Source organism: Herbidospora cretacea, from assembly GCF_001570605.1.
Taxonomy (GTDB): Bacteria; Actinomycetota; Actinomycetes; order Streptosporangiales; family Streptosporangiaceae; genus Herbidospora; species Herbidospora cretacea.
Map to the genome: position 1 here is coordinate 112,949 of NZ_BBXG01000011.1, position 110,157 is coordinate 223,105.

Here is a 110,157-nt window from a genome sequence, read left to right on the forward strand (position 1 = left end):
GCGGCAAGGCCGTGCTCGGCGGGCTGCTCGACCGGCTCGGGATCTCCACCGAGATCGTCGCCGAGGGCGCCAACGCCGGCATGTTCTCCTCCACCCGGCCGTTCTCCGACTCCCAGTGGGCGCGCATCAACACCTGGCTCGACCGGGTCTACGACGACTTCTTGACCAAGGTCGCCGAGGGCCGCGGGCTGGAGCGAGACAGAGCAGAGTCGCTGGCCAGGGGCCGCGTCTGGACCGGCGCCGACGCGCGGGACAACGGGCTGGTCGACCAGCTCGGCGGGGTCGAAGACGCGCTGGCCGAGGCGCGCAAGCGGGCGGGCCTGGCGGCCGACGCGCCGGTCCGGTCCTACCCGAAGATCAACCCGCTGGAGCGGCTGATCCCGGCCGAGTCGAGCGAGGACAAGACGGCCGCGACAGCCAGGATCCGGCTGGAGGCCTGGGGGCCGCTGTCGGCGTTCGCCGCCGAGCTGGGCCTGCCGGCGGCCGGGCCGCTGATGCTGCCCGGCACGTGGGTCATCCGCTAACTCCTGACCGGGCGGTACCGGCCGCGCAGGCGGGTGAGCGGCGGGCGGGTGGCGTCGACGTAGTCGACCGCCGTCACCTGGGCGAGGAACAGCATGTGGTCGCCGGCCGGGACCACCGTCATGGTCTCGGCCTCGACGGCGGCCACCCCGCCCTCGACGATCAGGGCCTGCGAGTGGGCGCCGCGGTGGTGGGCGACCGAGGCCAGCAGCAGCCGGGCGCCGGGGCGGCCCGGGGTGGCGAAGCGTGAGGCGATGGTCTGCTGGCCGTCGCTGAGCAGCGTGGCCGCCCAGCGGTCGTGCTTGAGCAGCAGTTCGGTCAGGTAGGCGCTGGTCGCGAGGCTGATCAAAACGGTCGGCGGCTCGACCGAGATCGAGAGCAGGCTGGTCACGGTGTTGCCGACGTCGTCCCGTTCGTCCTTCACGGTGACGACGGCGACCCCGGCGGCGAGCTGCGCCATGGCGTCCACGAACGGGAGGCCCGCCGCCGGAGTCGTCATCAGACGAGGCCGTTCTGGGTCAGCCAGTCCTTGGCGACCACGGGCGGGTCGTCCTTGTCGACGGCGATCCGCTTCATCAGTTCGAGCAGGCCCTCGGTGGTGAGCTTGGCCGAGACGGCGTCGAGGGTGGACTTGACGTTGTCGTCCACACCCGACTTGAAGACCAGCGGCGCGATGTTGTCGGCGGCGAAGGCGTTCTTGTTGTCCTGGAGCGAGACCAGGTCGTTGAGCAGGATCTTCGGGTCGGTGGTGAAGACGTTGCCGGCCTGGATGGTGCCGCTCTTGATGGCGTCGGCGGTGGTGTCGGCCGTGGGCTCCCAGGCCTTGAACTCCAGGCCGTAGGTGTCCTTGAAGTTCTTCTCCTGACGCTCCTTGAACTCCGGCGGGCCGCCGACCTTGAGGTCCTTGGAGATCTTCGCCAGGTCCTCGATCGTGGTCAGGCCCTTCTCGGTCGCGAAGGCCTTGGTGACCGTGAGGGAGTTGCCGTCCTGGGCGGCGGCCGGGGTGAGGACCTCGACCTCCGGGGGGAGCTTGGTCTTCAGGGCGGCGACGACGTCGTCGGTCGACTTGGCCGTGGTGGCCGGGTCGACGAAGGCCAGCAGGGAGCCGACGTACTCGGGGAGCACGGTCAGGCCACCGCTCTTGACCTGGTCGAAGACGACCTCACGGGAGCCGATGTTGGGCTTCTCCTCGACCGTGACGCCCTTGGCCTGGAGGGCCTGCGCGTAGATCGAGCCGAGCAGCACGCTCTCGGGGAAGTTGAAGGAGCCGACGACGACCGTGGTGGAAGCGGCGGCGGAGCCCCCCGTGGCGGCGGGCGCGGTCGGGGTGGCCTGCGTCAACGGGTCGCCGCCACCTCCTCCGCAGGCGGATAGGGCGAACACCGCGGCGACCGCGGTGATGAATGCTCGTTTCACGTACATTCCCTTCAAAATCGGGGGATTAGGTAGAGATTAGCGGACCTGTCGCACCCCCGGCGAGACGATTACCCGGTTGAGCAGCGTGAACCCGGCCTGCACGGCCAGCGCCAGCAGCACCACCAGCACGGCGCCGCCGAACACCTCGGCGTAGTTCTTGGTCGCCAGCCCGTCGATGATGTATCTCCCCAGTCCCCCGAGCCCGACGTACGCCGCGACGGTCGCCGTGGCGACCACCGTGATGGCCGACAGCCGCAGCCCCAGCAGGATGAGCGGCAGTGCAACAGGCAGCAACGCCCGGAACAGCACCTGACTTCCCCGCAGGCCCATTCCGTATGCGGCGTCGCGCAGATCGGGGTCGGCGCCCCGGATGCCCTCGTAGGTGTTGACCAGGATCGGCGGGACGGCGAGCGCGATCAAAGGGATCAGCACCGGCCAGAGAGTGCCCACCCCGATGAGCAGCACGACCAGCACGAGCAGGCCCAGCGTGGGCAGCGCGCGGGCGGCGTTGGCCGACACGACGACGATGACCGCGCCCCGGCCGGTGTGCCCGATGAGCAGGCCGAGCGGGACCGCGATGAGCGCGGCGATGGCGAAGGCAAGGAAGGAGTATTCGAGGTGCTGGAGCAGCCGGATCGGGATCGCGTCGTCGCCCGACCAGTATTCGGCGCTGCCGAAGAACTCGATGAGCCAGTTCACGAGGTTCTCCTCGCCCATGGCGTCAGCAGGCGCTGGGCCACGATGATGACCAGGTCGGCGACCAGGGCCAGCGCGACCACGAGCACGATGCCCACGACGATCGGGGTGTAGAACTGCCGCTGCCAGCCGTCGATGAACAGGTAGCCGAGGCCGCCCTGCCCGATCAGCGCGCCCACGCTGACCAGCGAGATGCTCGACACCGCCGCGACCCGCAGCCCGGCCAGCACGACCGGGACCGCGATCGGCAACTCGACCCTGAGCAGCCTGGAGACGGGCTGGAAGCCCATGGCGACCGCCGACTGGCGCACGTGGTCGGGAACCGACCGCATGCCGTCGACCACGGCGGGGATGAGCACCGCGAGCGAGAACAGGGTCAGCGGGATGATGACGGTCGTCTGGGTCAGGCCGGTGACCGACAGCAGGATCGAGAACAGCGCCAGCGACGGCAGCGAGTAGACGACGTTCATGATGCCGACGGTCGGCTGGTAGAGCCACCGGTAACGGGCGCACGCGAGGCCGAGCGGGATCGCGATGAGCAGCCCGGCGACGACGGGCACGAACGCCATCACGATGTGGTTCTCCAGCAGCACCTTCACCGAGGTGGGGCCGCCGTTGTCCCAGTTGCGGGCGATCCAGTCCCAGCGGACGAGGGGCTCATCCACGGGCCGCCCCCACCAGCACGGCCTGGTCGACCACCCCGAGCACCCGCCCGTCGTCGTCGACGGCCACCGCCAGCCCGTCGGGCGACAGCAGCGCCGCGTCGAGCGCGGCCCGCAGCGAGTCCTTCGCCGGGTTGAAGGTGCCGTGGCCCTCGGGGGTCACGCCGTCGGGCGCGGGTTCGAGCGCCAGGTCCTTGGCCGGGACGAACCCGAGCCGCCGGATCCCCCGGTCGCGCCCGAGGAACTCGCGCACGAAGTCGTCGGCCGGGTCGCTCAGCAGGTCGGCGGGCTCGGCGATCTGGGCCAGCTTCCCGCCCACCCGCAGCACCGCGACCGTGTCGCCGAGCTTGACCGCCTCGTCGATGTCGTGGGTGACGAAGACGATCGTCTTGTGCAGCTCGGCCTGGAGCCGGAGCAGCTCCTCCTGGAGCGAGGTGCGCACGATCGGGTCGACGGCGCTGAAGGGCTCGTCCATCAGCAGGACCGGCGGGTCGGCGGCCAGCGCGCGGGCCACCCCGACGCGCTGCTGCTGGCCGCCGGAGAGCTGGAAGGGGTAGCGGCGGGCCAGCTTGGGGTCGAGCCCGACGCGTTCGAGGAGCTCCATCGCGCGGTCGCGGGCCTTCCTCTTGTCCCAGCCGAGCAGCAGCGGCACCGTCGCGACGTTGTCGACGATGCGGCGGTGGGGGAACAGGCCGGCCTGCTGGATGACGTAGCCGATTCCTCTGCGCAGGGTCGCCGGGTCGACGCCGGTGACGTCCTTCCCGTCGAGGAGGATGCGGCCCTCGGTGGGGTCGATCATGCGGTTGATCATCCGGAGCGATGTGGTCTTGCCGCAGCCCGAAGGGCCGACGAAGACCGTGATGGCACCGGTCGGCACCTCGAGCGAGAGGTCGTCGACCGCGACCGTCCCGTCGGCGTACCGTTTCGTGACGCCGTCAAATGTGATCACTGGCGACCTCTGTCCAGGGGTGTTGATCTCCGCGGCCAGCCTACGAGGGCTTTGTTACATTCCGAAAATGATCAATGCATACTGCCCAGAAGAATATGAATCAAAAGCCCACTAATTAGTGCGCTCCAGCCCTTGGTGGCGGCATGATTGACGTACGATCCCTCCACTTCAACACCAGGGGTACCGGCCGTGACAACACCGCTCACGGGTCAGCGTTCCAGGAGCGACCTGATCGCCGAGCTCTACGAGCGTCACGCCGCCGGGCTGTTCGCCTACTGCCACGACCAACTGGGTGAGACGGCCTCGGCCGCCGACGCCCTGGTGGCCGTGCTCGCGGGCGTCCCGCCGACGGATCCGCCTCGCGCGGCGCTCTACTCCCTCGCCCGGCGCGAGATCTACCGCCGCGACGTCAGCTACGCGATGCCCGCCGTCGACTCGATCGCCGACCCGGCGACCGCCCTCATCGAACGCGTCTTCCGCGACATCCGCCCCCACCAGCGCGAGGTCCTGCTGCTGTCGGCCCACTGCGGGCTCGACGGCGCCGAACTCGCCCTGGTGCTCGACGTGGCCGCCGACACCGCCGCCGAACTGGCGACCAGCGCCCGCCACCGGTTCGCCCAGACCCTGTCCACCGCGGTCGCCGCCGCCCGCACCGCGCCGTTCGTGGCCCGCGACGTCGAAGAGGTGTACGACGCCATCGGGGTCGCCCCCCTCGAAGACGTGCTGGCCCGGCTCCCCTGGCGCGAGCCGCCGGGCGACGTGCTGCGGCGCGTCCAGGCAGCGCTCCCTTTCGACACGGCGCCGCCGGTCCCCCGGAAGGCGACCGCGCTGCCGGTCCGCAGGCTCTGGCCGACCGCGCCGTCGTGGCCGCTGCCGCTGGCGACCGAGACCGACCCGGCGACCAACACGACGGTCGTCCCGCTCGACGACCTGACCAACCCCACGAAGATCGCGGAGCGCCGCCGTAGGCACGAGGCGCTCACCCAGCCGATGCCCCGGCTGCGCGGCTCGATCCTGAAGAACATCGGCAACGGCCCGCCCAAGCGCCGCCGCATGGCGATGCCCACCCCGGTCGCGCCGGAAGACGCGCCCGCCCCGCCCGAGACGGTGGAGGCGGTCGAGGCCGTCGTCGAGGATCAGCTCGCGGCGTTCTCGAAGATGGAGTCGTTCGACGCCTTCACGACCGAGACGGAGACCTCGCAGCCCGAGCAGACCGAAACGGTCGCCCCGGTCGTCCCGGCTCCGGACCTGCTCGCCGAGGAGCCCGAGTCGCCGGGCGAGACGACCATGCCCGACCTGCTGCCCTCCGACCGGCTGGTGTTCGCCAGGCCGGTGGCCGACGACATCGAGGACATGCCGCAGGGCTCGACGACGGTCGGCGAGCCAGAGGAGAGCGCCCTGCTCCGGGCGGTGCAGACGGGCTCGCTGCCCGAGGCGCCGATCGCCCTGCCCGAACCGGCGGCGGCCCGGACTCATTCGGGGCGGCGCGCGCCGCGCGCGAAGGCGAAGCCTCAGGAGAAGCACCACGACTGGGCGTGGGAGCTGATCGGGTTCCTGATCTGTCTCGCCATCGCCGTGCTGGTCTTCTTCTCGATGCCCCTGCTGGTCTGAGACCCGCGGGTCACCAGGACAGGCGGACCGTCCCGGTCGCGTGGACGCCCCGCGCCGACCGGGCGCGCACTTCGACGGCGACGACGCCGGAGGCGCCGCTCGTCACGGTGCCGGTGACGGTGACGACGTCGCCCGCTTCGGCGGGGACGCCGAGTCTGACGTTCAGGCCGCGGAGGAAGGCGTCCGTCCCGGCCCAGCCGGTCACGTAGCCCTCGACCACGGTCATCGTGGCGAGCAGGGTGAGCGGGGCGTCGCCGGGCGGGAGTTCCCGGCGCGGGAGTTCGGTGCCGACTCGGATGTCCGGTGTCCACATCTCGCCGCTCCACGGGGCGGGCCGGCAGGAGGCCGGGAACACCGCGCCGCGCCTGGGGTTGGTCAGGGTTCGCATGGTCACGGCTCCCGGTGTCGGTGGGTGACGCCCTACGCCGGTCGCCGCGGCGTGGGACCGTTGGGAGACGGCACGCCGGGCGGACCGGGTCTGGGCGGACTGTCGCAGCGCTCCGGGTCCGCCGCACCGCAGGACCCGGAAGCTCTCCGCAGGTGAACCCTCCCAGATGCCCCGGCTGTCCCGGTTGGCCAGGTGATCGGGCGGTTGGGCTCGGGGTTCACCGGGATGAGGTTTTCCCCCTCACAAGTGGAACTCCCGCATCCCCGCAGGCCACGGGAGATGCGGTATGTCGTTTTTGCTCCTGGAGACGGTCCGGTCACCGAGGCGGGCGGGGAAGCTGGAGGCCGAGCAGGGCGATGAGTTCGCGCTGGACCTCGTTGACGCCGCCGCCGAAGGTCAGCACCAGGCCGCCCTTCACCCCCCGATCGACCCGTTCCATCAGGTCGCGGGTGGCCTCGTCGGCCGGGTCTCCGAAGCGGGCCAGGGTCTCGCCGACGACGCGGCCGACGTCCTGCATGCGCTCGGAGCCGTAGATCTTGGTGGCGGAGGCGTCGGGGGCGGCCAGCCAGCCGAGGTCCATCGTGGCGGCGACCTGCCAGTTGAGCAGTTCGTTGGTGCGGAAGGCGGCGTACACGGAGCCGAGGGCCCGGCGCACCGCCGGTTCGGCGATCATCCCGGACGTGTGCGCCCAGGCCTTGAAGCGGTCGTAGGTGTGGGCGATGTTGCCGGCCGGGCCGAGGGTCACGCGTTCGTGGTTGAGCTGGTTGACGATGAGGTCCCAGCCCCTGCCGACCTCGCCGACGACCATGTCGGCCGGGACGCGGACGTCGGTGAAGTAGGTGCTGTTGGTGTGGTGGCGGCCGTCCATGGTGATGATGGGCGTCCACGAGAAGCCCGGGTCGTCGGTGGAGACGATCATCATGGTGATGCCGCGGTGCTTCTTGGCGGTCTGCTCGGTGCGGGCGGCGAGCCAGATGTGGTCGGCGTGGTGGGCACCCGAGGTGAAGATCTTCTGGCCGTTGACGACGTAGTGGTCGCCGTCGCGGACCGCCGTGGTCGTCAGGGAGGCCAGGTCGGTGCCGGCGCCCGGTTCGCTGTAGCCGATGGCGAAGTGGCACTCGCCCGCGAGGATGCGCGGCAGGAAGCGGGCCTTCTGCTCGGGGGTGCCGTACTGCATCAGGGTGGGGCCGACCGTCTGCAGGGTGATGATCGGGTAGGGGACCTCGGCGCGGGCGATCTCGTTGGCGAAGATCTGCTGTTCGAGGGGGCCGTAGCCGCGGCCGCCGTACTCCTCCGGCCAGCCCAGGCCGAGCATGCCCGCCTGGCCGAGGCGGCGGCAGTGGTCCATGTAGGCGACGCCGAAGGGGTCGGCGGCGATGGCGGCGCGCTGGTCGCCGGTGAGGCAGGTGGCGAAGTAGGCGCGGAGCTCCTCGCGCAGCGCGCGCTGCGCGTCGGTCAGTTCGACGAACATTCCAGCTCCCCCAGCAGGTCGAGCTGCGCCTCCGCGCCGCCGAGGGCGTGCGCGGCGTGCTTGCCCCAGGCGAAGTAGCGGTGCAGCGGGTAGGAGACGTCGACGCCCAGGCCGCCGTGCAGGTGCTGGCAGGTGTAGAGGGCCCGCAGCGCCGAGTCGGCGGTGTGCAGGGCGGCGACGGCCAGGTCGCGGTCGGCGTCCAAACCGTTCGCGAGCCGGAACACGCCCGACCAGACGGCTGCGTCGAGCGCCCGGGTCGCGATGTAGACGTCGGCGATCTGCATGGTGACGGCCTGGAACTCGGCCAGCGCGCGGTCGAACTGGCGGCGCGTCCTGACGTGGTCGGTGGTGATCTTCAACGCCTGGGCCAGCACCCCCGAGGCGGTGGCGGCCAGCGCGGCGTGCACCAGGAGACCGAGGTCGTGGGCGGCCCCGGCGATCAGCTCTCCCGGGGCGTCGTCGAGGGTGATCACTCCGGCCGGCTCCCCGGTCGCGGTCGGAGTCTCCTGTACGACCACCGCCTCGCGGCCGACCACGTACACGTCGCTCTGGACCGTCACCAGCACCGCCGCCGCCTGCGCGGCGTAGGGGACGCCGGTCTTGCGCCCGGTGAGACGGCCGCCGGCCACGGTGACGTCGCCTCTGAGCGCATAGGTGAACGGCGCGCCGCCCTCCGCCACGGGGGCCAGCCGCTCCCCCGGCCCGTGGCGGCCGATGGTCAGCCCGGTGACCAGCGCGGGCAGCAGCGGCACGGGCGCGACGTGCGCCCCCAGCTCCCGCAGGAGCACCGCCATCTCGATCGGCCCGAGCCCCGCGCCGCCGGCCTCCTCGGGCAGGCAGGCCCCGACCAGACCGGCGCGGGCCATCGTGGCCCACAGGCGCGCGTCGTAGGGCTCGCCGCTCCTCTCGTGGTTCTCCGGGTCGCTCTCCTTGTCGAAAAGCCCGGCCGCGAGGGTGCGCAACTCGCGTTGCGGCTCGTCGAGATCGAAATCCACCAACCGAAGTTAGAACGGATTCTAGTAAGTGTCCACAGCCCCGTGACTGGTGAGTAACCAGCCGGTGGGGGACCTGGTCAGATAACCTGTTCCTTTATGGAAGCGGTCCAGGACCTCCCGCCCGGCACGGCTCCGGGCCTGCGCACCAAGAGCCAGCTCCAGCGGCGCAGGCGCATCCTCCAGGCCGCGGCGGCGCTGGCCTCCCGGGGCGGCGTCGAGGCGATGCAGATGCGGACGGTCGCCGAGCGGGCCGGCGTCGCACTGGGCACTCTCTACCGCTATTTCCCCTCGAAGATGGACCTCGTGGTCGCCGTGGTGGGCGAGGAGCTCGACATGCTGGAGTCGAGCATCGCCCGCCGTCCCCCGGCGGCGCTGACCCCCGACGGGCGCGCGGTCGACGTGCTGATGCGGGCCACGCGGGGCCTGATGCGCGAGCCCGAGCTGGCCGACGCGCTGATCAGGGCGCTGATCCTGGCCGACGTCGAGCTGCCGTTCGGCGACCGGATGGCCGGGCTGCTGCTGCGGGTGGCGGGCCTGTCCGAGGCCGCGGCCGACGAGGAGCAGGCGGTGCTGGCGGCCTCGCTCGGCGCGGTGTGGGTGCAGGAGCTGCTGGAGATGCTGCGCGGGCGGCGGACCTACGAGGACATCCAGCGGCGGATCGAGATCGCGGCCTCGCGGCTGCTGGCCGACTTCCCGGCCTGACTAGAACGCGTTACAGTTTCTGGCATGGGGACGCCGGTGATCGTGGAGGGCGTCCGGTCGCCGATAGGCAGGCGAGGCGGCTGGCTGGCGGAGCTCAAGCCACAGGCGCTGCTCGCCGCCGTGCTGACCGGGCTGGTCGAGAAGGCCGGGATCGATCCCCTGGCCGTCGAGCAGGTCTTCGCCGGGTGTGTCACCCAGGCCGGTGAGCAGGGCGGGCATGTCGGGCGGCACGCCTGGCTCTACGCCGGGCTCCCCCACCAGGCGGGTGTCACCACGCTCGACGCGCAGTGCGGGTCGTCGCAGCAGGCCGTGCACCTGGTGGCGGCCCTGATCCAGGCCGGGGTGATCGACGTCGGGATCGCGTGCGGCGTCGAGTCGATGAGCCGCCAGCCGCTCGGTTCGAACGTGCTGCCCGCGAACCCCAGGCCGGACGACTGGTCGATCGACCTGCCCGACCAGTTCACCGCCGCCGAGCGCATCGCCGCCCGGCGTGGCCTGACCCGCGCCGACCTCGACGCCTTCGGCGCGCGTTCCCAGCAGCAGGCGGCCATGGCGTGGGCGCGGGGGCGCTTCGACCGCGAGGTCGTCCCCGTCGCCGGGGTGACCCGCGACCAGGGGCTGCGCGAGACGACGGCCGAGGGCCTGGCCGGGCTGAGGCCCGTCATGGGCGAGGGCGGCCTCCACACCGCCGGGACGTCGTCGCAGATCTCCGACGGCGCGGCGGCGGTGCTGCTGACGAGCGAGGAGGCGGCGGAGCGGCACGGCCTGCGCCCCCGCGCCCGCGTCCGCGCCCAGGCGCTGGTCGGCGCGGAGCCCTACTTCCACCTGGACGGCCCCGTGGACGCCACCACGCGCGTGCTGGACCGGACCGGCATGTCCATGTCGGACTTCGACCTCTTCGAGGTTAACGAGGCTTTCGCGGCCATCGTCCTGTCGTGGGCGTCCGTCCACCGGCCCGACTTCACGCGCGTCAACGTGAACGGCGGCGCGATCGCCCTGGGCCACCCCGTCGGCGCGACCGGCGCCCGCCTGATCACCACGGCCCTGCACGAGCTCGAACGCGCGGACGCCTCGACCGCGCTGGTGACCATGTGCGCGGGCGGGGCCCTGGCGACCGCGACCGTCCTCGAACGCGCGTGAGCCGTTCGGGGGAGGGGCGACACGCGACGTTCATGGGGGTTTGGCACCATGGTCGCGGTGACAGGCGCTTGATGGGGGCCGGATGACTGAGCGTGATGTGCGGACGCGGCGTGCCTACAGCGCCCAGAAGGTCACCGACCTCGGCGACGGGGTGTGGAGCGTGCCGGTGCCGATCCCGGGCAACCCGCTTGGCTACACGCTCGTCTACGCCGTCGAGTCGCCCGCCGGGCCGGTGCTGATCGACGCCGGGTGGAACCACCCCGAGGCGTTCGAGGCGCTGGAGAGCGGGCTCGCGCAGGCGGGCATCGCGCTCGCCGACCTGCGCGGGGTCGTCGTGACCCACTACCACCCCGACCACGCCGGGCTGGCCGGGCAGGTCAGGGAGGCCTCCGGCGGCTGGATCGCCATGCACGAGGCCGACGCCGAGATGGTCCGCATGTTCCACGACATGGCCGCGGCCGACGACCGGCCCCGGATCCAGACCGACATGCTGCGCCGGGCGGGCGCCTCGCCCGAGGAGGTGCCGGCCGCCATCATGCCCGCGCCCGCTCCCCCGGCCATGCCCGACGTCCACCTGGCCGACGGGGCGCTCGTGGACCTCCCCGGGCGCAGGCTGCGCACCGTGTGGACCCCCGGGCACTCCCCCGGGCACATCTGCCTCCACCTCGAAGACGGTGATCGGGTCTTCACCGGCGACCACGTGTTGCCCGGCATCACCCCCCATATCGGGATGTATCCCTACGACCGAACCGACGTCGACCCCCTCGGCGAGTTCCTGGCCTCGCTCGGCAAGATCGCCACGTTCGGCCCGCTGGAGGCCCTGCCCGCCCACGAGTGGACGTTCACCGACGTCGCCGCCCGCGCCGGGGAGATCGTGGAGCACCACGAGGAGAAGCTGACGAAGCTGGTCGCCTCGATGACCGAGGCCGACCGGCCGCTGACCATCTGGACCATCGCGTCGCTGATGACGTGGAACCGGCGGTGGGAGGACCTGCCGCCGATGCTGCGCGGGATGGCCGCCGGGGAGGCCGCCGCCCACCTGCGGACACTCGAGGTGCGCGGATTGGTGAGGCGCACGGGAGGTGATCCGGTCACGTTCGTCGTACACTCCTAGACATCGGATGTCTGAGGGTGGGTGCGAGGCGTGGCGGTAACCGATACGGCGATAGACCGGATCAAGGACATGATCCTCAAGGGAGAGCTGGCGCCGGGGGCGCGGCTGCCCAAGGAGGCCGACCTCGCCGAACGGCTCGGGCTGTCCCGCAACTCGCTGCGTGAGGCGGTGCGGGCGCTGGCGTTGATCAACGTCCTCGACGTCCGCCAGGGCGACGGCACCTATGTCACCAGTCTCGAACCGCGCCTGCTGCTCGACGCCCTCTCGTTCGTGGTCGACTTCCACCGCGACGACACGGTGCTCCAGTTCTTCGAGGTCCGCCGCATCCTCGAACCGGCCGCCACCGCCAAGGCCGCCGTCCACATGACCGACTCGGGCATCGAGGAGCTCCGCAAGATCCTCGACTCGCTCCCCGAGAACCCCACGGTCGAGCAGCTCGTCGCCAACGACCTCGAGTTCCACCAGCGCATCGCCGAGGGCTCCGGCAACGCCGTCCTCTGCTCCCTCATCGAGAGCCTGTCGGGCCCGACGACCAGGGCCCGCATCTGGCGCGGCCTGACCCAGTCGAACGCCCCCAGCAAGACCCTCGACCAGCACTACGCCATCTACGGCGCGATCGCGGCCCGCCAGCCCGAGGTGGCCCAGGCGTGGGCGACCGTCCACATCGCCGACGTGGAGTCGTGGCTGCGGCAGGCGCTGTAGCTCACGCCTTCGACGCGGGCGGCTGGGGCCGGACCGCGCCCTGGAAGCGCTTGGTCCAGAACGGCGCCGTGAGCACCTCCACGCGTTTGACGACGTCGCCGGTGCGCGGGGCGTGGATCATGTCGCCGTCGCCGGCGTAGATGCCGACGTGGGACGGGTCGGTTCTGGTCGCGCCGAAGAACAGCAGGTCACCCGGCATCAGGTCCCTGGTCTGCACGGGTTTGCCCTGCTTGATCTGGGTGCCGGTGTAGTGGCCGAGGGTGACCCCGGCCTTGGCCCAGGCGGCGAGGGTCAGGCCCGAGCAGTCGAAGCCGACCCGGTTGGCGCCCTTGCCGATCCCCCGGCTGGGGCCGCTCGCATTGCCGCCGCCCCACACGTAGGGGATGCCGAGCCACTTGGTCGCCGCCCGCAGCGCGATCGCGCCGGGGCTGGAATCACGGTCGCCCTCCTCGCGCGGTCCGGGCTTGGTCCGGGGTTTGACCTCGACGCCGGGCGGCCCCTCGGACTTGGCCGGGGGTCGGCGGTCGTCGGTCTTCTTGGGTCTGGGCCTCGGCTCGGCGTCGACCTCCGGCCGGACAGAGGCCTCTTCCGGAGGCGCGGCGTCGACCTGAGCGATGCCGTTCTGGGCGGTCCCGTTGTGGCCGGTCCCGTTGTGGCCGGTCCCGTTCTGGGCGGTCCCGTTCTGGGCGGTCCCGTTGTGGCCGGTGCCGTTCTGGGCGGTCCCGTTCTGGGCGGTCCCGTGCTGTGCTGGAAACGGGCGGATGTCGCGATCAGCGGGGCCGAAGATCAAGCCCGGCGGGTCGTCGAGGTCGTCCCACGCCTCGGCCCACGGCCCTTCGGGCCCCCACGGGTCGAAGCCCTCCCACTCCGGGGGCGGCCACACGTGGCCCCACTCCTCCGCGAGTTCGGCGAGGTCGATCAGCTCGTCGAGTTCGTCGCCCGGGTCGTCGGACGGTCCGGCGGGGGCGCGGAACACGTACCGGAAAGAGGCGGGCACGGGACACGGCCCGACGTCGGGGCCGGGGATCCCCGGGGTGCAGAGGACGGCCGTGAGGAGGGTGGTGAGCATCCGGAACTCCTGGGTCGTGAAGACAAGGGCGACCCAAGAGTCCGGGGGGTTACGCTGAGTGCGCGGCCTAGAACTGCGTTCTGTGGAAAAGCGGTTATGAGGTCAGGCGGTAGACCTTCCGTGCCGTCGACTCGTAGATGCACGACTGTTCGTCTTCACTCAGCCCGCTGGTGAAGTCCTTAGTTGTCTCCACTACCTCGCCGTAGGTCGCCGCGAGGAGGCAGACGGGCCAGTCTGAGCCGAACATGACCCTTTCCGCGCCGAAATATTCAAGGACGTGCTCCACGTAGGGCTGGAGCTGACCAGGAGTCCAGTCGGTCCAGTTCGCCTCGGTGACGAGGCCGGAGATCTTGCACGCCACGTTGCCCAGCTCGGACATCGCCTCGATCTCGGTCGCCCACGGCTCCAGCAGCCCGCTGGAGACGGGCGGCTTGGCGGCGTGGTCGAGCACGAACCGCGCCTCGGGCAGGTCGGCGGCGACCTTGCGGGCCACGCCGAGCTGGTGGACGAGCACCAGCAGGTCGTAGGCCAGCCCGGCGGAGGCGACGGCCCGCAGGCCGCGCACGACGTCGGGGCGGGCCAGCCACTCGTCGTCGGGTTCGTCCTGGACCTGGTGGCGGATGCCGACCAGCAGGTGGCCGCCCGGACCCTCCCGCAGCTCGGCGAGGACGTCGGCCACGTCGGGAGCGGTCAGGTCGACCCACCCCACGACGCCCTTGATCAGCCCGCCGGACTCCAGCGCGGTCCGCAGGAACTCGCGGGTCTCCTCGACCGACGAGACGGTCTGCACGAGCACCGTGCCGTCGGCGTCGGTGGCGGCCCGCAGTTCGGGCAGCCCGAACGGGCGCCTGATCGGCGCGAGCGCCGCGCCGGACATCCACGGGTAGTCGCGTCGGGACGGGTCCCAGAGGTGATGATGCGCGTCGATCATCAGAACCCCAGCTCCTCCCACAGAGCCTCGGGAACGGGCCGGGCGGCCAGCTCCATGTTCCCCCGGACCTCCTGCACGGACCTCATCCCCAGCACGACCGTCGACACCGCCGGGTGACGCAGCGGGAACGCCATCGCGGCCTGCGGCAGCGTCACGCCGTGGCGCTCGCAGACGGCGGCGATCTCGCGGGCGCGGGCGACGACCTCGTCGGGCGCGGGGGCGTAGTTGAACGTGCCCCCGGTGACGTCGTGGCGGGCCAGCAGGCCGCTGTTGAACACCCCTCCGGCGACCACCGAGACGCCGCGCCGCCGGCACAGCGGCAGCAGCTCGGCCTCGGCCGACTGGTCGAGCAGCGTGTAGCGGCCGGCCAGCAGGATCGTGTCGACGTCGGTCTCGCGCACGAAGTCGGCCAGCATCGGCCACTGGTTCATGCCGACCCCGACGGCCTTCACCACGCCCTGGTCGCGCAGTTCCGCGAGCGCGGGGAACGCCTCGCCGACGGCCTGCGCCCAATGGGTGTCGGGGTCGTGGATCAGGGCGACGTCGATCGAGTCGAGGCCCAGGCGATCGAGCGACTCCTCCAGCGAGCGCAGCACGCCGTCGCGGGAGAAGTCCCAGGCCCGCACATGGGTCTTCGGCACGTCGAAGCCCTGGTCGTCCTTGCCGATCCCGTCAGCCGGCACGAGCAGCCGCCCCACCTTGGTGGACAGCACGAACTCGCCCCGCGGCTTCTTGGCGAGCGCCTCGCCGAGGCGGCGCTCGGACAGGCCCAGCCCGTAGTGAGGGGCCGTGTCGAAGTAGCGGATCCCGGCGTCCCACGCGGCCTCAACCGCGGCGGACGCCTCGTCGTCGGTGAGGGCCGTGAACAGGTTCCCCAGCGGCGCGGCCCCGAAGCCATAGGTCGTCGTCACGCCGAAAACCGTAGAGAACGGAGCCCTCGGACGTACAGCCCCCGACATCTCCCAGACCTTGCCGAGCGGCCCGGCGGACGGGTCGAAGTCGCCCTCCAGGTGGCGGTTCATCTGTTTCTGCCAGGCTTGGTTGACCGGGTGGGCGGTGATGCGCGCCTGGAACACCGCGTAGTCGACGACCTCCACGTAGTGGAACAGGTCGAGGCCGTCACGCCAGATCCGCCACACCCGGGCGCCGGCGTCGCGCATCGCGCGTTCCAGGCCCGGCAGGAGCCGGGCGTGCTCGGCGTCGTAGGCGGCCTCGCTGCCGGGCTTGAGCCGGGTGCGCAGGGCGATGCGCTGCACGCCTCAGCTCCTCGGCCGAAGGCGCAGGCCCTGCATGCCGCCGTCGACCGCCAGCGAGGTGCCGGTGGTGGCCGAGGCGAGCGGGCTGGCCAGGTAGGCCACCGCGTGGGCGACCTCCTCGGCGCTGACCAGGCGGCCCATCGGCTGGCGGGCGTTCAGGGCGGCGCGCTCGGCGGCCGGGTCGTCGGCGGCGTCGAGCAGCCGGCCGACCCACGGGGTGTCGGCGGTGCCCGGGTTGACGCAGTTGACCCGGATCCCGTCGCGGACGTGGTCGGCCGCCATCGCCAGCGTCAGCGAGTAGACGGCGCCCTTCGTCGCGCTGTAGACCGCCCGCTGGGGCAGCCCGGCCGTGGCCGCGATCGAGCAGGTGTTGACGATGGCCGCGTGGCTCGACTCGCGCAGGTAGGGCAGCGCGGCCCGGGTCACCCGGACCATGCCGACGACGTTGACGTCGTACACCCGGAGCCATTCGGCGTCGTCGTTGTCGGCGACCGTGCCGGCCGCGCCGATCCCGGCGTTGTTGACGACGATGTCGAGGCCGCCGAGCTCCTCGGCGGCGGACGTGACCGCCGCGCGCACCGAGGCGTCGTCGGTCACGTCGGCCTTGACGCCGACGAAGGGCTCGCCGGGCGGGTTGAGGTCGAGGCAGGCGACCCGCGCGCCGCGCTCGGTCAGCAGGGTGGCGATGGCCAGGCCGATGCCCTGGCCCCCGCCGGTGACCAGGGCCTTCAAGCCCTCGAACTCGGTCATGACTCTCTCCAGACCGGCCCATCGGGGAAGACGTGGGCCGCGATCGACTCGGGCCGCATCTCGGCGCTGAACCCGGGCGTGACCGGCGCGCGGTAGGCGCCGTTGGCGATGACGACCGGGTCGACGAAATGCTCGTGAAGATGATCAACGTACTCGATGACGCGATTGTCCATCGTGCCCGTCACCGACACATAATCGAACATCGACAGGTGCTGCACCAGTTCGCACAGCCCGACACCGCCGGCGTGCGGGCAGACCGGCACTCCGAACTTGGCCGCGAGCAGCAGGATCGCGATGTTCTCGTTCACGCCCGCGACGCGCGCGGCGTCGAGCTGGAGATACGACAGGGCCCGCGTCTGGAGGAGCTGCTTGAAGATGACCCGGTTCTGCACGTGCTCGCCGGTGGCCACCGGGATGGGGGCGATGGCCCGCGCGATGGTGGCGTGGCCGAGCACGTCGTCGGGGCTGGTCGGCTCCTCGACCCAGTGGGGCGAGTAGGGGCTGAGCGCCTCGATCCAGCGGATCGCCGCGCCGACGTCCCAGCGCTGGTTGGCGTCGATGGCGATCGGGAAGCCCTCGCCGCAGACCTCCCGGGCGATGCGCATGCGGCGCACGTCGTCCTCCAGGTCGGCGCCGACCTTCAGCTTGATCTGCCGGAAACCCTCGTCGAGCGCCTCCTTGCAGAGGCGGCGCAGCTTCTCGTCGTCGTAGCCGAGCCAGCCGGGCGAGGTCGTGTACGCCGGGTAGCCCGTCTCCAGCAGCTTCTCGATGCGCTCGGCGCGGCCCGGCTCGGCGCGGCGCAGGATCTCCAGCGCCTCGTCGGGGGTGAGCTCGTCGCCGATGTAGCGGAAGTCGACCAGGTCGACGAGCTCCTCGGGCGACATCTCGGCCAGCAGCCGCCACAGGGGCTTGCCCTCACGCTTGGCCTTGAGGTCCCACAGCGCGTTGACGACCGCGCTGATCGCCATGTGCATGACGCCCTTCTCGGGGCCCAGCCACCGGAGCTGGCTGTCGTACACCATCTCCTTGTAGAGGGCGCCGAGGTCGCTGACGTCGCGGCCGAGCACGTAGGGCTCCAGGGCGCGGATCGCGGCGGTCTGGATGTCGTTGCCGCGGCCGATGGTGAACGCGAAGCCGTGACCCTCGCAGTCGCCGTCGGACAGCACGACGTAGGCGGCCGAGTAGTCGGGGTCGGGGTTCATCGCGTCGGAGCCGTCGAGCTCCAGGGACGTCGGGAACCGGATGTCGAAGGTCTGGAACGACTGGATCGGCCGGTAGATCGAAGGGTGGATCGACGCCGCGGTGGTCACGCCTGCCCCACCGTCTGCCGCTGCCGTCCGAGACCGTCGATCTCGAGCTCCATGACGTCGCCTTCCTTGAGGTAGGGATGGAGGCCGCTGAGGGCCACTCCGGCGGGTGTGCCGGTGTTGATCACGTCCCCGGGTTCGAGGACCATGAACTGACTGAGGTAGCGCACGATCTCGGCCACACCGAAGATCATGTTCTTGGTGCTGCCGTTCTGCTTGAGGTCGCCGTTCACCCACAGGCGCAGCCCGAGCGCCTGCGGGTCGGGGACCTCGTCGGCCGTGACGAGCCAGGGGCCGAGCGGCTGGAAGGTCTCGCAGGACTTGCCCTTGTCCCACTGACCGCCGCGCTCGAGCTGGAACTCGCGCTCCGACACGTCGTTCGACACGAGGTAGCCCGCGACCGAGGCGAGCGCCTCCTCATGGGAGCCGAGGTAGCGGCAGGTCGAGCCGATCACCAGGGCGAGTTCGACCTCCCAGTCGGTCTTCACGCTGCCGCGCGGCACGAGAACCTCGTCGAAAGGTCCGACGACTGTGTTGGAGGCCTTCATGAAGACCACCGGCTCGGCCGGAACGGCGGCACCGGACTCCTCCGCGTGGTCGCGGTAGTTGAGCCCGATGCATACGATCTTTCCGGGCCGGGCGACGGCCGGGCCGATGCGCAGGCCGTCCTGGTCGAGCTCGCGAAGCCCGGGAAGGGGGTCACCGGAGAGCGCCTCGCGGACACGGTCGAGCCCTCCGGAGGCGAAGAAATCGGGGGTGAAATCGCCTCCGTTGAGGAGTTCGCCCAGGTCGAGCAGCCGATTGTCGTCCGTGAGCGCGGCTGGGCGTTCCGCGCCTTTTTCGCCTACTCGAAGCAGCCTCACGACTCCCCCTATACATCCGATGTTTGCACGAAGAAGCCTGAGGCCAGCCCTGCCTCCGTGTCAAGCTCAGACATCGGATGACCTGTTCGGTGCGGAAACATGCTTGGCTGGAACACGTTCCACCTTCCCTTTCGGCCCAACGATGATCGGGTGATCACATGCTCATCGACCTCGTCGACATGGATCGGTACGCGGCCTCCGGCGCCCCCCACGACCAGTTCAGCTGGCTGCGGGCCAACGCGCCGGTCTACCGCCACCAGGGCGGCCAGATGGAGGGCTGGCCCCCGTTCTGGGCGCTGACCAAACACGCCGACGTGGTGCACGTGTCACGGCGCAGCGACCTGTTCTCGTCCCACCGGCGGCTGTCGCTGTTCCCCGAGCCGGGCGAGGCGGAGCTCGAACTCCAGCGGCTGATGATGCTCAACCAGGACCCGCCGGAGCACACCCGCCGCCGCTCGCTGGTCAACCGGGGCTTCACCCCCCGCGCAATCTCCAACCTGGAAGACCACATCCGCGAGATCTGCCACCAGCTCATCGACGAGGCCCACGGGAAGCCGAGCGTCGACTTCGTCCGCGACATCGCCGCGCCCCTGCCCCTGTACGTCATCTGCGAGCTCCTCGGCGCCCCCGCGGAAGACCGGAACAAGCTGTTCGAGTGGTCCAACCGCATGATCGGCATGGACGACCCCGACTACTCGGCCAGCCCCGAAGAGGGACTGGAGGCGCCGATGGAGGTCTACGCCTACGCCAACAAGCTCGCCGAGGCCCGCCGCGAAGACCCGCGCGACGACCTGGTGACCAAGCTCCTCCAGCCGGGCGACGACGGCGAGGAGCTGACCGTCGAGGAGTTCGACCTGTTCGTGCTGCTCCTGGTGGTGGCCGGCAACGAGACGACCCGCAACGCCGCCTCGGGCGGCATGCTGGCCCTCTTCGAGCACCCCGACGAGTGGGCCAAGCTCGTCGCCGACCCGGCGGTGGCCCGCACCGCCGCGGACGAGATCGTCCGCTGGGTCGCCCCGGTGAACCTGTTCCGGCGCACCGCGACCCAGGACATGGAGATGCGGGGCCAGCAGATCAAGGAGGGCGACAAGGTCGTCATCTTCTACGCGGGCGCCAACCGCGACGAGGAGGTCTTCGCCAACCCCGGCGTCTTCGACGTCACCCGCGACCCCAACCCCCAGCTCGGCTTCGGCGGCGGCGGCGCCCACTTCTGCCTCGGCAACCACCTGGCCAAGATGGAGCTCCGCGTCCTGTTCGAGGTCCTGTCGGAGCGCGCCCCGAAGATCCAGCAGGCCGGCGAGGCCCGCCGCCTGCGCTCGTACTTCATCAACGGCATCAAGGACCTGCCGGTGTCGCTTTAGGCCTGTCTGACTGCCGCGCCTGTTTGATGGCCGCGCCTGTCTGACTGCCGCGCCTCCGGCGCGGCGGCTCGCCCGCCTCAAGCCCGTGCCTTCCCTCGTCGCTCCGGTTCGCTTCGCTCTCCTGCGCTCCTCAGTCCAGGCACGGGCGCGGGCGAGCAAGTCCCCCATACGACTGAGGGAAGGCATCTGGCGTGACGCCGGGGATCAGCCGGGGCAGGCGTTGAGGGCGACGAAGGCGTCGGGGGCGGCGACGCTGTTGAGGGCGGGGAAGGTGTACCTGGCGTCCTTGACGGCGAAGGCGTAGACGCCGGGGCCCTGGCAGCCGAAGGAGAAGATCTGGTCGACGTCGAGGTGGCCGTCGAGGCCGCTCACCGCGCTGAAGGGCCCTGACACGACGAGGTCGCCGTTCCTCTGGATCTCGAAACGTCCCCTGACCGAGCAGGGGACGGAGATCCAGAAGGGCGCCGCGATCCGGCAGTCGGCCGAGAGTGCCCCGTGCGGCCGGTCGCCGTCCTCCAGGCAGAGCCGCCACACCACGCTGGAGACGCCCTTACGGGTGTCGAGCTGCGCCCCGCAGCCACCAGCCTGAGCTTGGGCCTGGGCGGGAAGCGCGAAGAGACCCGCCCCCAGCACCGCCAGCGACACAATGTATTTGATCATGTGCAGAAAGTAGCGATCTTGAGGTTAATCCCAGCGCTTTGACAGCCACGACGCGCCAGAGCCGATAGGGGCCGGAGCAAGTCATACGGCCAACCAGTCGTGGCTTGGCCGCGTCCGGGTCCTGGACTGAGGAGCGCAGGAGAGCGAAGCGAACCGGAGCGACGAGGGAAGGCCCGGACATGAAGGCGGCCAAGCCCGCCGCGCCGGAGGCGCGGCCATATCAAGGCCAGCTCGAGTCCTGGGGGTCGCCGCCCTCGCTGAGGAGGCGGAGGTCCGACTCGACCATCATGGCGATCAGTTCCTCGAACGGGACCGTGGGCTCCCAGCCGAGTTGCATGCGGGCCTTCTTCGGGTCGGCGCAGAGCAGGTCGACCTCGGCCGGGCGGTGCAGCGCCTGGTCGGCGATCACGTAGCGCTCCCAGTCGAGGCCCGCCGCCGTGAAGGCCGCCTCGACGAGTTCGCGGACCGACTGGGTGCGGCCCGTCCCGATGACGAAGTCCTCCGGGTTCGGGGCCTGGAGCATCAGGTGCATGGCCCGTACGTAGTCGCCCGCGTAGCCCCAGTCGCGCCGGGCCTCCAGGTTGCCGAGCCGCAGCTCGGAGGCCATGCCCAGCTTGATGCGGGCCACCCCGAGCGACACCTTCCTGGTCACGAACTCGGCCCCGCGCCGGGGCGACTCGTGGTTGAAGAGAATGCCGGAAACGGCGTACATGCCGTACGACTCCCGGTAGTTCTGCGTGAGGAAGTGGCCGTAGGTCTTGGCGACGCCGTAGGGCGAGCGGGGGTGAAAGGGGGTCACCTCGGTCTGCGGGGTCTCGCGGACCTGGCCGAACATCTCCGACGACGAGGCCTGGTAGAAGCGGATCTCCCCGCCGCGCGAGGAGCAGACCCGGATCGCCTCCAGCATGCGCAGCACGCCCATGCCGGTCACCTCGGCCGTCAGTTCGGCCTGCTCCCAGGACATCGGCACGAACGAGATGGCGCCCAGGTTGTAGACCTCGTCGGGGCGGACCTTCTCCACGGCCGAGATCAGCGAGCCCTGGTCGAGCAGGTCGCCGCGGACCAGGTGGACGTCCTTGGGGAGCTTGGAGACGCGCGGGTTGGCCTGACCCCGGATCAGGCCCCACACCTCGTAGCCCTCGGAGATCAGATGTTCGGCGAGATAGGAGCCGTCCTGACCGGTGATGCCCGTGATCAACGCGCGTCTGGCCAACACGTCCTCCTCCGTACGCGAACTTTGTAGGCGAATGTACCCCGAAGGCCCTGACCAGTTCGCATTCGTAGAACATGTTCCACCGAACGGCATTCGACCGGCCTAGGCTAAGGTCATCTCAGGTGCCCCCACAGGGGCGGAAAGGGGTGCTTCGGGGTGGAGAGGCTGCGCGTCGCACTGCTGTCCTATCGCAGCAAACCCACCTGCGGCGGTCAGGGGGTGTATCTCCGCCACATCACCCGCGAGCTGGTCGCCCTCGGGCACCACGTCGAGGTCTTCTCGGGTCAGCCCTATCCGGAGCTCGACGAGGGCGTGATCCTCAACAAGATCCCGAGCCTCGACCTCTACCGCGACGAAGACCCATTCCGGACCCCCAAGCTGGGCGAATACCGCGACTGGATCGACCTGCTCGAAGTCGGCACGATGTGGACGGCCGGCTTCCCCGAGCCGCTGACCTTCAGCCTGCGGGCCCACCGGGAGCTCAAGCGGCGGATCGGCGATTTCGACGTCGTCCAGGACAACCAGACCCTCGGATACGGGGTCCTGGGCATCCAGAAGCACTTCCCGGTGGTCGGCACGATCCACCACCCCATCAGCGTCGACCGGCGGATCGAGCTGGAGGCCGCCGAGGGCTGGGCCCGGCTCTCCAAGCGCCGCTGGTACGGCTTCGTCCGCATGCAGGCCTACGTCGCCGCGCGGCTGAAGCCGATCCTGACCGTCAGCGAGTCGTCGGTGGCCGACATCCACCGCGACTTCGACGTGCCCCAGTCGAACCTGCGCCTGATCCCGCTCGGCGTGGACACCAGGTTCTTCCACCCGCGCCCCGAGCTGCCCAAACGCAAGGGCTCGATCGTGGCGGTGGCCAGCGCCGACTCGCCGATGAAGGGCGTCGCAACGCTGCTGCGGGCGGTCGCCAAGCTCTCCACCGAGCGCGACGTCAACCTGACGATCGTCAGCAGGCCGACGCCCGGAGGCCCCACCGAGCAGCTCGTGGCCGAGCTCTCCCTCCACGACCGGGTCAGCTTCGTCCACGGCATCTCCGACGACGAGCTCGGCACGCTGATCGCCACCTCGGAGATCTCGGTGGTCCCCTCGCTGTACGAGGGCTTCTCCCTGCCCGCCGTGGAGCACATGGCCTGCGGGACCCCGCTGATCGCGTCCCGGACCGGCGCCCTGCCCGAAGTGGTGGGCGACGCCGCGGTCCAGGTCGCCCCGGGCGACCCCGAGGAGCTCGCCGCGACGCTGCGCCGCCTGATCGACTCCCCCGAACTGCGGGAGGAGTACGGCAGGCGCGGCTACGACCGTGTCATGGAGCGTTACGCGTGGCCCGTCGTGGCCAGCAAGACCGTTGAGGCCTACCGCGAGGCCATCGCCGCGCGCTGACCCGAAGGGTTCCCCAGGAGATGCTGACCGTCGATTTCGCCCGCCTGCCCGTCGGACCCGGTGACCGCGTGCTCGACCTGGGCGCCGGTGGCGGTCGGCACGCCTTCGAGGTGCTCCGCCGCGGCGCCGACGTGGTCGCCTTCGACCTCGACCCGGCCGAGATGGAGTCCGTGGCGAACATGTTCGCCGCCATGGACAAGGAGGGCGAGGTCCCCTACGGCGCCTCGGGCGAGACCGTCGTCGGGACGGCCCTGGACATGCCCTTCCCGGACGCCTCGTTCGACCGGGTGATCGCCTCGGAGGTCCTGGAGCACATCCCCGAGGACATGGCGGCGATGAAGGAGATCGTCCGGGTGCTGAAGCCCGGCGGGCTGCTGGCCGTGACGGTGCCGGCGTTCCTGCCGGAGCGGGTCTGCTGGGCGCTGTCGGAGGCCTATCACACGGCCCCCGGCGGGCACATCCGGATCTACACGCTGGCGGAGCTGTCGGCCAAGCTGAAGTCCTCGGGCCTGGAGATCGGCGACCACCACCACGCCCACGGGCTCCACACGCCCTACTGGTGGATCAAGTGCGCCGTCGGGGTCGACAACGACGACCATCCGATCGCCAAGGCCTACCACGAGCTGCTGGTCTGGGACATCATGAAGCGCCCCGCCGTCACCCGGATCGCCGAGCAGCTCCTCAACCCGGTGATCGGCAAGAGCGTGGTCCTCTACGCCAGGAAGCCCGCATGATCCCGGCGGTGCCCGGGGTCGTCACCAGCGAGGACATCGCCGCCACGGCGGCCAGCATCGCCGCCGTCCAGCTTCCCGACGGCGGCATCCCCTGGCCCGAGGGCCACGTCGACGCGTGGAACCACGTCGAGTGCCTCATGGCGATGACGGCGGCCGGCCTGCGCGAGGCCTCCCTGCGGGGGTACGCGTGGCTGCGCCGCCACCAGCGCGCCGACGGCTCGTGGCCGATGAAGGTCCTCGACGGCCGGCCGCTGGAGGAGCGGGGCGAGTCGAACCACGCGGCCTACGTCGCCGTGGGCGTCTGGCACGACCTGCTCGTCACCGGCGACGAGGCGTTCGCCCGGGAGATGTGGCCCACGATCGTGCGGGCCCTCGACTTCGTCACGGGGCTCCAGACCCGGCGCGGCGAGATCGTCTGGGAGGCCTCCCCCGGCTCCTACGCGCTGCTGACCGGCTGCTCGTCGGTCTACCAGGGCCTTCGCTGTGGTGTACGGCTGGCGGAGCGTCTCGGCGATCCGCAGCCCGGCTGGGAACTGGCGGCCGACCGGCTGGGCCACGTGCTGCGCGAACACCCAGAGGCGTTCGCCGACAAGAGCCGCTTCTCGATGGACTGGTACTACCCGGTCCTCGGCGGCGCCCTGCGGGGGGAGCGGGCGCTGCGCCGGCTCGACGACGAGTGGGACCGCTTCGCCGTGCCCGGCCTCGGCATCAAGTGCGTCGAGGACCAGCCGTGGGTGACCGGCGCGGAGTCGTGCGAGCTGGTCCTGACCCTCGACGCGGTCGGCGACCCCCGGGCCCTGAAGATCTTCACCGAGATGCAGCACCTGCGCCACCCCGACGGCTCCTACTGGACGGGCTGGCAGTTCGTGAACGAACGCCACTTCCCCCACGAGCGGTCGGCGTACACGGCGGCGGCGGTGATCCTGGCGGCCGACGCGCTCTCGCGCACCACCCCGGCCAGCGGCGTCTTCCGCGACGCGGGCGCCTTCGCCGGGGACCGCGCCACCGAGGACTGCGGCTGCCAGCGGGCCGGATCGCCCGCCTAGACCTTCTCCAGGGCCCTGAGCGACCCGGTCACCCGGACCTCCTTGTAGCCCTCGTCGAGAGCCCGCAGATAGATCCGGTAGGGCGCCTGGCCGCCCTCGGCCGGGTCGGGGTAGATGTCATGGAAGATCAGGACACCGCCGGGCACCACGTGGGGCGCCCAGCCCTCGTAGTCGCGGGTCACCGGCTCGTCGGAGTGTCCGCCGTCGATGAACAGCAGGCCGAGCGGGGTGCGCCAGTGCTCCGCCACGGTCGCCGACGCCCCCACGATCCCGATCACCTGGTCTTCGAGGCCGGCGGTGGCGACGGTCGTGCGGAAGAAGGGCAGGGAGTCCATCCGGCCGAAACGGTGGTCGACCAGCGTGGGGTCGTGGTGGGTCCAGCCGGGCTGGATCTCCTCCGAGCCGCGGTGGTGGTCGATCGTGAACAGGACCGTGGAGGTCTCACGGGCGGCGGCGCCCAGGTAGACGGCCGACTTGCCGCAGTAGGAGCCGATCTCGGCCATCGGCCCGCGGGAGCCGTACAGACAGCCGAGTTCGTAGAGGGCCACGCCCTCGGCGGGGGGCATGAAGCCTTTGGCCCGCTCGGCGGTCTGTCGCAGATGAACCGGCATCGGAGGGTGTGTCACCCGCCCGACACTACCCTTGTCCGCATAGATGCAACGTGTTCTACTTCTGGTCGTGAACCAGCGCGCGCGGATCTCGATGACCGGCGAAGAGGTGGCCACCCTGCTGAAAGAGGGCCGCAAACTCCAGCTCGCCACGATCAATCCCGACGGGACGCCCCACCTGGTGACCATGTTCTACGGCCTGTCCGACGACGGCCGGGTGATCTTCTGGACGTACGCCAAGGCGCAGAAGTCCCGCAACATCGACCGCGACCCCCGGGTGACCTGCCTGGTCGAGACCGGCGAGGACTACGGCGACCTGCGCGGCGCGACGATCTACGGCACCGCGCTCCCCTACGACGACGTCATGGACGCCGGCATGCGCGTCGCCGCCAGGATGACCGGCCAGGACCCCGAGCCGATGCGCCCCTTCGTCGAACTGACCGGACGCAAGCGCGTCGCCTACATCGTCGAGCCGGGCCGCGTAGTCTCCTGGGATCACCGCAAACTGCACGGGAGTTCCTGATGCCGAAGGTCATTGTCGACTACCTCGTCTGTGAGGCCAACGGGGTCTGCGTGGGCCTCGCACCGCAGGTCTTCGACCTCGACGACGACGACAACCTGCACGTCCTCCTGGAAGAACCCCCCGCCGAGATGCTCGACCGGGTCCGGCACGCCGTCCGGTCCTGCCCGAAGGCGGCACTTTCGCTCGAAGAAGAGTAAAAACCACCGGAGGTTCCCATGCGTGGCGCTCTGCTGCACACCATCGGCGCGGACAAGCTCGACATCCGCGACGACCTGACCCTCATCCCGGTCGGCCCGACGGACGTCCGGGTCCGGATCAGGGCCACCGGCGTCTGCCACTCGGACCTGTCGGCCATCTCGGGCGTGCTCCCCCAGCCCGCCCCCCTGGTCCCCGGCCACGAGGGCGCGGGCGAGGTCGTCGAGGTGGGTGACCACGTGCGGGGCGTCGCCCCCGGCGACCATGTGATCATCAACTGGACCCCGGCGTGCGGGGCGTGCCCGAGCTGCACCCACGGGCAGCCCCACCTCTGCCTGACCTCGGTGGTGCGCGGCTTCACCGAGCCGGGTTTCACCTTCGACGGCGGCAAGCCCGCCTTCGGCATGGCCGGCTGCGGGACGTGGGCCGAGGAGATCGTGGTCCCCGAAGGCGGCGCGATCAAGGTCGACACCGACGTCCCGTTCGAGATGGCCGCCCTGATCGGCTGCGGGATCACCACCGGCGTCGGCGCGGTCCTGAACACCGCCAAGGTCCGCCCCGGCACCACGGTGGCCGTGGTGGGCTGCGGCGGCGTGGGCCTGTCGGTCATCCAGGGCGCCCGCATCTCCGGCGCGACCACGATCCTCGCGATCGACCCCCTGGAGTCCAAGCACGAACTGGCCAAGAAGGTCGGCGCCACCCACGCCTGCACCCCCGACCAGCTCATGGACGCCATCGGCACCCTCACCGGCGGCCAGGGCTTCGACTACGGCTTCGAGGTCGTCGGCAAGTCGCAGGCCATCATGACCGCCTGGCAGGCGACCCGGCGCGGCGGCGACGTGATCGTGGTCGGGGCGGGGGCGATGGACGACATGGTCCCCCTCAACGCCTTCAGCCTCCTGTTCGACGGCAAGAACCTGCTCAGCTCCCTGTACGGGGGCTCCGACGTCCGCCGTGACTTCCCGTTCTTCGCGGGGCTGTACAAGGCCGGCAAGCTGGACCTGGAGAGCATGATCAGCTCCCGCATCCAGCTCACCGACCTCAACGACGCGGTGGCCGCCCTGCGGGGCGGCGAGGTGCTGCGTCAGATCGTGCTGATGTAGAACGCGGACTGACCTGGTCGGCCGAAAGGCCGATCAGGTCAGCCCACGCCGGTGTTGATCCCCGACGCGATGACCCCGCGGTCGATCCAGTGGTCGCCCGTGATGTCGGCGCGGACGTTGATCCAGCCCCGGACCGAGCCGTTGCTCCGGTCGATGGCCAGGTAGTCGGCCCGGGCGTCGCCGTTGAGGTCGCCGAAGCGGGCGACGCGGCCGGTGAGGGCGACACCGGTGCCGATGCCGGAGGCGATCACGCCCCGGTCCTCCCACTGGTCGCCGCCGCTCTCGGCGCCGACGTTGCGCCAGGCGCGGGTGTTCCCGGTGGCCGGGTCGATCGCCAGGTAGTCGTCGCGCCCGTCGCCGTCGATGTCGGCGAACTGGACGTAGCGGCCGGTCAGCGAGACGCCCGTGTTGATGCCGGAGGCGATGACGCCCTTGTCCACCCAGTGGTCGCCGCTGCGGTCGGCGCCCCGGTTGAGCCAGGCCCGGGTGTTGCCGTTCGCGGGGTCGAGCGCCAGGTAGTCGTCGCGGCCGTCGCCGTCGATGTCGGCGAACTGGGTGACCCGTCCCGGCAGGCCGACGCCGGTGCCGATGCCGGAGGCGATCACGCCCCGGTCCTCCCAGCGGTCGCCGCCGTTCTCGGCGGCGATGTTGCGCCAGCCGCGCGTGTTGCCGGTGGCCGGGTCGAGGGCCAGGTAGTCGTCGCGGTGGTCGCCGTCGAGGTCGGCGAAGATCACCACCCGGCCGGTGCCGTGGCCGACGCCCGTGTTGGTGCCGGACGCGGTGATGCCGCAGGGCACCCAGTGGTCGCCCGAGTAGTCGGCGCCGTTGTTGAGCCAGGTCCGCACCGAACCGTTGGCGGCGTCGAGGGCCAGGTAGTCGTCGCGGCCGTCACCGTTGAAGTCGGCGAACCAGGCCTCCCGGCCGCTGCCGCCGTGCGCGTCGGGACCGGGCGCGCACAGCGCCGGTTCGGGACCGCCGGTCGGGGTGATCCACCCTTCCATGGCCGCCCGCATGACCCCGAGGTGGAAGATCTGGCCCATCTTCCGGTAGCCGTTGTCGTTGGGGTGGACGTCGTCGGCGATGTCGTTCGGGGTCACCGCGGCCATGTCGACCAGGATGATGTGCCGGCCGGCCTCCTGGCGGGCCCTGATCAGCTCCGGCAGCCGCTGGTTGAACTGCCTGATGCGGGCGTCGATGGCCGGCGTACGGGACGGGACCAGCGTGGAGACGACCACGGCCACCGTCGGCCGGAACACGAAGATCCGGTCGATCAGGCCCATGAGGCGGTCGGCGGCGGTGCTCGCCTGGTAGTTCTGGATCATGTCGTTGGTGCCCAGGTGCAGGGTGACCACGTCGGGCCGATAGGTGTTGAGCCAGCCCTCGACCTGGCCCTGGATCTGGTCGATCCGCCAGCCCGAATGGCCCTCGTGGTCGCGGTCGGGGCCGCTGCCGTGAGCGAGGGAGCCCATGAGGTCGTACTGGAATCCCATGTTCGTGAGGGAGCGCTGGAGCACCGTGCGGTAGCTGGAGTTCGTCGGGCTGCCGACGCCCTCGGTGATGGAGTCGCCCAGCGGCATGAGCCGCATCGCGCCCGGGACGCGCACCCGGGAGACGGCCTCCGGGATGCGGCTGGCGAGCTCACCGAGGAAGTTGGCGGCGACGCCGCAGGCGTCCCGGAACGCGGCCCAGTTCCCGGCGAGCTGTTCGCCCAGCCTCCGCAGCCCCGCGCCGAGCCTCTCGATGTGGCCCGGCAGGACCTCCTTGGCCCAGGTGTTGATCCCGGCCTCCCAGGCGGCGCCCCCGGCCGCCATCGCGATCGCCCCGATGAACGTCGTGGCCCAGGCTTTGCCGTCCCTGAGCGTCCCGTCGAAGGCCTGCAGGATCATGCCTCTGACCAGGCCTGCGAAGAAACCGCCGATGCTGACGCAGAGGACGGCGGCCGCGGGCATGTAGCCGACGCACAGTGTCCTGAGCACCAGCCCCGTCAGCATGCCCGCCACCGCGGCGAGGACCTCGGCCCACCAGCTCGCGTTGGTGAGCGGCGCGCCGTCGGTGATGGTGAGCTTGATGCCGTTGGACGTCAGCCCGAGTTGCCCGGTGAAGGGGGTCCAGTCGTCGAACCCGCCGCCGGGCAGGCCGTTGGGGTTGTTCTCGAGGTCCTGCTTGATCGTGTCGCTGATCCTGGCGTTGCGGGCCTGCGTCTCCGTGAGGATCTGCTGCATCTGCGCCGAGGAGTAGCCGGACGCCTCCAGGCTGACGACGACGTCGCCGTCGGCCATGGCGACGGAGAGCGCGCCCATCGACTGCGCGGCGAGGGCCGGTGGAACCGGGGTCAGGGTGGCCAAGAGCGAGATCACCAGGGTCAGGATGATCGCCAGACGGGTCTTCACACACGCCTCCGGACTGAGGGGCCTTGATCGTCTCCGGGCGACCCGGCCTCTGCACCAAACAGGGCGTGAACAGTCAGGGACTTTACCGATCGCCAGATCGGGCTATCATCGCTGTATGGCGATTGAAGGTCGTTGTGTCAGCACGGACATCGCCGCCGGCGTCTCCCCCGCGGCGGCCCTCTTCCACTCCCTCGCCGACGAGACCCGGCTGCGGATCGTCCAGCGCCTCGCCCAGGGTGAGGCCCGCGTGGTCGACCTCACCGGCGAGCTGGGCCTGGCCCAGTCCACCGTCTCCAAGCACCTCGCCTGCCTGCGCGGATGCGGGCTCGTCGACTTCCGGACCGAAGGCCGGCAGTCCTTCTACTCCCTCACCCGGCCCGAGCTGATGGATCTGCTCACCTCGGCCGAGCATCTGCTCCGGGCCACCGGGCACCAGATCGTCCTGCGGCCCGCATGACCCGGCGCGCGACGCTCCAGAGGCGGATCCGCCTGCTGGTGACCGCGACGATCGCCTACAACGTCGTGGAGGCGGTCGTGGCCATCGGCGCCGGGACCGTCGCGTCGTCGGCGGCGCTCATCGGGTTCGGCCTCGACTCCGTGGTCGAGGTCGCCTCGGCCACCGCGGTGGCGTGGCAGTTCTCGGTCGCCGACCACGAGCGCCGGGAACGGCGGGCCCTGCGGGTCATCGCGGTGTCGTTCTTCGCGCTGGCCGCCTACGTCGCCTTCGACGCCGTCCGGGCGCTGCTCGGCGAGGGCGAGGCGGCCCACTCGACGGTCGGGCTGATCCTGGCGGGCGTGTCGCTGGTGGTGATGCCGGCGCTGTCGTACACGCAGCGGAGGGCCGCCCGGGAGATCGGCTCGGCGAGCGCCCTCGCCGACTCCAAACAGACCCTTCTCTGTACGTACCTCTCCGCCGTCCTGCTGGCCGGCCTGGCCCTCAACAGCCTCTTCGGCTGGACGTGGGCCGACCCGATCGCCGCCTTGGTCATCGCCGCCGTGGCGGTCAGGGAGGGCCGCGAGGCCTGGCGCGGCGACACCTGCTGCGCCTGCTAGACCGTGAAGTTGATCCAGACGTCGGGCGGCAGGTCCGGCCGGTCCGGCACGGGCCTGCGCTCCTCGGCCCAGGTCCCGGACGAACACGAAGCCGAGCGGGCCCTCGTCACGTTCGATCAGGTAGGGCGCCCAGCCGGGGTCGGTGAAGGCGGCGTGGACCCGCTCGCTGCGGTATGTCCCGTCGGGGTTGGGGTAATTGCCGATGAACTCCGACATGTCGTGCCGGAACATCAGCCAGAGCCGCTCCACCGTCGGCCGGTCGGCGGCGGTGGCGAGACGGAGGCGGAAGTCGGTCATGACTCTGGACTACCTCACCTCGGCGACAGTTGTACGCCGGGATTTGCTCCGTATCGTCCACCTCAGTGCTGTTGATCACCCCAGGAGGATCGGTATGTCCGACGATGTGGCGCGGCGCGTCTTCGACGTGGTCGACTCGTTCGATCCCGACGCGTTCGCCAAGCTGTTCGCCGACGACGGCACCCTGCGGTTCGGGAACGCCGCGCCCAGCCAGGGCCCGGAGGCCATCGCCGCCGCGATCCGCGGCTTCTTCTCCACGCTCGCCGGTCTGAGCCATCGGATCGTCCGGAGCTGGGAGGTGGGCGCCGAGGTCGTCGCCGAGACCGAGGTGACCTACGACCGGCTCGACGGCACGCAGGTCGGCGTCGTCGCCGTGTCGATCTGGACGACCGGCGACGACGGCCTGATCACCGACTACCGCATCTTCGTCGACCTCGCGCCCCTCTACGAGACCCAGGGCTCGGTGGTGACGACCGAGGTCTAGAACTCCTCCCAGGTCTCCGGGTCGAGCCTGACCGGCTCGCCGGTGTCGAGGGCGGTGATCGCGGCGAGGTCGGGCGCGTCGAGGTGGAAGCCGAAGACGTCGATGTTCTCCCGCTGCCGCTCCGGGTTCCCCGACTTCGGCACCACGGTGATCCCCCGGTCGAGCAGCCAGCGCAGCACCACCTGCGACGGCGTCGCGCCGACCCGCCGGGCGATGTCCACGATCACCGGGTGTTCCAGGATGCCGGTGTTCCGCTCCAGCGGGCTCCAGGCCTGCAGAACGGTCGGGTCGCCCTCCGTGGCCTCCACGAGGGCGACCTGGGCGTGAGTGGGCGAGACCTGCCGCTGGTTGACCGCCGGGTGGACGCCGGTCTCCTTGACCACGGCGCCGAGATGCTCCGGCGTGAAGTTGGACACCCCCACCGACCGGATGAGCCCCTCACGGGCGAGGTCGAGCAGCGCGGCGTAGGTCTCGACGTACTTCCCGACCCGGGGCAGCGGCCAGTGGATCAGATAGAGGTCGACGTAGTCGAGCCCCAGCCGTTCGAGGGAGGCCTCCAGAGCCGGCCGCGCTTTGTCGGCCCCGTGATCGTCCCCACGCAGCTTCGTGGTGACGAACAGATCCTTCCGCGGCAGCCCCGACTCCCGCACCCCCGCCCCCACGGCCGCCTCGTTGCCGTAGGCCGCGGCCGTGTCGAGCAACCGATATCCGGATTCGATCGCGGACAGAACGGCATCAGTGGCAGAGCGCCCCTTGAGGGGATAGGTCCCCAGCCCCACGGCGGGCATCGAGTATCCGGTGTTGAGAGTCACGTTGGCATTCATGACTCCATCGTCGTATGGGGGACTTGCGAGGCCGCGCCCGGGCCTGGACTGAGGAGCGCAGGAGAGCGCAGCGAACCGGAGCGACGAGGGAAGGCCCGGGCATGAAGGCGGCCGAGCCGCCGAGCCGGAGGCTCGGCAAATAGACACGGCCTGCGCTCCTGACCTAGGGAAGCGCAGGCCGTGCCCTGTCTATGTGGACGTCACTCCGAGCTGAAGGCGGCGTCGAACGCCGCCGCCGGCGGGGTGATCGCGTTGAGCTTCGAGATGTACGCCAGGGCCTCGGGCGCGCCCATGAGGCGGTCCATGCCGGCGTCCTCCCACTCGATGGAGATGGGGCCGTCGTAGCCGATGTGGTTCAGGGCGCGGAAGCAGTCCTCCCACGGCACGTCGCCGCGGCCGGTGGAGACGAAGTCCCAGCCGCGCTTGGGGTCGGCCCACGCCAGGTGCGAGGACAGGATGCCGCGGCGGCCGTCGCCGATGCGGACCTTGGCGTCCTTGCAGTCGACGTGGTAGATCCGGTCGGCGAAGTCGAGGATGAAGCCGGCCGGGTCGAGCTGCTGCCACACCATGTGCGACGGGTCCCAGTTGAGGCCGAACGACGCCCGGTGGCCGATGGCCTCCAGGGTCTTGACCGTCGTGTGGTAGTCGTAGGCGATCTCGCTGGGGTGGACCTCGTGGGCGAAGCGCACACCCTCCTGCTCGAACACGTCGAGGATGGGGTTGAAGCGCTCGGCGAAGTCCTCGTAGCCACGGTCGATCATGGCCTGGCTGGCCGGCGGGAACATGGCCACGGTGTGCCAGATCGAGGAGCCGGTGAAGCCGACCACGGTGCTGGCGCCCAGGAGGGCGGCGACGCGGGCGGTGTCCTTGGTCTCCTGCGCGGCGTTCTGCCGGACCTGCTCGGCGTCGTCCGACCACAGGCGCGAGGGCAGGATGCCCTTGTGCCGCTCGTCGATCGGGTGGTCGCAGATGGCCTGGCTGATCAGGTGGTTGGAGATCGTCCAGACCTTGAGGTTGTACTTCTCCAGGGTCTCCAGCTTGCGCTTGACGTACCCAGGGTCGCTCAGGGCCTTGTCGATCTCCAGGTGGTCGCCCCACGTGGCGATCTCGAGGCCTTCGTAGCCCCATTCCGAGGCGAGGCGGCAGACCTCCTCGAAGGGGAGGTCGGCCCACTGGCCGGTGAAGAGGGTGATCGGTCGCGTCATCGTCGTCAGTCTCCGTCAGTCTCCTGGGACGAGGTGTATGCCCCTTCCGCCCGGAACGCGAAACGGCTCGGGTGGCACTCACGTGTACGTCGCCTCGGCGCGACGGCGTACCCGCGACCGTGCCGGTCGCGTTCCGGGCGGACGGGAACCCCGGGTCCCCCCGAAAAAGGTGTGCGTGGTCTAGACAGTCGTCCAGCGGCTGTCGTCGCCGGCGCTGCGCTCGACCGCGTCGAGCACCTTCTGCACTTGGAGTCCGTCGTCGAACGAGGGGGTGGGGTCCGCCTCGGTCGCGATGGCCTCCAGGAAGTCCTTCACCTCGTGGGTGAACGTGTTCTCGTACCCGAGGCCGTGGCCCGGAGGCCACCACGCGCCCGCGTAGGGGTGGCCCGCCTCGGTGACGAGCACCCGGCGGAACCCGCCTTCCTCCGCGGCCAGCGTGTGGTCGTGGAACCACAGCTCGTTCAGCGACTCGAAGTCGAACGAGATGCTCCCGAGGGAGCCGTTGACCTCGATGCGCAGCGCGTTCTTGCGGCCGGTGGCGAAGCGGGTCGCCTCGAAGGAGGCGATCGCGCCGCCGCCGAAGCGGCCGGTGAAGATCGCGGCGTCGTCGACCGTGACCCGGCCCATCTCGGCGCCGCCCTGGGCGGAGAGCCCGGCGGAGGCGTCGGCGAGCGGGCGCTCCTTGACGAAGGTCTCGGTGATGGCCGAGACGCCCGTCAGGTGGTCGCCCAGGATGAACTGCGCGGTGTCGATGATGTGCGCGCCGATGTCGCCGAGCGCGCCCGAGCCGGCCTTGTCCTTCTGGAGCCGCCACACGAGGGGGAACTCGGGGTCGACGATCCAGTCCTGGAGGTACACGGCGCGTACGTGCCGGATGGTCCCCAGACGTCCCTCGGCGACGAGCTGGCGGGCCAGCGCGACGGCGGGGACGCGGCGGTAGTTGAAGGCGACCATGCTGCGCACGCCCCGGGCCGCCGCCACGCGGGCGGCGGCGGCCATGGCCTCCGCCTCCTCGACGGTGTTGGCCAGGGGCTTCTCGCACAGCACGTGCTTGCCCGCCTCAAGAGCGGCGATGGCGATCTCGGCGTGAGAGTCGCCGGGCGTGCAGATGTCGACCAAATGCACGTCGTCGCGCTTGACGAGTTCCTTCCAGTCCGTCTCGACGGACGCCCAGCCCATCTGTTCGGCTGCCGCCTGGGTGTTGGCCAGCGACCGGCCGGACAGGACCGCCATCGACGGCTTGACCGGCAGGTCGAAGAACGCGCCCACGCTGCGCCAGGCCTGGGAGTGCACGCGTCCCATGAACGCGTACCCCACCATGCCGACCCCGATGACCGGCTTCACGACTCGAAGCCCAGCGGCAGGTACTCGGCGGCGTTCTCCTTCGTGATGGTCTCGGAGGCCAGGGTGATGGACTGCGGGACCTGGTGCTCCAGGAGGTCGCTCATGCCCTTGCCCTGCGCGATGAGGCGGGCGAGCTTGATCGCCGAGGCGGCCATGGTGGGCGAGTAGGTGACCGTCGCCTTGAGGACGCCCGAGTCGGCCTGGATGTCACGCATGGCGTTGGCCGAGCCGGCGCCGCCGACCATGAAGAACTCGGAGCGGTTGGCCTCCTTGATGGCGGCCAGCACGCCGATGCCCTGGTCGTCGTCGTGGTTCCAGATGGCGTCGATCTTGGGGTGCGCCTGGAGCAGGTTGGCGGCGACCTCGGTGCCCGACTCGACGGTGAACTGCGCGTCCTGCTTGGCGGTCACCTTGAAGCCGTAGCTCTTAAGGGCGTCTTCGAAGCCCTTGCTGCGGTCCTGGGTCAGGGGCAGGGTGGCGATGCCCTGGATCTCCAGGATGACCGGGTCGGCGGTGCCCGCGTCCTTCAGCTTCTTGCCGATGAAGTGGCCGGCGGCCACGCCCATGCCGTAGTTGTCGCCGCCGATGTAGGTCCGGTACGACAGCTTGTCCGGGAAGATGCGGTCGAGGTTGACGACCGGGATGCCGGCGTCGGTGGCGCTGCGGGCGATCTGGTTCAGCTGGGCGCCGTCGTTCGGCAGCATGACGATGACGTTGACCTTGGCGGCGATCAGCGACTCGACAGCGGAGATCTGCTGGTTGATGTCGTTGGTCGGCTCGACGGCCTTGAACTCGACGTCCGAGTACTTGGCGGCGGCGTCGGCGGCGTTCTTCGCGATGGCCGCGATCCAGCCGTGGTCGGCGGCGGGGGCCGAGAAGCCGATGACGACCTTCGTGCCCGGCTCGTCGTTGCCACCGGCGGCGGGCGCCGGGGCGGCGGCGGCAGCCGAGGTGGCGGCCGGAGCCGCGGCGGGCTCGTTGCTGGTGCAGGCCGAAACGAGGGCACCGGCGCCGATGACGGCACCGCCGAGGAGGAATCCGCGGCGACCCGGGGTCTGGGTCATGATGTGTGTCTCCTTGGAGAGTAATTTCCGGCAGTGAGGTACCAGGACCGCGGCGGAACAGGTGCCACGGCCCAGCGGGGGGTGAGAACTGAGCTATGTACTTGCGTTGAGGCTGCGCCGCTGCAGAAGAACGGCGGCCACGATGATCAGGCCCTTGGCGATGAGCTGGTCACTGGTGTTCAACCCGTTGAGGATGAACAGGTTGGTGATCACGGTGAAGATCAGCAGACCGAGGATGGCTCCCACGATCGTGCCGCGCCCACCGGTGAGAAGCGTGCCGCCGATGATGACCGCGGCGATCGCGTCGAGTTCGTACAGGTCGCCGTGGGTGGACGACCCGGTCGTGGTGCGCGCCATGATGATGATCGCGGCGATGCCGCAGCAGAACCCGGACAGGGCGTAGAGCAGCATCGTGTGGCGTCGCACGTTGATGCCGGCCAGCCGGGCCGCCTCGGGGTTGCCGCCGACGGCGTAGGTGCGGCGGCCGAAGGTGGTGCGGTTGAGGATCAGCCAGCCGATGATGACGACCACGGCGAAGATGTAGACGAGCAGCGGCAGGCCGAACACGCGGGTCGTCGAGATGTCGACGATCAGCTGGTTGTCGGGCCCGACGAGCTGGGTCTTCCGGTCGGACATGCGCTGGGCCAGACCGCGGGCGGCCACGAGCATCGCCAGCGTGGCGATGAAGGGCACCATTCGCCCGTACGAGATCAGGAAGCCGTTGAGCAGTCCGGCGCCGGTTCCGACGAGGACGGCGCAGATCATCATGACCCACGGCCCGTAGGCCTGGGTCGCCAGCGTGGTGGCCCACACGGAGGCCAGTGCCATCACCGCGCCGACCGAAAGGTCGATGCCGCCGCCGATGATGACGAACGTCGCGCCGACGGTGATGACGCCGATGGTCGCGGCCAGGGCCAGGATCGACACCATGTTGGAACTGGTGGCGAACGCGTCCGGCACGGTGACGATACCGACGACGGCCAGGATGACCAGGGCCACCACCAGGCCGATGTGCGGGATCTCGCCGATCCTGCCTAGTCGGAGACCGCCTCCGCCTGAGGGCTGGGCGGTGGCCGCGTGGGCCTTCGCCGGGGCGGTTTCGTCCGCCTTGGGTGCGGACACCTGTTGCGGATTCACCTCTGTCATGGAACGGGCTCCTGCTCGATCAGTCGTGGGAGGGGGCGGACACCGGGTGGGCGTCCATGACGAGGTCCAGCACGGTGTGCTCGTCGAGCTCTCCGGCGCCGGCCTCTCGGACGATGCGGCCTTCGCGGATCACCAGCACGCGGTCGGAGAGGCCGAGGACCTCGGGAACCTCGCTGGAGACCAGCAGCACGCCGACGCCTTCGTCGGCCAGCTTGCGGACCAGGGCGTAGATCTCGGCGCGGGCGCCGACGTCCACACCGCGGGTCGGCTCGTCGAGCAGCAGCAGCTTGCGGCCGTCTCCGACCAGCCAGCGGCCGATGACCGCCTTCTGCTGGTTGCCGCCGGAGAGGGTCTTGATGACCCGGTTGGGGTCGGGCGGGCGGATGTCGAGCGCCTTCACCAGGTGCGCGGCCTCCGCGGCCTCCTTCTTGCGGTTGATCCACCCCAGGGTGGAGTAGCGCTCAAGGCTGGCGAGGGTGATGTTGCGGGCGATGCTCTGTCCGAGCAGCAGGCCCTGCGCCTTGCGCTCCTCGGGGGCCAGGCCCATGCCGAGGCGGACGCTGCGGGTGGTGTTGGCCCGGATGAGCTGCGCGTTCAGCGTGATCTTGCCAGTGCAGCGGCGGGCGCCGTACACGGCCTCGATGATCTCGGAACGGCCGGAGCCGACCAGCCCGGCGAGGCCGACGATCTCACCGGCCCGCACCGAGAACGACACGTCGCGCACCATCCCGGCTACGGACACGTTGTCCAGCTTGAGAAGTTCGTCCCCGAAACCGCCCTCGTGGCGGGGCGGGAAGACGTATTCGACATTGCGGCCGGTCATCAGCGACACGACCTGGTTGGTCGGGGTGGTCTTGGCGGGCAGTCCGACCGCGACGGTGCGGCCGTCCTTCAGCACGGTGACACGGTCGCCGATCTCACGGATCTCCTCCAGGCGGTGGGAGATGTAGATGACGGCGACGCCCTGTGCGGTGACCTCCCGGATGATCCGGAAGAGGTTGTTGACCTCGTCGTGCGCCAGTGCGGCCGAGGGTTCGTCCATGACGATGATCCGCGCGTCGTGCGACAGGGCCCGCGCCATGGAGACGACCTGCTTGCCGGCCGGCGAGAGCCGGCCCACTTCGGTCGTCGGGCGGATCTCGCCGTGCCCGAGTCTTTCGAGGATCTTCCTGGTCGCGGCGTTGGTCGCACCGCGACGGGTGAATCCCATCGTGGCGTGCTCGTGCCCGAGGAACACGTTCTCGGCGACGGACAGACCGTCGACGAGGTCGAGTTCCTGATAGATCGTCGCGACGCCCAGCTTCATAGCGGCCGTCGGGGTTGCCAGCTTCACCGGCTCGCCGTTCATCAGCACCTCGCCGGAGTCCGGCTGGTGGGCGCCCGCGAGCACCTTGATGAGGGTCGACTTACCGGCCCCGTTCTGTCCCAATAGACAGTGGACCTCTCCGGCGCGGACGTCGAGGTCCACGCCGTCGAGCGCACGCACGCCGGGGAACTGTTTGACGATGTCCCGCATCGCAAGCAACGGTGCGGTTTCCGACTGCTCCCGGCTTATGTCCTCCATGTTTCCGGATGCTAAGGACGACTTATGCTGACGGTCAAGCAAAAGTGGGTGTCCTGATGTCATAATGAGATCTGGAATCATCGGATGCGGAGAAGGGAGGCGAGGTTGACTCATGGGATGCTGAGCGAGTCCAACGGCTCGGTCACGGGCGCGGGAGCACTGCTCTCGATCCTTCGTGACGGCCAGGCCCGGACGCGGGCCGAACTCGTCCAGCTCACGGGTCTCGCCAGGTCCACGGTTTCGCAGCGGCTCGACGCACTGCTCTCCCATCAATGGATCGTGCCCGCCGACGACGCGATCTCCTCAGGAGGGCGGCCCGCGACCGCCTTCACCTTCAACCGGGGCGCCCGGGTCGTCGCGGCGGCCGATCTCGGGGCGACCCACGCACGAGTGGCGGTGACCGACCTCGCCTCGACCGTCCTGGCCGAACGCAGGGTCGACCTGCCCATCGACCGAGGCCCGGAAGAGGTCCTCGGCTGGCTGGTGGTAACGCTAAAAGAGCTGCTGGTCGAGACCGGCGGCTCGCTCTGCGGCGTGGGTGTCGGCCTCCCCGGGCCGGTCTCCCACTCCAGCGGCCGTCCGGTCAACCCGCCGATAATGCCCGGATGGGATGGGTTCCCAGTGCCTGACTGGCTGGGATCTCGTCTAGGGGCACCGGTTCTGGTCGACAACGACGTCAACATCATGGCGCTGGGCGAACACTGGGCGGCCAGGCGTGACGTCGAGCATCTGGTGTTCGTCAAGATCGGCACCGGCATCGGGTGCGGCATCATCTCCGAGCGGCGGCTCCACCGCGGCGCTCAGGGTGCGGCCGGCGACATCGGGCACATCAGGGTCACCGCCAACGACGAGGTTGTGTGCCGGTGTGGCAACAGCGGATGTCTCGAAGCGGTGGCCAGCGGCGCCGCCATCGCCCATCAGTTGAGCGCGGCCGGGGTCGACGCCCACGGCAGTCGTGACGTGGTCAACCTGGTGCGGCAGGGCAACACGATGGCCGTGCAGTTCGCGCGGCAGGCCGGGCGTGAGATCGGCGACGTCCTGGCGTCCATCGTCAATTTCTTCAATCCGTCGGTGATAGTGATCGGCGGAGACATGGCCGAGGCCGGGGAGCACATCCTGGCCGGGGTGCGGGAGGTCATATACAGCCGCTCGCTCCCGCTGGCGACGCAGCACCTGAGCATAAGAGCCACCGAGCTCGGCGATCGGGCGGGCATCATCGGCGCGGCCGTCATGGTCATAGAGCACGTCCTGTCCCCCGAAGCGGTGGATCTGGTCGTCTCGTCCTGAGAGCGCTCTCTTGACCAACCAGCAACAAACTAGCAACAATACGGGCAGGTTCGCTCGATCTGGTCAGCGGTGGCACGCTGACCTCCCGGTGAGAGCGCTCCCTTCCCTTTGACGCGTTCGGCGCACGCGTTCCGGCACCCCCCTCCGAAAGGAACGCTTCGTGCGCCCCTTCATCCGTGTCGTCTTAAGCGCCTTATTGGTGCTGGCCGGTGTGATCGCCGTCCCGGCACCGGCCCAGGCAGCCGATTTCAGCGTCCTGGTCTTCTCCAAGACCGCCGGCTTCCGGCACGGCTCCATCGGCCCCGGCATCACCGCCATCCAGCAGCTCGGCGCCGCCAACAACTTCACGGTCGAGGCGACCGAGGACGCGGCCCAGTTCACCGACGCCAACCTGGCCCGCTTCAACGCGGTCATCTGGCTCTCCACCACGGGCGACGTGCTCAACGCCACCCAGCAGGCCGCCTTCGAGCGGTACATCGCCGCAGGCGGCGGCTACGCGGGCGTGCACGCCGCGGCCGACACCGAGTACGACTGGGCCTGGTACGGCAACCTCGTCGGCGCCTACTTCCAGCAGCACCCCGCCGAGCAGACCGCGACCGTGCGGGTCTCCGACCGGGTGCACCCCTCCACCGCGCACCTGCCGCACCGCTGGAGCCGGTACGACGAGTGGTACAGCTACCGCGCCAACCCGCGCGGCAAGGTCCACGTGCTGGCCACCCTCGACGAGACCACCTACTCGGGTGGCGGCATGGGCATCGACCACCCGATCTCGTGGTGCCAGAACTACGCGGGCGGCCGGTCCTGGTACACGGGCATGGGGCACACCGACGCCTCCTACAGCGACGCCAGCTTCCGCAACCACCTGCTCGGCGGCATCCGGACCGCGGCCGGGTTCGCGGCGGCCGACTGCGGCGCGACCGTGACGGGCAACTTCCAGCAGATCGAGCTGGCCAAGGGCGTCGCCGAGGTCGGCGAGCCGATGAGCCTGTCGGTCACCCCCGACGGCGGCGTCTTCCACACCGCCCGCACCGGCGCGGTCCGCTACACCGACGCGGCCGGCAACACCAAGATCGCCGCCACCATCCCCGTCTACACCCACGACGAGGAGGGCCTCCAGGGCGTCGCGGTCGACCCCGGCTACGCGACCAACCGGTGGGTCTACCTGTTCTACGCGCCGCCGCTGTCGACCCCCGGTGGCGACGCCCCGGCCAGCGGGACCGCCGCCGAACTCGCCCCCTTCAACGGGGTGAACCGCCTGTCCCGGTTCACTGTGAACGCCGACAACACGCTCAACCTCGCCTCCGAGCGGACCGTCCTGGACGTCCCGACCAGCCGTGGCATGTGCTGCCACGTGGGCGGCGACATGGACTTCGACGCGGCCGGCAACCTCTACCTGTCGACCGGTGACGACACCAACCCGTTCGACTCGGCCGGGTTCGCCCCGATCGACGAGCGGGCCGGCCGCAACCCGGCGTTCGACGCCCAGCGCACCAGCGCCAACAGCAACGACCTGCGCGGCAAGGTGCTGCGGATCAAGCCGACCGCCTCGGGCAGCCCGGCGTACACGATCCCGTCGGGCAACATGTTCGCCCCGGGCACCGCGAACACCAAGCCCGAGATCTACGCCATGGGCTTCCGCAACCCGTTCCGGATGAGCGTCGACAAGGCCACCGGCGTCGTCTACCTGGGCGACTACGGTCCCGACGCCGGCACCGCCGACCCGAACCGGGGCCCGGCGGGCCAGGTCTCCTTCGACCGGATCACCGCGCCCGGCTTCTACGGCTGGCCCTACTGCTCGTCGTTCAACGACGCCTACAACGAGTACACCTTCCCGGCCGGCCCGTCGGGCGCGAAGTACAACTGCGCCGGCGGCCCGACGAACAACTCGCCGAACAACACCGGCATCCAGACGCTGCCGCCGTCGCAGCGCGGCTGGATCCCCTACACCGGCTCGACCCCGGCGGAGTTCACCGGCGGCGGCCTGTCGCCCATGGGCGGCCCGGTCTACCGCTACGACGCCGCCTCGACCTCGCCGGTCAAGTTCCCGCGCTACTACGACGGGACCTTCTTCGCCGGTGAGTTCGGCCGTCGCTGGATCAAGAACATCGTGCCCGACTCGACCGGGCAGTGGCTGACGATCAACCCGTTCCCGTGGTCGGGTACCCAGATCATGGACATGGAGTTCGGCAAGAACGGCGCGCTCTACGTCCTCGACTACGGCACCGGCTGGTTCAACGGCGACGGCAACTCGGCCCTCTACCGGATCGAGTACGCCGCCGACGGCCACGCGCCCAAGGCCGTGATCACGCCCAGCCGGACCTCCGGGCCGGCGCCGCTCACCGTGGCGTTCTCCTCGGCCGGCACCGTGGACCCCGACGGCGACCCGATAACGCTGGCCTGGGACTTCGACGGCAACGGCACCACCGACTCGACGGCGGCCAACCCTTCGTACACGTACACGGCCAACGGCACCTACAACCCCACCTTGACCGTGCGCGACAGCACGAACAAGGCCTCCTCCGCGAGCACGGTGATCACCGTGGGCAACACCGCGCCCACGGTGGTGGTGAACACACCGGTCAACGGCGGGCTGTTCTCCTTCGGCGACGCGATCCCGTTCACGGTGACCGTCACCGACCCCGAGGACGGCACGATCGCCTGCTCGCGGGTCAAGGTCAGCTTCATCCTCGGCCACGACTCCCACGGCCACCCGATGACCAGCGCGAACGGCTGCTCGGGCACCCTGCAGACGACCACCGACGGTGAGCACGACTCCGCCGCGAACATCTACGGCGTCATCGACGCCGAGTACACCGACAACGGCGGGCTGACCACGCACACCCAGGCCCAGTTGCAGCCGAGGCTGCGCCAGGCCGAGCACTACTCGTCGCAGAACGGCGTGCAGGCGGTCGCCGGCGCGGCCCCCCACGGCGGCGCGGCGGTCGGCTACATCGACAACAACGACTGGATCGCGTTCACCCCGTACAACCTGACCGGGGCCACCTCGTTCACGGCCAGGGTCGGCGCGGTGGCCGGCGGCAACACGCTGGAGGTGCGGACCGGCTCGCCGACGGGCACGCTCGTGGCCACGGTCACCGTCCCGGCCACCGGCGGGTACGCCACCTTCCAGGACGTCACCGTCCCGATCACCAGCCCGCCCACCAGCACCGGCCCGCTCTATCTGGTGTTCAAGGGCGCGACCGGCGGCGGCCTGTTCGACCTCGACGACTTCACCTTCGGCACCGGCAGCGGGCCCCAGCAGCCCACGGGCAACCTGGCGCTGAACAAGCCGGTCGTGGTGACCAGCACCGAGGCGGCGACCTACCCGGGTTCGGCCGCGGTCGACGGCAGTGGCACCACCCGGTGGGCCAGCGCCTTCTCCGACCCGCAGTCGATCACGGTCGACCTGGGGGCCTCCTACAACATCAACCGGGTCAGGCTGAGCTGGGAGGCGGCCTACGGGTCGGCGTACACGATCGCGACCTCCCCGAACAACTCCACGTGGACCACGGTCAAGACCGTGACCGGTGAGAACGGCGGCGTCGACGACCACACGGGCCTGAGCACCACCGGTCGTTACGTCCGCATCACCGGCACGACCAGGGCCACCGCGTGGGGCTACTCGCTCTGGGAGTTCGAGGTGTACGGCTCCAGCGGCCCGACCAACCCGACGCCGACCAACGTCGCGCAGGGCAAGACGGCGACCGCCTCCAGCCAGGAGGCCGCCTACACCCCGGCGATGGCCGTCGACGGCTCCGGCACCACCCGCTGGTCGAGTGCGTTCTCCGACCCGCAGTGGATCCAGGTCGACCTCGGCCAGACCTACGCCATCAGCAGGGTGCGCCTGAGCTGGGAAGCGGCCTACGGCAGCGGCTACCAGATCCAGACCTCGCCCAACGGCTCGACGTGGACCACGATCAAGACGGTGACCGGTGAGAACGGCGGCGTCGACGACCACACGGGCCTGAGCAACAGCGCCCGCTACGTCCGCATCAACGGCACGGCACGCGGAACGGCCTGGGGCTACTCGCTCTGGGAGTTCGAGGTGTACGGCAGCTAGAACCACCCCTCAGAAACACCGCAGGGCCCGGCGTGTTCCCCCCCACGCCGGGCCCTCGCGGGTTTCTCAGGGCTTCAGCATCGCCTGGAGCGACGCGGTCGCCTGCTTGCCGATCTCGGTCGGCTGCAGGTAGGGCTGCTCGGCCACGATCTGGTCCCAGTTGGCCGCGATCCCCTCGATCGACAGGTCGTCGCTCGACCAGCCGGGGCCCTCGGCGACGAACACGCGGGCGACCCGGCCCGCGCCGACCGAGAACACCTCGCCGCTGGTCGCGCAGCTCTCGTGGACCAGGTAGGCGACCAGGGGGCTGATCGTCTCGGGCCCGAACTTCGCCTCGAACTCCGGCGGGAGCAGCGACTCGGTCATCCGCGTCCAGGCGATCGGCGCGATGGCGTTGGCCAGGATGCCCGAGCGGGCGCCCTCGATCGCGGTCGACTTCGTCAGCCCGACCAGCCCCATCTTGGCCGTGGAGTAGTTCGCCTGCCCGAAGTTGCCGAACAGCCCGGCGGGCGAGGAGGTGTTCACGATCCGCCCGTAGCCGCGCTCCTTCATGTACGGGTAGGCGGCCCGCGTCACGAGGAACGACCCGCGCACGTGCACCGCGAGCACCGCGTCGAAGTCCTCGACCGAGATCTTCCCGAGGGAGCGGTCGCGCAGGATCCCGGCGTTGTTGACGACGATGTCGAGCTGCCCGAAGGTGTCGACGGCCTGCCTGACGATCGCCTCGGCCCCTTCGGGGGTGGCCACGTTGTCGCCGTTGGCGACGGCCTCGCCGCCGTTCTTGACGATCAGCTCCGCCACCTCGGCGGCCGGTCCGGCGGAGGCCCCGGTGCCGTCGAGCGCCCCGCCGAGGTCGTTGACGACGACCTTGGCCCCGCGCTCGGCGAGCAGCAGCGCGTGCGACCGCCCGAGCCCGTGTCCCGCGCCGGTGACAACCGCGACCCGGCCGTCGTACCTGAGGAGATCATCCGGCATTCTCGTCCACACCCTTCCAAGGAGAACAAAATTCTGGTCTAGCGCACGATACCAAACGGGACGTAGCGGACAGTGATCGGACGAGTGAGTTTCTGATATGGTTTCGCCGCCGTCGCACCCCTGGCTGGAGGCCGTGTCTATGCGCACTCTCCGCGTGGTTCAGTGGGCCACCGGCGCCGTGGGGGGATATGCGCTTCGCGGTGTTGTCGAGCGTCCCGAGTTCGAGCTCGCCGGAGTCCTGGTCTACGACCCCGAAAAGATCGGCATCGACGCCGGTCCGCTCGTCGGTCTCCCGGAAACGGGAGTCACCTGCACCGACGACGTCGACGCCATCATGGCTCTCGACGCCGACTGTGTTCTCCACATGCCGCTGCCGGCGACCTTCTTCGGCGGTGACCACGACCATGACGTCGACATCATCTGCAAGCTGCTGGCCTCGGGCAAGAACGTCATCACCACGACGGGCTTCGTCTACCCGATGGCCTACGGCGCGGGCGTCGTCGACCGCATCGAGAAGGCCTGCCAGGAGGGCGGCACCACCCTCCACGGCACCGGCATCAACCCCGGTTTCGTGAGCGACGTGCTGCCGCTGACCCTGACGGGGCTGTCGTCGCGGCTCGACCACATCTACGTGCGCGAGACCTCCGACTACCGGGGCCACCCGTCGCGCCACATCGTGACCGACCTGATCGGCTTCGCCCGCACCGCCAAGGACTACGTGACGGCCGTGCGCCCGTTCCGGGCCTTCCAGCGGGCGCTGTTCACCGAGAGCGTGCAGCTCGTGTCGGCGGCGCTGGGCGTGGAGCTCGACGAGATCGAGGAGACCGACGAGTTCGAGCTCGCCACCGAGGACTTCGAGATCGCCTCCGGCCTGGTCCGCCAGGGCACGGTCAGCGCCTCGCGCTGGGTCTTCTCGGGCCTGGTGCGGGGGCGGCCGTTCATGACGGTCGAGTGCGTCTACAAGGCCGACGCCGACAAGGTGCTGCGCTGGTACGAACCGGGGTTCTCGATCCACATCGAGGGCCGCCCGACGATCGTGGTGAACCTCAAGGAGGTCAACCACGGCCTGGCGGGGGCGGCGGCCCACGCGGTCAACGCGATCCGCGCGGTCGTCCTGGCCGACCCCGGCATCCGCACCATCCTCGACCTGCCGATGGTGACCGGCCGGGGCACCGCCCGGCTGGCCTAACCCCGCGCCGGGAGCTGGGCCGAGACCTGCTCGGCCCACGGCTTCAACACCGCGTCGAGCTCCGCGATTTGGCTCTCCAGCACCGCCAGGCCCGGCGTCGGCACGATCGCGCCCAGCTCGACCAGGAGCGGCCGGAAGTGGGTCTCCACCGCCAGGGCGTGCTGGGCGCCGCCCATCACCAGCAGCGGGATCGCGCGCTTCCCGGCCAGCGCCCGGTGGCCCAGCCGGTCGAGGAAGACCTTGAGGAGCCCGGTGTAGGTCGCCTTGTAGGTCGGGCTCGCCAGCACCAGCACGTCGGCGTTCTTGACCAGGCCGAGCGCGGCCTCGACGGCGGCGACGGGCTCGGCCGCCAGGAGGTGGGGCGCGAGCTCGGCGAGGTCGATCACGTCACCGGCGGAGCCGAGGGCGGCCTCGGCGGCCCGGACGGCCACGGTGAGGGTCCGCGACCCGCTGCGCGGGTTGCCGACCACGGTGACGATGGCGCTCATTCAACGTCCTCGTACTCTTCGGCCTCGTCATCGGGCAGGTCGTACCAGAAGACGTCGCCGGGATATTCCAGGCTCATAGAGGGAATGTAGCACTAAATCCCTATCTGTAATATAGGTTTTCTGACGTGCGCAGCCGGTCGTGCGACACCAGGTGGACCAGGTGGGCCAGAGTCTCGTTGTTGGCGGCCCGGAGCTGGAAGCCCTGGATCGACTCCCAGGGCCGCGACCAGGTCAGCCGCTGCGCGATCTCCCAGCAGGTCAGGCCGGGTTCCCCGGCCACCACCCGCTCGATCTCGGCGAGACGCTCGACGTGGTGGCCGATCACGTGGTCGACGCGGCCGAGCAGGTCGGGGAAGCGGTATTCGTGGGCGGGCAGCACCTCCTCGACGTCGAGGCGGCCCACCTTGCGCAGGGCGTCGAGGTAGTCGCCCAGCGGGTCGGGCGGCGACTGCGTGTGGAAGGCCACCATCGGGGTGATCTTCGCCAGCACGTGGTCGCCGGAGAAGAGCAGCTTCTCGCTGACGAAGCAGAGGTGGCCGGGCGAGTGGCCGGGGGTCCAGACGGCGGTCAGGTCCCAGCCGGGCAGGTCGAGGCGGTCGCCGTCCTCGATGAGCCGGTCGGGGGCGCCCGCCGAGACGAACCCGCGGATCCCCAGGGAGGCGCCGGCCAGTTCGCGGGCCCTGCCCTCGGGGACGCCGCAGCGCAGCAGCAGCCGGCGTTCCCGGTCGGCCAGGTCGGCGGGCATCTCGTAGCGGTCGCGCAGCAGCCGGGCGTCGGCCGGGTGCAGGCCGATCCAGGCGCCGGAGTCCTCCCTGACCCGGCCGGCCAGGCCGTAGTGGTCGGGGTGCATGTGGGTGACCAGGACCGCCTGGACGTCGGTGATCGCGTAGCCCGCCGTCTTCAGGCCGGTCGTCAGGGCCGTGTACGCCTCCTCGGTGTCCCAGCCCGCGTCGATCAGCGCCACGCCGCCGGGCAGTTCGAGGGCGTAGACCAGCACGTACCGGAGAGGGGTGTTCGGCAGCGGCACCGGGATCGACCAGAGGCCGGGGCGGACGCGCTCGACCTCGGGGATGCGGCCGGCCTGCCAGGCGGCGTGCTGGACCGGGCTGGCCGGTTCGGTGGGTCTTCTCACGGGGTCGATTGTGTCCGACCCACCGAACATAATTCTAGTCTGTGTAAGTTTCATCGGACATACCGGACGCGCACCAGGTCGGCCCAGCACCCCCGACCTGCGGTTCTTGACCCTCGGCGAAACCCGTTGGAAACATCAGGTGCACCTGAGCCATGGGAGCGCTCCCATACCTGACCGAGGTGCATCTTGACGCGACGTCTCACCGCCGTACTCACGGCGGCGGCGCTGGTCCTGTTACCAGTGACCACCGCCTATGCCGACGAAGGCCCGGAACAGATCCCCAACGGGACGTTCGAGACCTCCACCGCGCCGTGGTGGAACACGGGCAACGTCACCGTCGAGCTGGAGGACGGCCGCCTGTGCGCCGACATCCCCGGCTCGACCACCAACCCCTGGGACGCCATCATCGGCCTCGACGGCATCCCGCTGGTCGCCGGTGAGACCTACGCCTACCGCTTCTTCGCCTCGGCGACGCCCTCGCGGGTGGGCCGGGCGCTCATCCAGCTCCCGGTCGACCCGTGGACGACGTTCTTCGCGGCCAACCCCGAGATGAGCGTGTCGGGCAACTCCTACGAGTTCACCTTCACCCCGGCCACCAGCCTGCCCAACGCCCAGATCGCCTTCCAGCTCGGCGGCAGCGCGACCCCGTGGCGCTTCTGCCTCGACGACGTGTCGCTGCGCGGCGGCGCCGAACCCGAGGTCTACGAGCCCGACACCGGCCCCCGCGTGCGGGTGAACCAGGTGGCCTACCTCCCCAAGGGCCCGAAGAACGCGACCGTCGTGACCGACGCCACCGACGCGGTGGGCTGGCAGCTCAAGAACGCGGGCGGCTCGGTCGTCGCGAGCGGCGACACCACCCCGAAGGGCGTCGACGCCAGCTCCGGCCAGAACGTGCACAGCATCGACTTCGGCTCCTACGTCACCCCCGGCGAGGGCTACACCCTGACCGCCGACGGCGAGACCAGCCGGCCCTTCGACATCGCGTCGAGCGCCTACGCCCAGCTCAAGCTGGACGCGCTGAAGTTCTACTACACCCAGCGCAGCGGCATCGCGATCGACGACGCGCTGCGTCCCGGCTACGGCCGCCCCGCCGGCCACATCGGCGTCGCCCCCAACCAGGGCGACACCAGCGTCCCCTGCCAGCCGGGCGTCTGCGACTACTCCCTCGACGTCTCGGGCGGCTGGTACGACGCCGGCGACCACGGCAAGTACGTCGTCAACGGCGGCATCTCCGTCTGGCAGCTCATGAGCGAGTTCGAGCGGACCAAGAACGCCGCGACCGCCAAGCCCATCGGCTCGCTGGCCATCCCGGAGAGCGGCGACCCCGTCCCGGACATCCTCGACGAGGCCCGCTGGGAGCAGGAGTTCCTGCTCAAGATGCAGCGTCCCGACGGCATGGCGCACCACAAGATCCACGACCAGAACTGGACCGGCCTGCCGCTGCTCCCCCACCTCGACCCGCAGCCGCGTGAGCTCCACCCGGTCTCGACCGCGGCGACCCTGAACCTGGCCGCCACCGCCGCCCAGGCCGCCCGCCTGTTCGCGCCCTACGACGCGGCCTTCGCGGCCAAGAACCTGGCCGCCGCCCGCAAGGCCTGGACGGCCGCCAAGGCCAACCCGGCGATCTACGCCTCCGCCAACGACGGCGTGGGCGGCGGCGCCTACAACGACGACAACGTGGCCGACGAGTTCTACTGGGCCGCCGCCGAGCTCTACATCACCACCGGCGAGGCGGTCTTCCGCGACGCCGTGGTGAACTCGCCGCTGCACACCTCGGACGTGTGGCGCGAGCGCGGCTTCGACTGGGCCTCGACCGCCCAGCTCGGCCGCCTCGACCTGGCCACGGTGCCCAACAACCTGCCCGGCCGGGCCGAGGTCCGCGCGTCGGTCCTGGCGGGCGCGGACAAGTACCTCGCCACGGTCGACGCCCACCCGTACGGCCTGGCCTACAACCCGCCCGACTTCGACTGGGGTTCCAACAACCTGGTGCTCAACAACATGGTCGTGATGGCGGCGGCGTACGACATCTCCGGCCAGAAGAAGTACCTGGACGGCGTCCTGGAGGGCATCGACTACATCCTCGGCCGCAACGCCCTGAACATCTCCTACGTGACGGGCTACGGCGAGGTCAGCTCCGAGAACCAGCACTCCCGCTGGTACGCCAACCAGCTCAACCCCGACCTGCCCAACCCGCCCAGGGGCACCCTGGCGGGCGGCCCGAACTCGGCCATCCAGGACCCGATCGCGCAGACCAACCTCCAGGGTTGCAAGCCGCAGTTCTGCTACATCGACCACATCGAGTCGTGGTCGACCAACGAGCTGACGATCAACTGGAACTCCCCGCTCTCGTGGATCTCGGCCTTCATCGCCGACCAGGGCGACGGCTCGGTGACCGCGCCCGGCGCGTGTGACGTGACCTACCAGATCCACGGCACGTGGCCGACCGGCTTCTCCACCCAGGTGACGATCAAGAACACCGGGACCACGGCCATCGACGGCTGGGACCTGAAGTGGTCGTTCCTGGGCGGGCAGAAGCTCGACCACGGCTGGAACGCCGACTACTCGCAGTCGGGCGCGACCCTGACCGCGAAGAACCTGTCCCACAACAAGAAGATCCACCCCGGCTCGTCGATCACCTTCGGCTTCAACGGGATCGGCGCCCCCGGCGCCAACCCGGTGCCGGACCTGTTCCTGCTGAACGGGAAGGCCTGCGCTTAAAGGCAGGTCAGGTATGGGCCCGCGCCTCCTCGGGGGGAGTCGCGGGCCCATAATCTTTCCCGTGCTCAACGACATCCACATCGACGACGCGGTCCGCGCGCTCCGGCCCGACTTCGCCGCCCTCCTCATCGAGGCCACCGGCTTCGTCAACGGCCCCTCCGACGACCGGTCGAGGAAGTGGCTGGCCAAGGCGGCCGAGCGGGCCGCGCCGCTCGACGACAAGAAGATCGAGTCCTGGCGCGACGCCTACCGCGCGTTCGGCGCCAAGCCCTCCCGCACCCGCCCGTCGGTCGACGCCCTGATCCGCCGGATGCCGCTGCCCGAGATCAACCTGGTCGTCGACGCCTACAACTCCGTGTCGGTGCGCCACACGCTCCCCATCGGCGGCGAGGACCTGCGCCGCTACGAGGGCCCGGCCCGGCTGGTCCGCGCCGCCGGCGACGAGAAGTCCGACGAGGCGCTGGGCGAGCCCGAGGAGGGCGAGGTGATCTGGCGCGACGACGCGGGGGTGACCTGCCGGCGGTGGAACTGGCGTCAGGGCGTCCGCACCCGCATCACCGAGGAAACGGTCGACGCGATTTTCATCCTCGAACGACTGGCCCCCATGACCATGGCGGAACTGGCCACAGCAGGCGAGGAACTGGTCACGTTGCTGCACTTGATCAGCCCTGATGTCCGAACTTCAAGTCGCACAATCAGCTAGAATTACGACCAATATGACGAAAAGGGGACCTCGCCCTGACCAGCCGGCGAGGGTGCCTCTACCATCCTGGGGGGCTACCCGTGCGTGACCAGTTCGGACAGTCCTGGGAGCATAAGCGGGAACCACGCGCCGGACGGCACTCGTCACCTGGCTGGACGAGTAGCCTTGGACAGGTTCCTTTACATCACCGCCGATCTGCGGAAGAGGGCGATTTCCGCCGTGTCGTCTGAGTCGTCGCGGACAAACCCGCTGGCAAGCTTTGGACAGAACGAATGGCTTGTCGACGAGCTGTACCAAAAGTACCTTCAGGACCCCGAGTCGGTTGACAAGGCCTGGTGGCACTTCTTCGCGGATTACAACGGGCAGGGCAAGGTAGCCCCGCCGGGTGACGCGACGCAGGCCGCCCCACCCGCTTCCGCACCCGCAGCCCCCCCGCAGCCGAAGGCCGAGCCCGTCAAGGCCCCGGCCCCGGCCAAGGCGCCGGAGAAGCCGGCCGCGAAGCCCGCCGCCAAGGCCGAGGCGCCCAAGGCGCCCGCCGGCGCGGTCGAGGAGAAGCTGCGCGGCGCCGCCGCCCGCACCGCCCTCAACATGGAGGCGTCGCTGGCGGTCCCGACCGCGACCAGCGTGCGGGCCGTCCCGGCCAAGCTGCTGATCGACAACCGGATCGTGATCAACAACCACCTGTCCCGTGGGCGCGGTGGCAAGATCTCCTTCACCCACCTGATCGGCTACGCCATCGTGCGGGCCCTTGAGGCCATGCCCGAGATGAACCACGCCTACGGCGAGGTCGACGGCAAGCCGACCCTCATCCGGCCCGAACACGTCGGGCTGGGCCTGGCGATCGACGTCCAGAAGAGCGACGGAACGCGCCAACTGCTGGTGCCGTCGATCAAGGCCGCCGAGTCGATGGACTTCCAGCGGTTCTGGACGGCCTACGAGGAGATCGTCCGCAAGGCGCGCTCCGGCAAGCTCGGCGTCGAGGACTTCCAGGGCACCTCGATCTCGCTGACCAACCCCGGCACCATCGGCACGGTCCACTCGGTGCCGCGCCTGATGCCCGGTCAGGGCACGATCATCGGCGTCGGCGCGATGGAATACCCGGCCGAATACCAGGGCGCCTCCGCGGAGACCCTGTCCCGGCTGGCCATCAGCAAGGTCATGACGATCACCAGCACCTACGACCACCGCATCATCCAGGGTGCGCAGTCGGGTGACTTCCTGCGGCGCATCCACCAGCTCCTGCTGGGCGCCGACAACTTCTACGACGACATCTTCGAGTCGCTGCGGATCCCCTACGAGCCGGTCCGCTGGACCGTCGACGTGTCGGCCTCCCACGACAACGACGTCGCCAAGTCGGCCCGGGTCATCGAGCTGATCCACGCCTACCGCGTGCGCGGCCACCTGATGGCCGACACCGACCCGCTGGAATACCGCCAGCGCAAGCACCCCGACCTCGACATCACCAAGCACGGCCTCACCCTGTGGGACCTGGAGCGCGAGTTCCCGACCGGTGGTTTCGGCGGCCGGGCGCTGATGACGCTGCGCGAGGTCCTCGGTGTGCTGCGCGACTCCTACTGCCGCACCGTCGGCATCGAGTACATGCACATCCAGAACCCCGAGGAGCGGGCCTGGATCCAGGCGCGGGTCGAGAAGCCCCACGCCAAGCCCGACCGCGACGAGCAGCTCCACGTCCTGTCGCGGCTCAACACCGCCGAGGCGTTCGAGACCTTCCTGCAGACGAAGTACGTCGGCCAGAAGCGCTTCTCGCTGGAGGGCGGCGAGTCGCTGATCCCGCTGCTCGACTCGGTGATCGCGTCGGCCGCCGACGAGTCGCTCGACGAGGTCGTCATCGGCATGGCCCACCGCGGCCGTCTCAACGTGCTGGCCAACATCGTCGGCAAGTCCTACGCCCAGGTGTTCGGCGAGTTCGAGGGCAACCTCGACCCGCGCAGCGCCCACGGCTCGGGCGACGTGAAATACCACCTGGGCGCCAACGGCGACTTCGTGTCGGCGGCGGGCAACCGGATCAAGGCGTCCGTGGTCGCCAACCCCTCCCACCTGGAGGCGGTCGACCCCGTCCTCGAAGGCGTCGTGCGCGCCAAGCAGGACCTGCTGGAGATGGGCCCCGAGGGCTTCACCGTCCTGCCGGTGCTGATCCACGGCGACGCGGCCTTCGCGGGCCAGGGCGTGGTGGCCGAGACGCTGCACCTGTCGCAGCTGCGCGGCTACCGCACCGGCGGCACCGTCCACATCGTGGTCAACAACCAGGTCGGCTTCACCACCAGCCCGGAGGCCTCGCGTTCGTCGGTCTACGCCACCGACGTCGCCCGGATGATCCAGGCGCCGATCTTCCACGTGAACGGCGACGACCCCGAGGCCGTCGTCCGGGTCGGCCGGCTGGCCTACGAATACCGCCAGGCGTTCCGCAAGGACGTCGTGATCGACATGATCTGCTACCGGCGCCGCGGCCACAACGAGGCCGACAACCCGAGCTTCACCCAGCCGCTCATGTACGACCTGATCGACGCCAAGCGCTCCACCCGCAAGCTCTACACCGAGGCCCTGATCGGCCGCGGCGACATCACGGTCGAAGAGGCCGAGCAGGCGCTGCGCGACTACCAGGAGCAGCTGGAGCGGGCCTTCACCGAGACCCGCGAGGCCGCCAAGAAGCCGCTTGAGGAGGGCGCGGTCGTCAAGCCGCCCACCGACGAGCTGGTCGAGTGGAGCCACGACGACACCAAGACGGCCATCTCCGAGGAGACCGTCAAGCGGGTCATCGACACGCAGCTCACGCTGCCCGAGGGCTTCACCGTCCACCCGAGGCTCAACCCGGTGCTCCAGCGGCGCGGCGCGATGGTCGAGGAGGACGCGATCGACTGGGCGACCGGCGAGACGCTGGCGTTCGGTTCGCTCCTGCTCGACGGCCACCCCGTCCGCCTGGCGGGCCAGGACTCGCGGCGCGGCACGTTCGGTCAGCGCCACGCCGTGCTGGTCGACCGGGTCACCGGCGAAGACCACACCCCGCTGAAGACGTTCAACGAGGGCGTCACGAAGTTCTACGTCTACGACTCGCTGCTGAGCGAGTTCGCGGCGCTGGGCTTCGAATACGGCTACAGCGTGGTCCGGCCCGAGGCGCTGGTCCTCTGGGAGGCCCAGTTCGGCGACTTCGTCAACGGCGCCCAGTCGATCATCGACGAGTTCATCTCGTCCGGTGAGCAGAAGTGGGGTCAGCGTTCGTCGGTCGTGCTGCTGCTGCCGCACGGCTACGAGGGCCAGGGTCCCGACCACTCCTCGGCCCGCATCGAGCGGTTCCTGCAGGTGTGCGCGGTCGACAACATGACCGTGGCCCAGCCGACGACCCCGGCGAACTACTTCCACCTGCTGCGCTGGCAGGCGCTGTCCGACCGGCGCAAGCCGCTGGTGGTCTTCACGCCCAAGTCGCTGCTGCGCCACAAGGCGGCGGCGTCGGCGACGGCCGAGTTCACCTCGGGCACCTTCCAGCCGGTCATCGGTGACACCACCGTCGACCCGGCGGGCGTCCGGAAGGTCGTCCTGTGCTCCGGCAAGATCTACTACGATCTGGCCGCCGCGCGCGACAAGGGCGGCCACACCGACACGGCGATCGTCCGGATGGAGCGGCTCTTCCCGTTCCCCGAGCAGCCGCTGAAGGCCGAGCTGGCCCGCTACGGCGACGGCGTCGACCTCATCTGGGCTCAGGACGAACCCGTCAACATGGGTCCGTGGCCGTTCCTGGCGCTGAAGCTGACCGAACGCCCCGAGGTGCTCAACGGCCGGCGGCTGCGCCGGGTCTCGCGTCCGGCGAACTCCTCGCCGGCGGCGGGCTCCCACAGCACCCACGACAACGAGCTCCACACCATCGTCACCGAGATCTTCGGCTAGACACCGTCACACCCAGCGGGAGGCCCTCCGGTGCGGGGGGCCTCCCGTCGTTTCCGGGAGCAGATCATGTACTTCACCGACAGAGGCATCGAGGAGCTCGTCGAGCGCAGGGGCGAGGAGGAGGTCCAGATCGTCTGGCTGGCCGAGCGCCTGCGCGAGTTCGTCGACCTCAACCCCGACTTCGAGACCCCGGTCGAGCGGCTGGCCACGTGGCTGGCCCGGCTCGACGACGATGACGACTGACGGGGCGCAAACGCGATACATCTTGACTTTCCGCCAACGCGACATATCGTGTCTTTAGGCACCTCGCGGAAAGGGCGGCGTCATGCCGAAATGGACCATCGACAAACCCGGCCAGCTCACCTTCGACCCGGTCGACCGCCTGAGCGTGCGCATCGTCGCGGGACACCTGGCCGTGCTGGCCAGTGACGGGCCGCCCAGCCTGGAGGTCAGCGAGATCGGCAGCGTGCCGCTGACCGTCGACCACGAGGGCGGCCGGCTGACGGTGACCTACGGCGACCTGACGTGGGAGGGCGTGCTCGGCTGGCTGCGTCCGGGGGGTGAGCGGCGCTGCGTCGTGACCCTGACCGTGCCGAAGACGTGCCGGGTGGAGGCCGGGGTGATCTCCGCGGGGGCGGTCGTCGCCGGGTTCGAGTCCCACACCCGGGTCCGCAGCGTGTCGGGCGGCATCGTGCTCGACGGGGTGAGCGGCGACGTCCACGCCGAGACCGTCTCGGGGTCGGTGGAGAGCCGCGCGCTCTCCGGCGACCTGGCGTTCACCAGCGTCTCGGGCGAGCTGACCGTCGCGGGCGGTGCGCCCCGGCGGCTGCGCGGCAGCACCGTCAGCGGCTCCATCACCGCCGACCTGGCCCTCGGCCCGACCGGCCACGTGACCCTCAACACGGTCTCGGGCCCGATCTGGGTGCGGCTCCCGAGCACCACCGACAGCGACGTGACCTTCCGCTCGATGTCGGGCAACCTGGAGTCCGCCTTCCCCGGCCTCACCTACAACGGCCACCCCGGCAGCCGGACCCTCAGCGGCCGCCTCGGCGGTGGCATGGCCTCGCTCAGCGCGACCACGGTCTCGGGCGGCGTGACCCTGCTCAGTAAGGAAACAGAATGAGTCCCGTCTTCGGCCACGGCAGGCTCCGGCTCTACCTGCTCAAGCTGCTGGAGGAGAGCCCCCGCCACGGCTACGAGGTCATCCGCCTGCTCCAGGACCGCTTCCTCGGCGTCTACTCCCCCTCCCCCGGCACGATCTACCCGCGCCTGGCGCGGCTGGAGGAGGAGGGCCTGGTCACCCACGAGGTCGTCGACGGCAAGAAAGTCTTCACCCTCACCGACAAGGGCCGCGCCGAGCTCGGCGACCGCCTCGACGAACTCGCCGACCTGGAGCGCGAGATCACCGCCTCGGTCCAGGACATCGCCCGCGAGGTCAAGGAGGACGTCCGCCAGACGGTCCGGTCACTGCGCCACGAGCTGACCACGATGGCCCGCAACATCAACCACGAGACCACCGGCTCCGCCCGCGACACGCGCGAGGAGTGGAAGCGCCAGCGCGACCGCCAGAAAGAGGAGTGGTCCCGCCAGAAGCAGCAGTGGAAGATCGAGTCGGAGCGCTGGAAGGGCGAGTGGCAGCGCATCTGGACCGACACCTGGGCCATGACCGGCTTCCAGACCCCGCCCGACGGCCTGGTCGACGACGCCAAGGCGACCGCCAACGACGCCGACCTGGGGCAGCACCTGGCCGAGTTCGTCGCCGACATCCGCGCCGAGGCCGCCGAGACCCGGCTGAGCGACGCCGACCTGGCGGCCTGCAAATCGGTCCTCGACGAGACCGCGGCCCGTCTCAAGTCGATCCTCGGCGACGACTGAGTCCGATGGGGACACCGTGTGTCGTGTGCGGCCTGTCGCGCCGCTCGTGGTCGATTCTCTGCTTCCGTTACGGCTCCGCCTGGCCGGCCCCGACCGCCGCCTCCGGACCGCCCCGAGACCGGCGCCGACCGGCCGCGCCCGCTCCACCCCGTCACGGCAGCCGTGACACCACATCGACCCGCTCCTCCGGCGGCGACCCGGCCCCCTAGCCGGGAGGCGTCACACCAGCCGAGCGCCCCGGCCACAGTCATGGCGGCCGGGGCGCTCTTCGCCGCTCAGCCAGGGATCCGCGCACCCGAAATTTCGTGACATCGCCCTGGCCGGACCGTGTTCGCGTCGCCCTAGAGGGTGAAGACGATCTTGCCGAAGACGTCGCCCTCGGCCATGGCGGCGACGCCCTCGCGGGCCTCCGTCAGGGGCAGGACGCGGTCGACCAGCGGCCGGACGCCCGTCTGGTCCAGGAAGACGGCGAGGCGGCCGAGCTGGTCGCGGGTGCCCATCGTCGAGCCGATGACCTGCTTCTGCAGGAAGAAGACCTGGGCCAGGTTGGTGGGGGCCACCATTCCGCTGGTCGCGCCGCAGATCACGACCCGGCCGCCCGGCCGCAGCGACGCGATCGAGTGCTCCCACGTCGCCTCGCCGACGCTCTCCATGACCGCGTCGACCCGCTCGGGCAGCCGCTCCCCGGTCGCGAAGGCACGGTCGGCGCCCAGCTCCAGGGCCTTGTCGCGCTTGCCCTCCGAACGGCTGGTCACCCAGACGCGATATCCGGCCGCCCGGCCGAGCGTGATCAGCGCGGTCGAGACGCCGCCGCCCGCGCCCTGCACCAGAACGGTCGAGCCCGGCTGCAGGCCCGCCTTCTCGAAGAGCATCCGGTAGGCGGTCAGCCACGCCGTCGGCAGGCAGGCGGCGTGCTCGAACGTCAGCCCGGCGGGTTTGGGCACCAGGTTCCGCCGGGGCACCACGACCTTCTCGGCGAAGGTCCCCTGGTGCAGTTCGGAGAGCAGGGTCCGCCGGGGGTCGAGGGTCTCGTCGCCGTCGACCGGCTCGCCGATCACCGCGTGGACGATGACCTCGTTGCCGGCCTCGTCCACCCCGGCCGCGTCGCAGCCGAGCGTCATCGGCAGCCGGTCGGGGCTGATGCCGATCCCACGAAGGGTGAACAGGTCGTGGTGGTTGAGCGCGGTGGCCCGGACCGTCACCGTGGTCCAGCCGTCGGGGACGGCGGGCTCGGGCCGCTCGCCCACGGTCAGACCCTTCAGCGGGTCGTTCGGATCGGCCTGCGATGCCGTGACTGCGATCATGTCCAGAACATTACTCTATCCCTGTTACGAGAGTGACTAAAGGGATCGAAACCCGCCGCGAATAAGTCGTAAACCGAATTGGCAAACCAGGGATCACCTGCGGAGATGCCATTCATAACGCCAGCGCATGAATAACGGTAAGGCCAATTGACCCAGCGCTCTCGTTATATCTGCGGCGTTACCCGTGATCGCGTCATTAACGTCTGGAGCTGTTTCCACGTATTTGGGACGCACCCTCAATTCGTCCCAAGGGAAAGGACTTCCATGATCTCCCGAGCACGGCGCCTCTCCATCCCCCTCGCCGGCGCGATGGTCGCGTTCGGCGTGGTGGGCGCATCCTCCGCCGCCACGGCCACGGCTCCCAGCGACGTGACCCAGAAGGCGGCCCCGACGACGGCCGCCGCGGCGGCGAACTTCTGGACCCCCGACCGGCTCCGCGCCGCCAAGGACCGGACCGAAGAACTGGGCAACGCGGTGAAGGGCTCGGGCAGCCCGAGCAACGCCGAGCCCGACGGCAAGGCCGGCGTGGTCCCGCCGATCGGCGGCGAGAAGAAGGCCACCCCGGCCACCAAGCAGGTCAACCTGCCCAACACCGTCGGCCGGGTGTTCTTCACCCTGCCCGGCAAGAACCCGCTGGACCCGAAGAGCTGGAAGTACTGCTCCGGCACCTCGATCCAGGGCAAGTTCCGCAACGTCGTGGCCACCGCCGGGCACTGTGTGTACGACCCGGCCAGCAACCGCTTCTACGACAACTGGGTGTTCATCCCCTCCTACTGGGACGGCACCCAGGCGTGGAACGGCAAGGCCCCCTACGGCATCTACCCGGCCACCTGGTACCAGGCGCACGACGACTTCGTGGTCAAGGAGGACTACGACTACGACTACGCGTTCGTCAACGTCGCCTCCGGCTACAAGGCGAGCTGGGAGAAGGTCGACGGCAAGTACAAGCTCGTGAAGACCGCCGTCGGCCGCCTCGGTGACAACGTCGGCGGCCAGGGCTTCACCTGGAACCGCAGCACCAAGACCAGCGTCTTCTCCTTCGGCTACCCGGCCGGCCCTCACCCGGACGGCGACCGTCCGTTCAGCGGCAAGACGATGAAGTGGTGCTACGGCCAGACCGCCTCCATGCCGGCCGCGCCGAAGTTCAACGTGCAGGAGCACGTCGGCATCAAGTGCGGCATGACCGCCGGCGCCAGCGGCGGCCCGCTGCTGTGGAACTACAAGAGCAAGACCCGCACCGGTTACCTCTACGGCGTCAACAGCATCGCCTGGGACACCGACGGCAACGACCGGTACGACCGGCTCTCCTCGCCCTACTTCAACAGCGAGACCTACGACGTCTACAAGGTCGCGGCGAACCGCTGGACCTCGTAACAGGCCATGAGCACGGTGCCCGGGAGACGGTCGACGTCTCCCGGGCATCTGCTTTTCACACGGGCCTTAGGCGGAAGGCGATCTACTCGGACGCCACAGGGACCGGTTCGGTTCCCTCGAATTGATAACGAGACAGCCAAGAACCTGTGCCTGATCACTGGTGATCTGGAAAAATCACGCCTTACGATCGATACCTCCGTCCTCAGACCCCCGAGAGGCCCTCATGACCAGGCGGATCACCCTTGCCGCGGGCGGCGTCGCCGTCGCGCTGGGTGCCGCCGGGCTGCTCTCGGCGTGGAGCCCCGCGACCGCGCCGGCCACCGCCGCGCCGCGCACGGCCCCGCTGATGGAGGTCTCCGCCAAGGAGGCGGCCCCGCCCCCGGAGAAGCACTTCGGCAAGGGCGTGATGGGCTACCCGCTCGCGGCGGTCGGCTCCGACATGCAGAAGGTCGCCGCCTACTGGACTCCCGCGCGGCTGAAGGAGGCCAGCACCTACGTCCCGGCCTCCAAGGCGTCGGCCGGAGCCCGGCAGGCCCCCTCGATGGCGGAGTTGTCCGGCGAGAAGGCCCTGCTCGGCGCTCCCGCCCAGGCCGCGGCGTCGCCGACGCCGATGGTCGGCAAGGTGTTCTTCAAGCTGGGCGACAAGGAATACTGGTGTTCCGGCTCGGTCGTCCACTCGAAATACCGCAACCTGGTCGCCACGGCCGGCCACTGCGGCTGGTCGCTGGGCCAGAACAGGCCCGTCGAGAACTGGATCTTCATCCCGTCCTACGCGAACGGCTCCACCGACGCCGGCATCTACGTCGGCCACACCCTCTATCTCCACGAGGACTTCTCCGGCGCCGGCGACTACGACCGTGACTACGCCTTCGTCACCGTCTACCGGGGCTTCACCTGGAAGGGCGCCCAGCGGGTGCAGGGCGGCAAGATCGAGGACAAGGTCGGCGCGTTCCAGTTCGCCTCGACGAAGGGCCGCTCACGCCCGGTGTCGGTGTTCGGCTACCCGGCCGGCGCCCACCCCGACGGCACCCGCCCCTTCGACGGCCAGACCGTCAAGCCCTGTTCCGGCACGACCAGGGCCACCGCCGCCAGCGCCCCCACCTATCTCCTGGAGAACGGGGTGCTGCTCAACCCGTGCCCGTTCACGGCGGGCGCGAGCGGCGGCCCGTGGGTGCTCGGCTGGGATCCGGTGAAGAAGACCGGGTTCCTCAACGGCGTGACCAGCCTGACGTGGAACATCGACGCCGACGGCAAGCTCGACGCGGCCTCCTCGCCCTATTTCAACGCGATCACCGCGCGGGTCTACCAGCAGGCGGCCAAGCAGGCGACGAACTAGTCAGTGGTCTGTAAGTGCGGATAAAGCGAATGTAAAGCGCAGAAATCTACCTTCATCACAGCACACCTCATTGATGAAGGAGCACCACTTCATGCGATCCCGAGCGAAGCACCTCGCCCTCCTCGGCGCCACCGCCGGACTCCTCGGCGCCGGTCTGGCCGTCCCGACCGCCGCCAGCGCCGCCCCTGACGAGGCGTCCGACCCGCTGGCCGGCAGCGGCATCGCCGCCTGGAACGTCGTCGCCTTCTGGTACGGCCAGGCCAAGGCCAACCTGAACGCCGCCACCCCCTACGACGTCGAGACCAAGGTCGTCGCCAAGCACCTGTCCAAGGGCGGCCCGTCGGCCGACGGCAAGCCCGGCCTGGTCCCGCCGATCGGCGGCGCGGGCGCCACCACGTCCAAGAACGTCAACCTGCCCCGCACCACCGGCAAGGTCTTCTTCCTGGACGACGACAAGAAGCCCCGCTGGTGCACCGCCACCTCGCTCCAGGCCAAGTACAAGAACCTGGTCGCCACCGCCGGGCACTGCGTCTACGACACCGAGTCCAACGCCGCCACGCTGAAGTACTGGGTGTTCGTCCCGGCCTACTACCAGGGCAAGACGCCCTACGGCATCTACGTCGGCAAGCAGGCCTTCACCCACTACGACTTCGACGTCTACGAGGACTTCGACCGCGACTACGCCTTCGTCACCGTCTACAACGGCCTGAAGGCCCCGCACGACGGCGGCCCGCTCGACGGCGACTGGAAGCAGGTCTCCAAGAGCGAGTGGGACAAGTACCGCTCGTACGGCACCTACCCGTGGATCGTCAGCAAGTACACGAAGAAGATCGGCTCCAAGTACTACATCTGGAAGTTCGTCGACGCGGGCCGTCTGGGTGACAACGTGGGCGGCCAGGGCTTCGCGTACAACCAGAAGAAGAACGTGAAGGACTACGTCTTCGGCTACCCGAGCGGGTCACACCCCGACGGCAACCACGCCTACACGGGCCAGACCCAGAAGTGGTGCTACGGGACCACGTTCCCCGCCTCGGCGTCGGCCATCAAGGCCGAGGAGCTGATCGGCGTGAAGTGCAGCTTCACCGGTGAGGGCTCCTCGGGCTCGGCGTGGATGTACAAGTACAGCAACACCAGCCGCAAGGGCTACCTGAACGGCGTCACCGCCGCGGTCTCCGACACCGACGGCAACGACCGCATCGACGTCAGCCTCTCGCCCTACTTCGACGGCGAGACCTACGGCATCTACAAGCACGCGGCGAACCTGTGGTCGGGTTCGATCGCCTGACCCCTCTGAAGTGCCCCGGGCCTGGCCGTTCACGGCCGGGCCCGTTTTCATTCCAAGAGGAATTAGACGTACATGGCCGGATTTCGGTGCCATGAATTTTTGTGATCTGCGTCACATCATGATCACGATTCGACCATCATCAGTCAAGTCCTCACCTGCGACAACGTGTGCACAAGAGCCCCAAAGGCCCGGTGAAGTCGCTTTGGACGTGCGCGACATCCCACGTACTGTCCTGACGGTCCCTTTACCAACGCATGGAGCACCCTTGAAGCGCACTCTCGCCATCTCCGGTGTGGCCGCCGGCCTCCTGGCTTCCGCCCTCGTCACCCAGCCCGCCAACGCGGCCGGCGACGTGGCGAGCGACCCGCTGGCCAAGACCTCGCTCGCGGCCAGGAACGTCGTCGCCTACTGGTTCGCGAACAAGTACGCCAACCTCGTGGGCTCGACGCCCTACAACGCCGAAACGACCTTCAAGGTCAGCAAGCACGTCTCCACCGGCGGCCCCGCCGCCGACGGGAAGGCTGGAACGGTCCCCGCCATCGGCGACGAGGCCAAGCCCGCCGGTTCGTCCAAGAACGTCAACCTCCCCCGCACCACCGGCAAGGTGTTCTTCCGCGGCGGCGACGGCAGGCCCCACTGGTGCACCGCCACCTCGCTGCAGTCGAAGTACAAGAACCTGGTCGCCACCGCCGGCAGCTGCGTCTACGACACGGTGACCAACAAGGCCACGCTCGACTACTGGGCCTTCGTCCCCGGCTACTACCAGGGCAAGACCCCCTGGGGCATCTACGTCGGCAAGACCGCCTACACCCACTACGACTTCGACGTCTACGAGGACGGCGACCGCAACTACGCGTTCGTCACCGTCTACAACGGCCTCAAGGCCCCGTCGTCGGGCCTGCCCGCCAAGGGCAGCGAGTTCGCCCGGTGGATGCGGACCGAGAACACCAAGGAAGTCACCAAGGCCGAGTGGGAGACCTACAGCAAGGCCATCCGCTCGCCCGGCCCGATCAAGGGCAAGTACTACGTCATCCGCTTCACCGACGCCGGCCGCCTCGGCGACAACGTCGGCGGCCAGGGCCTGGCCTACAACCAGAAGATCGGGACGAACGTCTACGTCTTCGGCTACCCGAGCGGCTCTCACCCGGACGGCAACCACGCCTTCACCGGCCACACGCTCAAGTGGAGCTACGGCAAGACGTTCAAGGCCAAGGCGTCGGCCGTGAAGGCCGAGGAGCTCATCGGCGTCAAGTCGTCGTTCACCGGCCAGGGCGCGCTGGGCTCGGCGTGGCTGAGCCAGTACAAGAGCACCCGCCGCCTGGGCTACCTCAACGGCGTGACGAGCGGCGTCTCCGACACCGACGGTAACAAGCGCATCGACACCTCGGTCTCCGCCTACTTCGACGGCGAGACCTACGGCGTCTACAAGTCGGCCGCGAACCTGTGGAGCGGCTCGATCGCGTAAGCACTTTCGAAGGTCAGGGGCCCGGTCGTTTTCGACCGGGCCCTTTGCCGTTCGCGCCTGGTTCCATTGATCTTGAGTGATTTACGTCACATTCCCAGACTCTTCACAGGAACCTGTGGTTTTCTACGCCGCCCAGCCGTCACATGCCGACGGCGGCAGAGCTGCGCTTCTACCCCTTCACTGTCATTGACATCTCTGTCAACAATTCGTCAGTGAAATCACGGACCTGTTTCGGTCACTCAGAGCTACGGGCGAGCCTCAAGCAAACCTTCAGCCACAGAGGCCCCCGCTGTAAGGTCCCCTCATCCCTTTCCTGACGCATGGGACGCAAGATGCGTCTCACGACAGACCAAGGAGTTCCCCCATGAAGCGCACTCTCGCCCTCGGTGGCGTGGCGGCGGGCCTGCTGGCCTCCGCCCTCGTCACCCAGCCGGCATCCGCCGCCGGTGACGTCGCCAGCACCCCGCTGGCTTCGACCGGCATCGCGGCGCAGAACATCGTCGCCTACTGGGCCGCCAACAAGGCTGCCAACCTCGTGGGCGCGACCCCCTACGACGTGGAGACCCAGGTCGTCGGGAAGCACGTCTCGACCGGTGGCCCGACCGCCGACACCAAGCCCGGGATCGTTCCCGCCATTGGTGACGAGAAGAAGGTCGCCAGCACCTCGAAGAACGTCAACCTGCCCAAGACCACGGGCAAGGTGTTCTTCACCGGCTCCGACGGCGCGCCGCACTGGTGCACCGCCACCTCCGTCCAGGCCGCGTACAAGAACCTTGTCGCGACCGCCGGCCACTGCGTCTACGACGTCGTGTCCAACGCCGCCACGCTGAAGAACTGGGTGTTCGTCCCCGGTTACTACCAGGCGAAGACCCCGTGGGGCATCTACGTGGGTAAGCAGGCCTTCACCCACTACGACTTCGACGTGTACGAGGACGGCGACCGCAACTACGCGTTCGTCACCGTGTACAACGGTCTGAAGGCTCCGCACGACGGCCCCGCCTTCGGCGGTCCGACCCCGAAGACGCCGAAGTGGTACGACACTTCCGGCGGCACCGGCTGGAACGACCTCGGTGGCTGGGCTGAGGTCACCAAGGAGGTGTACGACCAGTACTTCGGCTTCGACACCTTCATCGGTGACACGTACAAGTTCTTCGTGAACAAGCCCGGCACGAAGTGGCACGGATGGCACTACTTCGTCTGGAAGTTCGTGGACGCTGGCCGTCTCGGCGACAACGTCGGTGGCCAGGGCCTCGCGTACAACCAGAAGATCGGCCAGTCGGTCTACGTCTTCGGCTACCCGAGCGGCAAGCACCCGGACGGCAACCACGCCTACTCGGGCCACACGCTCAAGTGGAGCTACGGCAAGACCTTCGCGGCGAAGGCTTCGGACATCAAGGCCGAGGAGATCATCGGCATCAAGTCCTCCTTCACCGGTGAGGGCTCGCTGGGCTCCGCGTGGATCTCGCAGTACAAGAGCGCTCGTCGCCTTGGCTACCTGAACGGTGTGACGATCGGCGTCTCCGACACCGACAAGAACAACCGTATCGACACCTCGGTTTCCCCGTACTTCGACGGTGAGACCTTCGGCGTCTACAAGGCTGCTGCGAACCTGTGGAGCGGCTCGATCGCCTAAGCGGTCACCAGCTCGAACGGAAGGCCCGGTCGTTCACGACCGGGCCTTTCGCCGTTTCCGGGGAGTTGGGGACGACCGCCGAGCCGGTTCCCCTCATCGCATGTGATTTACATCACATTCCCAGGCTCTTCCCAGATTCTCGGGCTCCGCCACGCCCGCCTCCCGAAGATCACGGTCAGGTCTCCGATCTGGGGCTCCACCCTGAAGGCCGAGCTGACACGGGGGTCGACACCCAGTCAGTTTGATCACGGATACATCTCGTGACTTTCATGGTCAACATTGGCCCCAGAGATCGCATGAGAACCGCCCAAGATCGGCTGTAAGGTCCGCTTATCCCTTTCCTGACGCATGGGACGCAAGACGCGGCCCACGTACAGACCAAGGAGTTCCCCCATGAAGCGCACCCTCGCCCTCGGCGGTGTGGCGGCCGGCCTGCTGGCCTCCGCTCTCGTCACCCAGCCGGCCTCCGCGGCCGGCGACGTCGCCAGCGACCCGCTGGCCTCGACGGGCATCCAGGCCAAGAACATCGCGGCCTTCTGGCTGGCGGAGAACGCCGCCAACCTCGTCGCCGCGACGCCTTACGACGTGGAGACCACGGTCACCTCGAAGCACGTCTCGACCGGCGGCCCGACGGCCGACACCAAGCCTGGTGTCGTCCCCGCCATCGGTGACGAGAAGAAGACCACCAGCACGTCCAAGAACGTGAACCTGCCCAAGACCACGGGCAAGGTGTTCTTCTCCGACGGCTTCGAGAACAAGGGCACCTTCTGGCGTCCGAAGTGGGTCGCGAAGAACCCGCACTGGTGCACCGCCACCTCGGTTCAGTCGAACTACCGCAACCTGGTCGCCACCGCCGGTAGCTGTGTCTACAACACGGAGACCAACTCGGCGACCATGAACTACTGGGTGTTCGTCCCGGGTTACTACCAGGGCAAGACCCCGTGGGGCGTGTACGTCGGCAAGCAGGCCTTCACCCACTACGACTACGACGTGTACGAGGACGGCGACCGCAACTACGCGTTCGTCACCGTGTACAACGGTCTCACCCTGAACGGCCCCGACCAGTCCGCTCCCGTGAGCAAGGTCGAGGTCACCGAGGCTGAGTACAAGACGTACTGGGAGAACAGCAACCGCCTGCTGCTGGCCGGCGCCGAGAAGGACGCCGCTGGCAAGTGGCACTTCTACATCTGGAAGTTCAAGGACGCTGGCCGTCTCGGCGACAACGTCGGCGGCCAGGGCTTCGCGTACAACCAGAAGGTCGGCCAGAGCGTCTACGTCTTCGGCTACCCGAGCGGCTCGCACCCGGACGGCAACCACGCCTACTCCGGCGCCACCCTCAAGTGGACCTACGGGAAGACCTTCGCCGCCTCGGCGTCGGCCATCAAGGCCGAAGAGCTGATCGGCGTCAAGTCCTCCTTCACCGGTGAGGGCGCCCTCGGTTCCGCGTGGATCTCGCAGTACAAGAGCGCTCGTCGTCTGGGCTACCTGAACGGCGTGACAATCGGCGTCTCCGACACCGACAAGAACAAGCGCTACGACACCTCGGTTTCCCCGTACTTCGACGGTGAGACCTTCGGCGTCTACAAGGCCGCCACGAACCTGTGGACCGGCTCGATCGCCTAAGCGGTCACCAGCTGAACCAGAAGGCCCGGTCGTTCTCGACCGGGCCTTCTGTCGTTCCCAAAGGTTGGGTTAACCGCCGAAACGGTTCCATCGATCTCACGTGATTCACATCACATTCTCAGGCTATTCCAAGATTCAACGGCCTTCCCCGGATCGCACGGCAGCGGCAGCCTCCCCGTCTGAGCTGCCCCTTCACTGGAACTTTGGGTTGACAGCTCGGTGAACTCCGAGTCAGTTCGATCACGAAAACATCTCGCCGCCTCAGGGGCGCCGGTGGACCCCAGAGATCGCTCCAGACCCATCCAAGATCGGCTGTAAGGTCCACTTATCCCTTTCCTGACGCATGGGACGCGAGGCGCGGCCCACGTACAGACCAAGGAGTTCCCCCATGAAGCGCACCCTCGCCCTCGGTGGCGTGGCGGCCGGCCTCCTCGCCTCCGCCCTCGTCACCCAGCCGGCTTCCGCGGCCGGCGACGTCGCCAGCTCCCCGCTGGCCAACAACGCCATCGCGGCGAAGAACATCGCCTCCTTCTGGTGGGCCGAGAACATGGCCGCCCTGAAGGGTGCGACCCCCTACGACGTGGAGACCCAGGTCGTCGGCAAGCACGTCTCGACCGGCGGCCCCACCGCCGACACCAAGCCGGGCATCGTGCCCGCGATCGGTGACGAGAAGAAGGTCGCCAGCACCTCGAAGAACGTCAACCTGCCCAAGACCACGGGCAAGGTGTTCTTCCGCGGCGCTGACGGCAAGTCCCACTGGTGCACCGCCACCTCCGTCCAGGCCGCGTACAAGAACCTTGTCGCGACCGCCGGCCACTGCGTCTACGACGTCGAAGGCAACAAGGCGACCCTGGACCGCTGGGTCTTCATCCCGGGTTACTACCAGGGCAAGACCCCGTGGGGCATCTACGTCGGCAAGCAGGCCTTCACCCACTACGACTTCGACGTGTACGAGGACGGCGACCGCAACTACGCGTTCGTCACCGTGTACAACGGCCTCAAGCTGCCCCACGGCGGCCTGAAGGACGTCACGCCGGAGAACATCGGCAGCTGGGTCGAGGTCTCGCCCGAGCTCGCCAAGCAGTACGAGCACTGGCTGAAGAAGTTCAAGGGCGGCAAGTGGTACGTCTGGAAGTTCGTGGACGCCGGTCGCCTGGGCGACAACGTCGGCGGCCAGGGCCTCGCGTACAACCAGAAGGTCGGCCAGAACGTCTACGTCTTCGGCTACCCGAGCGGCTCGCACCCGGACGGCAACCACGCCTACTCCGGCCACACCCTGAAGTGGACCTACGGCAAGACGTTCGCCGCCAAGGCCGCGGACATCAAGGCCGAAGAGATCATCGGCATCAAGTCCTCCTTCACCGGTGAGGGCGCCCTCGGTTCGGCGTGGCTCTCGCAGTACAAGAGCGCGCGTCGCCTCGGCTACCTGAACGGTGTGACGATCGGCGTCTCCGACACCGACAAGAACAACCGTTACGACACCTCGGTTTCCCCGTACTTCGACGGTGAGACCTTCGGCGTCTACAAGGCTGCTGCGAACCTGTGGAGCGGCTCGATCGCCTAAGCGGTCACCAGCTCGAACGGAAGGCCCGGTCGTTCTCGACCGGGCCTTCCGCCGTTCCGGATTCGGTTCCATTGATCGCGTGTGATTTACATCACATTTGTCAATTAATGTCCGCCTTCTTCACCAGCAGTTAACTCTTGCAGTCAATGTCGACACCCCGGCAGGCGTGGGCTTCAGCGGTCTCCGAGTGCCCTGACTTGCCGATCAACTGTGAGTCATCCGAATAACAGCAGCATCACGGGCCTCTGAGGTGCGCGAACACCACTTCAGACGTAAAAGATCACAGGGGTAACCTCCGGAACATCCCTTTCCTGACGCATGGGACGCAAGAGCGGCCCACGTACAGACCAAGGAGTTCCCTCATGAAGCGCACCCTCGCCCTCGGCGGTGTGGCGGCCGGCCTGCTGGCCTCCGCCCTCGTCACCCAGCCGGCCAACGCGGCCGGCGACGTCGCCAGCGACCCGCTGGCCACGACCGGCATCGCGGCCAAGAACGTCGCGGCGCTGTGGCTGACCGAGAACGCCGCCAACCTGATCGCGGCCACGCCCTACGACGTGGAGACCACGGTCACCTCCAAGCACGTCTCGACCGGCGGCCCGACGGCCGACACCAAGCCGGGTGTCGTCCCCGCCATCGGTGACGAGAAGGCCACCACGAGCACGTCGAAGAACGTCAACCTGCCCAAGACCACGGGCAAGGTGTTCTTCTCCGACGGGTTCGAGAACAAGGGCACCAAGTACTGGCCGAAGTGGGTCGCGAAGAACCCGCACTGGTGCACCGCCACCTCGGTTCAGTCGAACTACCGCAACCTCGTCGCCACCGCCGGCAGCTGCGTCTACAACACCGAGACCAACAGCGCCACGATGCAGAACTGGGTGTTCGTCCCGGGTTACTACCAGGGCAAGACCCCGTGGGGCATCTACGTCGGCAAGCAGGCCTTCACCCACTACGACTACGACGTGTACGAGGACGGCGACCGCAACTACGCGTTCGTCACCGTGTACAACGGCCTCCAGCTCGGCACGGCCGCGCCCGTCGAGATCACCCAGGCCGAGTACGACACGTACCAGAAGAACGGTGGCGGCTTCACCACTCGCCGGAAGTACGAGAAGGTCGACGGCAAGTGGGTCACCAAGTACTACGCGTGGAAGTTCAAGGACGCCGGTCGCCTCGGTGACAACGTCGGCGGCCAGGGCTTCGCGTACAACCAGAAGGTCGGCCAGAGCGTCTTCGTGTTCGGCTACCCGAGCGGCTCGCACCCGGACGGCAACGCCGCCTACTCCGGCAAGACCCTCAAGTGGAGCTACGGCAAGACCTTCGGCGCCAAGGCCTCGGCCATCAAGGCCGAGGAGCTCGTCGGCGTGAAGTCCTCGTTCACCGGTGAGGGCTCGCTCGGCTCCGCGTGGATCGCGCAGTACAAGAACGCCCGTCGTCTGGGCTACCTGAACGGCGTGACCATCGGCGTCTCCGACACCGACGGCAACAAGCGCTACGACACCTCGGTCTCCGCCTACTTCGACGGCGAGACCTACGGCGTCTACAAGGCCGCCGCGAACCTGTGGACCGGTTCGATCGCGTAGTCACGCGCCCGACGGAAGGCCCGGCTCCGGCCGGGCCTTTTCGTTTGCCCGTTCCAACGGGGTCATCTTGGACGGATGAGCCTCCGGATCGGTGCCATCAGACCAATGTGATTTACATCACATCATCACCTGTTGATAACAACCCGACCACGGCTCTGACCTCGGGTCTGACAGGTTACGAAAAGATCACGGCGTTTGAGGGGTTTCGGTCGCCCTCCGATGAGCTACCCGGTGTGACGAACAGCCATGTAAGTTCCGGACTGCCCCTTTACTGACGCATGGGACGCAAGAGGCGCCCCACGACAGAGCAAGAGGAGTTCCCCCTTATGAAGCGCACTCTCGCCCTCGGTGGTGTGGCAGCCGGTCTGCTGGCTTCCGCTCTCGTCACCCAGCCGGCCTCCGCCGCCGGCGACGTCGCCTCCGACCCCTTGGCGACCACGGGCATCGCGGCCAAGAACATCGCGGCCCTCTGGTTGACGGAAGGCGCGGCGAACCTCATCAACGCGCTGCCGTACAACGTGGAGACCACGACCCCGGCCAAGCACGTCTCGACCGGCGGCCCCTCCGCCGACACCAAGCCGGGCATCGTCCCCGCCATCGGTGACGAGAAGAAGACCACGAGCACCTCGAAGAACATCAACCTGCCCAAGACCACGGGCAAGGTGTTCTTCGCCGACGGCGCCAAGAAGGACCCGGTGACCGGCAAGGTCGTCGCGGTCAACCCCCGCTGGTGCACCGCGACCTCCATCCAGTCGACCTACCGCAACCTGGTCGCCACCGCCGGTAGCTGTGTCTACGACACGGAGACCAACTCGGCGACCATGAACTACTGGGTGTTCGTCCCGGGTTACTACCAGGGCAAGACCCCGTGGGGCGTGTACGTCGGCAAGCAGGCCTTCACGCACTACGACTACGACGTGTACGAGGACGGCGACCGCAACTACGCGTTCGTCAACGTGTACAACGGCATCGCGCTCGGCCAGGGTGCGCCCGCCGAGATCACCGAGGCCGAGTACAACACGTACCAGAAGAACGGCGGCGGCTTCCTCACCCGTAAGAAGACCGAGAAGGTCAACGGCAAGGACGTCACCAAGTACTTCGTGTGGAAGTTCAAGGACGCCGGTCGCCTGGGCGACAACGTCGGTGGCCAGGGCTTCGCGTACAACCAGAAGGTCGGCCAGAACGTCTACGTGTTCGGTTACCCGAGCGGTTCGCACCCGGACGGCAACCAGGCTTACACCGGTAAGACCCTCAAGTGGAGCTACGGCAAGACGTTCGCCGCCAAGGCTGCCGCCATCAAGGCTGAGGAGATCATCGGCGTCAAGTCCTCGTTCACCGGCCAGGGCTCGCTGGGTTCGGCGTGGCTGGCGCAGTACAAGAACACCCGCCGCCTCGGCTACCTGAACGGCGTGACCATCGGTGTCTCCGACACCGACAAGAACAACCGCATCGACACCTCGCTGTCGGCCTACTTCGACGGCGAGACCTACGGCGTCTACAAGGCCGCCGCGAACCTGTGGACCGGCTCGATCGCCTAGTCGATCCGCGTGACAGCTTGACGAAAAAGCCCGGCAATCCAGCCGGGCTTTTTCTCGTTTTATCAATGCTTTAGAGCACTTGCCGGAGTGATGTAAGTTTCTGGCTATCCCCTTTCTGGCGAATGAGACGCAAGAGGCGTCTCACGTCAAGTGCAAGGAGCGAACCCCCTGTGAAGCGCATCCTCCTTCCCGTCGGCGTGGCCGGCCTCGTCGCCGCCTCGTTAGCGGTCCCCGCGCACGCCGGCCCCAAGGTGGGCACCTCGGCCAAGCTGTCGACCCCCGCCGCGGCCGCCGACACCCTGGCGTTCTGGACCGAGGACGGCGGCAAGAACCTGAAGGCCGCCGCCCCCTACGGCCTGGAGCACGCCAGAGTCCCCAAGCACGTCTCCACCGGCGGCCCGGCCGCCGACGGCAAGCCCGGCCTGGTGCCCGCCATCGGTGACGAGGCCAAGCCCACGACGACGACCAAGAACGTCAACCTGCCCAAGAGCACCGGCCGCGTGTTCTTCGTGCTCGGCGACGGCCTCTACTCCTGCTCGGCGTCGTCGATCCAGTCGGCGTACAAGAACCTGGTGGCCACCGCCGGCCACTGCGCCTACGACATCGAGAGCAACGCCAGCGTCGTCGGCAAGTGGGTCTTCATCCCCGGCTACTACCAGGGCAAGGCTCCCTGGGGCATCTACGTCGGCAAGACCGCCTACACCCACTACGACTTCAGCGTGTACGAGGACGTCGACCGCGACTACGCGTTCGTCACCGTCTACAACGGCATCACGCCGGCCGACGGCAAGTGGAAGGACGTCGGCCGCCTGGGCGACAACGTCGGCGGGCAGGGGTTCGCCTACAACCAGAAGGTCGGCGCCCCGACCTTCGTCTTCGGCTACCCGACCGCGGCCCACGGCGACGGCGACTACGCGTACACCGGCGGGACCCTGAAGTGGTGCTACGGCAAGCCGGTCTACCCCGTGGTCGAGAAGACCGTGAAGGCCGAGGAGCACATGGCCCTCAAGTGCTCGATGACCGGCGGCGCCTCCGGCGGCCCGTGGATCGTCAAGTACAGCAGCAACGCGCGCAAGGGCTACATCAACGGCGTGACCAGCCTCGGCGGCGACACCGACGGCAACCACCGCAGCGACCTGATCACCTCGCCCTACTTCGACGGCGAGACCTACTCGGTCTACAAGGCCGCGGCCCCGCTGTGGTCGGGCTCGATCGTCAAGAAGGACGGCACCCTCGGCATCAGCGAGGTTAAGTAATAGCTGTGTGACTTAGGTCACATTCTCTCTCCTCCCGTTTGTTTTCGGTCTCACGGTTAGTCACCTGGAAGATCCAATCCGCAACGGGAGGAAAGGGAGGGTCAACGTGGACACTCGAGCACGCCTGAGCCTCGTGACCGCCGGCATCGCCGGATCCGCCGTACTGGTGGCATTACCGGCCAGCGCCGCCTCGCCCGCCGACGGACCCACGGTCTCCGTGGCAGACGCCGACAACATCGCGGGCTTCTGGTTCCGCAGCAACAACAAGGCGCTGAAGGCGGCCACCCAGTGGGGCCCCGACGCCGAGACGGTCGCCAAGGTGGCCAAGCTGTCCTCGAAGGGCGGTCCCTCGGCCGACGGCAAGGCCGGCACCGTCTCTCCGACCGGACCGGGCGGTCAGGCCGGCACCTCGAAGAACATCAACATCCCCAAGACGCTGGGCAAGGTCTTCTTCCAGAAGAACGGCAAGACCTACTGGTGCTCGGCGACCTCCATCCAGGCGAAGTACAAGAACCTGGTGGCCACCGCCGGCCACTGCGTCTTCGACACCGACGACAACGACCACATGCTCAACAGGTGGATCTTCGTCCCGGGCTACTACCAGGGCAAGGCCCCCTTCGGCGTGTACGTCGCCAAGCAGGGCTTCACCCACTACGACTTCGACGTCTACGAGGACTACGACCGCGACTACGCGTTCGTCACCGTCTACAACGGCGTCAAGTTCGAGGCGACGAAGTCCGTCTCCGAGAAGACGTACAAGGGTCACGGCGGCGAGCGGTGGCGCGACAAGGGCAAGTGGTGGATCCTCACCGTCAAGGACGCCGGCCGCCTCGGCGACAACGTCGGCGGCCAGGGCCTGGCCTACAACCAGAAGGTGGGCGCCGGCGCGGTGTACGCCTTCGGCTACCCCGCGGCCCGTCACCCCGACGGCAACAAGGCGTTCACCGGGGTCACCCCCAAGTGGTGCTACGGCAAGCCCAACCGTGAGGTCACGGACGCGTCCCTCAAGATCGAGGAGCAGATCGCGATCACCTGCTCGATGACGCCGGGCGCCGACGGCGGCCCGTGGCTGCTGAAGTACAGCAACGCCCGCCGCCTCGGTTACGTCAACGGCGTGACCAGCGCCTTCGCCGACTCGAACGGCAACGACCGCATCGACAAGATCACCTCGCCCTACTTCGACGGCGAGACGTACGACGTCTACAAGGCCGCGGCCAACAACTGGTCCGGCAGCATCGTCAAGAAGTAACACCTGTAGACAGGGCAGGGCCCGGCCTCCACGAGGCCGGGCCCTTTCGTCATCTGCGGGCCACGCCGTCCTTGCGGGCCTGGTCGGCCACCGCGCGGGTGACGGCGGGGGCGACCCGGGGGTCGAACGGCGACGGGATGATGTAGTCGGCCCGCACCTCGTCGCCCACGACGCCGGCCAGGGCCTCGGCCGCGGCGATCTTCATGTTCTCGGTGATCGCGGTGGCCCTCACGTCGAGGGCGCCCCGGAAGACGCCGGGGAAGGCCAGCACGTTGTTGATCTGGTTGGGGAAGTCGGACCGCCCGGTCGCCACCACGGCGGCGTGCTTGGCCGCGACGTCGGGCAGGACCTCCGGCGTCGGATTCGACAGGGCGAACACGATGGCGTCCTGGGCCATCGAGGCGATGGCCCGCTCGGAGATCGTCGCGCCCGACAGCCCGATGAACACGTCGGCCCCGGCCAGCGCCGACTCGCTCGACCCGGTCAGCCCGGCCTTGTTGGTCTCCCGGGACAGCGCGTCCTTGTACGGGTTCATGCCGGCCCGGCCCTCGAAGATCAGCCCCTTGCTGTCGGAGACCGCGATGTCGCCGATGCCGGCGTTCAGCAGCATGCGGGTGACCGCGACCCCGGAGGCCCCGGCTCCCGCCACCACGGCCCGCAGTTCCCTGAGCGGGCGGCCGATCACCCGGGCGGCGTTGGTGAGCGCGGCGGTGGCGACGATGGCGGTGCCGTGCTGGTCGTCGTGGAAGACCGGGATCGACAGCCGCCGCCGCAGCTGGTCTTCGATCTCGAAGCAGCGGGGCGCGCTGATGTCCTCCAGGTTGATGCCGCCGAAGGAGGGCGCGAGGCGCACGACGGTCTCGACGATCTCGTCGACGCCGGTGCAGTCGAGGCAGATCGGCACCGAGTCGACCCCGCCGAACTCCTTGAACAGCAGCGACTTGCCCTCCATCACGGGCATGGCCCCGGCCGGGCCGATGTCGCCGAGGCCCAGCACGGCGGTGCCGTCGGTGACCACGGCCACCACGTTGGAGACCCAGGTGTACTCGTTGACGAGCTCGGGAGCGTCGGCGATGGCGGAGCAGACGCGGGCGACGCCCGGCGTGTAGGCGAGCGAGAGATCATCGGCATTACGGACCGGAATGGTGGCTCGAACCTCAAGCTTTCCGCCGCGGTGCAGCGCGAAGGCCGGATCGAGGTCGAGGGCTTCGAGGGAAGCAGTCATGACGAAGACCCCTGGAGTCTGGTGACGGACACAACACAGACCGTTACAGCACGAGGCCCGGGCGTTGGTGAACGCCGGGAACCGTCGTCGTTGACGGTCGTCTCGGGAGCGGGGGTCACCCGTCGCCCTAGTGTGCCACACGCGCAAACGGCCTCTCGCGATCCGTCATGCCACGGCCGTTTCGCCTTTATCGCCCTGTCAATCTCTTTGGAAATTTCCGTCCCTGTGTAATACTCAATGTCCAGAGTCACCTATTACAGGGTTCTCCGTGGACTTGACCTCATACGCCGAACTGGCGGTCCTGCTCGTCAACCGGCGGGACGACCTGCGGACCCTCGACGGGCTCCGCGCCCTGCTGGCCGAGACGGGCCGCACCGAGGCCGCCGGCCGGGTCACCCGGCGCGACCTCGACCACGTGCTCGAACTGCGCGACGAGCTGACCGAGGTGTTCGAGTCGGCCGCCGCGGGCGACCAGGACGACGTGGTCCAGCGCCTGAACGGGCTGCTGGTGCGCCATCCCGTCCATCCTCAGATCGCCGGTCACGACGGCCAGCCCTGGCACATGCACCTGACCGAGGGCGGCCGGGTCGGCGACACCGTCGCGGTCGGGTCGGTGATGGGCCTGGCCAGCGTGGTCACCGGCCTCGGGGCCGACCGGCTGGGCCTGTGCCAGGCGCCGCCGTGCCGCAACGCCTATCTCGACACCTCGTCGAACAGATCGCGGCGTTACTGCTCCGAGCGCTGCGCCAGCCGCGCCAACGTGGCCGCCTACCGGGCCAGGAAGCGCGGCCCGAAGGCGAGCGAGGGCCAGTAGCGGCCGACCACCTTCCCGACGATCGCCTCGGGCGGGACCGCGCCGAAGTCCCACGAGTCCTTACGGCCGGGCGCGCTCTGGTTGTCGCTCTCCAGCCACCAGCCCTCATCGGTCCACCGGAACACCCTTTTGACGATGACGTTCCCGGGTAGGCGAGCGATCACGACGTCTCCGGGACGGATCTTCGCGCGGAGGCGGACCACCAGGCAGTCGCCCGGCCGCAGCGCCGGAAGCATGGAGTCCCCGGAGACCCGGGCACTGGTGAACATGATCCACCTCAGAGAGTAATGTCGGTTCCGCAGCCACTCTGACGAAAGGAAACCCGATGCTTGCCAAGCTCGTGGCATCGGCCCATTGTGACCTGCCGTGCGGCGTCTACGACCCCGCCCAGGCACGTATCGAGGCCGAATCGGTCAAGGCGATCATGCAGAAGTACGCCGACAACGACGACCCGGTGTTCCGGGCGCGCGCCCTCGGCATCAAGGAGGAGCGGGCCGAGCTCGTCAAGCACCACCTCTGGGTGCTCTGGACCGACTACTTCAAGCCCCCGCACCTGGAGGCCCACCCGCAGCTCCACCAGCTCTTCTGGGACGCCACTAAGCTGGCCGGCGCCGCCGGGGCCAAGGGCACCGTCGACGTCGCCAAGGCCGACGACCTCCTGGGCAAGATCGACGAGATCGCGAAGATCTTCTGGGAGACGAAGGCCGCCTAGGCCTTCCGCACCGGGCCCCGCACGCGTGGCCGAGCCGATTCGCCGGCTCGCTTTCCGTGCGGGGTCCGCGCATTTCCGGCATCGGCGCGTCCAAGCCGAGCAATCATGGTCGAGTGGCGGTAGGTTGCAAACATGCGGCCCCGCGAGATGTGGCCGGCTGGGCGAGGAGGATCGTGACCGACGCAACTGATGTCACAGGGGATCTGGCTGGGATCCGCGACGCCGTGAGCGTCCGGCTTCCCGCGGCCAGCGCCTATCTGTCCGTGTTGCGGACCGCGACAGCAGGTCTGGCGGCACGGCTCGACTTCACCATCGACGAGATGGAAGATCTGCGGATCGCCGTCGACGAGGCCTGCGCGATGCTGCTGCGCCACGCCGTCCCCGGCACCGACCTGATCGCGGAGTTCGAGCTGACCGGGCAGGAGATGTCGATCCGGGTCGAGGTCACCACCGTCGGGATCGCCGAGCCCAAACGCGATGACTTCGCCTGGATGGTGCTCACCGCGCTCGCCGACGACGTCGATGCCGTGTCCTCCCCCGATCACATGGCGATCGTGCTGCGCAAGCAGCGGGGCGCGGCGAGGCCGGCGTGACGGAAAGGACCCGTTCCATGGCCACCAGCGACTCCGGAGTCCCGGACCGGGTGCGAGCCCGCGCCCTCTTCGGTGAGCTCGCTGAGATGCCGGCCGACGACCCGCGCCGCCCGCGCATCCGCGACGAGCTCGTGGAACTTCACCTGCCGCTGGTGGAATACCTCGCCCGCCGGTTCCGCAACCGCGGCGAGTGGCTCGACGACCTGACCCAGGTGGCGACGATCGGCCTGATCAAGTCGATCGACCGGTTCGACCTGGCCCGCGGCGTGGAGTTCTCGACCTACGCGACCCCGACCATCGTCGGGGAGATCAAGCGCCACTTCCGCGACAAGGGCTGGGCGGTCCGCGTGCCGCGCCGCCTGCAGGAGCTGAAGCTGTCGCTCACCAAGGCGATCAGCGAGCTCTCGCAGCGCGAGGGCCGCGCGCCCACGGTGGCCGAACTGGCCGCCCACCTCCAGATGACCGAGGAAGAGGTGCTGGAGGGCCTCGAGTCGGCCAACGCCTACTCGACGGTCTCCCTCGACGCTCCCGACTCGGGCGACGACGACGCGCCGGCGGTCTCCGACTCGCTCGGCATCGTCGACGAGTCGCTGGAGGGCGTGGAATACCGCGAGTCGCTGAAGCCGCTGCTGGAGCGCCTCCCGCCCCGCGAGAAGCGCATCCTGCTGCTGCGGTTCTTCGGCAACATGACCCAGTCGCAGATCGCGACCGAGCTGGGCATCTCGCAGATGCACGTGTCCCGGCTGCTGGCCCGCACTCTCGCCCAACTGCGCGAGGGCCTCACCGCGGAAGACTGAGAAGCGAACGTCCGCCGGCCGGTGTCGTCCCACGACACCGGCCGACGCGCGTCAGGCGTCGTGCGTGAGCGCGTGGGTCGAGGCCGGCGCGAGCAGAGTGACGAGAATCACGGCGGCCGTGACGATCAGCGGGACCCCCCACGCGAGCTGCCCCGACTGGATCAGCGTGATCGCCACCGGCACGGCGAAGATCTGGGTGACCACGGCCGGCCCCCGGCTCCAGCGCAGCACCTGGACGATCCCCCACGCCACCCAGAGCAGCCCCGCGCCCACTGCCAGGCCGAACACGGCCAGCACCAGGGAACTCATCACGTCGCCGGCCTCGCCGAGCAGGGTTTCGTAGCCGACCCAGCCGCCGAGCGCGAGGGCGGTCAGCCCTTCGAGCGCGACGAGGGCCGCGGCGACGACAAGAGTGAACGGACGGTTCGACACAGTTGGTGAGACTACCCGTCGCATAACCTTCAGGCATGCGGGCACTTCTGCTGGTCAACCCCAAGGCGACCTCGACCAACCTGCGCACGCGCGACGTCCTGATCCGGGCGCTCGGGGCGGCGGTGGATCTGGAGGTCGCCGAGACCGGATATCGGGGGCACGCGTCGCTGCTGTCCGCCACCGCGAAGGAGAAGGGCTTCGACGCGGTGGCCGTCCTCGGCGGCGACGGAACGGTCAACGAGGTGGCCAACGGCCTCATGGCGGTCGACGACCGGGCCAAGATGATCATCATTCCGGGCGGCAGCGCCAACGTGCTGGCGCGGGCGCTGGGGCTGCCCAACGACCCGATCGAGGCCACCGGAGCGGTGCTGGAGGCGCTGCGCGAGGGCCGTTCCCGGACGATCAGCCTGGGCCTGGCGGAATGGGATGTTAGAGATTCCGGGACAGGGGCAGGTGTCGAGTCTCGCTACTTCACATTCTGTGCCGACCTGGGCTGGGACGCCGAGGTCATCAGGGCCGTCGAGGGCCTGCGCAGCGCCGGTTACCGTGCTTCGCCGACGCTGTACATGCAGACGGCGCTGCGGCACTACCTCATGACCGACCGGCGGCATCCGTCGATGACGTTGACGCGGCCCGGACGGGCCGACGAGCCGGGGATCTTCCTCGCGATCGTCTCCAACACGGCGCCGTGGACCTTCGTCGGGAACCGGCCGGTCAATCCGACGCCGTGGGCCGGGTTCGACACCGGGCTCGATGTGCTGGCGATGACGAAACTGCGCCTGCCGGCCGTGATGAGCCTGCTCCGGCAGATCGTCGGCGAGCCGCAGGGATTGCCGACGGGTAAACACCTGGTTCAGGCACATGACGAGAGTGTTTTCACTCTTGAGTCGATTCGGCCCATCGCACTGCAGCTTGACGGCGACTACCTGGGAGAACGGGAAAGGGTTACATTTCGCTCTATCCCGGACGCGTTACAAGTTCTGGTCTAGACAGTTACAAGCGGTCATAGTGTGACGCATCCGACAGCTAGGACCCGCAAAACCTTCCCCCAAACCTCTTGTGTGCTGTAGGAGTGGCTGAAAAGCTGACTGCGACGTCGGAACGTAGGACCTTTACGAGAGCCCAGCTCGCGCCGAAGGTCCCCGACGATCATCATCGCGAATCTCGTCCCTCACTTTCAGGGCGGCCGTTCGCATCAGTTAGTGAAACTGTTCACAAAGGTGCAGGAGCCGCCCAGGCTCCACTTACGAAGGAGTGGAACGCATGGACTGGCGCCACCGCGCTGCCTGCCGTGACGTGGACCCCGAGCTGTTCTTCCCGATCGGCAACACCGGGCCCGCGTTGATGCAGATTGAAGAGGCCAAGCAGGTCTGCCGTACGTGTACGGTCAGCGAGCTGTGCCTGAAGTGGGCGCTCGAGTCGGCTCAGGACGCCGGCGTCTGGGGCGGCCTGAGCGAGGACGAACGCCGCGCCGTCAAGCGCCGCACCGCCCGGGCCCGCGCCCGTGCCAACGTCTGAATTCATACAACCGAATTAGAGCGCGTCCGCATTGCGCGAATATTGCGCGTGCGTCAACTCCGGTGAATGTCGTTGGTGGGAACGTTCACCGGAATGCTGAGTATGACCTCCGTGCCGCCGCCTTCTCGCGGGGCTAGGTTGAGGCGCCCGGAGAGTTCTCCCACGACGAGGGTCCGCACGATCTGCAGACCGAGATTGCTGTTCGTCTCGATGTCGAATCCCGGCGGCAGCCCTTGGCCCTCGTCGGCGACCACCAGCTCCAGGGTGTCCGGATGGCGCTCGACCCGGACCTCCACGTTTCCGGGCAGGTCTTCCAGGCCGTGTTCCACGGCGTTCTGCAGCAGCTCGGTGAGCACCATCGCGATCGGCGTCGCCACGGCCGCCGGCAGCACCCCGAACGTCCCCGCCCGGCGCACCGACACCTGGGCCACCGCCACCTCGGCCGTCATCTGGATCACCCGGTCGGCGATCTCGTCGAAGGTGACCAGCTCCTCGGGCATCTGCGCCAGGGTCTCGTGCACGATCGCGATCGACCCGACCCGCCTGACCGCCTCGTCGAGCGCGGCCCGCCCCTCGGGCACCCGCAGCCGCCGCGACTGGAGCCGCAGCAGCGCCGCGACGGTCTGGAGATTGTTCTTCACCCGGTGGTGGATCTCCCGGATCGTGGCGTCCTTCGTCAGCAGCTCGCGCTCCCGCCGCCGCAGCTCGGTCACGTCGCGGACCAGCACCAGCGCCCCGATGCGCCCCCCGGAGATGATGAGCGGGATCGCCCGCAGCTGCACGACCGTGCCGCCGCGCTCCACCTCGGTCTCCCGGGGCACCTTGCCGCTGGCGACCAGCATCAGGTCTTCGTTGATCGGCTCGTCGCGGTAGCAGAGGTCGGCCGTCGTCTTGCCGAGCTCCGAGCCGACCAGGTCGGCGTGGAGCCCGAGGCGGCGATAGGCGCTCAGCGCGTTGGGCGAGGCGTAGGTGACCCGCCCGGCCCGGTCGAGCCGCAGCAGCCCGTCGCCCACCCTCGGCGACCGGACCAGCATCGGCTCGGCCTCCGGGAAGGGGAAGCGGCCTTCGGCGACCATCTGCGCCAGGTCGGAGGCGCTCTGGAGGTAGGTCAGCTCCAGCCGCGAGGGCGTGCGCGCCGAGGACAGGTTCGTCGACCGCTGGATGACCCCGATGAGCGGCCCGTCGAGCGCCCGCCGGACCGGGATCGTCTCCTCGCGGACCGGCACCCCCGTCGACCAGTCTGGATCGCCCTCCCGGCAGATGCGCCGCTCCTGCCAGGCCGTCTCGATCAGCGACCGCTCGTTGCGCCCGACGAACGAGCCGACGACGTCGTCGTGGTAGACCGTCGGCCCGGTCGTCGGCCGCATCTGGGCGACCGCGATCCAGCCGTCTTCGGCGGGGATCCACAGGATGAGGTCGGCGAAGGACAGGTCGGCGAGCAGCTGCCAGTCGGAGACCAGCGAATGCACCCATTCGAGGTCGGCCGCCGACAGATCGGTGTGCTTGGCCACCAGGTCGCTGAGAGTTGGCACCTAGGCATCTTGGCATCCTCCCCTCCACTAAAGGAGAGGGCCCCACGGTCACCCGTAGGAGTTCCTGCTTCGCCGCCGGCCGCCCGTCGGAGAAGAACACCGGCTCCACAGTCGTTTCGCCTCTCGACCAGCCCGGCCGCGAGGATGTTCTTCGCCGCATTGACGTCTCGGTCGTGGGTCGCGCCACAAGCGCATTCCCAGTTCCGGACGCTCAGTGGCATGGACCGCTGGACCATCCCACAGGCGGAGCACCTTTTACCAAGCCGTGTCGTGATCTTGTGCAGATGATCCCGCCTGCGATCGGCGATCCGGGCGTGGATCCGGGCGATGACGAGCATCGCCTTGGCCCGGTTGTTACTCCCCTTCGCCTTGCGAGCCAGTGCACGTTGAGCCCTGGCGAGCTTCCTTCTGTCAGCGCGCTCATGTCTGGGATTGGCGATCTTCTCCCCCGTCGACAGCGTCGCCAACGTGGTGATCCGCAGGTCCAGGCCCACCGTCGCGGCCGACGGAGGCAGTGGAGGAACCCCCTATTCCACGAGGAGAGACACGAACCATCGTCCCGCCGCATCTTTGCAGACGGTGACCGTGGACGGTTCTGCTCCGTCAGGCAGGGGACGTGACCATACGATGTCCAGCGGGCCGGGGATCCTCACCAAGGTGAGCTCGCCGTTCCGCCAGCGGAAACCCGACCGCGTGTACTCGGCCGACAGACGGGACCGCTTCCTCGTCTTGAAAACGGGATGCCTGGCTCGCTTGGCGAAGAAGTTCGCGAACGCCGACTGCAGATGCCGCAACGCCTGCTGCAGCGGCACGGCGGCCACCTCGTTGAGAAAGGCCAACTCCGGCGTGCGTTTCCAATCTGTCAGCGCAGCCGAAGACTGGACGCAGGAGATCCTGCGGCCTTCCTGCCGGTAAGCCCGGACCCGCTCTTCCAGGGCCCGGTTGTAGACCAGGCGGACGCAGCCGAAGGTCCTGGCCAGATGGCGAGCCTGGTCCAGGGTCGGATGAAAGCGGTACTTGTAGGCCCGCTTCACAGCCTGCGTCATGGAGCACAATCTAGTCCACGGTCACTTAGAAATCGCACATAAGTTCGAACCTGTGATGCCAAGCAACGCCCCCACTCCAAAAGGCGGGGCGTCCACGCCCTGAGCCCGAACACCAAATGCGAGAAGTTACCTGGCATCATCTCTCCATGCATGGGCCGATCGACCGACTTCGCCAGGCCGCCGACCTGCGTGCCGCCGCCGGGCTGACCCGGACGCTGCGGCCGCGTGGGCCCGACTTCGACGGGCTCCTCGACCTCGCCTCCAACGACTACCTGGGGCTCTGCCGCGATCCCCGGCTGACCGAGGCCGCCGTGACCGCGACCCGCGAGTGGGGCACCGGCGCGACCGGGTCCCGGCTGGTCACCGGGTCCACGCGGCTCCACCACGAACTGGAGGAACGGCTCGCCGACTTCGCCCGCGCGCCCCGCTCGCTGGTGTTCTCCTCGGGCTATCTCGCCAACCTCGCCGCCGTGGCCACGCTCGGCCGGGGCGGGCTGGTCGTCTCGGACGCGGGCAACCACGCCTCGATCGTCGACGCCTGCCGGCTGGCGCGGGCCCGCGTGGTGGTGACGCCCCACGGCGACGTCGCCGCCGTCGAGAAGGCGCTGGCCACGCGGACGGAGGAGAACGCCCTCGTGGTCACCGACGCCGTCTTCTCCGTCGACGGGGACCTCGCGCCGCTGGGGGCGCTCTCGGAGGTGGCCGTACGGAATGGAGCGCTCCTCGTCGTCGACGAGGCGCACGCGCTCGGTGTCGTGGGGGAATCCGGCCGCGGGGCGGTTCACGAAGCCGGACTTGCGGGGAATGTTCACATTGTGAGAACTGTCACGTTGTCGAAGTCACTCGGTTCCCAGGGTGGGGCCGTGCTGGGCGCGCCGGAGGTGGTCGACACCCTCGTCGACACCGGCCGCTCGTTCATCTTCGACACCGGGCTCGCCCCCGCGAGCGCCGGGGCCGCCCTGGCCGCGCTCACCATTCTGGAACAGGAGCCTGACCTGCCGCGACGTGCCCGTGAGATCGCCCTGGAGCTGAGCGCGACCGCGCGTGCGCTCGGCCTGGAGACGACCGAGCCGGCCGCCGCGGTGGTGCCGGTGGTGCTCGGCGATCCCCACCGGGCCCTGGCCGCCGCCGCGACCTGCGCGGACCACGGTGTGAAGGTCGGCTGCTTCAGACCCCCTTCGGTTCCCGACGGGCGGTCTTGCCTAAGGTTGACCGCTCGGGCCAATCTGGGGTCCGAAGATCTCGCGGTGACCGGGCGCGCGCTCGCCGCCGTGGCCGGAACGAAGGTGACCGCGTGACCGAAGACACTCCCCGGGTGCCGAAGTACTACGACGTCAAACGTAGCCTGCTCGAGCTCACCAAGAGCCTGCCCGCCGGGAGTGCACTGCCCCCCGAGCGTACCCTCGCGGTGCGCTTCGAGACCTCGCGCACGACGGTCCGCCAGGCGCTGACCGAGCTCGTCGTCGAGGGCCGCCTCATCCGCATCCAGGGCAAGGGCACCTTCGTCGCCCAGCCCAAGGTCGCCCAGGTGCTCCAGCTCACCTCTTATGTGCAGGACCTGCGCACCGTCGGTCTCGAACCCGACACCAAGATCCTCGACATCTCCTACATCACCGCCGACGAGGCACTCGGGCGGCGGCTGGCCATCAACCCCGGCGGCCGGGTGCTGCGCATCCACCGCCTCCGGCTGGCCAACGGCGAGCCGATGTCGATCGACACCACCCATCTGTCGGCGCGGCGGTTCCCACGGCTGCGGCGGGAGATGGAGGGCCACTCCTCTCTGTACGAGACCCTGCACAACGCCTACAGCGTCAGGCTCACCGACGCCGAGGAGATCATCGAGACCATCCTGGCCACCCCCTACGACTCGCAGGTCCTCGGCGTGGACATCGGGCTGCCGATGCTCATGCTGACCCGCCACGCCTTCGACGCCGACGGCCACCCCGTCGAGTGGGCCCAGTCCCTCTACCGGGGCGACCGCTACAAGTTCGTCACCCGGCTGCGGCGTCCGACTCCGTAATCTTGGCCGGATGAGCGTTCTTGTGGTGACCGGCACCGACACCGGTGTCGGGAAGACCGTGGTCACGGCCGCCGTCACGGCGTTGGCGATCGAGCGGGGCGGCCCGGTCGCCGTGGTCAAACCGGCTCAGACCGGTGTCGAGAAGGACGAGCCGGGCGACCTCGACGAGGTGATCCGGCTCTCGGGCGCGACCAACACCTTCGAGTTCGCCCGCTACCCCGACCCGCTGAGCCCGGCCGCCGCCGCGCGGGTGTCGGGCCTCCCGGCGCTCGACCTCGCCGAGACGGCGGCCCGCGTCGCCGAACTCGCCGAGTCCCACTCGCTGGTCGTGGTCGAGGGCGCGGGCGGTCTGCTCGTACGTTTCGACGAGGAGGGCGCCACCCTCGCGGACCTGGCCCACACACTGAAGGCGCAGGTCCTGGTCGTGGCACGGGCCGGCCTCGGCACCCTCAACCACACGGCGCTGACCCTGGAGGCGATGGCCAACCACGGGCTCGACCTGGCCGGCGTGGTCATCGGGTCGTGGCCGGCGGAGCCCGGCCTGGCCGAGCGCTGCAACGTCGCCGACCTGGAGATGCTGGCGGCCAGGCCGCTGGCGGGGGCCGTGCCGGAAAACTGCTCGGGGCTGTCGCCCGCGGCGTTCACCAAGGTCGCGCGGGCATCTCTAGGGGCCCCTCTGGGCGGCGCGTTCGACCCGTCGGCCTTCCGGTCGGCCCTTAGGATTTGGCAATGACCATCCTGGAGATCGCCAGAACACAGGTGCTCGACGAGGGCAGGGGCTTGACGCGGGAGCAGGCGCTCGAATGCCTGAACCTGCCCGACGAGAGCCTGCCCGACCTCCTCGCCCTCGCCCACGAGGTGCGGATGAAATGGTGCGGCCCTGAGGTCGAGGTCGAGGGGATCATCTCCCTCAAGACCGGCGGCTGCCCCGAGGACTGCCACTTCTGCTCGCAGTCGGGCCAGTTCACCTCCCCGGTCCGCTCGGTCTGGCTGGACATCGACGAGCTGGTGAAGGCCGCCGTCGAGACCGCCGCGACCGGCGCGACCGAGTTCTGCATCGTCGCGGCCGTGCGCGGGCCCGACAAGCGCCTGATGGACCAGGTCCGCGAGGGCGTCAAGGCCATCAAGGAGGCCGTCGACATCAACGTGGCCTGCTCGCTGGGCATGCTCACCCAGGCCCAGGTCGACGAGCTGGCCGAGATGGGCGTCCACCGCTACAACCACAACCTGGAGACCTGCCGGTCCCACTTCGGCAACGTGGTCACCACCCACACGTGGGAGGAGCGCTGGGACACCTGCCTGATGGTCCGCGAGGCCGGCATGGAGCTGTGCTGCGGCGGTCTCATCGGCATGGGCGAGACCATCGAGCAGCGCGCCGAGTTCGCCGCCCAGCTCGGCGAGCTCCAGCCCGACGAGGTCCCGCTCAACTTCCTCAACCCCCGTCCCGGCACGCCCTTCGCCGACTACCCGGTCGTCGAGGGCGCCGAGGCCCTGAAGACAATCGCGACTTTCCGCCTCGCACTACCGCGAACCATCCTCCGGTACGCCGGCGGGCGCGAACTTACCCTTGGCGACCTGGGCACTCGTGCGGGCATGATGGGTGGCATCAACGCGATCATCGTGGGCAACTACCTCACCACCCTCGGCCGTCCCCCCGCCGACGATCTGGCTCTGCTGACCGACCTGAAGATGCCGATCAAGGCCCTGTCCAAGACCCTTTAGACGCGAAAGGTTCGTCCGCCCGCGGCCAGGGCAGCTCGTAGGTCCCACTAGTTAACCGACTGGTAGGTTTCACGAATGAGCAAGCACGCGGGCGACGTCGCTGTCGGCGTCTCCAAGGCATACGGCGTCGAGACGATGTTCACCCTGTCCGGTGGCCACGTCTTCCCTCTCTACGACGGCGCGGTCCACGAAGACATGCGCATCCTCGACGTACGCCACGAGCAGAGCGCCGTCTTCGCCGCCGAGGCGACGGCGCGGCTCACCCGCAAACCGGGCCTGGCGGTCCTGACGGCCGGGCCCGGCATCACCAACGGCGTGTCGGGCGTGGCGACGGCCCACTTCAACGGCAGCCCGGTCGTGATCCTCGGCGGCCGGGCCCCGCAGTCGCGGTGGGGTTCGGGCGCGCTCCAGGAGATGGACCACCCGCCGCTGTTCCATTCGATCACCAAGCTCGCGTTCACCGGTTCGGGCGCCGACGCCGTCGGCCAGGACGTCGAGATGGCCTTCCGCACCGCCCTGGCCCCCCACCGGGGCCCGGTGTTCCTCGACTTCTACATGGACCACCTGTTCGCGCCCTCCCCCTCGGTCGACACCGAGACGCTGGCGCCCTCCCCGCTGGAGCCCGACACCGACCACCTCGCCGCCATCGCCGCGCTGATCGCCGAGGCGGAGCGCCCGTTGCTGGTGGTCGGCTCCGACGTGTGGATGGACCGCGCCGAAGAGGCCGCGCGCGACTTCGCCGAGGAGTTCCGCCTGCCGGTGGTGCCCAACGGCCAGGGCCGGGGCATCCTGCCCTCCGGCCACGAGCTGCTGGTCACCCGCGCACGCGGCCTCGCCTTCGCCCAGGCCGACCTGGTCATCGTGGCCGGCACCCCGCTCGACTTCCGGCTCAACTACGGCTGGTTCGGCGGCAAGGAGGGGGCGCCGCTGGCCCGGGTCGTCCACCTGGCCGACGCCGCCTCCCAGCTCGCCACCCACACCGGCCTGGCCGGTTCGGCGGCCGGTGACCTCTCCCTGCTGTTCTGGGGGCTGGCCGCCGCCTGCCGCAGCGCGAGCGTCAAGCCGCGCGACGAATGGACGACCAAGCTGGCCGAGGCCACCGCGGCGGCCATCGTCGGCGACGCCGCGCTGCTGACCGCCGACAGCGACCCGATCCACCCGATGCGCATCTACGGCGAGCTCAACCGGCTGCTGGCCGACGACGCCGTGGTCATCGGCGACGGCGGCGACTTCGTCTCCTACGCCGGCAAGTACATCGAGCCCCGGCGCCCCGGCAACTGGCTCGACCCCGGCCCCTACGGCTGCCTCGGCACCGGCCTCGGCTACTCGATCGCCGCGCGGCTGGCCCGCCCGTCGTCGCAGGTCGTGCTGCTGCTCGGCGACGGCGCGGCCGGCTTCTCGCTGATGGACGTCGACACCCTCGTCCGCCACAACCTGCCCGTCGTCATGGTCTGCGGCAACAACGGCATGTGGGGCCTGGAGAAACACCCCATGCAGATGCTCTACGGCTACGACGTCGCCGCCGACCTCCAGCCCCAGTGCCGCTACGACCAGGTCGTGACCGCGCTCGGCGGGGGCGGCGAACTCGTCACCAAGCCCTCCGAGATCGGGCCGGCGCTGCGCCGGGCGTTCGACTCGGGCGTGCCCTACATGGTGAACATCGCCACCGACCCCGCGATCGCCTACCCGCGCAGCACCACCGGGGTCTAGGGAGAGGTCCCCGTACCTGTCGACGCCGCCGAGGGAGACGGTGACGGTGACGGTGAGGCCGCCGGGCAGGCGACCCGCTTCACGTACACGGTCACCGTCGACCCGACCGGCGCCTGCGAACCGGCCTTCGGGTCCTGCCGGTAGACCTCGGAGCAGCCCAGGCCGGAGTCACCGGTCGTCTGGAAATTCCCCTGGAACCCGGCCTGGAGCAGCGACGTCTCGGCCGCCTGGGCCGACTTCTTCCACAGCTGCGGCACGGCCTTCGTCTCCTTGGTGGGAGTCGGAGACGGCTTGGGCGACTTCGACGGCCTCGGCGAGGGAGACGGCGTCGGCGACGGCTCCTCCGAGGGCTCCTCGGACGGTTCCTCGCTCACCGACGGTTTGGCTACGGTCGGCGTCGGTCTGGGAGAGCGCCGCGTTTTGGTCGGGCTGGGGCTCGGCGAGGGGGTCGTCACATCGGCGACGTTCGAGGTGTGCCCTCGGGGCGGCGTCTCGCCCTCGCCTGAACCGATGATGTTCACGCCCGCCCAGCCGATGCCGACCGAGGCCAGCACGCCCGCCACCACCGCGACGACCGTCAGGCCGCGCCTGCTGTTGTTCTGCTTGCGGCGTCCACCGTGACTCGGCGTCTCCGGCGTGGCCGCGGTCGTGCGGTAGCCGCCCGTGGCGGGGAAGTTCCCGGTCGGCGCGTAGGCGCCGGTCGCCGGGGGTTCGTACCAGTCGCCGGTCTTCGGGAAGACGCCCGAGGTGGCCTGGGCCTGGTTGGGCTGGGTCAGCGAGGCGCCGGGGTTGGCGGCCTGCCGGGCCGCCTGGCTCATCGCCATCGCGCTCGGCCACCGGTCGGCCGGCGACTTCGACAGCGCGCGCTCCACCACGTGGCGGATGTGCGGCGGGATGTCGGCCGGCAGCGGCGGAGGCTGCTCGCGGATGTGCTTGAGCGCGATCGTGACCGGCGTGTCGCCGTCGAAGGGCCGGTGACCGGCCAGGCACTCGTAGGCGACCACGCCGAGCGCGTAGATGTCGACCGCCGGGGTGACCGGCTCGCCCTCGGCCTGTTCGGGCGCGCAGTAGGCGGCGGTGCCGAGCACCATGCCCGCGTCGGTCAGCCGGCTCGCCGCGTCGGAGCGCGCGATGCCGAAGTCGGTGAGGACCAGGGTCCCGTCGACCTGCACCAGCAGGTTGCCCGGCTTCACGTCCCGGTGGACGATGCCCCGGTCGTGGACGGCCTGGATCGCCGCCGCGGCCTGCCCGATGAGCTCCATCACGGCCTCGGGCCGGATGCGCCCGATCCGCTGCAGCAGCCCGTCGAGCGGCTCGCCGTCGACGAACTTCATCACCAGATAGGCGGTCGGCCCGTCGCCGGGGACGTCGGTGACGCCGTAGTCGTAGACGTCGACCACGCCGGGGTGGTTGATGAGGGCCATGGCCCGCGCCTCACCCTGGAAGCGCGCCCCGAATCCGGGGTCGTCGAGACGGCCCGGGAGCAGCACCTTGACGGCGACCGTACGCGCAAGGACGGTGTCTTCCCCGCGCCACACCTCGCCCATCCCGCCGGCGCCGATGCGCCGGTCCAGTCGGTAGCGCCCGGCCAGCGTCGTCCCTTGGGCAACCATGCCCCCGGATACCCCCTATGTCACTGACCACTGTCGTCCCGGAAGTCTAGCGGGCACCGGCACAAAGGACCGGTAAGCGCAGATCTCCCAGGAATCCCTCACCATAACGGTCAGAACACAGGTTTGGTTCAGGTCGCGTTCAGGCCGCGGTGAGCCCGTGCTGCGAACAGCGCGCTGACCAGCCCGTGGGTGTCACCTGCACGGTCATCCGGCGACGGCACTTGGCGCAGTAGCGCGGGGGCTCCATGGCTCGCGCGCCCTGACAGGGCCCGTGGTCCCCGTCGTCCGAAAGGCCCCCGCAGTGGTCGCAGTAAAGGTCCACGTCTTGCCTTTCGATGGGTTGCGATGGTCGGACTACTAGCATCCCACCATGGCGCTCACGCCCGGACTGCGGGCCAATCGGTTGATCATGGTGGAGAAGAGTGACACCGCGGCGGCGCTCGGCAGCGGCGACGTGCCCGTGCTGGGCACGCCGAAGCTGCTGGCGTTCGCCGAAGGGCTCACCTGCGAGGCGATCGGCGGGCAGCTCACGCCGGAGCAGACCTCGGTCGGGGTGCGGGTCGAGCTGGAGCATCGGGCCGCGAGCGGCCTGGGCGCCCACGTCGAAATCTCGGCCGAGCTGGTCGAGGTCGAGGGGCGCCGCCTGGTCTTCTCCTTCACCGCGGCCCACCTCGACGGCTCGGTCGTCGCCACCGGCGTGATCGAGCGGGTCGTGGTCGACCGCGAGAAGTTCCTGTCGCGCGCTACTCGATGACGGCGATCAGGTCGCCTTCCTGCACCACGTCGCCCTCGGCGACCTTGATGGCGACCACGCCGTCGTCCTCGGCGATGACCGGGATCTCCATCTTCATGGACTCCAGGATGACGAGGGTGTCTCCGTCGGACACCGTCTCACCATCGGCGACGACGACTTTCCAGACGTTCGCCACCATTTCCGCGCGTACCTCAGCCACCGCTGTCTCCCATCAAGCCTCAGTCGTTCCCGATCACGATCTCATGCGGGACACCAGGCCGGTGTCATAGTCGCCGCTGACGAACTCGGGGTGGTCGAGGAGTTCGGCGCAGAACGGCAGGTTGTGCTTGGGCCCGGTGATCGCGAAATTCGCCACGGCGGCCTTGCCGCGCTCGATGGCCTCGGCGCGGGTGGCGCCGTAGACGCAGAGCTTGGCCATCAGCGGGTCGTAGAAGGGCGTGACCGTGTTGCCGGCCTCGTAGCCGGAGTCGACGCGGACGCCTTCGCCGGACGGCTCGGACCATTCGGTGATGTGGCCGGGGCCGGGCAGGAAGCGCTTGGGGTCCTCGGCGTACACGCGGAACTCGATGGCGTGGCCGCGCGGCGTGGCGTCGATCTGGACGTCCTCGCCGGCCGCGACGCGCAGCTGGGCGGCGACCAGGTCGACGCCGGTGACGAGCTCGGTGACCGGGTGTTCGACCTGGAGGCGGGTGTTCATCTCCAGGAACACGAAGTCCTGCGCGTCGGCGTCGACCAGGCACTCGACGGTGCCGGCGCCCCGGTATTCGACCGCCGCGCCCGCGCGGGCCGCCGCCGCGAGCATGCGTTCGCGCAGCTCGGGGGTGATGCCCGGGGACGGCGACTCCTCGACGACCTTCTGGTGGCGGCGCTGCACCGAGCAGTCGCGCTCACCGAGGGCCAGCACCCGCCCGTCGTTGAGGCCGAGGATCTGCACCTCGACGTGGCGGGCCCGCTCGATGTAGCGCTCGAGGAGGATCGCGGGCGTGCCCCCGAAGCGGGCCGCGGCGCGCGAGGCCTGCTCGAACGCCTTGGCGAGGCCGGCCTCGTCGTGGGCGACGCCCATGCCGATGCCGCCGCCGCCTCCGGCGGTCTTCACCATGACCGGGTAGCCGATCTTCGCGGCGGCCTTGGAGGCCTCCTCGATGGCGGTGACCGGTTCCCGGGTGCCCGCGGCGACCGGCACTCCGGCGGCCTCCATCAGGTTCCGGGCGTTGATCTTGTCACCCATCTGGACGATGGCCTCGGGCGACGGGCCGATCCACGTGAGCCCGGCGGCCATGACGGCGCGGGCGAACTCGGCGTTCTCGGAGAAGAAGCCGTAGCCGGGGTGGATCGCCTGCGCGCCGGTGGCGCGGGCGGCGGCGAGGACCTGGGCCTGGTCGAGGTAACTCTGCGCCGGATTGGCCGGGCCGATGTTCACCGACTCCCTGGCCTCACGAACGAAGGGCAGGTCGGCGTCGGCCTCGGAGTGGACGGCGATCGACCTGATCCCCATCTCGTTGAGGGTCCGGATGATCCTGCGAGCGATTTCGCCGCGATTGGCGACCAAGACTGACTCGAACACGGAGCCAACCTTACGACCCGGATCATCCCTGGCCGTGCACTCATGAGCACTGATCGTCACGGCTCAAACTGTAGGAAGCCCACAATTGTCAGAGCCGGTTGACCGGTACGAGCCGATCGATGACGGTCGCCATCGCCTCGACCACTTCGGGGTCGTATTGCGCTCCGCCGTCGAGCCGCAGCCGTTCGAGCGCGGCGGCGGCACGGTCGCGGTTGGTGGATCCGCTCACCAGGTCGTCGTAGGCATTGGCGGCCCGGATGATGCGGCTGGCCAGCGGCGGGCGCTCCTCCAGCGGGTCGCACTGGCGGCGCACGATGTCGGCGACCTGGTTGAGCACGCCGGTCTTGCGGATGACCTCGGCGCCCAGTTCGGCGATGCGCCGCGCCTGCTCGGGATCGGTCAGCACGGTCGCGCCGCCGGGGATCGGGTCGGTGAGCGACAGTTGTCCGATGTCGTGCATGAGGGCGGCGTACTCGAGTTCGAGCAGTTCGGGTTCGGCCATGCCGAGGTCGCGGCCGATGGCCACCGCCAGGCGGCTGACCCGGCGCGAGTGGCCCGGCTCGACGTAGCCGCCGACCTCGGTGACCCGGGCGAGCGCGCGGATGGTCTGCAGGTACGTCGCCCGGATGCCCGCGTACTTGCGGAAGGCGACCTGGGTGACGAGCAGCGGCGCGGCGAAGGCCAGCAGGGCGGTCAGCTCCATGCTGTGCAGGGCGAGCGCGAGCAGGATGCCGCTGGCCGACACGGCGGCGCCGAGCGGCGCGGCCATCCGCGCCTCGTCGCGTACCGCCACCGAGAAGGCGGTGCGGACCTGCTCGGCCCGCAACAGGCCCGCCACCACGACGTCGACGGCGAGGGCCAGCCCGATGAGCAGCACCATCACCAGCAGCGCCACCCACCACGCCTCGCCCGGCGGCGGACGCAGCACGTCGGCGAACGGCCGGAACGCGAAGGCCAGCAGCGAGCCGCAGATGAGCCGCCGCGCGATCGCGTCGAGCCGGGGCGCGCGGCCGACGGCCAGATGGGGCAGCCCTCCGGCGATCATGCCGACGGCCATGACGGCGACGACCTGGAGCGCCGAGTGTTCGGCCTGCTCGCCGCCGATGTAGAGCAGCAGCGCGTAGCCGAACGCGGCGGCGGTGCTGATCGGGGCGACCTCGCGGTTGCCCGGCATGGTCAGCCGGGCCAGCTCGCCACAGGCGATCAGCGCGCCGAAGCCGATGGCGACGTGGGGGGCCACCAGCCCGACGGCGGCTGTGTGGGAGATCCCGGCGACCGCGAGCATGCCGCCCGCGCAGATCAGCAGGAGCTGCCCCGAGTCGAGGCCCTGCATGCCCCGGGTCTCGCTGGTCATCGGTCAGACACCACCTGGATCGGCGTGGTCGGGTCGTCGTGGTCCTTGGCGGCGGTGACCACCGGCATCCCGCTGGGCGCGGGCACGCTCGCGGGCGGGCACCAGCCGTCGCGGTCGAGGGCCCGGATGAAGGCCCCCACGATGATCGGGTCGAACTGGGTGCCCGACCACTTGCGCAGCTCGGCCACCGCCTCCTCCTGCGGTTTGGCCTTGCGGTAGGACCGGTCGGAGGTCATCGAGTCGAACGCGTCGGCGACGCAGATGATCCGGGCGAACTCGGGGATCTCGGCCCCCGCCAGGCCCATGGGATAGCCGCGGCCGTCGAACCTCTCGTGGTGGTGCATGATCCCGGCGAACGCCTCGTCGAGGAAGCCGATGCCGCGCACGATCTCCAGGCCGCGCATCGGGTGGAGCTGGATCGCGGCGTACTCCTCCTCGGTGAGGTGGCCCTCCTTCTGGAGCACCTTGGTCGGCACGCCCAGCTTGCCCACGTCGTGGAGCATCCCGGCGTAGCGGATGGCGTGGAGGCGCTCGGTGCCCATGCCGATCTCCTCGGCGATCATCGACGAGGCGGCCGCCACGCGGGTGCAGTGGCCCCGGGTGTACCAGTCCTTGGTCTCCACGGCCTGGCAGAGGGCGGCGATGGTGGCCTCGTAGGAGCGCTGCTGCGCGTGGTACTGCCCGAACGCCCACCGGGCGACGAACAGCGGCAGGAGCACCAGCACCGCCGAGATCGACTGGACGGTGGCCCAAAGACCCGCGATGAGGAGGCCGAAGGTGGCGTAGCCGAAGTAGGAGAGCAGGAACTGGGCCACGTCGGGCACCGGGACCTGGCGTTTGCCGACGCCCTCGGCCAGCGCCAGGATCAGCGCGGTCAGCGCGAAGTTGAGCGCGACGAACACGAAGGTCGCGGCGCCGTAGGGCAGGATGATCTCGGGGAAGTCGGTGCGCCTGGGCAGGCCAGGCACTCCCCCGGCCAGGGTGTAGACCCACCCGGCGGTGTAGCCCGAGATGAGGAACTGGGCCCCGTTGAACAGGCGTTTGTGGGTGGCGAGCCCAGGTCGTACGGAGAAGACCGCGGTCGCCGCGACGAGGGCCGCGCCCTCGGGTCCGACCAGCACCACCGCGGCGAGGGCGGCGGAGAAGCTGACCGAGATCGCCGCCTGGCGCACGCTCAGCTGGGTCGGGACCGACTCGCAGACGAGGAAGAGCAGCGCGAGGACCAGCGTCGACGACCAGTCGAGGCTCTCGTATGCCTGTCCGCTACGGACGAGCAGGATTCCGGCCGCCCCAATGCACAGGACGAAGTAGATCTTCGCCGGCCACGGCAGTTCGCGCAAAGCGGCCATCCCTCAAAAGAAGGCGCGTCTGTCAACATGCGCCGCCTCCACATTGATGTGCGTCCCTCAGGCTACCCAGCGGACAGGCGCCTCACAGGGTTGTCGCCAAACCGTAATCAACTCATCACTGTGAGTTGCGGACCCAATCCACGGTGAGTTTGAGCGCGGACGCGAGGTCGTGGCCGGGCTGCCAGCCGAGCCCCTCGAAGGCGGGAACGGGGTCGACGGCCATCGCGGGCAGGTCGCCCAGCCGGGCGGGCGCGAGGTCGGGCGCGTCGGGAACCCCGGCGGCGGCGGCGATGAGGCCGTGCAGCGCGCGGTCGGAGGTCTGCACGCCGGTGCCGATGTTGAAGGTCCCGCCGTTGCCCCGGGGGCCGCAGGCCCGGGTGAAGGCGTCGACCACGTCGTCGACGTAGACGTAGTCGCGGGTCTGGGACCCGTCGCCGAACAGGACGGTCGGCCGGCCGCCGAGCAGCGCGTCGGTGAAGATGGCCACCACACCCGCTTCGCCGCCGGGCGACTGGCGCGGCCCGAAGACGTTGGAGAGCACCAAAGTGGTGTATTCGATGCCGTAGAGCCCCTGATAGGCCGACAGGTAGGCCTCGGCGCTCACCTTCGAGGCGGCGTAGGGCGACATCGGGCGGGCCGGGGTGTCGCCGGGCACCGGGATGACCGGGGGACGGCCGTAACGGGCCACCGACGAGGCGAAGACGACCTTGCGGACGTTCCCCTTGCGGGCGGCTTCGAGGACGTTGAGGGTGCCCTCGATGTTGACGCGCGCGTCGTTGAGCGGATCGGTGACGCTGTTGCGGACGGAGATCTGCGCGGCCAGATGGCAGATCACCTCGGCGCCGCCGACCGCCTCGGCCAGAGCGGGATCACGCACGTCGAGCTCGTGGAACTCGGCCCGCGCCGCCCGGTTGCCCCCCGACGACAGGTCGTCGACGACGATCACCTCGTGGCCGTCGGCGAGCAGCCGATCGACGAGGTTGGAACCGATGAAACCCGCACCGCCCGTGACCAGAATCCGCATGGCCAGCAGGTTATTCCACGAGTTCGGCTCTTACCTGATCAATCCGCAGGCGGATCTTGGCCCGCAGGTCGTCGGGAACCGGATCCTCACCGCAGTGTTTGGCCACGAGTTGCTTCACGACTTTGTCGAGCCCGTATTCCCGCAGGCAGGGATCGCACTCGTCAAGGTGCTGCCGGATGTCGCCACACCAGTTCTCGTCGAGTTCGCCGTCGAGAAAGGTGTAGACCCGGTCGAGCACCTCACTACAGTCGGTGTCGTGGTGGTCACCACAGCTCATGCGCCCTCCTCCGATCGCACAAGCCCGCGCTCGCGCGCGTAGTCTTCGAGCTGCGAACGCAGTTGCCTGCGGCCGCGGTGGAGCCGCGACATCACGGTCCCGATGGGGGTCCCCATGATGTCGGCGATCTCCTTGTAGGGGAACCCCTCGACGTCGGCCAGGTAGACCGCGATACGGAATTCCTCGGGGAGCGCCGCGAGGGCGTCCTTCACGTCGCTGTCGGGGAGATGTTCGAGCGCCTCGAGCTCGGCCGACTTCAGACCGCTGGAGGTGTGGGACTCGGCGCGCGCGAGCTGCCAGTCTTCGATCTCCTCGGTGCCGGCCTGCTTCGGCTCGCGCTGCTTCTTCCGGTAGCTGTTGATGAAGGTGTTGGTCAGGATGCGGTAGAGCCAGGCCTTCAGGTTGGTGCCCACCTGGAACTGGTGGAACGACGCGAAGGCCTTCGCGAAGGTCTCCTGAAGAAGATCTTCGGCGTCGGCGGGATTGCGGGTCATCCGGAGCGCGGCGGAGTAGAGCTGGTCGATGTAGGGCATGACATCCCGCTCGAACCGCTCACTGCGCTGCTCCAGAGTCTCCTCGGCAGTCTTGGAGACCGGACCCACCCCCTCATAGATGCCTATCGCATCAGAGGATACCGGGACGGCATAGGCCGGGGTTTCCGGCCTCACCAGCAACGCGTTCATGCCCATCGTCAACCGCGGCGGCGTAGAGTCTGTTCCCGGACAAGGTACGCAATGCCTTATCCGGGGAAAAAGCTACGTACCGGCTGGTAGGGACACCCTCTACCAGGCCCTCCTTCTGAGAACGTCAACGTCCAGGAGCCGCTCGTGCTGCCCATTCCGGCCAATGAACTCAACGGCACAGGGAATCTCGGGCCTTACTGGACCTTTTATCACGCCGTCGTCGCCGAGCAGCTCCGCCGCTGGCTGCCCGAGAAGCCCTCCCTGCTGCTGGACCTGTCAGGCGGCCGGGGCCGCTGGCCCGCCCAGGCGGCGCGGGCCGGCCACCGCGTGGTCGAGGTGCTCGACTTCCGCCGTCCCGCCGCCGAGCCGTGGCTGCGCGAGGCCTCCGACCTCATCCACAAGGTGCGCAGCGACGACCTGGCCTTCCTGGCCGACGAGAGCGTCGACGCCGTGGTCGCCGAGGAGCGGGCGCTGTCGGTCGAGATCATGGCCGAGTCGGCGCTGGCCGACGTGACGCGGGTGCTCAAGCCGGGCGGGCGGGTGCTGGTCTGCGTCGACTCGCTCGTGCTCGGAATGGCCATTCTGGCCGAGCAGAACTACTGGGCCCACCTGCGCCAGACCGGCGAGGTCATGCTGGTGCCCTGGCCCGACGGCAGCATCACCCGCTGCTTCTCCTCGGTCCAGCTGCGCGACCTGCTGACCGGCGCGGGCCTGGAGGTCGAGTGGGTCCGCCCCCGCACCGTCCTGTCGCCCTCGACGGTCGACCACGTGCTCGGCAGCGACGGCCGGTCGCTGTCGTGGCTGGTCACGACGGAGCTCGACGCCCACCCGGACGACGACGACACGGTCGGCATCCATCTCGTCGCGAGCGGGCGCAAGCCCCTCTGACTCAGCGGCGCCGTTCCCGCCTCGACTGGCAGCCGATGCAGCGGGCCGCCTCCGGACGGGCCTCCAGCCGGCCGTCGGGCACCACGTTCCCGCAGTCGACGCAGCGGCCGTAGGTCCCGGCGTCGAGCCGGGACAGCGCCGCGACCACCGCCTGGCGCTGCCGGCCGGCCGCCTCGATCATGGCGTGGTTCCGGTCGGCGTCGGCGAGGGTGTTCTCGGCCGAGGGGTCGGTTGTCAGAATTCCGATAGACCGGTCCACGTCGTCGAGCATCATCTCCAGGCGCATACGCGCGGCCGCAGATTCCACGAATCCGCACCTCCGGGAATGGGGGGACGCTGCCGGGAGTCCCCGGTCTCCCGGCTTTCTCAGCGGATGCCCGCTGCCCGCCTCCCTTACACCCGTGGAAACTCAGAACAGCGGATTGGTGTCACCACTGTCCTGAAGTGGGGAGATGAGCCTCTCGCCGTTGTTGCGGACGTTCCCCACCGCCGGATCCACCGGATACGCCACCAGCCCCGCCGAGGTGGCGGGAACGAGGAGCTCGGACGCGTCCGAAACCGCGGGGTCGAGCCATTCGGCCCACTTCTCGCGCGGGATCAGCATGGGCATGCGGTCATGGATGTGGCCCAGGCGGTCCTCCGCGTCCTGGGTGATGACCGTGCAGGTGCAGATCCACTCGTCCTCGGGGCTCTTCCAGAACTCGTACAGGCCGGCCATGGCCAGCACGCCGCCGTCCTCCGGGTGGATGAAGTAGGGCTGCTTGCGCTTGTCGTCGGTCGGCATCCACTCGTAGTAGCCGTCGGCGGGGAGCAGGCAGCGGCGGGTCGCGAAGGCCTTGCGGAAGGCGGGTTTCTCGGCGACCGTCTCGATCCTGGCGTTGATCATCCGGGAGCCGATCGAGGGGTCCTTGGCCCAGCTCGGGACCAGGCCCCAGCGGACCACCCGCAACTGCCTGATCGGCCGGGTGGCGCCCTCCTCCTTGGGGACGCGGCTCATGACCGCGTACACGTTCTTGGTGGGGGCGACGTTGTAGTCGGGGGCGAGCTCCTCTTCCGAGTCGAGCTCGACCTCGAACTCCTCAAGGAGTTCGTGACGCTTGCGCGCCGACGCGTATCTTCCGCACATCAGTCCAGACTGCCACCCTGGGCTCCCGATAGGCTTGCGCCATGTCCGCTTCCCTGTGGCCCGCGCCCGTCGCGTCCGGTCCGGTGACCGCCACCGTGGCGCTGCCGGGTTCCAAGTCGGTGACCAACCGCGCCCTGCCGCTGGCCGCGCTGGCCGAGGGTCCCGGGCGGGTCCGTCTCGCGCTGCGCAGCCGCGACGCCGACCTGATGGCCGACGGCCTGCGGAAGCTCGGCGCCGGCATGACCAACGTCGGCACCGGCGCCTCCTCCGCCGACTGGGAGATGACGCCCGGCCCGATCACCGGCGGCGGCCATCTCGACTGCGGCTTGGCCGGGACCGTCATGCGCTTCCTGCCGCCGATCGCGGCGCTGGCCGACGGCGAGGTCTCCTTCGACGGCGACCCCCACGCCCGCAAGCGCCCGATGGGCCCCATCCTCGACGCGCTCCGCGCCCTGGGCGCCCACGTCGACGGCGACCGGCTCCCGTTCACGATCCGCGGTCCGATCACGGGCGGCGAGGTGACCGTCGACGCGTCCGGTTCGTCGCAGTTCGTCTCCGGGCTGATGCTGGCGGCGGCCCGGTTCCCGAAGGGCGTAACGGTCCGCCACGTCGGCCCGCCGGTCCCCTCGATGCCGCACATCGCGATGACCGTGCAGATGCTCCGCGCCCGGGGGGTCGAGGTCGACGACTCCGAGGCCTCGGTGTGGCGGGTGCTGCCCGGCCCGATCGCGGCCACCGACTTCACCGTCGAGCCCGACCTGTCCAACGCCGCGCCGTTCTTCGCCGCCGCGATGGTCACCGGCGGTTCGGTGACGATCCCCCACTGGCCGGCCGAGACCACCCAGCCGGGCGACCGGCTGCGCGAGCTCCTGTCCGGCATGGGCGCGCGGGTCGAGCTGACGGGCGAGGGGCTGACCGTCCGCGGCGGCTCGATCCACGGCGCCGACGTCGACCTGCGCGACGAGGCCGAGCTGACCCCGACGATCGTGGCGCTGGCCGCGCTGGCCGACTCGCCGACCCGCATCCGGGGCGTCGCGCACATCCGGGGCCACGAGACCGACCGCATCACCGCGCTGGCCACCGAGGTCAACCGCCTCGGCGGCGACGCCCGCGAGACCGACGACGGCCTGGAGATCTTCCCCAAGCCGTTGACCAGCGGTGTCTTCCACTCCTACGACGACCACCGGATGGCCACCGCCGGCGCCGTCATCGGCCTGGCCGTGCCGGGCGTCGAGGTGGAGAACATCGCCACGACCGCCAAGACGCTGCCCGAGTTCGCCTCGATGTGGGCGGCGATGCTGCGAGGAGACGCGTCCTGAGAAGGCGCGAATACGACGAAGACGACGTCAGGGTCCGGCCGGGCAAGGGGTCCCGGCCGCGCACCCGGCTCCGGCCTGCCCACGAACAGGCGGTGCCGGGGTTCGTCGTCGCCGTCGACCGGGGCCGGTATACGGTCCTGACCGGGCGCGGCATCCACGAGAGCGGCCCGTCGACGGTGATCACCGCGATGAAGGCCCGCGAGCTCGGCCGCAAGGGCATCGTGGTCGGCGACGAGGTCGCGCTCGTCGGCGACACCTCGGGCAAGCCCGACTCGCTGGCCCGGATCGTCCGCCGCGAGGAGCGCCGCTCGATGCTGCGGCGCAGCGCCGAGGACTACGACGAGGTCGAGCGCCCGGTCGTGGCCAACGCCGACCAGCTCGTCATCGTCACCGCGCTGGCCGACCCCCCGCCCCGGCCGCGCATGATCGACCGGCTGCTGGTGGCGGCGTTCGACGCCGACATCGACCCGCTGCTCTGCCTGACCAAGGCCGACCTGGCCGCGCCCGACGAGCTCATCTCGCTCTACGAACCGCTCGGCGTCGACCACATCGTGGTCCAGCGGGGCGGCGAACTGTCCGAGCTGCGCAGCCGTCTCACCGGCCGGGTGAGCGTGCTGGTCGGCCACTCGGGTGTGGGCAAGTCGACGCTGGTCAACGCGCTGGTGCCGACCGCCGACCGGGCGGTCTCCCACGTCAACGCAGTCACCGGCCGCGGCCGCCACACCTCTACTTCCGCCGTCGCGCTGGAGCTGCCCGAGGGCGGCTGGATCATCGACACCCCGGGCGTGCGCAGCTTCGGGCTCGGCCACGTCGAGATCGACAACGTGCTGGTCGCGTTCCCCGACTTCAACGAGGCCGCTGTCGACTGCCCGAAGGGCTGCAACCACCTCGGCAACGACTGCGCCCTCGACCGTTTCGTGGCCGAGGGCCACGGCGACCCCGCCCGGCTCAGGTCACTGCGCCGGCTGCTGACCAGCCGCGAGGGCAGCCCCGACGACGACTAGCGGTTCGGCCGCAGCGTCCACTCGACGGTGACCTCCGCGACCGTGACGTCCTCGGCGTTGCGCACCGTCACCTCGACGACGAACTCGGGCCGCCGGCCCTCGGACAGTTCCGCCAGCACCGCCGTGCGCTCGGCCCGCACCACCGCTTCGGCGGTCAGGTCGCCGAGAGCCAGTTTCTTGTACGCCACCCGCCCCACCGTCGCCAGCGGCGTCGCCCGGTCGAGGGTGTCGCCGAACAGCGAGAGCATGGCCGCCCCCGAGGCCGACTCGGCCAGGGAGAACACCACTCCGGCATGGGGACCGCCGACGTGGTTGTGCAGGTCGGGACGGTCGGCGAGACGGGCGACAGCCGTACCGGAATCGACGGAGTCGAAAGACACGCCGAGGGTGCGCGCGAAGGGAACGCTCTGCAGGAACAGGGCCCCCGTGTCGAAAGTGGTCATGGACGGCATGTTACTCATTGGTAGGATCTGGAGCGGTCCCGGGTCTGATGAAAACGCGCGCAATACCGCTAGCGTGTGATCTGTGACGGCTTACAACGATGATCTGCGACTCGCGCACGTGATGGCCGACGCGGCCGACGACATCACGATGCGCCGCTTCAAGGCCGTGGATCTCAAGGTCGATACCAAGCCCGACCTGACCCCGGTCAGCGACGCCGACCGGGCGGTCGAGGAGGCGATCAGGGGCACCCTGCGCCGGGCTCGCCCCCGTGATGCCGTCATCGGCGAGGAGTTCGGCAAAACGGGCTACGGCATGCGTTCCTGGATCATCGACCCCATCGACGGGACCAAGAACTTCGTGCGTGGCGTGCCCGTCTGGGCGACCCTGATCGCGCTCATGGAAGAAGGCCAGGTCGTCGTCGGCTGCGTCTCCGCGCCGGCGCTCCAGCGGCGCTGGTGGGCCGCCCGCGACGGCGGCGCCTTCAGCGGTCGCAGCCTGACCAAGGCCACCCGGTGCCGGGTGTCGTCGGTGGCCAAACTGGAGGACGCCTCCTTCTCCTACTCCAGCCTGGGCGGCTGGGAGAAGGAGGAGAAGCTCGACAACATCCTCGACCTGACGCGCAGTGTGTGGCGGACGCGGGCCTACGGCGACTTCTGGTCCCACATGATGGTGGCCGAGGGTGCGGTGGACGTCTCGGCCGAACCGGAACTGTCGCCCTGGGACATGGCCGCGCTCACCGTGATCGTGGAAGAGGCCGGCGGCACGTGCACCGGCGTGGACGGCAACCCGCCGCTGGAGAGCGGGAGCCTGGTGTGCTCGAACGGGCTTCTGCACACCAATGTGCTGAAAAAGCTCGCTTAATAGACTTTTCCGGAGAAAAGGTCAGCCCACAACTGCTCGGCCCGCATGGCGACCATCCGTTCGGTCTCCTCGATCAGATGCGTCTGCAATGTCGTACGGCGAATGAAGTACTGACCCGCCGCCCCGACGAATTCGTAGACCACCCCCCGGCACGAGCACGAGTGGGCCCTGACCCGCTCGCGGTCCGTCCACCGCGCGCCTGGTCGCCAGGTCAGCGGCCTGGCGTCCGGATCGGGATGGCTCGGCACGTGCGGGCCGTGATAGGTGGTCATGACCTTTCCACGTGAGACTGTCTTGGTGGAGGCGTCCATGTCGTGATCCTCACGACCGGAGCCGATCCCGTGGAATACACCACCACCATCAGAAATCCCGATATTCGTCAGGCGAATTCCAGCGTGACGCCGGGAATGGGCGTAACTTACCGTCATGGGTCATGACGGAAACGGTCTGCCGCCGGACTTCTGGGCCCGGCCGCCGGTCGCCCATGCGCTCGCCGAATGTGACATGGCGACGATCCTCGATCAGGTCCGATCCGTGCGCGGATGGACGCAGGGCCAGCTCGCCGAGCACCTCGGATACTCCCAGAGCTGGGTGTCCAAGGTGCTGCGGGGACGCCAGTCGCTCACCGTCGACCAGATCCGCGACCTCGCGCGTCAGGTCGGCATCCCGCAGTACTTACTCCGCATCGGCGACTCGGGGGGTGAGGACCCCACGAAACGCCGCGACTTCAGCAAGATAGCCTTCCTCGCCGCGATGCCCGTGGCGCCGTCCATCTCCTACCGGTCGGCCGACGAGACGACGGCGAGCTCCCTCGCCGCGATCACCGGCGCCCAGCGCAGGCTGGAGGCCGAGACCCCGGCCCGCGAACTCGCCCGGGGCGCGGTCGCCCACGTCGAGCTCACCAAAAGGGCCCTCGCCCGGTCGGCGGAGACGCCGTTCGCGGTGGAGGTCTGCCCGACCGTCAGCGAGGCCGCCGGGTTCGCCGCCTGGTTGCACGCCGACATGCAGGACATCGGCACCGCCCGGATGTTCTACCGGTTCGCGGTCGACTCGGCCCGGCGGGCCGAACATCCGCTGCTGGAGGCCTACATGCTGGGCAGCCTGGCCGCCTTCGAGATCGACCACGACGACCCGGTCCTCGGGCTGTCGATGATCTCCCAGGCCAGGGCGCAGGCCGGGAGCAATCCCCCGGCCACCGCGCGGGCGTGGCTGGCCTGCATCGAGGCGCTCGGCCACGCCGGCAAGCGCGATGTCATGGCCGCGCTCAACTGCCTGCGCGAGGCGGAGATCGCCGTCGCCCAGAGCGAACGCCAGAAAGCCCCGCCGTGGCCGTGGGTCTTCCCCTTCGACCCCGGCAAGCTGGCCGGATATCGCGCGCTGGTGATGGTCCGCCTGGGCCGTCCCCACGACGCGGTGTCGGCCTTCGCCGAATCCCTCATCTCCGTACGCCCCGCCGCCAAACAGCAGGCGCTGCTGATGCTGGAGGTCGCCACCGCCCGCCGGATGGCCGGCGAGGTCGACGAGGCCTTCTCCCTGGCGGGTGAGGCGCTCAAGGCGGGGGTCGTCTATTCGTCCGAACGGGTCCTCCACCGGGTCAGGCGGTTCCGCCGCGACTACGAGGGCCCGCCGTCTCTGCTGGTCCGCGACTTCGACGACCGGCTGCGCGCGACCAGCTCCTTCTAGATCGGTCCAGAGAACCCCGCTCCACCTGGAGCGGGGTCCTTTGGTGAACGCCGAAACTAGCCTGTGACCTGGCCGTTATCTTCTGAGACCTACACGAAGGGGACCAGACCCGTTCATTCTTCGTTCACCTTCGTCCAGTCATCAGGTCACCTTCGGTCCCTAGCCTCCCGGTTGTTGAAGAAACAATCAGGAGGATTCAGCCGTGAAGTATGCAGGCCGGCTCGCCGTAGCCGCCATCGCCGGCGTGCTGTCGCTCGCCGCGTGTGGGACCGACAACAACACCGGCGCCAGCGAGACCACCGCTCCGGCGGCTGGCGCCGCTGCTCCCGCCGCCTCGGGTGACGCCACCCTCAGCGGCACGATCAACGCCGCCGGCTCCTCGGCTCAGGCCAACGCCATCGACGAGTGGAAGAAGGCGTTCCAGAGCGCCAACTCCGGTGTGAGCATCAACTACCAGCCGAGCGGCTCGGGCGCCGGCGTGCAGGCGTTCATCGCCGGCACCGTCGCGTTCGCCGGTTCCGACTCCGCGCTCAAGGAAGACGAGCCGGCCCAGGCCGACGCTCGCTGCGCCACCGGCAAGGCCATCAACCTGCCCATGGTCGTCGGCCCGGTCGCCGTGGTCTACAACCTCCCGGGTGTCGACGGCCTGCAGCTCTCGCCGAAGACCATCGGCGGCATCTTCAACAGCACCATCACCAAGTGGGACGACGCCGCGATCAAGGCCGACAACCCCGACGCGCAGCTGCCCTCGACCGACATCCAGGCGTTCCACCGCTCGGACGAGTCGGGCACCAGCGACAACTTCACCAAGTTCCTGAAGGCCACCGCCGAGTGGCCCTACGAGCCCGGCAAGGCGTGGCCTGCCGAGGCCAAGGGCCAGGGCGCCAAGGGCTCCGACCAGATCGCCGCCTCGGTCAAGTCGACCGAGGGCGCCATCTCCTACGTCGAGCTCTCCTACGCCGAGAACTCGGGCCTGCAGAAGTCCAAGGTCGCCAACGGCTCGGGTGAGTTCGTCGAGCTGACCCCGGAGAGCGCCGGCAAGACCGTCGAGGCCGCCACCGTCGAGGGCACCGGCAACGACCTCAAGCTGAAGATCGACTACGCCACCTCGGCCGCGGGCGCCTACCCGATCGTCCTGGTGACCTACGAGATCACCTGCGAGAAGGGCCTCTCCGCCGAGGAGCTCCCCCTCGTCAAGGGCTTCCTCACCTACACCGCCTCGGACGAGGGCCAGCAGGTGCTGACCGACCTCGGCTACGCGCCGCTGCCGGCCAGCCTGGTCACCAAGGTCCGCACTGCGGTTGAGGCCATCGCCTAACCAATGGCGACCTCGACGCAAACGCGCGAAGGCGGGTCGGCTCCCCAGAGCCGGTCCGCCTTCCGGCGCAGCAGGGGCGACGGCCCCTTCCGTTACGCATCGACCGGTGCGGGTGTCCTGCTCCTCGTGATCATGGCGGCCATCGCGGTCTTCCTGATCGCGCGGGCCATCCCCGCACTCCAGGCGAACACCGCGTCGTTCCTCACCGAGAAGACGTGGAACGCCAACGCCTCAGAGCCGAAGTTCGGCATCGGCGCGCTCGCGTTCGGCACGGTCGTCAGCTCCTTCCTGGCGCTGATGATCGCCACGCCGATCGCGATCGGGGTCGCCCTGTTCATCTCCCACTACGCCCCGCGCCGGCTGGCCTCCGCCCTCGGCTACGTCATCGACCTGCTGGCGGCGGTCCCCTCGGTCGTGTACGGCCTGTGGGGCATCATCTTCCTGGTCCCGTTCATGCGCGGGCCCTCGCAGTTCCTGAACGACTACTTCGGCTGGATCCCGATCTTCGGCGGCGACCAGGTGGTCGGCAAGTCGATGCTCGTCGGCTCGCTCGTGCTGGCCATCATGATCCTTCCGATCATCGCCGCCATCTCCCGGGAGGTCTTCCTCCAGGCCCCCAAGCTCCAGGAGGAGGCCGCTCTCGCGCTCGGCGCGACCCGGTGGGAGATGATCCGGATGAGCGTGCTGCCGTTCGGGCGTCCCGGCGTCATCAGCGCCGCCATGCTCGGCCTCGGCCGGGCCATGGGTGAGACCATCGCGGTCGCGCTGATCTTCCCCGCCACCTTCACGATCAGCTTCGAGATCCTCAGCGCCAACGGCAACAGCATCGCGGCCAACATCGCCAACGGCTTCGGCGAGGCCAACGACATCGGCCGTGGCGCGCTGATCGCCTCCGGTCTGGTGCTGTTCATCATCACCCTGCTGGTGAACATGGCCGCCCGCTGGGTCATCTCCCGCCGCAAGGAATACGCGAGGGTCGCCGCGTGAGTGCCGTCACCCCAGAAATCCAGCGAATCTCGGGCATGCGCCGGTTCAAGGACAAGGGCGTCCAGTTCCTCGTCTACCTGGCGTTCGCCATCGCGGTCGTCCCGCTCGTCTCGGTCCTGTGGCTGGTCGTCTCCAACGGCCTGGCCCGCTTCGACATGGAGTTCCTGACCCACTCGATGCGCAACATCGGGGCCAGAGACGCGGGCGGCGGCGCCTACCACGCCATCATCGGCACCCTGGAGCAGGTCGCGCTGGCCTCGCTCATCTCGGTGCCGATCGGTCTTTTCACCGCCATCTACCTGGTCGAATACGGCAACAACGGGCGTCTCAAGCGCTACATCAGCTTCTTCGTGGACATCATGACCGGTGTCCCTTCCGTCGTTTCCGGCCTGTTCGTGCTCGCCTTCTGGATCCTCATCCTGGGCATGCCGTTCTCCGGCTGGGCCGGCGCGATGGCGCTGTCGATCCTGATGCTGCCGACGGTCGTCCGGGCCGCCGAGGAGATGCTGCTGCTGGTCCCCAACGACCTGCGCGAGGCCTCCTACGCCCTGGGCGTGCCCAAGTGGCGCACCATCGCCAAGGTCGTGCTGCCCACCGCCTTCACCGGCATCGTGACCGGCGTCATGCTGGCCGTCGCCCGTGTCGCCGGTGAGACGGCACCGCTGCTGCTGACCGTCTTCTTCACCGACTCCATCAACAACGACCCGTTCAACGGGCCGCAGATGGGTCTTCCCCTGTACGTGTTCGACCAGGCCGCCCGGCCGAACGACACCGCGATCGACCGCGCCTGGGCCGGCGCGCTCACCCTGATCGTGATCATCATGCTGCTCAACCTGGCCGCGCGCCTCATCACCTACTGGCGCTCGCCCGCGAGGAAGAGGTAATAGCCATGGCCAAACAGATCGAGGTCACCGACGTCGACGCCTACTACGGTAGCCACAAGGCCATCGAGGGCATCAACATGACCATCGACGCCCGAGCGGTGACGGCCTTCATCGGCCCGTCCGGCTGTGGCAAGTCGACCTTCCTGCGCACCCTCAACCGCATGCACGAGGTCATCCCCGGCGCCCGCGTCGAGGGCAAGATCCGCATGGAGGAGCAGGACCTCTACGGCTCCGACGTCGACCCGGTGTCGGTCCGCCGCACCATCGGCATGGTGTTCCAGCGCCCCAACCCGTTCCCCACGATGTCGATCTACGACAACGTGGCCGCAGGCCTGCGCCTGAACCACCGCTACTCCAAGAGCGAGCTCGACGGCATCGTCGAGGACTCCCTCAAGGGCGCCAACCTGTGGAACGAGGTCAAGGACCGCCTGCCCAGGCCGGGCGCGGGCCTGTCGGGCGGACAGCAGCAGCGTCTGTGCATCGCCCGCGCGATCGCGGTCAAGCCCCAGGTCCTGCTGATGGACGAGCCCTGCTCGGCGCTCGACCCCATCTCGACGCTGGCGATCGAGGACCTGATCTCCAAGCTCAAGCAGGAGTTCACGATCGTCATCGTCACCCACAACATGCAGCAGGCCGCCCGCGTGAGCGACAAGACGGCCTTCTTCAACCTGGCCGCCCAGGGCCAGCCGGGCAAGCTGATCGAGATGGACGAGACCACCAAGATCTTCACCAGCCCGACGCAGAAGGCGACCGAAGACTACATCACCGGGCGTTTCGGCTGATCCGACACATTGGGGAGGACCGGGTGGACGGGGATACTCGATCCGCACCGATGCTGTTGGTCGCCGACCCCGACAGCACCCTGGTCGACAACCTGACACACGAACTCGAATCCGAGGGGATCGACGTCACCGGTGTGTTCGACGGCGCCCAGGCGCTGCTCCAGGCTGGAGCACTGCGCCCGGACGCCGTCCTCATCAGCGCGTCGCTGCCCATCATCGGGCCGGTCGACTTCGTCCGGGCGGTACGCCTGGCACGAGCCGTCCCGGTCCTGCTGGGCGTGGGTGAGGGGTTCGCGGAGCAGGCCATGGAGGCGCTCGCGGCCGGAGCGACGGCATGCGTCGCCCGGCCGTACCGCGTCCCCGAGCTGCTCCCGCTCGTCCACGCGGCGTTCCGCCGGCAGGGCATCCAGCGGACCGTCCTGACCATCGGCGACGTCGCCCTCGACGTCACGGCCTACCAGGTGAAGGTGGGCGGCCGCGTCGTCCACCTGCCCCTGCGCGAGTTCGAGCTGCTGCACTACCTCATGCGCAACGCCGACCGCACCGTGACCCGCGAGCAGATCATGCGGCACGTCTGGCACTCCTCGGACGCGATGTCCACCAACACCATCGCCGTCCACGTGAAACGCCTACGCGCCCGCCTCGGCGACGAGGACGACAAGCTCATCCAGACCGTGAGGGGGGTCGGCTACCGCCTGGTCACCCCCTAGGCTTCGCAGGGCATGACCGGAACCCCGCGAGCACCCTCTTCACCAGCCCCTCGACCTTGGCGATCCCGGCCTCGCTGGTGGCGTTGTCCTCGGTGAGAACGGCCACCGCGTACCGATCGGCGATGAGACCCACGCTGTTGATCGCCCACAGGTCGTTGGCCACGTGCTTCAGCCAGCCGTTCTTGAGCGCGACCCGCTCCCCGGCACAGGCCCCCGCACTCACACCCCACTTCTGTTCCGGTACGACCTGGCGCATCAACCGCCTGACGACTGCTCCGTCCTTCATCTTCGGCAGATACTTCAGCAACCGGACCTGATCATCGGTCGTGGTCCGGGTGATGCCCCAGCAGTACAGGTCGACGCACATCCCGGGCACTGCGGTCGTCGACCTCAGACCGAACCTCTTGCCGACCCTGGTCAGACCGGCGTCGCGGCCGATCCGCTCCCAGAGCCGATCGGCCGCTTTGTTGTCACTGACCTTGATCATGACCTCAGCGTCCCTCCGGACGCTCCTCGGCAGCCGGGCCCACCGCTCCTCCACCAGCAAGGCCATGAGAATGCCGACCTTCGCGACACTGGCCGTGGGCAGAATCCGCCCGGACGCGAACCTGAAGACCCGCCCGGTGTGCAGATCCTCGACGGTGATCGAGACACGCCCCGGCCTGGCGGCGAGATAGCGCCTGACCTTCGCGGTGAGCCGGCGCCGGTCGACGGGAGGATCCTCCGGCTCAGATTCCGGTACGGGCCTGGGATCCGGCCACACCTGCGGCACCACAGCGGCGACCTTGACGGGAACCGGCACGGCCTTTCCGCGGACATCAGGCGAAAGGACACCGGGAACCAGCGCCAGCGCCACCAGAAGAGGGAGAACCACACGACGGGGGGACATCGTGGGCATCAATGTAGCCCTCGAAACCACCGCCAGGCCATTGCCCTGGAAACACAGAAAGCCCGGCCGTAGTTGGCCGGGCTATACCCTCGTGAAACGTCGAAGGCCCCGACCACTACTGGTCGGGGCCCTCGGTATTCAAAGATTGTCCGGCGGTGTCCTACTCTCCCACACCGTCCCCGGTGCAGTACCATCGGCGCTGGAGGGCTTAACTTCCGGGTTCGGAATGTAACCGGGTGTTTCCCCTC

The 110,157-nt window shown here is 69.3% G+C and carries 104 protein-coding genes, 1 rRNA gene and 1 pseudogene (1 of these 106 running past the window's edge); 58 read left to right on the plus strand and 48 right to left on the minus strand.

What is annotated here, in order from left to right; genetic code table 11:
* Window positions 1-524: the 3' portion of a signal peptide peptidase SppA gene (gene sppA, locus AW270_RS22545; RefSeq protein ID WP_061297113.1), read on the plus strand. 1,165 nt of this gene lie to the left of the window's left edge; 524 of the gene's 1,689 nt are visible here — the last part of the coding sequence; the start codon falls outside the window, past its left edge; it ends in the stop codon at window positions 522-524.
* On the opposite strand, the gene AW270_RS22550 is transcribed toward sppA, so the two are convergent.
* The 5 genes from AW270_RS22550 to AW270_RS22570 are packed head-to-tail and all read right to left on the minus strand — an operon-like array spanning window position 521 to window position 4,245.
* Complete coding sequence (locus AW270_RS22550; protein ID WP_061297114.1) at window positions 521-1,021, minus strand: flavin reductase family protein; 501 nt, start codon at window positions 1,019-1,021, stop codon at window positions 521-523. The two genes, sppA and AW270_RS22550, sit on opposite strands and share 4 nt — an antisense overlap.
* Window positions 1,021-1,938, minus strand: coding sequence for an ABC transporter substrate-binding protein (locus AW270_RS22555; protein ID WP_061297211.1), 918 nt, complete (start codon window positions 1,936-1,938; stop codon window positions 1,021-1,023). The genes AW270_RS22550 and AW270_RS22555 overlap by 1 nt, the downstream gene beginning before the upstream one ends.
* A 36-nt stretch (window positions 1,939-1,974) precedes the next feature.
* Window positions 1,975-2,655 (minus strand): ABC transporter permease, encoded by a 681-nt coding sequence (locus AW270_RS22560; protein WP_061297115.1) that lies wholly within the window; start codon window positions 2,653-2,655, stop codon window positions 1,975-1,977.
* Window positions 2,634-3,299: an ABC transporter permease gene (locus tag AW270_RS22565; RefSeq protein ID WP_061297116.1), complete on the minus strand. Its 666-nt coding sequence runs from the start codon at window positions 3,297-3,299 to the stop codon at window positions 2,634-2,636. The genes AW270_RS22560 and AW270_RS22565 overlap by 22 nt, the downstream gene beginning before the upstream one ends.
* Window positions 3,292-4,245 (minus strand): ABC transporter ATP-binding protein, encoded by a 954-nt coding sequence (locus tag AW270_RS22570; protein WP_061297117.1) that lies wholly within the window; start codon window positions 4,243-4,245, stop codon window positions 3,292-3,294. The genes AW270_RS22565 and AW270_RS22570 overlap by 8 nt, the downstream gene beginning before the upstream one ends.
* 189 nt (window positions 4,246-4,434) lie before the next feature.
* On the opposite strand from AW270_RS22570, the gene AW270_RS22575 reads away from it, so the two are divergent.
* Window positions 4,435-5,856, plus strand: a complete 1,422-nt coding sequence (locus AW270_RS22575; protein WP_061297118.1) for a hypothetical protein — start codon at window positions 4,435-4,437, stop codon at window positions 5,854-5,856.
* Window positions 5,857-5,866: 10 nt separating this feature from the next.
* On the opposite strand, the gene AW270_RS22580 is transcribed toward AW270_RS22575, so the two are convergent.
* The 3 genes from AW270_RS22580 to AW270_RS22590 form a co-directional block, all read right to left on the minus strand.
* Entirely contained in the window at window positions 5,867-6,250 is a 384-nt protein-coding gene (locus tag AW270_RS22580; RefSeq protein WP_157522413.1) for a hotdog family protein, read from the minus strand.
* A gap of 310 nt (window positions 6,251-6,560) precedes the next feature.
* The gene (locus AW270_RS22585; protein WP_061297120.1) at window positions 6,561-7,715 is read right to left on the minus strand and encodes an acyl-CoA dehydrogenase family protein; all 1,155 of its coding nucleotides are present in this window, start codon (window positions 7,713-7,715) and stop codon (window positions 6,561-6,563) included.
* Window positions 7,700-8,710 (minus strand): acyl-CoA dehydrogenase family protein, encoded by a 1,011-nt coding sequence (locus AW270_RS22590; RefSeq protein WP_061297121.1) that lies wholly within the window; start codon window positions 8,708-8,710, stop codon window positions 7,700-7,702. The genes AW270_RS22585 and AW270_RS22590 overlap by 16 nt, the downstream gene beginning before the upstream one ends.
* Before the next feature lie 96 nt (window positions 8,711-8,806).
* Between AW270_RS22590 and AW270_RS22595 the strand changes: the two genes are divergently transcribed.
* The 4 genes from AW270_RS22595 (at window position 8,807) to AW270_RS22610 (ending at window position 12,368) form a co-directional block, all read left to right on the plus strand.
* Complete coding sequence (locus AW270_RS22595; protein ID WP_061297122.1) at window positions 8,807-9,412, plus strand: TetR family transcriptional regulator; 606 nt, start codon at window positions 8,807-8,809, stop codon at window positions 9,410-9,412.
* A gap of 24 nt (window positions 9,413-9,436) precedes the next feature.
* Window positions 9,437-10,552 (plus strand): steroid 3-ketoacyl-CoA thiolase, encoded by a 1,116-nt coding sequence (locus AW270_RS22600; protein ID WP_061297123.1) that lies wholly within the window; start codon window positions 9,437-9,439, stop codon window positions 10,550-10,552.
* 82 nt (window positions 10,553-10,634) lie between these two features.
* Window positions 10,635-11,666: an MBL fold metallo-hydrolase gene (locus AW270_RS22605; protein WP_061297124.1), complete on the plus strand. Its 1,032-nt coding sequence runs from the start codon at window positions 10,635-10,637 to the stop codon at window positions 11,664-11,666.
* Between the two features lie 30 nt (window positions 11,667-11,696).
* Complete coding sequence (locus tag AW270_RS22610; protein WP_061297125.1) at window positions 11,697-12,368, plus strand: FadR/GntR family transcriptional regulator; 672 nt, start codon at window positions 11,697-11,699, stop codon at window positions 12,366-12,368.
* Between the two features lies 1 nt (window position 12,369).
* On the opposite strand, the gene AW270_RS40620 is transcribed toward AW270_RS22610, so the two are convergent.
* From AW270_RS40620 to AW270_RS22640, 6 genes are all read right to left on the minus strand, one after another.
* A complete protein-coding gene (locus tag AW270_RS40620; RefSeq protein ID WP_061297126.1) occupies window positions 12,370-13,437 on the minus strand; it encodes a C40 family peptidase in 1,068 nt (355 codons plus the stop codon).
* A gap of 94 nt (window positions 13,438-13,531) precedes the next feature.
* A complete protein-coding gene (locus AW270_RS22620) occupies window positions 13,532-14,368 on the minus strand; it encodes an amidohydrolase family protein (RefSeq protein ID WP_061297127.1) in 837 nt (278 codons plus the stop codon).
* Window positions 14,368-15,624, minus strand: coding sequence for an aldo/keto reductase (locus AW270_RS22625; protein ID WP_082801758.1), 1,257 nt, complete (start codon window positions 15,622-15,624; stop codon window positions 14,368-14,370). The genes AW270_RS22620 and AW270_RS22625 overlap by 1 nt, the downstream gene beginning before the upstream one ends.
* A 3-nt stretch (window positions 15,625-15,627) precedes the next feature.
* Complete coding sequence (locus tag AW270_RS22630) at window positions 15,628-16,374, minus strand: SDR family NAD(P)-dependent oxidoreductase (RefSeq protein ID WP_061297128.1); 747 nt, start codon at window positions 16,372-16,374, stop codon at window positions 15,628-15,630.
* On the minus strand, window positions 16,371-17,684 hold the full coding sequence (locus AW270_RS22635; RefSeq protein WP_245674804.1) for an L-fuconate dehydratase: 1,314 nt from the start codon (window positions 17,682-17,684) through the stop codon (window positions 16,371-16,373). Before AW270_RS22635 ends, AW270_RS22630 begins: the two co-directional genes overlap by 4 nt.
* On the minus strand, window positions 17,681-18,544 hold the full coding sequence (locus AW270_RS22640; protein WP_061297129.1) for a fumarylacetoacetate hydrolase family protein: 864 nt from the start codon (window positions 18,542-18,544) through the stop codon (window positions 17,681-17,683). Before AW270_RS22640 ends, AW270_RS22635 begins: the two co-directional genes overlap by 4 nt.
* A gap of 158 nt (window positions 18,545-18,702) precedes the next feature.
* Here AW270_RS22640 and AW270_RS22645 point away from each other — a divergent pair, with 158 nt between their 5' ends.
* Window positions 18,703-19,905 carry a cytochrome P450 gene (locus AW270_RS22645; RefSeq protein ID WP_061297130.1) on the plus strand — a complete coding sequence of 401 codons (1,203 nt, stop codon included), beginning with the start codon at window positions 18,703-18,705 and terminating at the stop codon, window positions 19,903-19,905.
* A gap of 204 nt (window positions 19,906-20,109) precedes the next feature.
* Here AW270_RS22645 and AW270_RS22650 read toward each other — a convergent pair whose 3' ends face one another.
* Both AW270_RS22650 and AW270_RS22655 read right to left on the minus strand, forming a co-directional pair.
* A complete protein-coding gene (locus AW270_RS22650; RefSeq protein ID WP_157522416.1) occupies window positions 20,110-20,565 on the minus strand; it encodes a hypothetical protein in 456 nt (151 codons plus the stop codon).
* A gap of 220 nt (window positions 20,566-20,785) precedes the next feature.
* Window positions 20,786-21,778, minus strand: a complete 993-nt coding sequence (locus tag AW270_RS22655; RefSeq protein ID WP_061297132.1) for a GDP-mannose 4,6-dehydratase — start codon at window positions 21,776-21,778, stop codon at window positions 20,786-20,788.
* 165 nt (window positions 21,779-21,943) lie between these two features.
* Here AW270_RS22655 and AW270_RS22660 point away from each other — a divergent pair, with 165 nt between their 5' ends.
* The 3 genes from AW270_RS22660 to AW270_RS22670 are packed head-to-tail and all read left to right on the plus strand — an operon-like array spanning window position 21,944 to window position 24,941.
* Window positions 21,944-23,161 carry a glycosyltransferase family 4 protein gene (locus AW270_RS22660; RefSeq protein ID WP_174549886.1) on the plus strand — a complete coding sequence of 406 codons (1,218 nt, stop codon included), beginning with the start codon at window positions 21,944-21,946 and terminating at the stop codon, window positions 23,159-23,161.
* Between the two features lie 20 nt (window positions 23,162-23,181).
* Window positions 23,182-23,895 (plus strand): class I SAM-dependent methyltransferase, encoded by a 714-nt coding sequence (locus tag AW270_RS22665; protein WP_061297134.1) that lies wholly within the window; start codon window positions 23,182-23,184, stop codon window positions 23,893-23,895.
* Window positions 23,892-24,941, plus strand: a complete 1,050-nt coding sequence (locus AW270_RS22670; RefSeq protein ID WP_061297135.1) for a glucosidase family protein — start codon at window positions 23,892-23,894, stop codon at window positions 24,939-24,941. Before AW270_RS22665 ends, AW270_RS22670 begins: the two co-directional genes overlap by 4 nt.
* Here AW270_RS22670 and AW270_RS22675 read toward each other — a convergent pair.
* Window positions 24,938-25,552: a class I SAM-dependent methyltransferase gene (locus AW270_RS22675; protein ID WP_061297136.1), complete on the minus strand. Its 615-nt coding sequence runs from the start codon at window positions 25,550-25,552 to the stop codon at window positions 24,938-24,940. The two genes, AW270_RS22670 and AW270_RS22675, sit on opposite strands and share 4 nt — an antisense overlap.
* 67 nt (window positions 25,553-25,619) lie before the next feature.
* On the opposite strand from AW270_RS22675, the gene AW270_RS22680 reads away from it, so the two are divergent.
* Genes AW270_RS22680 through AW270_RS22690 form a run of 3 tightly spaced genes read left to right on the plus strand, consistent with a single transcriptional unit; the run spans window position 25,620 to window position 27,370 of the window.
* Entirely contained in the window at window positions 25,620-26,072 is a 453-nt protein-coding gene (locus AW270_RS22680) for a pyridoxamine 5'-phosphate oxidase family protein (RefSeq protein WP_061297137.1), read from the plus strand.
* Window positions 26,072-26,269 (plus strand): ferredoxin, encoded by a 198-nt coding sequence (locus AW270_RS22685; RefSeq protein ID WP_061297138.1) that lies wholly within the window; start codon window positions 26,072-26,074, stop codon window positions 26,267-26,269. The genes AW270_RS22680 and AW270_RS22685 overlap by 1 nt, the downstream gene beginning before the upstream one ends.
* A gap of 18 nt (window positions 26,270-26,287) precedes the next feature.
* Complete coding sequence (locus AW270_RS22690; protein WP_061297139.1) at window positions 26,288-27,370, plus strand: Zn-dependent alcohol dehydrogenase; 1,083 nt, start codon at window positions 26,288-26,290, stop codon at window positions 27,368-27,370.
* A gap of 38 nt (window positions 27,371-27,408) precedes the next feature.
* Here the strand turns inward: AW270_RS22690 and AW270_RS22695 are convergent, their stop codons facing one another.
* Window positions 27,409-29,760: a GDSL-type esterase/lipase family protein gene (locus AW270_RS22695; RefSeq protein WP_061297140.1), complete on the minus strand. Its 2,352-nt coding sequence runs from the start codon at window positions 29,758-29,760 to the stop codon at window positions 27,409-27,411.
* 115 nt (window positions 29,761-29,875) lie between these two features.
* Here AW270_RS22695 and AW270_RS22700 point away from each other — a divergent pair, with 115 nt between their 5' ends.
* From AW270_RS22700 to AW270_RS22710, 3 genes are all read left to right on the plus strand, one after another.
* Window positions 29,876-30,217, plus strand: coding sequence for an ArsR/SmtB family transcription factor (locus tag AW270_RS22700; protein WP_061297141.1), 342 nt, complete (start codon window positions 29,876-29,878; stop codon window positions 30,215-30,217).
* Window positions 30,214-30,813: a cation efflux transmembrane domain-containing protein gene (locus AW270_RS22705; RefSeq protein ID WP_061297142.1), complete on the plus strand. Its 600-nt coding sequence runs from the start codon at window positions 30,214-30,216 to the stop codon at window positions 30,811-30,813. The genes AW270_RS22700 and AW270_RS22705 overlap by 4 nt, the downstream gene beginning before the upstream one ends.
* Before the next feature lie 391 nt (window positions 30,814-31,204).
* Window positions 31,205-31,594: a nuclear transport factor 2 family protein gene (locus AW270_RS22710; protein ID WP_061297143.1), complete on the plus strand. Its 390-nt coding sequence runs from the start codon at window positions 31,205-31,207 to the stop codon at window positions 31,592-31,594.
* On the opposite strand, the gene AW270_RS22715 is transcribed toward AW270_RS22710, so the two are convergent.
* From AW270_RS22715 to AW270_RS22740, 6 genes are all read right to left on the minus strand, one after another.
* Window positions 31,591-32,418, minus strand: coding sequence for an aldo/keto reductase (locus AW270_RS22715; RefSeq protein ID WP_061297144.1), 828 nt, complete (start codon window positions 32,416-32,418; stop codon window positions 31,591-31,593). The two genes, AW270_RS22710 and AW270_RS22715, sit on opposite strands and share 4 nt — an antisense overlap.
* Before the next feature lie 200 nt (window positions 32,419-32,618).
* Window positions 32,619-33,623, minus strand: coding sequence for a sugar phosphate isomerase/epimerase family protein (locus AW270_RS22720; RefSeq protein WP_061297145.1), 1,005 nt, complete (start codon window positions 33,621-33,623; stop codon window positions 32,619-32,621).
* Window positions 33,624-33,803: 180 nt separating this feature from the next.
* Complete coding sequence (locus tag AW270_RS22725; RefSeq protein WP_245674805.1) at window positions 33,804-34,967, minus strand: Gfo/Idh/MocA family protein; 1,164 nt, start codon at window positions 34,965-34,967, stop codon at window positions 33,804-33,806.
* Window positions 34,964-36,031 carry a substrate-binding domain-containing protein gene (locus AW270_RS22730; RefSeq protein ID WP_061297146.1) on the minus strand — a complete coding sequence of 356 codons (1,068 nt, stop codon included), beginning with the start codon at window positions 36,029-36,031 and terminating at the stop codon, window positions 34,964-34,966. Before AW270_RS22730 ends, AW270_RS22725 begins: the two co-directional genes overlap by 4 nt.
* A 93-nt stretch (window positions 36,032-36,124) precedes the next feature.
* Complete coding sequence (locus AW270_RS22735) at window positions 36,125-37,153, minus strand: ABC transporter permease (RefSeq protein WP_245674806.1); 1,029 nt, start codon at window positions 37,151-37,153, stop codon at window positions 36,125-36,127.
* A 43-nt stretch (window positions 37,154-37,196) separates the two neighbouring features.
* Window positions 37,197-38,693: a sugar ABC transporter ATP-binding protein gene (locus AW270_RS22740; protein WP_245674807.1), complete on the minus strand. Its 1,497-nt coding sequence runs from the start codon at window positions 38,691-38,693 to the stop codon at window positions 37,197-37,199.
* A gap of 165 nt (window positions 38,694-38,858) precedes the next feature.
* Between AW270_RS22740 and AW270_RS22745 the strand changes: the two genes are divergently transcribed.
* Together AW270_RS22745 and AW270_RS22750 are read left to right on the plus strand one after the other, a co-directional pair.
* Window positions 38,859-40,028, plus strand: a complete 1,170-nt coding sequence (locus AW270_RS22745; protein ID WP_245674808.1) for an ROK family protein — start codon at window positions 38,859-38,861, stop codon at window positions 40,026-40,028.
* Window positions 40,029-40,239: 211 nt separating this feature from the next.
* Complete coding sequence (locus AW270_RS22750; RefSeq protein ID WP_245674809.1) at window positions 40,240-44,088, plus strand: ThuA domain-containing protein; 3,849 nt, start codon at window positions 40,240-40,242, stop codon at window positions 44,086-44,088.
* Between the two features lie 66 nt (window positions 44,089-44,154).
* Here the strand turns inward: AW270_RS22750 and AW270_RS22755 are convergent, their stop codons facing one another.
* Complete coding sequence (locus tag AW270_RS22755) at window positions 44,155-45,063, minus strand: SDR family oxidoreductase (RefSeq protein WP_061297150.1); 909 nt, start codon at window positions 45,061-45,063, stop codon at window positions 44,155-44,157.
* Between the two features lie 139 nt (window positions 45,064-45,202).
* On the opposite strand from AW270_RS22755, the gene AW270_RS22760 reads away from it, so the two are divergent.
* Entirely contained in the window at window positions 45,203-46,252 is a 1,050-nt protein-coding gene (locus AW270_RS22760) for an NAD(P)H-dependent amine dehydrogenase family protein (RefSeq protein ID WP_061297151.1), read from the plus strand.
* Here the strand turns inward: AW270_RS22760 and AW270_RS22765 are convergent.
* Both AW270_RS22765 and AW270_RS22770 read right to left on the minus strand, forming a co-directional pair.
* Window positions 46,249-46,740 carry an NADPH-dependent FMN reductase gene (locus AW270_RS22765; RefSeq protein WP_061297152.1) on the minus strand — a complete coding sequence of 164 codons (492 nt, stop codon included), beginning with the start codon at window positions 46,738-46,740 and terminating at the stop codon, window positions 46,249-46,251. The genes AW270_RS22760 and AW270_RS22765 overlap by 4 nt on opposite strands.
* Window positions 46,741-46,840: 100 nt before the next feature.
* Complete coding sequence (locus tag AW270_RS22770; protein ID WP_245674810.1) at window positions 46,841-47,872, minus strand: MBL fold metallo-hydrolase; 1,032 nt, start codon at window positions 47,870-47,872, stop codon at window positions 46,841-46,843.
* A 186-nt stretch (window positions 47,873-48,058) separates the two neighbouring features.
* On the opposite strand from AW270_RS22770, the gene AW270_RS22775 reads away from it, so the two are divergent.
* From AW270_RS22775 to AW270_RS22795, 6 genes are all read left to right on the plus strand, one after another.
* Window positions 48,059-50,590, plus strand: a complete 2,532-nt coding sequence (locus tag AW270_RS22775; RefSeq protein ID WP_061297153.1) for a glycoside hydrolase family 9 protein — start codon at window positions 48,059-48,061, stop codon at window positions 50,588-50,590.
* A 61-nt stretch (window positions 50,591-50,651) separates the two neighbouring features.
* On the plus strand, window positions 50,652-51,293 hold the full coding sequence (locus AW270_RS22780) for a B3/B4 domain-containing protein (protein ID WP_061297154.1): 642 nt from the start codon (window positions 50,652-50,654) through the stop codon (window positions 51,291-51,293).
* Between the two features lie 219 nt (window positions 51,294-51,512).
* The gene (locus AW270_RS22785; RefSeq protein ID WP_061297217.1) at window positions 51,513-55,193 is read left to right on the plus strand and encodes a multifunctional oxoglutarate decarboxylase/oxoglutarate dehydrogenase thiamine pyrophosphate-binding subunit/dihydrolipoyllysine-residue succinyltransferase subunit; all 3,681 of its coding nucleotides are present in this window, start codon (window positions 51,513-51,515) and stop codon (window positions 55,191-55,193) included.
* A gap of 66 nt (window positions 55,194-55,259) precedes the next feature.
* On the plus strand, window positions 55,260-55,436 hold the full coding sequence (locus tag AW270_RS39680) for a DUF6104 family protein (RefSeq protein WP_169807354.1): 177 nt from the start codon (window positions 55,260-55,262) through the stop codon (window positions 55,434-55,436).
* An 82-nt stretch (window positions 55,437-55,518) separates the two neighbouring features.
* A complete protein-coding gene (locus AW270_RS22790; RefSeq protein WP_061297155.1) occupies window positions 55,519-56,316 on the plus strand; it encodes a DUF4097 family beta strand repeat-containing protein in 798 nt (265 codons plus the stop codon).
* Entirely contained in the window at window positions 56,313-57,068 is a 756-nt protein-coding gene (locus AW270_RS22795; protein WP_061297156.1) for a PadR family transcriptional regulator, read from the plus strand. Before AW270_RS22790 ends, AW270_RS22795 begins: the two co-directional genes overlap by 4 nt.
* Window positions 57,069-57,409: 341 nt before the next feature.
* On the opposite strand, the gene AW270_RS22800 is transcribed toward AW270_RS22795, so the two are convergent.
* Window positions 57,410-58,372: a zinc-binding dehydrogenase gene (locus AW270_RS22800; RefSeq protein ID WP_061297157.1), complete on the minus strand. Its 963-nt coding sequence runs from the start codon at window positions 58,370-58,372 to the stop codon at window positions 57,410-57,412.
* 264 nt (window positions 58,373-58,636) lie between these two features.
* On the opposite strand from AW270_RS22800, the gene AW270_RS22805 reads away from it, so the two are divergent.
* The 11 genes from AW270_RS22805 to AW270_RS22855 all read left to right on the plus strand — a co-directional run bounded on the left by AW270_RS22805 (window position 58,637) and on the right by AW270_RS22855 (window position 74,275).
* Window positions 58,637-59,746: a trypsin-like serine peptidase gene (locus AW270_RS22805; RefSeq protein WP_061297158.1), complete on the plus strand. Its 1,110-nt coding sequence runs from the start codon at window positions 58,637-58,639 to the stop codon at window positions 59,744-59,746.
* 223 nt (window positions 59,747-59,969) lie between these two features.
* The gene (locus AW270_RS22810) at window positions 59,970-61,082 is read left to right on the plus strand and encodes a trypsin-like serine peptidase (RefSeq protein WP_061297159.1); all 1,113 of its coding nucleotides are present in this window, start codon (window positions 59,970-59,972) and stop codon (window positions 61,080-61,082) included.
* A gap of 91 nt (window positions 61,083-61,173) precedes the next feature.
* Complete coding sequence (locus AW270_RS38945; protein WP_061297160.1) at window positions 61,174-62,367, plus strand: trypsin-like serine peptidase; 1,194 nt, start codon at window positions 61,174-61,176, stop codon at window positions 62,365-62,367.
* A 265-nt stretch (window positions 62,368-62,632) separates the two neighbouring features.
* Entirely contained in the window at window positions 62,633-63,832 is a 1,200-nt protein-coding gene (locus tag AW270_RS22820) for a trypsin-like serine peptidase (RefSeq protein WP_061297161.1), read from the plus strand.
* A gap of 364 nt (window positions 63,833-64,196) precedes the next feature.
* Window positions 64,197-65,465, plus strand: coding sequence for a trypsin-like serine peptidase (locus AW270_RS22825; RefSeq protein ID WP_061297162.1), 1,269 nt, complete (start codon window positions 64,197-64,199; stop codon window positions 65,463-65,465).
* A 393-nt stretch (window positions 65,466-65,858) separates the two neighbouring features.
* Window positions 65,859-67,088 carry a trypsin-like serine peptidase gene (locus tag AW270_RS22830; protein WP_061297163.1) on the plus strand — a complete coding sequence of 410 codons (1,230 nt, stop codon included), beginning with the start codon at window positions 65,859-65,861 and terminating at the stop codon, window positions 67,086-67,088.
* Between the two features lie 388 nt (window positions 67,089-67,476).
* Window positions 67,477-68,652, plus strand: a complete 1,176-nt coding sequence (locus AW270_RS22835; RefSeq protein WP_061297164.1) for a trypsin-like serine peptidase — start codon at window positions 67,477-67,479, stop codon at window positions 68,650-68,652.
* 362 nt (window positions 68,653-69,014) lie between these two features.
* Window positions 69,015-70,232: a trypsin-like serine peptidase gene (locus AW270_RS22840; protein ID WP_061297165.1), complete on the plus strand. Its 1,218-nt coding sequence runs from the start codon at window positions 69,015-69,017 to the stop codon at window positions 70,230-70,232.
* A gap of 326 nt (window positions 70,233-70,558) precedes the next feature.
* Window positions 70,559-71,770: a trypsin-like serine peptidase gene (locus tag AW270_RS41850; RefSeq protein WP_061297166.1), complete on the plus strand. Its 1,212-nt coding sequence runs from the start codon at window positions 70,559-70,561 to the stop codon at window positions 71,768-71,770.
* Window positions 71,771-71,940: 170 nt separating this feature from the next.
* On the plus strand, window positions 71,941-73,026 hold the full coding sequence (locus AW270_RS22850; RefSeq protein WP_061297167.1) for a trypsin-like serine peptidase: 1,086 nt from the start codon (window positions 71,941-71,943) through the stop codon (window positions 73,024-73,026).
* Between the two features lie 106 nt (window positions 73,027-73,132).
* Window positions 73,133-74,275, plus strand: a complete 1,143-nt coding sequence (locus tag AW270_RS22855; RefSeq protein WP_245674811.1) for a trypsin-like serine peptidase — start codon at window positions 73,133-73,135, stop codon at window positions 74,273-74,275.
* A gap of 49 nt (window positions 74,276-74,324) precedes the next feature.
* Here AW270_RS22855 and AW270_RS22860 read toward each other — a convergent pair whose 3' ends face one another.
* Window positions 74,325-75,500, minus strand: coding sequence for an NAD(P)-dependent malic enzyme (locus AW270_RS22860; protein WP_061297168.1), 1,176 nt, complete (start codon window positions 75,498-75,500; stop codon window positions 74,325-74,327).
* Window positions 75,501-75,768: 268 nt separating this feature from the next.
* Here AW270_RS22860 and AW270_RS22865 point away from each other — a divergent pair, with 268 nt between their 5' ends.
* On the plus strand, window positions 75,769-76,314 hold the full coding sequence (locus AW270_RS22865; RefSeq protein ID WP_061297169.1) for a CGNR zinc finger domain-containing protein: 546 nt from the start codon (window positions 75,769-75,771) through the stop codon (window positions 76,312-76,314).
* Here AW270_RS22865 and AW270_RS22870 read toward each other — a convergent pair.
* Entirely contained in the window at window positions 76,269-76,583 is a 315-nt protein-coding gene (locus AW270_RS22870; protein ID WP_061297170.1) for a S24 family peptidase, read from the minus strand. The two genes, AW270_RS22865 and AW270_RS22870, sit on opposite strands and share 46 nt — an antisense overlap.
* Window positions 76,584-76,639: 56 nt before the next feature.
* On the opposite strand from AW270_RS22870, the gene sodN reads away from it, so the two are divergent.
* The 3 genes from sodN (at window position 76,640) to AW270_RS22885 (ending at window position 78,416) form a co-directional block, all read left to right on the plus strand.
* Window positions 76,640-77,026 (plus strand): superoxide dismutase, Ni, encoded by a 387-nt coding sequence (gene sodN, locus AW270_RS22875; RefSeq protein WP_061297171.1) that lies wholly within the window; start codon window positions 76,640-76,642, stop codon window positions 77,024-77,026.
* A 173-nt stretch (window positions 77,027-77,199) separates the two neighbouring features.
* A complete protein-coding gene (locus tag AW270_RS22880) occupies window positions 77,200-77,619 on the plus strand; it encodes an ATP-binding protein (RefSeq protein WP_061297172.1) in 420 nt (139 codons plus the stop codon).
* A gap of 17 nt (window positions 77,620-77,636) precedes the next feature.
* Entirely contained in the window at window positions 77,637-78,416 is a 780-nt protein-coding gene (locus tag AW270_RS22885; protein ID WP_082801764.1) for an RNA polymerase sigma factor SigF, read from the plus strand.
* 51 nt (window positions 78,417-78,467) lie between these two features.
* On the opposite strand, the gene AW270_RS22890 is transcribed toward AW270_RS22885, so the two are convergent.
* Complete coding sequence (locus tag AW270_RS22890) at window positions 78,468-78,848, minus strand: hypothetical protein (RefSeq protein WP_061297174.1); 381 nt, start codon at window positions 78,846-78,848, stop codon at window positions 78,468-78,470.
* Between the two features lie 35 nt (window positions 78,849-78,883).
* On the opposite strand from AW270_RS22890, the gene AW270_RS22895 reads away from it, so the two are divergent.
* Together AW270_RS22895 and AW270_RS22900 are read left to right on the plus strand one after the other, a co-directional pair.
* Entirely contained in the window at window positions 78,884-79,837 is a 954-nt protein-coding gene (locus tag AW270_RS22895; RefSeq protein ID WP_061297175.1) for a diacylglycerol/lipid kinase family protein, read from the plus strand.
* Between the two features lie 274 nt (window positions 79,838-80,111).
* Complete coding sequence (locus AW270_RS22900; protein ID WP_061297176.1) at window positions 80,112-80,366, plus strand: WhiB family transcriptional regulator; 255 nt, start codon at window positions 80,112-80,114, stop codon at window positions 80,364-80,366.
* Between the two features lie 53 nt (window positions 80,367-80,419).
* Here AW270_RS22900 and AW270_RS22905 read toward each other — a convergent pair whose 3' ends face one another.
* Entirely contained in the window at window positions 80,420-81,898 is a 1,479-nt protein-coding gene (locus AW270_RS22905; protein ID WP_061297177.1) for a PAS domain-containing sensor histidine kinase, read from the minus strand.
* 83 nt (window positions 81,899-81,981) lie between these two features.
* Window positions 81,982-82,944, minus strand: a pseudogene (locus AW270_RS37925) (RNA-guided endonuclease InsQ/TnpB family protein); the annotation flags it as partial.
* 146 nt (window positions 82,945-83,090) lie between these two features.
* On the opposite strand from AW270_RS37925, the gene AW270_RS22915 reads away from it, so the two are divergent.
* From AW270_RS22915 to AW270_RS22935, 5 genes are all read left to right on the plus strand, one after another.
* Complete coding sequence (locus AW270_RS22915) at window positions 83,091-84,242, plus strand: 8-amino-7-oxononanoate synthase (RefSeq protein WP_061297178.1); 1,152 nt, start codon at window positions 83,091-83,093, stop codon at window positions 84,240-84,242.
* Window positions 84,239-84,964 carry a GntR family transcriptional regulator gene (locus AW270_RS22920; protein ID WP_061297179.1) on the plus strand — a complete coding sequence of 242 codons (726 nt, stop codon included), beginning with the start codon at window positions 84,239-84,241 and terminating at the stop codon, window positions 84,962-84,964. The genes AW270_RS22915 and AW270_RS22920 overlap by 4 nt, the downstream gene beginning before the upstream one ends.
* 10 nt (window positions 84,965-84,974) lie before the next feature.
* Window positions 84,975-85,697, plus strand: coding sequence for a dethiobiotin synthase (gene bioD / locus AW270_RS22925; protein ID WP_061297180.1), 723 nt, complete (start codon window positions 84,975-84,977; stop codon window positions 85,695-85,697).
* Window positions 85,694-86,686: a biotin synthase BioB gene (bioB, locus tag AW270_RS22930; protein ID WP_061297181.1), complete on the plus strand. Its 993-nt coding sequence runs from the start codon at window positions 85,694-85,696 to the stop codon at window positions 86,684-86,686. Before bioD ends, bioB begins: the two co-directional genes overlap by 4 nt.
* Before the next feature lie 75 nt (window positions 86,687-86,761).
* Complete coding sequence (locus tag AW270_RS22935) at window positions 86,762-88,396, plus strand: acetolactate synthase (RefSeq protein ID WP_061297182.1); 1,635 nt, start codon at window positions 86,762-86,764, stop codon at window positions 88,394-88,396.
* Here AW270_RS22935 and AW270_RS22940 read toward each other — a convergent pair.
* Together AW270_RS22940 and bsaP are read right to left on the minus strand one after the other, a co-directional pair.
* On the minus strand, window positions 88,393-90,009 hold the full coding sequence (locus AW270_RS22940; protein ID WP_061297183.1) for a serine/threonine protein kinase: 1,617 nt from the start codon (window positions 90,007-90,009) through the stop codon (window positions 88,393-88,395). The genes AW270_RS22935 and AW270_RS22940 overlap by 4 nt on opposite strands.
* 139 nt (window positions 90,010-90,148) lie before the next feature.
* Window positions 90,149-90,373 (minus strand): biotin synthase auxiliary protein BsaP, encoded by a 225-nt coding sequence (bsaP, locus tag AW270_RS42285; protein WP_082801766.1) that lies wholly within the window; start codon window positions 90,371-90,373, stop codon window positions 90,149-90,151.
* A gap of 6 nt (window positions 90,374-90,379) precedes the next feature.
* On the opposite strand from bsaP, the gene AW270_RS22945 reads away from it, so the two are divergent.
* Window positions 90,380-90,763, plus strand: coding sequence for a thioesterase family protein (locus AW270_RS22945; protein ID WP_061297184.1), 384 nt, complete (start codon window positions 90,380-90,382; stop codon window positions 90,761-90,763).
* Here AW270_RS22945 and AW270_RS22950 read toward each other — a convergent pair.
* From AW270_RS22950 to AW270_RS22980, 7 genes are all read right to left on the minus strand, one after another.
* Window positions 90,753-90,962: a biotin/lipoyl-binding carrier protein gene (locus AW270_RS22950; RefSeq protein ID WP_157522419.1), complete on the minus strand. Its 210-nt coding sequence runs from the start codon at window positions 90,960-90,962 to the stop codon at window positions 90,753-90,755. The two genes, AW270_RS22945 and AW270_RS22950, sit on opposite strands and share 11 nt — an antisense overlap.
* A gap of 33 nt (window positions 90,963-90,995) precedes the next feature.
* Window positions 90,996-92,387, minus strand: coding sequence for an acetyl-CoA carboxylase biotin carboxylase subunit (locus tag AW270_RS22955; RefSeq protein WP_304608132.1), 1,392 nt, complete (start codon window positions 92,385-92,387; stop codon window positions 90,996-90,998).
* A 28-nt stretch (window positions 92,388-92,415) separates the two neighbouring features.
* The gene (locus AW270_RS22960) at window positions 92,416-93,681 is read right to left on the minus strand and encodes an HD-GYP domain-containing protein (protein WP_061297187.1); all 1,266 of its coding nucleotides are present in this window, start codon (window positions 93,679-93,681) and stop codon (window positions 92,416-92,418) included.
* A complete protein-coding gene (locus tag AW270_RS22965; protein ID WP_061297188.1) occupies window positions 93,678-95,030 on the minus strand; it encodes an HD-GYP domain-containing protein in 1,353 nt (450 codons plus the stop codon). Before AW270_RS22965 ends, AW270_RS22960 begins: the two co-directional genes overlap by 4 nt.
* 115 nt (window positions 95,031-95,145) lie before the next feature.
* Window positions 95,146-96,054, minus strand: a complete 909-nt coding sequence (locus tag AW270_RS22970) for an NAD-dependent epimerase/dehydratase family protein (RefSeq protein ID WP_061297189.1) — start codon at window positions 96,052-96,054, stop codon at window positions 95,146-95,148.
* 10 nt (window positions 96,055-96,064) lie between these two features.
* A complete protein-coding gene (rsrA, locus tag AW270_RS22975; protein WP_061297190.1) occupies window positions 96,065-96,331 on the minus strand; it encodes a mycothiol system anti-sigma-R factor in 267 nt (88 codons plus the stop codon).
* Window positions 96,328-96,933 (minus strand): sigma-70 family RNA polymerase sigma factor, encoded by a 606-nt coding sequence (locus tag AW270_RS22980; protein ID WP_061297191.1) that lies wholly within the window; start codon window positions 96,931-96,933, stop codon window positions 96,328-96,330. Before AW270_RS22980 ends, rsrA begins: the two co-directional genes overlap by 4 nt.
* Before the next feature lie 225 nt (window positions 96,934-97,158).
* Here AW270_RS22980 and AW270_RS22985 point away from each other — a divergent pair, with 225 nt between their 5' ends.
* Window positions 97,159-97,902 carry a class I SAM-dependent methyltransferase gene (locus AW270_RS22985; RefSeq protein ID WP_061297192.1) on the plus strand — a complete coding sequence of 248 codons (744 nt, stop codon included), beginning with the start codon at window positions 97,159-97,161 and terminating at the stop codon, window positions 97,900-97,902.
* Between the two features lies 1 nt (window position 97,903).
* On the opposite strand, the gene AW270_RS22990 is transcribed toward AW270_RS22985, so the two are convergent.
* On the minus strand, window positions 97,904-98,209 hold the full coding sequence (locus tag AW270_RS22990; RefSeq protein ID WP_061297193.1) for a TraR/DksA family transcriptional regulator: 306 nt from the start codon (window positions 98,207-98,209) through the stop codon (window positions 97,904-97,906).
* A gap of 102 nt (window positions 98,210-98,311) precedes the next feature.
* Window positions 98,312-99,028, minus strand: a complete 717-nt coding sequence (locus AW270_RS22995) for an SOS response-associated peptidase (protein ID WP_061297194.1) — start codon at window positions 99,026-99,028, stop codon at window positions 98,312-98,314.
* Window positions 99,029-99,069: 41 nt separating this feature from the next.
* On the opposite strand from AW270_RS22995, the gene aroA reads away from it, so the two are divergent.
* Window positions 99,070-100,347 (plus strand): 3-phosphoshikimate 1-carboxyvinyltransferase, encoded by a 1,278-nt coding sequence (aroA, locus tag AW270_RS23000; protein WP_061297195.1) that lies wholly within the window; start codon window positions 99,070-99,072, stop codon window positions 100,345-100,347.
* The gene (gene rsgA / locus AW270_RS23005) at window positions 100,344-101,351 is read left to right on the plus strand and encodes a ribosome small subunit-dependent GTPase A (protein WP_061297219.1); all 1,008 of its coding nucleotides are present in this window, start codon (window positions 100,344-100,346) and stop codon (window positions 101,349-101,351) included. Before aroA ends, rsgA begins: the two co-directional genes overlap by 4 nt.
* Here rsgA and AW270_RS23010 read toward each other — a convergent pair.
* Window positions 101,348-101,794: a DUF4442 domain-containing protein gene (locus AW270_RS23010; protein WP_245674812.1), complete on the minus strand. Its 447-nt coding sequence runs from the start codon at window positions 101,792-101,794 to the stop codon at window positions 101,348-101,350. The genes rsgA and AW270_RS23010 overlap by 4 nt on opposite strands.
* An 82-nt stretch (window positions 101,795-101,876) precedes the next feature.
* Between AW270_RS23010 and hisN the strand changes: the two genes are divergently transcribed.
* On the plus strand, window positions 101,877-102,656 hold the full coding sequence (hisN, locus tag AW270_RS23015) for a histidinol-phosphatase (protein WP_082801768.1): 780 nt from the start codon (window positions 101,877-101,879) through the stop codon (window positions 102,654-102,656).
* On the opposite strand, the gene AW270_RS23020 is transcribed toward hisN, so the two are convergent.
* A complete protein-coding gene (locus tag AW270_RS23020) occupies window positions 102,653-102,967 on the minus strand; it encodes a hypothetical protein (RefSeq protein WP_157522422.1) in 315 nt (104 codons plus the stop codon). The genes hisN and AW270_RS23020 overlap by 4 nt on opposite strands.
* 115 nt (window positions 102,968-103,082) lie before the next feature.
* Between AW270_RS23020 and AW270_RS23025 the strand changes: the two genes are divergently transcribed.
* The 6 genes from AW270_RS23025 to AW270_RS23050 all read left to right on the plus strand — a co-directional run bounded on the left by AW270_RS23025 (window position 103,083) and on the right by AW270_RS23050 (window position 109,020).
* On the plus strand, window positions 103,083-104,339 hold the full coding sequence (locus tag AW270_RS23025) for a helix-turn-helix domain-containing protein (RefSeq protein ID WP_061297198.1): 1,257 nt from the start codon (window positions 103,083-103,085) through the stop codon (window positions 104,337-104,339).
* Between the two features lie 202 nt (window positions 104,340-104,541).
* Window positions 104,542-105,657 carry a phosphate ABC transporter substrate-binding protein PstS gene (gene pstS / locus AW270_RS23030; protein WP_061297199.1) on the plus strand — a complete coding sequence of 372 codons (1,116 nt, stop codon included), beginning with the start codon at window positions 104,542-104,544 and terminating at the stop codon, window positions 105,655-105,657.
* 3 nt (window positions 105,658-105,660) lie between these two features.
* The gene (gene pstC / locus AW270_RS23035) at window positions 105,661-106,644 is read left to right on the plus strand and encodes a phosphate ABC transporter permease subunit PstC (protein WP_061297200.1); all 984 of its coding nucleotides are present in this window, start codon (window positions 105,661-105,663) and stop codon (window positions 106,642-106,644) included.
* Window positions 106,641-107,528 carry a phosphate ABC transporter permease PstA gene (gene pstA / locus AW270_RS23040; protein ID WP_245674813.1) on the plus strand — a complete coding sequence of 296 codons (888 nt, stop codon included), beginning with the start codon at window positions 106,641-106,643 and terminating at the stop codon, window positions 107,526-107,528. The genes pstC and pstA overlap by 4 nt, the downstream gene beginning before the upstream one ends.
* 5 nt (window positions 107,529-107,533) lie before the next feature.
* Window positions 107,534-108,310, plus strand: a complete 777-nt coding sequence (gene pstB / locus AW270_RS23045) for a phosphate ABC transporter ATP-binding protein PstB (RefSeq protein ID WP_061297202.1) — start codon at window positions 107,534-107,536, stop codon at window positions 108,308-108,310.
* Between the two features lie 50 nt (window positions 108,311-108,360).
* On the plus strand, window positions 108,361-109,020 hold the full coding sequence (locus tag AW270_RS23050) for a response regulator transcription factor (protein WP_061297203.1): 660 nt from the start codon (window positions 108,361-108,363) through the stop codon (window positions 109,018-109,020).
* On the opposite strand, the gene AW270_RS23055 is transcribed toward AW270_RS23050, so the two are convergent.
* Both AW270_RS23055 and rrf read right to left on the minus strand, forming a co-directional pair.
* Window positions 109,010-109,822, minus strand: a complete 813-nt coding sequence (locus AW270_RS23055) for a serine hydrolase (protein ID WP_061297204.1) — start codon at window positions 109,820-109,822, stop codon at window positions 109,010-109,012. The genes AW270_RS23050 and AW270_RS23055 overlap by 11 nt on opposite strands.
* A gap of 234 nt (window positions 109,823-110,056) precedes the next feature.
* Window positions 110,057-110,157 (minus strand): 5S ribosomal RNA (rrf, locus tag AW270_RS23060); the annotation flags it as partial.

Excerpts from the sequence above, each read along its gene's own strand:
- AW270_RS40620 (WP_061297126.1), bottom strand. The coding sequence starts at position 13,437 with ATGCTCACCACCCTCCTCACGGCCGTCCTCTGCACCCCGGGGATCCCC.
- AW270_RS22600 (WP_061297123.1), top strand. The coding sequence starts at position 9,437 with ATGGGGACGCCGGTGATCGTGGAGGGCGTCCGGTCGCCGATAGGCAGG.
- AW270_RS22830 (WP_061297163.1), top strand. The coding sequence starts at position 65,859 with ATGAAGCGCACCCTCGCCCTCGGCGGTGTGGCGGCCGGCCTGCTGGCC.
- AW270_RS22970 (WP_061297189.1), bottom strand. The coding sequence starts at position 96,054 with ATGCGGATTCTGGTCACGGGCGGTGCGGGTTTCATCGGTTCCAACCTC.
- AW270_RS22705 (WP_061297142.1), top strand. The coding sequence starts at position 30,214 with ATGACCCGGCGCGCGACGCTCCAGAGGCGGATCCGCCTGCTGGTGACC.
- rsrA (WP_061297190.1), bottom strand. The coding sequence starts at position 96,331 with ATGAGCTGTGGTGACCACCACGACACCGACTGTAGTGAGGTGCTCGAC.
- AW270_RS22715 (WP_061297144.1), bottom strand. The coding sequence starts at position 32,418 with ATGAATGCCAACGTGACTCTCAACACCGGATACTCGATGCCCGCCGTG.
- AW270_RS22760 (WP_061297151.1), top strand. The coding sequence starts at position 45,203 with ATGCGCACTCTCCGCGTGGTTCAGTGGGCCACCGGCGCCGTGGGGGGA.
- AW270_RS22765 (WP_061297152.1), bottom strand. The coding sequence starts at position 46,740 with ATGAGCGCCATCGTCACCGTGGTCGGCAACCCGCGCAGCGGGTCGCGG.
- AW270_RS41850 (WP_061297166.1), top strand. The coding sequence starts at position 70,559 with ATGAAGCGCACTCTCGCCCTCGGTGGTGTGGCAGCCGGTCTGCTGGCT.
- AW270_RS22700 (WP_061297141.1), top strand. The coding sequence starts at position 29,876 with ATGGCGATTGAAGGTCGTTGTGTCAGCACGGACATCGCCGCCGGCGTC.
- AW270_RS22740 (WP_245674807.1), bottom strand. The coding sequence starts at position 38,693 with ATGCGGGACATCGTCAAACAGTTCCCCGGCGTGCGTGCGCTCGACGGC.
- AW270_RS23025 (WP_061297198.1), top strand. The coding sequence starts at position 103,083 with ATGGGTCATGACGGAAACGGTCTGCCGCCGGACTTCTGGGCCCGGCCG.
- AW270_RS22945 (WP_061297184.1), top strand. The coding sequence starts at position 90,380 with ATGGCGCTCACGCCCGGACTGCGGGCCAATCGGTTGATCATGGTGGAG.
- AW270_RS22885 (WP_082801764.1), top strand. The coding sequence starts at position 77,637 with ATGGCCACCAGCGACTCCGGAGTCCCGGACCGGGTGCGAGCCCGCGCC.
- AW270_RS22860 (WP_061297168.1), bottom strand. The coding sequence starts at position 75,500 with ATGACTGCTTCCCTCGAAGCCCTCGACCTCGATCCGGCCTTCGCGCTG.
- sodN (WP_061297171.1), top strand. The coding sequence starts at position 76,640 with ATGCTTGCCAAGCTCGTGGCATCGGCCCATTGTGACCTGCCGTGCGGC.
- bioD (WP_061297180.1), top strand. The coding sequence starts at position 84,975 with ATGAGCGTTCTTGTGGTGACCGGCACCGACACCGGTGTCGGGAAGACC.
- bioB (WP_061297181.1), top strand. The coding sequence starts at position 85,694 with ATGACCATCCTGGAGATCGCCAGAACACAGGTGCTCGACGAGGGCAGG.
- AW270_RS22670 (WP_061297135.1), top strand. The coding sequence starts at position 23,892 with ATGATCCCGGCGGTGCCCGGGGTCGTCACCAGCGAGGACATCGCCGCC.
- AW270_RS22915 (WP_061297178.1), top strand. The coding sequence starts at position 83,091 with ATGCATGGGCCGATCGACCGACTTCGCCAGGCCGCCGACCTGCGTGCC.
- AW270_RS22810 (WP_061297159.1), top strand. The coding sequence starts at position 59,970 with ATGACCAGGCGGATCACCCTTGCCGCGGGCGGCGTCGCCGTCGCGCTG.
- AW270_RS22620 (WP_061297127.1), bottom strand. The coding sequence starts at position 14,368 with ATGATCGACGCGCATCATCACCTCTGGGACCCGTCCCGACGCGACTAC.
- AW270_RS22755 (WP_061297150.1), bottom strand. The coding sequence starts at position 45,063 with ATGCCGGATGATCTCCTCAGGTACGACGGCCGGGTCGCGGTTGTCACC.
- AW270_RS22805 (WP_061297158.1), top strand. The coding sequence starts at position 58,637 with ATGATCTCCCGAGCACGGCGCCTCTCCATCCCCCTCGCCGGCGCGATG.
- AW270_RS22690 (WP_061297139.1), top strand. The coding sequence starts at position 26,288 with ATGCGTGGCGCTCTGCTGCACACCATCGGCGCGGACAAGCTCGACATC.
- AW270_RS22585 (WP_061297120.1), bottom strand. The coding sequence starts at position 7,715 with ATGTTCGTCGAACTGACCGACGCGCAGCGCGCGCTGCGCGAGGAGCTC.
- AW270_RS39680 (WP_169807354.1), top strand. The coding sequence starts at position 55,260 with ATGTACTTCACCGACAGAGGCATCGAGGAGCTCGTCGAGCGCAGGGGC.
- AW270_RS22935 (WP_061297182.1), top strand. The coding sequence starts at position 86,762 with ATGAGCAAGCACGCGGGCGACGTCGCTGTCGGCGTCTCCAAGGCATAC.
- AW270_RS22595 (WP_061297122.1), top strand. The coding sequence starts at position 8,807 with ATGGAAGCGGTCCAGGACCTCCCGCCCGGCACGGCTCCGGGCCTGCGC.
- AW270_RS38945 (WP_061297160.1), top strand. The coding sequence starts at position 61,174 with ATGCGATCCCGAGCGAAGCACCTCGCCCTCCTCGGCGCCACCGCCGGA.
- AW270_RS22800 (WP_061297157.1), bottom strand. The coding sequence starts at position 58,372 with ATGATCGCAGTCACGGCATCGCAGGCCGATCCGAACGACCCGCTGAAG.
- pstB (WP_061297202.1), top strand. The coding sequence starts at position 107,534 with ATGGCCAAACAGATCGAGGTCACCGACGTCGACGCCTACTACGGTAGC.
- AW270_RS22745 (WP_245674808.1), top strand. The coding sequence starts at position 38,859 with ATGCTGAGCGAGTCCAACGGCTCGGTCACGGGCGCGGGAGCACTGCTC.
- AW270_RS22835 (WP_061297164.1), top strand. The coding sequence starts at position 67,477 with ATGAAGCGCACCCTCGCCCTCGGTGGCGTGGCGGCCGGCCTCCTCGCC.
- AW270_RS22550 (WP_061297114.1), bottom strand. The coding sequence starts at position 1,021 with ATGACGACTCCGGCGGCGGGCCTCCCGTTCGTGGACGCCATGGCGCAG.
- AW270_RS22685 (WP_061297138.1), top strand. The coding sequence starts at position 26,072 with ATGCCGAAGGTCATTGTCGACTACCTCGTCTGTGAGGCCAACGGGGTC.
- AW270_RS22895 (WP_061297175.1), top strand. The coding sequence starts at position 78,884 with ATGCGGGCACTTCTGCTGGTCAACCCCAAGGCGACCTCGACCAACCTG.
- AW270_RS22795 (WP_061297156.1), top strand. The coding sequence starts at position 56,313 with ATGAGTCCCGTCTTCGGCCACGGCAGGCTCCGGCTCTACCTGCTCAAG.
- AW270_RS22605 (WP_061297124.1), top strand. The coding sequence starts at position 10,635 with ATGACTGAGCGTGATGTGCGGACGCGGCGTGCCTACAGCGCCCAGAAG.
- AW270_RS23050 (WP_061297203.1), top strand. The coding sequence starts at position 108,361 with ATGCTGTTGGTCGCCGACCCCGACAGCACCCTGGTCGACAACCTGACA.
- AW270_RS22790 (WP_061297155.1), top strand. The coding sequence starts at position 55,519 with ATGCCGAAATGGACCATCGACAAACCCGGCCAGCTCACCTTCGACCCG.
- AW270_RS22900 (WP_061297176.1), top strand. The coding sequence starts at position 80,112 with ATGGACTGGCGCCACCGCGCTGCCTGCCGTGACGTGGACCCCGAGCTG.
- AW270_RS22995 (WP_061297194.1), bottom strand. The coding sequence starts at position 99,028 with ATGTGCGGAAGATACGCGTCGGCGCGCAAGCGTCACGAACTCCTTGAG.
- AW270_RS22645 (WP_061297130.1), top strand. The coding sequence starts at position 18,703 with ATGCTCATCGACCTCGTCGACATGGATCGGTACGCGGCCTCCGGCGCC.
- AW270_RS22840 (WP_061297165.1), top strand. The coding sequence starts at position 69,015 with ATGAAGCGCACCCTCGCCCTCGGCGGTGTGGCGGCCGGCCTGCTGGCC.
- aroA (WP_061297195.1), top strand. The coding sequence starts at position 99,070 with ATGTCCGCTTCCCTGTGGCCCGCGCCCGTCGCGTCCGGTCCGGTGACC.
- AW270_RS22730 (WP_061297146.1), bottom strand. The coding sequence starts at position 36,031 with ATGACCCAGACCCCGGGTCGCCGCGGATTCCTCCTCGGCGGTGCCGTC.
- AW270_RS22965 (WP_061297188.1), bottom strand. The coding sequence starts at position 95,030 with ATGGCCGCTTTGCGCGAACTGCCGTGGCCGGCGAAGATCTACTTCGTC.
- AW270_RS23010 (WP_245674812.1), bottom strand. The coding sequence starts at position 101,794 with ATGACCACTTTCGACACGGGGGCCCTGTTCCTGCAGAGCGTTCCCTTC.
- AW270_RS22720 (WP_061297145.1), bottom strand. The coding sequence starts at position 33,623 with ATGACGCGACCGATCACCCTCTTCACCGGCCAGTGGGCCGACCTCCCC.
- AW270_RS22710 (WP_061297143.1), top strand. The coding sequence starts at position 31,205 with ATGTCCGACGATGTGGCGCGGCGCGTCTTCGACGTGGTCGACTCGTTC.
- AW270_RS22650 (WP_157522416.1), bottom strand. The coding sequence starts at position 20,565 with ATGATCAAATACATTGTGTCGCTGGCGGTGCTGGGGGCGGGTCTCTTC.
- AW270_RS22960 (WP_061297187.1), bottom strand. The coding sequence starts at position 93,681 with ATGACCAGCGAGACCCGGGGCATGCAGGGCCTCGACTCGGGGCAGCTC.
- pstC (WP_061297200.1), top strand. The coding sequence starts at position 105,661 with ATGGCGACCTCGACGCAAACGCGCGAAGGCGGGTCGGCTCCCCAGAGC.
- bsaP (WP_082801766.1), bottom strand. The coding sequence starts at position 90,373 with ATGCTAGTAGTCCGACCATCGCAACCCATCGAAAGGCAAGACGTGGAC.
- AW270_RS22940 (WP_061297183.1), bottom strand. The coding sequence starts at position 90,009 with ATGGTTGCCCAAGGGACGACGCTGGCCGGGCGCTACCGACTGGACCGG.
- AW270_RS22560 (WP_061297115.1), bottom strand. The coding sequence starts at position 2,655 with ATGGGCGAGGAGAACCTCGTGAACTGGCTCATCGAGTTCTTCGGCAGC.
- AW270_RS22630 (WP_061297128.1), bottom strand. The coding sequence starts at position 16,374 with ATGACCGAGTTCGAGGGCTTGAAGGCCCTGGTCACCGGCGGGGGCCAG.
- AW270_RS22675 (WP_061297136.1), bottom strand. The coding sequence starts at position 25,552 with ATGCCGGTTCATCTGCGACAGACCGCCGAGCGGGCCAAAGGCTTCATG.
- AW270_RS22870 (WP_061297170.1), bottom strand. The coding sequence starts at position 76,583 with ATGTTCACCAGTGCCCGGGTCTCCGGGGACTCCATGCTTCCGGCGCTG.
- AW270_RS22665 (WP_061297134.1), top strand. The coding sequence starts at position 23,182 with ATGCTGACCGTCGATTTCGCCCGCCTGCCCGTCGGACCCGGTGACCGC.
- AW270_RS23020 (WP_157522422.1), bottom strand. The coding sequence starts at position 102,967 with ATGGACGCCTCCACCAAGACAGTCTCACGTGGAAAGGTCATGACCACC.
- AW270_RS22825 (WP_061297162.1), top strand. The coding sequence starts at position 64,197 with ATGAAGCGCACTCTCGCCCTCGGTGGCGTGGCGGCGGGCCTGCTGGCC.